114 protein-coding genes, 2 tRNA genes and 2 pseudogenes (2 of these 118 only partly in view) are annotated in these 112,800 nt (G+C 73.5%); 53 read left to right on the forward strand and 65 right to left on the reverse strand.

Annotation, left to right across the window (positions count from 1 at the left end):
• The 7 genes in view from JOF36_RS32490 to JOF36_RS41135 are tightly spaced (at most 49 nt apart) and all read right to left on the reverse strand, a layout consistent with a single transcriptional unit that may run on beyond the window.
• Positions 1-84, reverse strand: the beginning of a protein-coding gene (locus JOF36_RS32490) for an alpha/beta hydrolase (protein WP_210034425.1). Its footprint begins 861 nt before the window's first position; 84 of the gene's 945 nt are visible here — the first part of the coding sequence; it begins with the start codon at positions 82-84; its stop codon lies off the left edge, out of view.
• A gap of 23 nt (positions 85-107) precedes the next feature.
• Positions 108-458 (reverse strand): nucleotidyl transferase AbiEii/AbiGii toxin family protein, encoded by a 351-nt coding sequence (locus JOF36_RS40440; RefSeq protein WP_307862701.1) that lies wholly within the window; start codon positions 456-458, stop codon positions 108-110.
• A 14-nt stretch (positions 459-472) separates the two neighbouring features.
• Entirely contained in the window at positions 473-964 is a 492-nt protein-coding gene (locus tag JOF36_RS40445; RefSeq protein WP_210034435.1) for a nucleotidyl transferase AbiEii/AbiGii toxin family protein, read from the reverse strand.
• Complete coding sequence (locus tag JOF36_RS32505) at positions 961-1,503, reverse strand: type IV toxin-antitoxin system AbiEi family antitoxin domain-containing protein (RefSeq protein ID WP_210034437.1); 543 nt, start codon at positions 1,501-1,503, stop codon at positions 961-963. Before JOF36_RS32505 ends, JOF36_RS40445 begins: the two co-directional genes overlap by 4 nt.
• 49 nt (positions 1,504-1,552) lie before the next feature.
• A complete protein-coding gene (gene ychF / locus JOF36_RS32510; RefSeq protein ID WP_210034438.1) occupies positions 1,553-2,626 on the reverse strand; it encodes a redox-regulated ATPase YchF in 1,074 nt (357 codons plus the stop codon).
• A gap of 25 nt (positions 2,627-2,651) precedes the next feature.
• A complete protein-coding gene (locus JOF36_RS32515; protein WP_210034439.1) occupies positions 2,652-3,329 on the reverse strand; it encodes a response regulator transcription factor in 678 nt (225 codons plus the stop codon).
• Positions 3,326-4,762 (reverse strand): sensor histidine kinase, encoded by a 1,437-nt coding sequence (locus tag JOF36_RS41135; RefSeq protein WP_307862702.1) that lies wholly within the window; start codon positions 4,760-4,762, stop codon positions 3,326-3,328. The genes JOF36_RS32515 and JOF36_RS41135 overlap by 4 nt, the downstream gene beginning before the upstream one ends.
• A 257-nt stretch (positions 4,763-5,019) precedes the next feature.
• Between JOF36_RS41135 and JOF36_RS32525 the strand changes: the two genes are divergently transcribed.
• The 6 genes from JOF36_RS32525 (at position 5,020) to JOF36_RS32550 (ending at position 11,004) form a co-directional block, all read left to right on the forward strand.
• Positions 5,020-5,559 carry a hypothetical protein gene (locus tag JOF36_RS32525; RefSeq protein ID WP_210034440.1) on the forward strand — a complete coding sequence of 180 codons (540 nt, stop codon included), beginning with the start codon at positions 5,020-5,022 and terminating at the stop codon, positions 5,557-5,559.
• Between the two features lie 72 nt (positions 5,560-5,631).
• A complete protein-coding gene (locus tag JOF36_RS32530) occupies positions 5,632-7,119 on the forward strand; it encodes an AlkA N-terminal domain-containing protein (protein ID WP_210034441.1) in 1,488 nt (495 codons plus the stop codon).
• Positions 7,116-7,628: a methylated-DNA--[protein]-cysteine S-methyltransferase gene (locus JOF36_RS32535; RefSeq protein ID WP_210034442.1), complete on the forward strand. Its 513-nt coding sequence runs from the start codon at positions 7,116-7,118 to the stop codon at positions 7,626-7,628. The genes JOF36_RS32530 and JOF36_RS32535 overlap by 4 nt, the downstream gene beginning before the upstream one ends.
• Positions 7,629-7,699: 71 nt before the next feature.
• On the forward strand, positions 7,700-9,274 hold the full coding sequence (locus JOF36_RS32540; RefSeq protein WP_307862703.1) for a DNA recombination protein RmuC: 1,575 nt from the start codon (positions 7,700-7,702) through the stop codon (positions 9,272-9,274).
• A gap of 4 nt (positions 9,275-9,278) precedes the next feature.
• The gene (locus JOF36_RS32545; protein ID WP_210034446.1) at positions 9,279-10,268 is read left to right on the forward strand and encodes a DUF6542 domain-containing protein; all 990 of its coding nucleotides are present in this window, start codon (positions 9,279-9,281) and stop codon (positions 10,266-10,268) included.
• Positions 10,269-10,461: 193 nt separating this feature from the next.
• Positions 10,462-11,004, forward strand: coding sequence for a L,D-transpeptidase (locus JOF36_RS32550; protein ID WP_210034448.1), 543 nt, complete (start codon positions 10,462-10,464; stop codon positions 11,002-11,004).
• Positions 11,005-11,101: 97 nt separating this feature from the next.
• Here JOF36_RS32550 and JOF36_RS32555 read toward each other — a convergent pair whose 3' ends face one another.
• Positions 11,102-12,064, reverse strand: coding sequence for a 4-hydroxy-3-methylbut-2-enyl diphosphate reductase (locus JOF36_RS32555; protein WP_210034451.1), 963 nt, complete (start codon positions 12,062-12,064; stop codon positions 11,102-11,104).
• Between the two features lie 102 nt (positions 12,065-12,166).
• On the opposite strand from JOF36_RS32555, the gene JOF36_RS32560 reads away from it, so the two are divergent.
• From JOF36_RS32560 to JOF36_RS32570, 3 genes are read left to right on the forward strand one after another with little or no spacing between them, the layout of a single operon-like run.
• On the forward strand, positions 12,167-12,769 hold the full coding sequence (locus JOF36_RS32560) for a lipid droplet-associated protein (protein ID WP_210034460.1): 603 nt from the start codon (positions 12,167-12,169) through the stop codon (positions 12,767-12,769).
• Positions 12,766-14,118, forward strand: coding sequence for an exodeoxyribonuclease VII large subunit (xseA, locus tag JOF36_RS32565; protein ID WP_307862704.1), 1,353 nt, complete (start codon positions 12,766-12,768; stop codon positions 14,116-14,118). The genes JOF36_RS32560 and xseA overlap by 4 nt, the downstream gene beginning before the upstream one ends.
• Positions 14,118-14,339, forward strand: coding sequence for an exodeoxyribonuclease VII small subunit (locus tag JOF36_RS32570; RefSeq protein ID WP_210034462.1), 222 nt, complete (start codon positions 14,118-14,120; stop codon positions 14,337-14,339). The genes xseA and JOF36_RS32570 overlap by 1 nt, the downstream gene beginning before the upstream one ends.
• 88 nt (positions 14,340-14,427) lie before the next feature.
• Here the strand turns inward: JOF36_RS32570 and JOF36_RS32575 are convergent, their stop codons facing one another.
• Entirely contained in the window at positions 14,428-15,117 is a 690-nt protein-coding gene (locus JOF36_RS32575; RefSeq protein ID WP_210034464.1) for a DUF4245 domain-containing protein, read from the reverse strand.
• 189 nt (positions 15,118-15,306) lie between these two features.
• Here JOF36_RS32575 and glpX point away from each other — a divergent pair, with 189 nt between their 5' ends.
• The 5 genes from glpX (at position 15,307) to JOF36_RS32600 (ending at position 22,227) form a co-directional block, all read left to right on the forward strand.
• Positions 15,307-16,293 (forward strand): class II fructose-bisphosphatase, encoded by a 987-nt coding sequence (gene glpX / locus JOF36_RS32580; RefSeq protein ID WP_245353001.1) that lies wholly within the window; start codon positions 15,307-15,309, stop codon positions 16,291-16,293.
• Between the two features lie 54 nt (positions 16,294-16,347).
• Positions 16,348-17,748 (forward strand): class II fumarate hydratase, encoded by a 1,401-nt coding sequence (locus JOF36_RS32585; RefSeq protein ID WP_210034468.1) that lies wholly within the window; start codon positions 16,348-16,350, stop codon positions 17,746-17,748.
• 129 nt (positions 17,749-17,877) lie between these two features.
• Positions 17,878-19,200 (forward strand): EAL domain-containing protein, encoded by a 1,323-nt coding sequence (locus tag JOF36_RS32590; protein ID WP_210034470.1) that lies wholly within the window; start codon positions 17,878-17,880, stop codon positions 19,198-19,200.
• 4 nt (positions 19,201-19,204) lie between these two features.
• Entirely contained in the window at positions 19,205-20,737 is a 1,533-nt protein-coding gene (locus JOF36_RS32595) for an ATP-dependent DNA ligase (protein WP_210034472.1), read from the forward strand.
• Between the two features lie 41 nt (positions 20,738-20,778).
• Positions 20,779-22,227, forward strand: a complete 1,449-nt coding sequence (locus tag JOF36_RS32600; protein WP_210034473.1) for a GuaB1 family IMP dehydrogenase-related protein — start codon at positions 20,779-20,781, stop codon at positions 22,225-22,227.
• Positions 22,228-22,239: 12 nt separating this feature from the next.
• Here the strand turns inward: JOF36_RS32600 and JOF36_RS32605 are convergent, their stop codons facing one another.
• The 3 genes from JOF36_RS32605 to JOF36_RS32615 all read right to left on the reverse strand — a co-directional run bounded on the left by JOF36_RS32605 (position 22,240) and on the right by JOF36_RS32615 (position 25,776).
• Positions 22,240-22,662 carry a nuclear transport factor 2 family protein gene (locus JOF36_RS32605; protein WP_210034475.1) on the reverse strand — a complete coding sequence of 141 codons (423 nt, stop codon included), beginning with the start codon at positions 22,660-22,662 and terminating at the stop codon, positions 22,240-22,242.
• 114 nt (positions 22,663-22,776) lie between these two features.
• Positions 22,777-24,057, reverse strand: a complete 1,281-nt coding sequence (gene phoH2 / locus JOF36_RS32610; RefSeq protein ID WP_210036401.1) for an RNA 5'-3' helicase PhoH2 — start codon at positions 24,055-24,057, stop codon at positions 22,777-22,779.
• Positions 24,058-24,519: 462 nt separating this feature from the next.
• Positions 24,520-25,776, reverse strand: a complete 1,257-nt coding sequence (locus JOF36_RS32615; protein WP_210034476.1) for a DUF885 domain-containing protein — start codon at positions 25,774-25,776, stop codon at positions 24,520-24,522.
• 317 nt (positions 25,777-26,093) lie between these two features.
• Between JOF36_RS32615 and JOF36_RS32620 the strand changes: the two genes are divergently transcribed.
• The gene (locus JOF36_RS32620; protein ID WP_210034477.1) at positions 26,094-26,483 is read left to right on the forward strand and encodes a hypothetical protein; all 390 of its coding nucleotides are present in this window, start codon (positions 26,094-26,096) and stop codon (positions 26,481-26,483) included.
• 944 nt (positions 26,484-27,427) lie between these two features.
• The gene (locus JOF36_RS32625; protein ID WP_210034479.1) at positions 27,428-27,853 is read left to right on the forward strand and encodes a hypothetical protein; all 426 of its coding nucleotides are present in this window, start codon (positions 27,428-27,430) and stop codon (positions 27,851-27,853) included.
• A gap of 132 nt (positions 27,854-27,985) precedes the next feature.
• On the opposite strand, the gene JOF36_RS32630 is transcribed toward JOF36_RS32625, so the two are convergent.
• Positions 27,986-28,756 carry an isoprenyl transferase gene (locus tag JOF36_RS32630; RefSeq protein WP_210034481.1) on the reverse strand — a complete coding sequence of 257 codons (771 nt, stop codon included), beginning with the start codon at positions 28,754-28,756 and terminating at the stop codon, positions 27,986-27,988.
• A gap of 164 nt (positions 28,757-28,920) precedes the next feature.
• Between JOF36_RS32630 and trhA the strand changes: the two genes are divergently transcribed.
• Positions 28,921-29,547: a PAQR family membrane homeostasis protein TrhA gene (gene trhA, locus JOF36_RS32635; RefSeq protein WP_210036402.1), complete on the forward strand. Its 627-nt coding sequence runs from the start codon at positions 28,921-28,923 to the stop codon at positions 29,545-29,547.
• A gap of 14 nt (positions 29,548-29,561) precedes the next feature.
• Here the strand turns inward: trhA and abmR are convergent, their stop codons facing one another.
• From abmR to mca, 4 genes are all read right to left on the reverse strand, one after another.
• On the reverse strand, positions 29,562-30,131 hold the full coding sequence (gene abmR / locus JOF36_RS32640) for an ATP-binding transcription factor AbmR (protein WP_210034483.1): 570 nt from the start codon (positions 30,129-30,131) through the stop codon (positions 29,562-29,564).
• Positions 30,132-30,176: 45 nt separating this feature from the next.
• Entirely contained in the window at positions 30,177-32,192 is a 2,016-nt protein-coding gene (locus JOF36_RS32645; RefSeq protein WP_210034486.1) for a thioredoxin domain-containing protein, read from the reverse strand.
• 24 nt (positions 32,193-32,216) lie between these two features.
• On the reverse strand, positions 32,217-32,486 hold the full coding sequence (locus tag JOF36_RS32650) for a hypothetical protein (protein ID WP_210034488.1): 270 nt from the start codon (positions 32,484-32,486) through the stop codon (positions 32,217-32,219).
• 77 nt (positions 32,487-32,563) lie between these two features.
• Entirely contained in the window at positions 32,564-33,502 is a 939-nt protein-coding gene (mca, locus tag JOF36_RS32655; RefSeq protein ID WP_210034490.1) for a mycothiol conjugate amidase Mca, read from the reverse strand.
• Between the two features lie 487 nt (positions 33,503-33,989).
• Between mca and greA the strand changes: the two genes are divergently transcribed.
• Positions 33,990-34,478 carry a transcription elongation factor GreA gene (gene greA, locus JOF36_RS32660; RefSeq protein WP_210036403.1) on the forward strand — a complete coding sequence of 163 codons (489 nt, stop codon included), beginning with the start codon at positions 33,990-33,992 and terminating at the stop codon, positions 34,476-34,478.
• An 83-nt stretch (positions 34,479-34,561) separates the two neighbouring features.
• Here the strand turns inward: greA and ilvA are convergent, their stop codons facing one another.
• Positions 34,562-35,800, reverse strand: a complete 1,239-nt coding sequence (gene ilvA, locus JOF36_RS32665) for a threonine ammonia-lyase (RefSeq protein WP_210034492.1) — start codon at positions 35,798-35,800, stop codon at positions 34,562-34,564.
• Between the two features lie 95 nt (positions 35,801-35,895).
• Here ilvA and JOF36_RS32670 point away from each other — a divergent pair, with 95 nt between their 5' ends.
• Positions 35,896-36,120, forward strand: coding sequence for a hypothetical protein (locus JOF36_RS32670; protein ID WP_210034494.1), 225 nt, complete (start codon positions 35,896-35,898; stop codon positions 36,118-36,120).
• A 21-nt stretch (positions 36,121-36,141) separates the two neighbouring features.
• Here JOF36_RS32670 and JOF36_RS32675 read toward each other — a convergent pair whose 3' ends face one another.
• From JOF36_RS32675 to JOF36_RS32685, 3 genes are all read right to left on the reverse strand, one after another.
• Entirely contained in the window at positions 36,142-37,287 is a 1,146-nt protein-coding gene (locus tag JOF36_RS32675) for a cystathionine gamma-synthase (RefSeq protein WP_210034496.1), read from the reverse strand.
• A gap of 64 nt (positions 37,288-37,351) precedes the next feature.
• Positions 37,352-38,719, reverse strand: a complete 1,368-nt coding sequence (locus JOF36_RS32680) for a cystathionine beta-synthase (protein WP_210034497.1) — start codon at positions 38,717-38,719, stop codon at positions 37,352-37,354.
• Positions 38,720-38,739: 20 nt separating this feature from the next.
• A complete protein-coding gene (locus JOF36_RS32685) occupies positions 38,740-39,201 on the reverse strand; it encodes a pyridoxamine 5'-phosphate oxidase family protein (protein ID WP_210034498.1) in 462 nt (153 codons plus the stop codon).
• Positions 39,202-39,312: 111 nt separating this feature from the next.
• Here JOF36_RS32685 and JOF36_RS32690 point away from each other — a divergent pair, with 111 nt between their 5' ends.
• Entirely contained in the window at positions 39,313-40,533 is a 1,221-nt protein-coding gene (locus JOF36_RS32690; protein ID WP_210034499.1) for an acetyl-CoA C-acetyltransferase, read from the forward strand.
• Between the two features lie 29 nt (positions 40,534-40,562).
• Here JOF36_RS32690 and JOF36_RS32695 read toward each other — a convergent pair whose 3' ends face one another.
• The 3 genes from JOF36_RS32695 to JOF36_RS32705 all read right to left on the reverse strand — a co-directional run bounded on the left by JOF36_RS32695 (position 40,563) and on the right by JOF36_RS32705 (position 42,384).
• A complete protein-coding gene (locus JOF36_RS32695; protein ID WP_210034500.1) occupies positions 40,563-41,012 on the reverse strand; it encodes a hypothetical protein in 450 nt (149 codons plus the stop codon).
• 127 nt (positions 41,013-41,139) lie between these two features.
• Positions 41,140-41,952: a Bax inhibitor-1/YccA family protein gene (locus JOF36_RS32700; RefSeq protein WP_210034501.1), complete on the reverse strand. Its 813-nt coding sequence runs from the start codon at positions 41,950-41,952 to the stop codon at positions 41,140-41,142.
• 156 nt (positions 41,953-42,108) lie between these two features.
• Positions 42,109-42,384: a hypothetical protein gene (locus JOF36_RS32705; RefSeq protein ID WP_210034502.1), complete on the reverse strand. Its 276-nt coding sequence runs from the start codon at positions 42,382-42,384 to the stop codon at positions 42,109-42,111.
• Positions 42,385-42,533: 149 nt separating this feature from the next.
• Here JOF36_RS32705 and JOF36_RS32710 point away from each other — a divergent pair, with 149 nt between their 5' ends.
• Entirely contained in the window at positions 42,534-42,770 is a 237-nt protein-coding gene (locus JOF36_RS32710; RefSeq protein ID WP_210034504.1) for a hypothetical protein, read from the forward strand.
• 30 nt (positions 42,771-42,800) lie between these two features.
• Here JOF36_RS32710 and JOF36_RS32715 read toward each other — a convergent pair whose 3' ends face one another.
• A complete protein-coding gene (locus tag JOF36_RS32715; RefSeq protein WP_210034506.1) occupies positions 42,801-43,025 on the reverse strand; it encodes a hypothetical protein in 225 nt (74 codons plus the stop codon).
• Between the two features lie 222 nt (positions 43,026-43,247).
• On the opposite strand from JOF36_RS32715, the gene JOF36_RS32720 reads away from it, so the two are divergent.
• Complete coding sequence (locus JOF36_RS32720) at positions 43,248-43,481, forward strand: DUF397 domain-containing protein (protein WP_210034508.1); 234 nt, start codon at positions 43,248-43,250, stop codon at positions 43,479-43,481.
• A gap of 19 nt (positions 43,482-43,500) precedes the next feature.
• On the opposite strand, the gene JOF36_RS32725 is transcribed toward JOF36_RS32720, so the two are convergent.
• Positions 43,501-44,550, reverse strand: coding sequence for an NAD(P)H-dependent flavin oxidoreductase (locus JOF36_RS32725; protein WP_307862705.1), 1,050 nt, complete (start codon positions 44,548-44,550; stop codon positions 43,501-43,503).
• A gap of 97 nt (positions 44,551-44,647) precedes the next feature.
• Between JOF36_RS32725 and prcB the strand changes: the two genes are divergently transcribed.
• A complete protein-coding gene (gene prcB / locus JOF36_RS32730; protein ID WP_210034511.1) occupies positions 44,648-45,439 on the forward strand; it encodes a proteasome subunit beta in 792 nt (263 codons plus the stop codon).
• A gap of 221 nt (positions 45,440-45,660) precedes the next feature.
• Here prcB and JOF36_RS32735 read toward each other — a convergent pair whose 3' ends face one another.
• Positions 45,661-46,215, reverse strand: coding sequence for a GrpB family protein (locus tag JOF36_RS32735; protein WP_210034513.1), 555 nt, complete (start codon positions 46,213-46,215; stop codon positions 45,661-45,663).
• A 29-nt stretch (positions 46,216-46,244) separates the two neighbouring features.
• On the opposite strand from JOF36_RS32735, the gene JOF36_RS32740 reads away from it, so the two are divergent.
• Positions 46,245-46,598 (forward strand): DUF8817 family protein, encoded by a 354-nt coding sequence (locus tag JOF36_RS32740; RefSeq protein ID WP_210034514.1) that lies wholly within the window; start codon positions 46,245-46,247, stop codon positions 46,596-46,598.
• Position 46,599: 1 nt separating this feature from the next.
• Here the strand turns inward: JOF36_RS32740 and JOF36_RS32745 are convergent, their stop codons facing one another.
• The gene (locus tag JOF36_RS32745; protein WP_210034516.1) at positions 46,600-46,806 is read right to left on the reverse strand and encodes a hypothetical protein; all 207 of its coding nucleotides are present in this window, start codon (positions 46,804-46,806) and stop codon (positions 46,600-46,602) included.
• 85 nt (positions 46,807-46,891) lie between these two features.
• Between JOF36_RS32745 and JOF36_RS32750 the strand changes: the two genes are divergently transcribed.
• Both JOF36_RS32750 and JOF36_RS32755 read left to right on the forward strand, forming a co-directional pair.
• Positions 46,892-47,464, forward strand: coding sequence for a TetR/AcrR family transcriptional regulator (locus tag JOF36_RS32750; protein ID WP_210034518.1), 573 nt, complete (start codon positions 46,892-46,894; stop codon positions 47,462-47,464).
• Positions 47,465-47,528: 64 nt separating this feature from the next.
• The gene (locus JOF36_RS32755) at positions 47,529-48,023 is read left to right on the forward strand and encodes a DUF1648 domain-containing protein (RefSeq protein ID WP_210034519.1); all 495 of its coding nucleotides are present in this window, start codon (positions 47,529-47,531) and stop codon (positions 48,021-48,023) included.
• Here JOF36_RS32755 and JOF36_RS32760 read toward each other — a convergent pair.
• The 3 genes from JOF36_RS32760 to JOF36_RS32770 are packed head-to-tail and all read right to left on the reverse strand — an operon-like array spanning position 48,008 to position 50,206.
• Complete coding sequence (locus JOF36_RS32760) at positions 48,008-48,571, reverse strand: dihydrofolate reductase family protein (RefSeq protein WP_210034520.1); 564 nt, start codon at positions 48,569-48,571, stop codon at positions 48,008-48,010. The two genes, JOF36_RS32755 and JOF36_RS32760, sit on opposite strands and share 16 nt — an antisense overlap.
• Before the next feature lie 4 nt (positions 48,572-48,575).
• Complete coding sequence (locus JOF36_RS32765) at positions 48,576-48,782, reverse strand: hypothetical protein (RefSeq protein WP_210034521.1); 207 nt, start codon at positions 48,780-48,782, stop codon at positions 48,576-48,578.
• Entirely contained in the window at positions 48,779-50,206 is a 1,428-nt protein-coding gene (locus JOF36_RS32770; RefSeq protein ID WP_210034522.1) for an amidohydrolase family protein, read from the reverse strand. The genes JOF36_RS32765 and JOF36_RS32770 overlap by 4 nt, the downstream gene beginning before the upstream one ends.
• Before the next feature lie 202 nt (positions 50,207-50,408).
• Here JOF36_RS32770 and JOF36_RS32775 point away from each other — a divergent pair, with 202 nt between their 5' ends.
• The 7 genes from JOF36_RS32775 to JOF36_RS32805 all read left to right on the forward strand — a co-directional run bounded on the left by JOF36_RS32775 (position 50,409) and on the right by JOF36_RS32805 (position 56,308).
• The gene (locus JOF36_RS32775; RefSeq protein WP_210034523.1) at positions 50,409-51,218 is read left to right on the forward strand and encodes an IclR family transcriptional regulator domain-containing protein; all 810 of its coding nucleotides are present in this window, start codon (positions 50,409-50,411) and stop codon (positions 51,216-51,218) included.
• 71 nt (positions 51,219-51,289) lie between these two features.
• Entirely contained in the window at positions 51,290-52,459 is a 1,170-nt protein-coding gene (locus tag JOF36_RS32780) for a CaiB/BaiF CoA transferase family protein (protein WP_210034524.1), read from the forward strand.
• Positions 52,452-53,252, forward strand: a complete 801-nt coding sequence (locus JOF36_RS32785) for a citryl-CoA lyase (RefSeq protein ID WP_210034526.1) — start codon at positions 52,452-52,454, stop codon at positions 53,250-53,252. Before JOF36_RS32780 ends, JOF36_RS32785 begins: the two co-directional genes overlap by 8 nt.
• Entirely contained in the window at positions 53,249-54,115 is an 867-nt protein-coding gene (locus tag JOF36_RS32790) for a dioxygenase family protein (protein WP_307862706.1), read from the forward strand. Before JOF36_RS32785 ends, JOF36_RS32790 begins: the two co-directional genes overlap by 4 nt.
• Positions 54,112-55,059 (forward strand): zinc-binding dehydrogenase, encoded by a 948-nt coding sequence (locus JOF36_RS32795; protein WP_307862707.1) that lies wholly within the window; start codon positions 54,112-54,114, stop codon positions 55,057-55,059. Before JOF36_RS32790 ends, JOF36_RS32795 begins: the two co-directional genes overlap by 4 nt.
• Positions 55,060-55,068: 9 nt before the next feature.
• Complete coding sequence (locus JOF36_RS32800) at positions 55,069-55,503, forward strand: VOC family protein (protein ID WP_210034528.1); 435 nt, start codon at positions 55,069-55,071, stop codon at positions 55,501-55,503.
• 190 nt (positions 55,504-55,693) lie between these two features.
• Positions 55,694-56,308, forward strand: coding sequence for a GNAT family N-acetyltransferase (locus JOF36_RS32805; protein WP_210034530.1), 615 nt, complete (start codon positions 55,694-55,696; stop codon positions 56,306-56,308).
• A 17-nt stretch (positions 56,309-56,325) separates the two neighbouring features.
• On the opposite strand, the gene JOF36_RS32810 is transcribed toward JOF36_RS32805, so the two are convergent.
• Complete coding sequence (locus tag JOF36_RS32810; RefSeq protein WP_210034531.1) at positions 56,326-56,856, reverse strand: RDD family protein; 531 nt, start codon at positions 56,854-56,856, stop codon at positions 56,326-56,328.
• 103 nt (positions 56,857-56,959) lie between these two features.
• Here JOF36_RS32810 and JOF36_RS32815 point away from each other — a divergent pair, with 103 nt between their 5' ends.
• Both JOF36_RS32815 and JOF36_RS32820 read left to right on the forward strand, forming a co-directional pair.
• The gene (locus JOF36_RS32815; RefSeq protein ID WP_210034533.1) at positions 56,960-57,610 is read left to right on the forward strand and encodes a formylglycine-generating enzyme family protein; all 651 of its coding nucleotides are present in this window, start codon (positions 56,960-56,962) and stop codon (positions 57,608-57,610) included.
• 200 nt (positions 57,611-57,810) lie between these two features.
• A complete protein-coding gene (locus JOF36_RS32820; RefSeq protein WP_307862708.1) occupies positions 57,811-58,425 on the forward strand; it encodes an HXXEE domain-containing protein in 615 nt (204 codons plus the stop codon).
• On the opposite strand, the gene JOF36_RS32825 is transcribed toward JOF36_RS32820, so the two are convergent.
• Positions 58,327-58,968 (reverse strand): VOC family protein, encoded by a 642-nt coding sequence (locus JOF36_RS32825; protein WP_210034534.1) that lies wholly within the window; start codon positions 58,966-58,968, stop codon positions 58,327-58,329. The two genes, JOF36_RS32820 and JOF36_RS32825, sit on opposite strands and share 99 nt — an antisense overlap.
• Positions 58,969-59,459: 491 nt before the next feature.
• Positions 59,460-59,533 (reverse strand) — tRNA-Leu (locus JOF36_RS32830).
• Positions 59,534-59,566: 33 nt separating this feature from the next.
• Between JOF36_RS32830 and JOF36_RS32835 the strand changes: the two genes are divergently transcribed.
• Positions 59,567-60,385: a class I SAM-dependent methyltransferase gene (locus tag JOF36_RS32835; RefSeq protein WP_210034535.1), complete on the forward strand. Its 819-nt coding sequence runs from the start codon at positions 59,567-59,569 to the stop codon at positions 60,383-60,385.
• A gap of 229 nt (positions 60,386-60,614) precedes the next feature.
• Entirely contained in the window at positions 60,615-61,103 is a 489-nt protein-coding gene (locus JOF36_RS32840) for a PAS domain-containing protein (protein ID WP_210034536.1), read from the forward strand.
• Between the two features lie 94 nt (positions 61,104-61,197).
• Here JOF36_RS32840 and JOF36_RS32845 read toward each other — a convergent pair whose 3' ends face one another.
• Together JOF36_RS32845 and JOF36_RS32850 are read right to left on the reverse strand one after the other, a co-directional pair.
• The gene (locus JOF36_RS32845) at positions 61,198-61,926 is read right to left on the reverse strand and encodes a uracil-DNA glycosylase (RefSeq protein ID WP_210034537.1); all 729 of its coding nucleotides are present in this window, start codon (positions 61,924-61,926) and stop codon (positions 61,198-61,200) included.
• A complete protein-coding gene (locus tag JOF36_RS32850; RefSeq protein WP_210034538.1) occupies positions 61,923-62,876 on the reverse strand; it encodes a Ppx/GppA phosphatase family protein in 954 nt (317 codons plus the stop codon). Before JOF36_RS32850 ends, JOF36_RS32845 begins: the two co-directional genes overlap by 4 nt.
• Positions 62,877-63,027: 151 nt before the next feature.
• Here JOF36_RS32850 and JOF36_RS32855 point away from each other — a divergent pair, with 151 nt between their 5' ends.
• On the forward strand, positions 63,028-64,635 hold the full coding sequence (locus JOF36_RS32855; RefSeq protein WP_245353013.1) for an acyl-CoA dehydrogenase family protein: 1,608 nt from the start codon (positions 63,028-63,030) through the stop codon (positions 64,633-64,635).
• Here the strand turns inward: JOF36_RS32855 and JOF36_RS32860 are convergent.
• The 3 genes from JOF36_RS32860 to eno form a co-directional block, all read right to left on the reverse strand.
• A complete protein-coding gene (locus tag JOF36_RS32860; protein WP_210034541.1) occupies positions 64,619-65,191 on the reverse strand; it encodes a DUF501 domain-containing protein in 573 nt (190 codons plus the stop codon). The genes JOF36_RS32855 and JOF36_RS32860 overlap by 17 nt on opposite strands.
• A 4-nt stretch (positions 65,192-65,195) precedes the next feature.
• Positions 65,196-65,786 (reverse strand): FtsB family cell division protein, encoded by a 591-nt coding sequence (locus JOF36_RS32865; RefSeq protein WP_210034542.1) that lies wholly within the window; start codon positions 65,784-65,786, stop codon positions 65,196-65,198.
• Between the two features lie 183 nt (positions 65,787-65,969).
• Positions 65,970-67,265 (reverse strand): phosphopyruvate hydratase, encoded by a 1,296-nt coding sequence (gene eno, locus JOF36_RS32870; RefSeq protein WP_210034543.1) that lies wholly within the window; start codon positions 67,263-67,265, stop codon positions 65,970-65,972.
• 140 nt (positions 67,266-67,405) lie between these two features.
• On the opposite strand from eno, the gene JOF36_RS32875 reads away from it, so the two are divergent.
• The 4 genes from JOF36_RS32875 to efeB all read left to right on the forward strand — a co-directional run bounded on the left by JOF36_RS32875 (position 67,406) and on the right by efeB (position 71,255).
• A complete protein-coding gene (locus tag JOF36_RS32875) occupies positions 67,406-67,825 on the forward strand; it encodes a tetratricopeptide repeat protein (protein ID WP_372447436.1) in 420 nt (139 codons plus the stop codon).
• Positions 67,826-68,020: 195 nt separating this feature from the next.
• The gene (efeU, locus tag JOF36_RS32880; RefSeq protein WP_210034545.1) at positions 68,021-68,848 is read left to right on the forward strand and encodes an iron uptake transporter permease EfeU; all 828 of its coding nucleotides are present in this window, start codon (positions 68,021-68,023) and stop codon (positions 68,846-68,848) included.
• A 41-nt stretch (positions 68,849-68,889) separates the two neighbouring features.
• A complete protein-coding gene (gene efeO, locus JOF36_RS32885) occupies positions 68,890-70,032 on the forward strand; it encodes an iron uptake system protein EfeO (protein WP_210034551.1) in 1,143 nt (380 codons plus the stop codon).
• On the forward strand, positions 70,029-71,255 hold the full coding sequence (efeB, locus tag JOF36_RS32890) for an iron uptake transporter deferrochelatase/peroxidase subunit (RefSeq protein WP_210034552.1): 1,227 nt from the start codon (positions 70,029-70,031) through the stop codon (positions 71,253-71,255). Before efeO ends, efeB begins: the two co-directional genes overlap by 4 nt.
• Here the strand turns inward: efeB and JOF36_RS32895 are convergent.
• The 6 genes from JOF36_RS32895 to JOF36_RS32920 form a co-directional block, all read right to left on the reverse strand.
• On the reverse strand, positions 71,228-71,953 hold the full coding sequence (locus tag JOF36_RS32895; RefSeq protein WP_210034553.1) for a lytic transglycosylase domain-containing protein: 726 nt from the start codon (positions 71,951-71,953) through the stop codon (positions 71,228-71,230). The genes efeB and JOF36_RS32895 overlap by 28 nt on opposite strands.
• A 74-nt stretch (positions 71,954-72,027) precedes the next feature.
• Entirely contained in the window at positions 72,028-72,978 is a 951-nt protein-coding gene (locus tag JOF36_RS32900; RefSeq protein WP_210034554.1) for a nucleoside triphosphate pyrophosphohydrolase, read from the reverse strand.
• A complete protein-coding gene (locus JOF36_RS32905) occupies positions 72,978-73,898 on the reverse strand; it encodes a SurA N-terminal domain-containing protein (protein WP_210034556.1) in 921 nt (306 codons plus the stop codon). The genes JOF36_RS32900 and JOF36_RS32905 overlap by 1 nt, the downstream gene beginning before the upstream one ends.
• Positions 73,899-73,910: 12 nt before the next feature.
• A complete protein-coding gene (locus tag JOF36_RS32910) occupies positions 73,911-77,441 on the reverse strand; it encodes a S41 family peptidase (protein ID WP_210034558.1) in 3,531 nt (1,176 codons plus the stop codon).
• A 44-nt stretch (positions 77,442-77,485) separates the two neighbouring features.
• Positions 77,486-81,103, reverse strand: coding sequence for a transcription-repair coupling factor (mfd, locus tag JOF36_RS32915; protein WP_210036408.1), 3,618 nt, complete (start codon positions 81,101-81,103; stop codon positions 77,486-77,488).
• Positions 81,104-81,270: 167 nt separating this feature from the next.
• Positions 81,271-82,179, reverse strand: a complete 909-nt coding sequence (locus JOF36_RS32920; RefSeq protein ID WP_210034560.1) for an alpha/beta fold hydrolase — start codon at positions 82,177-82,179, stop codon at positions 81,271-81,273.
• 322 nt (positions 82,180-82,501) lie between these two features.
• Here JOF36_RS32920 and JOF36_RS32925 point away from each other — a divergent pair, with 322 nt between their 5' ends.
• Positions 82,502-83,821: an amidase gene (locus JOF36_RS32925; RefSeq protein ID WP_210034562.1), complete on the forward strand. Its 1,320-nt coding sequence runs from the start codon at positions 82,502-82,504 to the stop codon at positions 83,819-83,821.
• Positions 83,822-83,878: 57 nt separating this feature from the next.
• Here the strand turns inward: JOF36_RS32925 and JOF36_RS32930 are convergent, their stop codons facing one another.
• On the reverse strand, positions 83,879-84,706 hold the full coding sequence (locus JOF36_RS32930; protein ID WP_210034563.1) for a siderophore-interacting protein: 828 nt from the start codon (positions 84,704-84,706) through the stop codon (positions 83,879-83,881).
• 150 nt (positions 84,707-84,856) lie between these two features.
• Here JOF36_RS32930 and nthA point away from each other — a divergent pair, with 150 nt between their 5' ends.
• Genes nthA through JOF36_RS32945 form a run of 3 tightly spaced genes read left to right on the forward strand, consistent with a single transcriptional unit; the run spans position 84,857 to position 86,392 of the window.
• Positions 84,857-85,444, forward strand: a complete 588-nt coding sequence (gene nthA, locus JOF36_RS32935) for a nitrile hydratase subunit alpha (protein WP_210034564.1) — start codon at positions 84,857-84,859, stop codon at positions 85,442-85,444.
• The gene (gene nthB, locus JOF36_RS32940; protein ID WP_210034565.1) at positions 85,441-86,100 is read left to right on the forward strand and encodes a nitrile hydratase subunit beta; all 660 of its coding nucleotides are present in this window, start codon (positions 85,441-85,443) and stop codon (positions 86,098-86,100) included. The genes nthA and nthB overlap by 4 nt, the downstream gene beginning before the upstream one ends.
• Positions 86,101-86,107: 7 nt before the next feature.
• Positions 86,108-86,392: a nitrile hydratase accessory protein gene (locus JOF36_RS32945; protein ID WP_210034566.1), complete on the forward strand. Its 285-nt coding sequence runs from the start codon at positions 86,108-86,110 to the stop codon at positions 86,390-86,392.
• A 280-nt stretch (positions 86,393-86,672) separates the two neighbouring features.
• Here the strand turns inward: JOF36_RS32945 and JOF36_RS32950 are convergent, their stop codons facing one another.
• The 4 genes and pseudogenes from JOF36_RS32950 to JOF36_RS32960 form a co-directional block, all read right to left on the reverse strand.
• Positions 86,673-87,899 (reverse strand): GntP family permease, encoded by a 1,227-nt coding sequence (locus JOF36_RS32950; protein WP_372447437.1) that lies wholly within the window; start codon positions 87,897-87,899, stop codon positions 86,673-86,675.
• Positions 87,900-88,018: 119 nt separating this feature from the next.
• A pseudogene (locus tag JOF36_RS41140) lies at positions 88,019-88,264 on the reverse strand (GntT/GntP/DsdX family permease); the annotation flags it as partial.
• A gap of 130 nt (positions 88,265-88,394) precedes the next feature.
• Positions 88,395-90,005, reverse strand: a complete 1,611-nt coding sequence (locus JOF36_RS32955) for an N-acyl-D-amino-acid deacylase family protein (protein ID WP_210034567.1) — start codon at positions 90,003-90,005, stop codon at positions 88,395-88,397.
• Entirely contained in the window at positions 90,005-91,276 is a 1,272-nt protein-coding gene (locus JOF36_RS32960) for an alanine racemase (protein ID WP_210034568.1), read from the reverse strand. The genes JOF36_RS32955 and JOF36_RS32960 overlap by 1 nt, the downstream gene beginning before the upstream one ends.
• 117 nt (positions 91,277-91,393) lie before the next feature.
• Here JOF36_RS32960 and JOF36_RS32965 point away from each other — a divergent pair, with 117 nt between their 5' ends.
• The 3 genes from JOF36_RS32965 to JOF36_RS32975 are packed head-to-tail and all read left to right on the forward strand — an operon-like array spanning position 91,394 to position 93,559.
• Entirely contained in the window at positions 91,394-92,401 is a 1,008-nt protein-coding gene (locus JOF36_RS32965; RefSeq protein ID WP_210034569.1) for a sugar kinase, read from the forward strand.
• Positions 92,398-93,141, forward strand: a complete 744-nt coding sequence (locus JOF36_RS32970; RefSeq protein WP_210034570.1) for an IclR family transcriptional regulator — start codon at positions 92,398-92,400, stop codon at positions 93,139-93,141. The genes JOF36_RS32965 and JOF36_RS32970 overlap by 4 nt, the downstream gene beginning before the upstream one ends.
• A 13-nt stretch (positions 93,142-93,154) precedes the next feature.
• Positions 93,155-93,559 (forward strand): RidA family protein, encoded by a 405-nt coding sequence (locus tag JOF36_RS32975; RefSeq protein ID WP_210034571.1) that lies wholly within the window; start codon positions 93,155-93,157, stop codon positions 93,557-93,559.
• Here JOF36_RS32975 and JOF36_RS32980 read toward each other — a convergent pair whose 3' ends face one another.
• From JOF36_RS32980 to JOF36_RS33000, 5 genes are all read right to left on the reverse strand, one after another.
• Positions 93,560-93,829 carry a DUF2277 domain-containing protein gene (locus tag JOF36_RS32980; RefSeq protein ID WP_210034572.1) on the reverse strand — a complete coding sequence of 90 codons (270 nt, stop codon included), beginning with the start codon at positions 93,827-93,829 and terminating at the stop codon, positions 93,560-93,562. It abuts the gene before it with no gap.
• A gap of 75 nt (positions 93,830-93,904) precedes the next feature.
• Positions 93,905-94,930 (reverse strand): NAD-dependent epimerase/dehydratase family protein, encoded by a 1,026-nt coding sequence (locus JOF36_RS32985; RefSeq protein ID WP_210034573.1) that lies wholly within the window; start codon positions 94,928-94,930, stop codon positions 93,905-93,907.
• A 32-nt stretch (positions 94,931-94,962) separates the two neighbouring features.
• On the reverse strand, positions 94,963-95,646 hold the full coding sequence (locus JOF36_RS32990) for a PIG-L deacetylase family protein (protein ID WP_210034574.1): 684 nt from the start codon (positions 95,644-95,646) through the stop codon (positions 94,963-94,965).
• 68 nt (positions 95,647-95,714) lie between these two features.
• Positions 95,715-96,554 carry a sugar phosphate nucleotidyltransferase gene (locus JOF36_RS32995; protein ID WP_210034575.1) on the reverse strand — a complete coding sequence of 280 codons (840 nt, stop codon included), beginning with the start codon at positions 96,552-96,554 and terminating at the stop codon, positions 95,715-95,717.
• A gap of 1 nt (position 96,555) precedes the next feature.
• Positions 96,556-97,791 carry a methyltransferase domain-containing protein gene (locus JOF36_RS33000; RefSeq protein ID WP_307862773.1) on the reverse strand — a complete coding sequence of 412 codons (1,236 nt, stop codon included), beginning with the start codon at positions 97,789-97,791 and terminating at the stop codon, positions 96,556-96,558.
• A gap of 194 nt (positions 97,792-97,985) precedes the next feature.
• Between JOF36_RS33000 and JOF36_RS33005 the strand changes: the two genes are divergently transcribed.
• Positions 97,986-98,056, forward strand: a tRNA-Gln gene (locus tag JOF36_RS33005).
• Between the two features lie 823 nt (positions 98,057-98,879).
• Here the strand turns inward: JOF36_RS33005 and JOF36_RS33010 are convergent.
• Positions 98,880-99,455, reverse strand: a complete 576-nt coding sequence (locus JOF36_RS33010; protein WP_210034579.1) for a TetR/AcrR family transcriptional regulator — start codon at positions 99,453-99,455, stop codon at positions 98,880-98,882.
• Between the two features lie 90 nt (positions 99,456-99,545).
• On the opposite strand from JOF36_RS33010, the gene JOF36_RS33015 reads away from it, so the two are divergent.
• Entirely contained in the window at positions 99,546-99,998 is a 453-nt protein-coding gene (locus JOF36_RS33015) for an anthrone oxygenase family protein (protein ID WP_210034581.1), read from the forward strand.
• A gap of 38 nt (positions 99,999-100,036) precedes the next feature.
• Here the strand turns inward: JOF36_RS33015 and JOF36_RS33020 are convergent, their stop codons facing one another.
• Positions 100,037-101,407 (reverse strand): carotenoid oxygenase family protein, encoded by a 1,371-nt coding sequence (locus JOF36_RS33020; protein WP_210034588.1) that lies wholly within the window; start codon positions 101,405-101,407, stop codon positions 100,037-100,039.
• A gap of 155 nt (positions 101,408-101,562) precedes the next feature.
• Between JOF36_RS33020 and JOF36_RS33025 the strand changes: the two genes are divergently transcribed.
• Entirely contained in the window at positions 101,563-102,480 is a 918-nt protein-coding gene (locus JOF36_RS33025) for a GntR family transcriptional regulator (RefSeq protein ID WP_210034589.1), read from the forward strand.
• A 2-nt stretch (positions 102,481-102,482) separates the two neighbouring features.
• Here JOF36_RS33025 and tatA read toward each other — a convergent pair.
• The 5 genes and pseudogenes from tatA to JOF36_RS33045 form a co-directional block, all read right to left on the reverse strand.
• A pseudogene (gene tatA / locus JOF36_RS39585) lies at positions 102,483-102,665 on the reverse strand (Sec-independent protein translocase subunit TatA); the annotation flags it as partial.
• Between the two features lie 93 nt (positions 102,666-102,758).
• Positions 102,759-103,649 carry a ferritin-like domain-containing protein gene (locus JOF36_RS33030; RefSeq protein ID WP_210036409.1) on the reverse strand — a complete coding sequence of 297 codons (891 nt, stop codon included), beginning with the start codon at positions 103,647-103,649 and terminating at the stop codon, positions 102,759-102,761.
• A gap of 418 nt (positions 103,650-104,067) precedes the next feature.
• Complete coding sequence (locus tag JOF36_RS41145) at positions 104,068-106,704, reverse strand: helix-turn-helix transcriptional regulator (protein WP_210034592.1); 2,637 nt, start codon at positions 106,702-106,704, stop codon at positions 104,068-104,070.
• Between the two features lie 99 nt (positions 106,705-106,803).
• Complete coding sequence (locus JOF36_RS33040) at positions 106,804-109,161, reverse strand: hypothetical protein (RefSeq protein ID WP_210034594.1); 2,358 nt, start codon at positions 109,159-109,161, stop codon at positions 106,804-106,806.
• Positions 109,162-109,278: 117 nt separating this feature from the next.
• The gene (locus tag JOF36_RS33045; protein ID WP_210034596.1) at positions 109,279-109,653 is read right to left on the reverse strand and encodes a hypothetical protein; all 375 of its coding nucleotides are present in this window, start codon (positions 109,651-109,653) and stop codon (positions 109,279-109,281) included.
• 432 nt (positions 109,654-110,085) lie between these two features.
• Between JOF36_RS33045 and JOF36_RS33050 the strand changes: the two genes are divergently transcribed.
• On the forward strand, positions 110,086-110,751 hold the full coding sequence (locus tag JOF36_RS33050; RefSeq protein WP_245351063.1) for a DedA family protein: 666 nt from the start codon (positions 110,086-110,088) through the stop codon (positions 110,749-110,751).
• Positions 110,752-110,774: 23 nt separating this feature from the next.
• On the opposite strand, the gene JOF36_RS33055 is transcribed toward JOF36_RS33050, so the two are convergent.
• The 3 genes from JOF36_RS33055 to JOF36_RS33065 form a co-directional block, all read right to left on the reverse strand.
• A complete protein-coding gene (locus tag JOF36_RS33055) occupies positions 110,775-111,839 on the reverse strand; it encodes a substrate-binding domain-containing protein (protein WP_210034597.1) in 1,065 nt (354 codons plus the stop codon).
• Between the two features lie 94 nt (positions 111,840-111,933).
• Positions 111,934-112,377: an OsmC family protein gene (locus JOF36_RS33060; protein ID WP_210034598.1), complete on the reverse strand. Its 444-nt coding sequence runs from the start codon at positions 112,375-112,377 to the stop codon at positions 111,934-111,936.
• A 108-nt stretch (positions 112,378-112,485) separates the two neighbouring features.
• Positions 112,486-112,800, reverse strand: partial view of a L,D-transpeptidase gene (locus tag JOF36_RS33065; RefSeq protein WP_210034599.1) — the 3' portion only. Its footprint extends 240 nt past the window's final position; the window shows 315 of its 555 coding nt (coding positions 241-555); its start codon lies beyond the right edge, outside the window; its stop codon occupies positions 112,486-112,488.

Below are 112,800 nucleotides of genomic sequence, written 5' to 3' on the forward strand. Positions count from 1 at the left end.
GCGTCTGCGCGCATAAAACGCCCGCGACTCTTCGACGAGCGGCAGGAGGGCCGGATCGATCAACGAGGACGCATCGAGCCGCATGAGCAAATTCTACGTTCCGGCAGTTACGGAGCATCTGAGCGTCGATGTCCGACTTCACCGGCCACTGCGATGTGGTGCACGAACTCGTTGGCCCACGCGACAGCCTCGTCGGCGGAGGGCAACACGTCCAGCCCTTCTGCGGCCTCGGCGTAGAGGGTGTCCCAGTTCTCCCCCACAACTATGGGCGGCGGCCACGCCTGCTGCCTCCGGTAGCCGAAGAGCCGGACGCACGTCGCGGCGATCTGCTCGAGGTCGAGATCCTCACGCTCGTTGAGGAGTTGGAGGTCGGCGAGGTCGCGAGCACGTTCACTGCCCTCACCAGAAACAGCGTGGAGCTTCTGTGCGACCTGGTGGTCCGCGCGCATCACCGGCACCGGCTTCGGCGGTTCTAGCCGACCTCGGTGAGAAGCTCGGCCAAGTCTTTCGCGAGACGGAATTCAGGCTCGTCGGCGTCGCCGATCTCGTTGTGGCCGAGCTCGAACTTCACTGAGCACCACGGTCTGCCCCGATAGTCGAGCTTCACTTGGAAGGGCTGCATGACGTATGCGGTCGGCACGGCCGGCGGCCGCGGTGCCCCTTTCTCGACCAATCGGCCGGTGAAACCGGCCCAGCCCCGTGCCAGCGCTTCCTCGAAGTCGCTGCGGAAACGGGCGAGCGTCTGCACACGTGCGGCATCGAGGTCCTGGGTGAATCGCGTTCCGCGCCCATAGCGCAGCGCCATCGCGCTGCCGCCCTTGACCGCCCCTCCGGGGAGCATCTGGCCGACGACGACCAGCGCCATGCCGACCCTGCGACGCAACGCCAAGCCATCGTCGCCTTCGAGATTGCGTATGCGTTGCTCCGATGAGCGCACACTCGTCGGCGCGCCGGTATAGCTCACTGTCGACTCCGCTTCGTCACGCGCTGCCACTCAGCGGTGGTGAGCAGACCTTCCGTTCTCGCCTGCTCGGCGGCGGCCACCAGACGTTCGTTCTCGATACGTCCACGGCATTCAAGGAGGGCTTCGGCGACGGTCTGCGACTCGAGACCCTCGTAGAGTGTCGTACGCGCACCACTTCCCACCTGCGTCAGCTCGATGAACGCCGGCAGCTTTGCGCGCGCACGCCTGTGAACTGCGACCTTGATCCGCCGAGGGTTCACGTCCGCGAGCCCGAACAAGGCCAACACCGACTCTCCGTGGAGGTACGCCCCCTCACCGGCCCTCAGGAGGGCCTCGGCGAACTGGTCATATCTCGTCGGCGGAACGTCGGGGACGCGATACAGGCCGTACGCAACATGGTCCAAACCGCCGCGAGCTGCCAGTTTGGGTAGCTCGACGGCAGGAACGCCTGCCTCGGCCGCATCCCTCGTGGTGACGTAGCCGTAGTGATCGAGCGCTATCTCGCGGACGATATCCCGGTACTTGACCCCGGCAGGCACGTCACAACTATACCGAAAACAGTAGTGTTGTGACAGCGTCGCGATGCGGCTACACGTTGAACCTGAACTCGACCACGTCGCCGTCGTGCATGACGTAGTCCTTCCCCTCCATCCGGACCTTCCCGGCGGACTTCGCGGCGTTCATCGACCCGGCGGCGACGAGATCGTCGTAGGACACGATCTCGGCCTTGATGAAGCCCCGCTCGAAGTCGGTGTGGATGACGCCGGCCGCCTGCGGGGCGGTGGCGCCCTGCGGGATCGTCCAGGCGCGGGCCTCCTTGGGCCCGCCGGTCAGGTAGGTCTGCAGCCCGAGGGTGGCGAAGCCGGCGCGGGCGAGCTGGGCCAGGCCCGGCTCGTCCTGCCCGATCGACTCCAGTAGCTCGGCGGCCGACTCGTCGTCGAGCTCGAGGAGCTCGGCCTCGACCTTGGCGTCGAGGAAGACGGCCTGCGCCGGGGCGACCAGGTCGGTCAGCTCCTTGCGGCGGGCCTCGTCGGACAGGACGGCCTCGTCGGCGTTGAACACGTAGAGGAACGGCTTGGTGGTGAGCAGGGTCAGCTCGCGCAGCAGGGTGGTGTCGGCACCGGCCTGGAACAGCGTCCGCCCGCCGTTGAGGATCTCCCCGGCGGCCTGCGCGGCGTCCAGCACCGGGCGCCGGTCCTTCTGCGTCCGCGCCTCCTTCTCCAGCCGCGGGATCGCCTTCTCCAGCGTCTGCAGGTCGGCCAGGACCAGCTCGGTCGCGATCGTCTCGATGTCGCTCGCGGCGTCGATGCGGCCGTCGACGTGCACCACGTCCGGGTCGTCGAAAACCCGCACGACCTGGCAGATCGCGTCGGACTCGCGGATGTTGGCCAGGAACTTGTTGCCCAGGCCCGCCCCCTCGGAGGCGCCCTTGACGATCCCGGCGATGTCGACGAACGAGACCGTCGCCGGGAGGATCTTGTCCGAGGAGAAGATCTCGGCGAGCCTGCCCAGGCGCGCGTCGGGCAGGGGGACCACGCCGACGTTCGGCTCGATCGTCGCGAACGGGTAGTTCGCCGCGAGGACGTCGTTGCGGGTCAGCGCGTTGAACAGGGTCGACTTGCCGACGTTGGGCAGACCGACGATGCCGAGGGTGAGGGACACGGACGACCAGGGTAGTCGCCGCCGGTCAGCCGGGTTCGAGCCGGTAGCCGGCCCCGCGCACGGTCGCGATCCACCCGGGCCCGAGCTTGCGCCGCAGGTAGCGGACGTAGACGTCGACGACGTTCGAGGATGCCCCCGACAGCGTGTCGACCGACCCCCACACCAGCCGGAGCAGCTGCTCGCGGGACAGCACCTGTCCGGGATGGCGCAGGAACGTCTCGGCCAGCGCGAACTCCCGGGCCGAGAGCTCCACCGTCCGTCCGTGGACGGCGGCGTGCCGGGTCCGCGGGTCCAGCTGCAGACCGTGGAACGCCAGCACGTCCCGATCGGGCACCGGCCGGGCACGTTCGAGCCGCAGCCGTACCCGGGCCAGCAGTTCCTCGAAGCGGAACGGCTTGGCCATGTAGTCGTCCGCACCGCCGCTGAGCCCGGCGACGGTGTCCTGCACGCTGTCCCGGGCGGTCAGGATGACCACCGGGATCGCGCTGCCCGCCGCGCGGAGCCGCCGCAGCACGTCGAACCCGTCCATCCCGGGCAGGCCGATGTCGAGCACGAGCAGGTCGAACCCGCCGCCGACGGCGTGCGCGTAGACGCCGGCGCCCTCGGCCACGACGGTGACCTCGAAACCAGCCGTGACCAGGCCCTTCTTGAGGAACGACGCGATCCGCGGCTCGTCCTCGGCGACCAGGATCCGGCTGCTCACGGCGCGCTCCTCGGCAGGTCCAGGGTGAATGTCGCGCCGTGGCCGGGCGTGCTCTCGAGTCGCACCCGCCCACCGTGCGTCGTCGCGATCGCCTCCACGATGGACAGTCCCAATCCGGCGCCGTCGGACCGTGGTGCATCCGCGCCACGGGCGAACCGCCGGAACACCCGCCGGTGGTCCTCGGGGGCGACGCCGGGGCCGCTGTCGGCGACCCGGACCAGCAGCCGGTCCCCCACCGCCTCCGATCCGAGCGCGATCCGGTCGCCGGGTCCGGTGAACCGGGTCGCGTTGTCCGCCAGGGCGACGACCGCCTGGGTGATCCGGTGCGGGTCCAGCCGGGCCCGGACCGTGGCCACCGACTCCAGCTGCCAGTCCCGGTCGGCGAGGGCGGTGAGCTTGCCGAACAGCTCCCGGGTCAGCCCGGCGACGTCGACGATCTCCGGGCGCAGCAGCGCCGGCTGCTCGGCGCGGGTCAGCGCGAGCATCTCCGAGACGAGGTGGTTCATCCGTTCCAGCTCGTCGTCGACGAGGGCGACGGTGCCGGCGACGTCGTCGGGGTCGCGCGGGTTCAGGACGCCCAGGTGCCCGCGCACGATGGTGATCGGGGTCCGCAGCTCGTGCCCGGCGTCGTCGACGAACCGGCGTTGCGCCTGCGCTCCCGACTGCACCCGGTCGAGCATCGCGTTCAGCGTCCCGGCCAGCTCCGCGATCTCGTCACGGGCCCGGGCGTGCTGGGGGACACGGCGGGACAGGTCGGTGCCGGTGATCGTCCGTGCGGTCGCGGCCACGTCGCGCAACGGCCGCAGGATCCGGCCCGCGACCAGCCAGGCCCCGACCGCGGTCACCAGCGCCGTCCCGACCCCCACCAGACCCATCAGCCGGGCCGCCTCGTTCGCGAACCCGTGTTCCCGCTCGGTGAAGTAGCCGATCACGATGACGCCGGTGGCGGGGTCCCCTGCCAGCCCGACCGGTAGCGCCGACCAGCGGACCTCGCCGGACCCGCTCGGGTACGAGCCACCGGAGGGCGTCCGCACGTCGGCGACCAGCGCACGGAAACCGGGGTCGTGCTGCAGCAGCACCTGGGGACCGGATCGACGGGACTCCCGGCGGAACTCGCCGTCGAGGTAGCCGACGATCGTCTCGTTCGGTCGCGCGACGTTCGCGGCGATCACCGAGCGGAGGATCTCGTCGACCGATCCGTACGGCTGCCCCGTCGTCGGGTTCACCCCGGTCGCTGCCACCCGGGCGAACTCGGCGATCTCGGAGTGCAGCGCCTCGTCGATCCGGCTGTCGGTCTCGTCGATCAGCAGCATCCAGGTCACCAGCGTGACCACTCCGAGGGAGGCCAGCACGAGCAGCAGCACCCAGCCCACGATGCGGGTGCGGGCGGCGGTCACCCGTCCGGCACGACGGCCCTCGGGACGGGCGTCCACGGTCTCGGTCGCGATGATCGCCTCCTCTCGGTCCGGGTCGTTTCATGATCGCGTACCCGCGCCCGCACGATCGGCGATCCCCTGTTGCGAGATGTCACGGAACGTCGCTGTCATTACGCCGAGCGGCGTACGCCATACTGCGCCGAGCACCGGGTCGTGACGCATCGTTCGCCGTAACGACCGGGTCGCATCACCCTGAGGGCGCACTACCGGTCCGCGTGGGGTGAGAACCGAGGCGCCCAGACCGAGGGGGATTCATGCGCCTGCCGGGAATGCATGCCGTGCTGACCGCCGGGGTGGCCGTGCTCGTCACCGCCGGGACCGTGTCCGCCGTATCGCTGACCTCGACCGGGACGGAGGAACCAGCCCTGCCGCCGCCGGCACCGGCCACCTCCGCCCCACCGCCACCGGCCGCACCCGCTCCGCCGCCGCCGGCCGTCGATCCTGCGCCTGCGCCACCGGAACCGGACACCGCGGCCGGTTCGTCCGGCGCACGCTCCGACGGTCCGGGCTCCTCCGGTTCCGGGGCCGGCTCCGGCTCCGGCTCCGGCGGTCCTGCCCCGGCGCCGCCGGACTCCGGCGGTGCGCCGGACGGTGGCGGGACCGGCTCCGGCGGCGGGTCCGGGAGCGACTCCGGTGGTTCCGGCGGCGGCGTCGAGCGGCCCGACCCACCACGGGCCACCCCGGAGGACGACGGCCCGCCGCGCGGCGCCCCGGACAACGCCCAGGAGCGCGAAGAGCAGATCGAGTTCGCCTGCGAGCAGGGCTGGATCTCCGGCGACGTCTGCCGGAACTGACGCCCGCCGGGCCCGACACCCACGACCGATTCCCGCGAGTCCTCCGGGCGGCGCGGTGGCAGAGTCGGTGTCGTGCTGCTCGACCACGACACCTGCTACCGCGCCGTCGCCGCCAAGGACGCGCGGTTCGACGGCCAGTTCGTCACCGCGGTGCGCACCACCGGCATCTACTGCCGGCCGTCCTGCCCGGTGCCGCCGCCGAAGGCGCGCAACGTCGAGTTCCTGCGCACCGCCGCGGCGGCCCAGTCGGCCGGTTACCGGGCCTGCCGGCGCTGCCTGCCCGACGCCGTCCCTGGATCCCCGGAGTGGAACCTGCGGGCGGACGCGGCCGGGCGGGCGATGCGACTGATCGCCGACGGCGTCGTCGAGCGGGAGGGGGTGTCCGGGCTCGCGTCGCGGCTGGGCTACTCGTCGCGCCAGCTCGGCCGCATCCTGGCCGCCGAGCTCGGCGCCGGGCCGCTCGCACTGGCCCGTGCCCAGCGCGCGCACACCGCACGCGTGCTGGTGGAGACGACGCCGCTCGGGCTCGCGGACGTCGCGTTCGCGGCCGGGTTCGGCAGCGTCCGCCAGTTCAACGACACCGTCCGTGCCGTGTACGGGGTGCCGCCGTCGCGGCTGCGGGCCGAGGCGGGCCGGCGGCGTGACACCGTGCAGCCCGCCCCGGGAACGATCACGCTCCGGCTGCCGTACCGGGCTCCGTTCGACCCGCACGGACTGCTGGAGCACCTGGCGGCGCGGGCGATCGACCGGGTCGAGCAGGTCGACGGCGGCGTCTACCGGCGGACGCTGCGACTGCCGCACGGCCCCGCGGCCGTCACGCTCGACCTGACCGCCCGCGCCGGTGCGGTGCTCGCAACTCTGCGCACCAGCGACCCGCGCGACGTCGGCCCGGCGGTGTCGCGGCTGCGCCGGCTGCTCGATCTCGACGCCGACCCGCACGCCGTCGACACCGTCCTGGCCGCCGACCCGGCGCTCGCGCCGCTGGTCGCCGCGACACCGGGGATCCGGCTGGCCGGCAGCGCCGACCCGGCCGAGACCGCGGTCCGCACCGTGCTCGGCCAGCAGGTCTCGGTGGCGGCCGCGCGGACCGCGGCGTCCCGGCTGGCCGGGGCTCACGGGACCGTGCTGCCGGCCGCGCTGCGCGACCAGGACGGCCCCGACCTGCTCTTCCCGCCGCCGGAGACCCTGGCCGGGGTGGAGCTCGCCGGGCCGGCCCGGCGGGCGGAGTCGCTGCGCGGGCTGTGTGCGGCCCTGGCGTCCGGGGCCCTGGTGCTCGATGCCGGCCGGGACCCCGGGTCGTTGCGGTCCGAACTGCTGGTGCTGCCCGGGATCGGGCCGTGGAGCGCCGGCTACCTGGCCATGCGGGTCCTCGGCGACCCCGACGAACTGCTGGCGTCCGATCTCGCGGTGCGCCGCGGGGCCGCGGCGCTCGGTCTGCCCGGCGACGCGGACGCGCTCGTCGCGCGGGCCGCCGCCTGGGCGCCATGGCGTTCCTACGCCGCCACCCACCTCTGGCGGGCCGCCGCGCCCGCCACCACCACCGTTCGGAGGAGCGCATGAATACCGCCGTCTTCGCGACCCGGGCCACCCCGGCCGGGCCGTTCACCGCCGTCGTCGACACCGACGGGTACGTCCTGGCCTCGGGCTGGACCGCCTCGGTCGACGACCTGCTACCGCTGATCCACGCCTCGCTCGCCCCCACCGAGACGGTCGAGGGCGACCTCGGCCCGGTCGGCGAGGCCGTCGACCGCTACCACGAGGGCGACCTCTCGGCGATCGACGACGTCGGGGTCCGCCAGCGGTCCGGCCCGTACCGCGAGCACGCCTGGGAGGTGCTGCGGTCGGTCCCGGCCGGTGCGCCGGTCACCTACACCGGCTACGCCGGGAAGACCGGCCGGCCCGCAGCCGTCCGGGCTGCGGCGGGGGCGTGCGCGAAGAACGCCGCGGCGCTGTTCGTGCCCTGTCACCGGGTGCTGCGCACCGACGGCTCGCTCGGCGGGTTCCGCTGGGGGCTGCCGGTGAAGCGGTGGCTGCTCGACCACGAGTCGGCCGATCTGCGGCTGGACTGAGCGTCCCGGGACACACCCGGTGCCCCGGGGCTCCGCGGAAACTGTCGGGGGCCGGGTGCACGCTGCGCGACGTGGATGCCATCAGCCTGCTCGTCGGATCGCTGCTCGGCGCGGTCGTCGCCGCCGCCGTCACCTGGCTGCTCGCCGCCGCCCGGTTCCGCGCCGACGCGGCGGAGACGGCCCGGGTCGCCGCGAACACCGCCGCGACCACCCGGGCGGACGCGGCAGGGCTGCGGGCCGAGCGCACCGGCCTGCTCGAACGCGTCGAGGAGCTGCACGAGTCGCTCGACGAGGCGACCGCGCGGGCCCGGCGGGCCGAGTCCGACGCCGCGGGCGCGACCGCCGCGCTGCGGGCCGAGCGCCACGCCCGCGCCGAGGCGGAGGCGGGCATGAAGGACTCGTTCGCGGCCCTGTCGCAGGACGCGCTGGCCCGCAACAACGAGGCGTTCGTGGCGCTGGCCGAGAGCAGGCTCAAGGAGGCGACCTCCGCGCTGTCGGCGCGGGCGCAGGGTGAGGAGGCGACCCGGGCCAAGGCGGTCGAGCAGCTGCTCGATCCGGTCGCCGCCGCGCTCGGGCGGGTGGAGGGCCAGCTGCGCTCGGTGGAGAAGGACCGCGAGTCCGCCTACGCCGGGCTGCGTGAGCAGGTCCGGGCGATGGCCACGAGCTCGGAGAAGCTCGGCACCGAGACCAAGGCGCTGGTCAACGCGCTGCGGGCGCCGCAGGTCCGGGGGCGCTGGGGCGAGATGCAGCTGCAGCGGGTCGCCGAGATGGCCGGGATGGTGGAGCACTGCGACTTCTCCACGCAGGTCTCGGCCGACGGCGAGGACGGCGGTGTCCGCCCGGACATGCTGGTCCGGCTCGCCGGGGGCAAGCAGGTCGTGGTGGACGCCAAGGTCCCGTTCGCCGCCTACCTGGAGGCCGTCGAGGCCTCCGACCCGGACGTGCACGCGCAGAAGCTGACCGCACACGCCCGCCAGCTGCGCGCCCACGTCGACCAGCTGGCAGCCAAGGCGTACTGGGAGGCCTTCGAGCCGACGCCCGAGTTCGTCGTGCTCTTCGTCCCGGGGGACCCGTTCCTCGAGGCCGCCCTGCGCTCGGACCCCGGACTGCTGGAGTACTCGTTCGGCCGCAACGTGGTCCTCACGACGCCGACGACACTGGTCGCGCTGCTGCGCACGGTCGCCTACGGCTGGAAGCAGGAGGCACTCGCCCGCAACGCCGCCCAGGTGCACAAGCTGGGCCGGGAGCTGCACGGTCGCCTCGCCACGATGGGCACGCACGTGGCCCGGCTCGGGCGCAGCCTCGACTCGGTGGTGGAGAGCTACAACCGCACGGTGTCCTCGCTGGAGGCCAGGGTGCTGGTCAGCGCCCGCCGGTTCACCGAGCTCCAGGTGACCGACGGCGAGCTCGACGCGCCGGAGACGGTGGACCGCACGCCGCGGGGCGTCTCGGCACCGGAGCTGGTGGCGTCGGCCGGGGAGGCGCTCGTGTCCCTCGAGGACCTCGGGCGCCCCGCGGAGCCCGACGCCGGGGACGGCCGGGTCCGCACACCCTGGGCCGACGCCGGCCGGTCCGGGACGTCCGGCGTCCCGGCCGCGGAGCCGGACGACGGGCCGGATTCCCTGCGGAGGTGGGAGTTAGGCTGACCGGGTGAACTCGACGCGCAGGAGCTCGGCCCGCCGGCCCGGCGGGTCGACGTCCCGGTCCCCCGCTCCCGCTCGTGGCGGCTGGCCGGTCCGGGAGCGGTCGCTGCTGCGCCCGGTGCTCGGCATCCCTCCGGTGGCCGCGGTCGGCCTCGCCCTCGGAACCACCGCACTCGGCGTGTTCGTCGACCTGATCCGGATCGGCACGGTCGGCCGAGTCTTCGAGATCGGATACCTGCTCGGCTGCGTGCTCGCGGTCGGCTGGGTACGCCGCCGCAGCATCTTCCTGCCCGCGGTGCAGCCGCCGCTGCTGCTCGCCGTCGTCGTGCCGGTGATGGCAGTGCTGATCGGCGCCCCCACCGGCGGGGGCACGGCGGAGAGCGTGCTCATGGCCGGCGCTCCGTTGATCAACGCTTTCCCGGCGATGGCGGTGACCACCGTGGTCGTCCTGCTGGTCACCGCGTTCCGGCTACTGCGCCAGCGGCTCGGCCCGGACGACGCCGTCGGCCGGCTGTGGGCCGGGCTCGGCCGGGATCCGGGCGGGCGCGACCCGGACGGCCGGGCTCCGGCAGCCGGCTCCCCGGGGGCCGGTTCCGCGAGGGCCGACCGTCGACGGTCGGGCTCCAGGTCGACGGGCCGCTCCCGCTCGGGCGCCGGGAACCGCAGCGCCGAAAACCGCGGCGCCGAGGACCGAGGCGGCGAGGACCGCGGTGATGAGGGCCGTGGTGGCGCCCGGGCCGGTGAGCGCGGCCGCACGCGTGGCGGGCGTACCGGTGGCGGCGAACCCGAGCCCCGGACGAGACGCGGCCGGACGTCCTCATCGGGCTCGGCCCGTACCGGATCGACGCCCCGCGGTGCCGCGGACGGCCGCGGTAGCACCGACAGCGGTGGCTTCCGCTCGTCGGATCCGGACGGGCACCGGGCGCCCGGCGGTTCGCGGGCCTCGTCGGCGACACGCGGTGGCTCGTCCGCCCGGACACGCCGACCCTCCCGCTGACGGACCGCGATCGACGATCGGGCCGCCCGGCGTCGTCGCTGGTGAGCGGTTCGGGTGTACCCGGTTGACCCGGCCGGGCGACATCGACGGAGAATCGACGCAACCCCCCGCCCACCCGGACGTCATACAGAGCGGGGACAGGTGTGGCCCCGCCCGCAGCTCCCCCGACGCACGCCGGACGACCTGGAGAACGATGTCCACCAACCGGATCACCCGCTTCCCCCGGCCCGCGGTCCTCGTCGCACTCGTGACGACCGCGATCGCGCTGATCGGCGTCGGCACGGCGCTGGCCGCGACACCGGCGGCACAGGCGTTCCACGAGCAGCCCCTGGTTCCTGGCACTCCGTGCACGGTCACCGCGAACGCCTGCGTCGACCTCGACTCGAAGCAGTCCTGGCTGTTCGAGGGCGGGAAGATCACCCACGGCCCGGTGCCGGTCGCGATCGGCGGCCCGGGCAAGGAGACCCCGGTGGGTCACTCCCTGCGCGTGTACCGCAAGGAGGAGCTGCACCGCAGCGGTGAGTACACCGCCACCAACGGTGAGCCCGCCCCGATGCCCTGGTCGGTGTTCTTCCAGGACGGCGGCATCGCCTTCCACGAGGGCCGGGTCGACACCCCGTCCGCGGGATGCGTCCGGCTCACCAAGGAGAACGCGATGACCTGGTACAACAACCTCGAGGTCGGCGACCAGGTCCAGGTGGTCTCGGCCGCGGCGGTGCACGCCGCCCGCGGCTGATCACCGGCCCCGCGCACGACGAAAGGCCCCGGACCGCATGTGGGCGTCGGTCCGGGGCCTTCGTGTTTCCCGTGCGGGAACGCTCAGCGCGTCACGCTCAGCGCGTCACGGCGGGACGCGGCGGGCGCAGCTCGCGGGGCAGCGAGAAGACCAGCGTCTCCTCGGCCGTGTCGACCTCCTCGACCGAGCCGAAGCCGCGCTCGGCGAGGTACTCGACGACGGCACGCACCAGCACCTCCGGCACCGAGGCCCCGCTGGTGACGCCCACGGTCTGGACGCCGTCGAGCCAGGCGTCGTCGATCTCCTTGGCGTAGTCGATCAGGTACGACGACCCGGCGCCCGCACCGAGTGCCACCTCGACCAGCCGCACCGAGTTCGACGAGTTCCGGGAGCCGACGACCAGCACCAGGTCGCACCGCGGGGCCATCGTCTTCACCGCGACCTGGCGGTTCTGGGTGGCGTAGCAGATGTCGTCCGACGGCGGGTCCTGCAACTTCGGGAACCGCTCGCGCAGCGCGCGCACGGTCTGCATGGTCTCGTCGACCGACAGCGTGGTCTGGGACAGCCACACGACCTTGTCCGGGTCCCGGACGGTGACCGTGTCGACATCGGCGGCCGACTCGACGAGCTGGATGTGCTCGGGGGCCTCACCGGCGGTGCCCTCGACCTCTTCGTGCCCGGCGTGCCCGACGAGCAGGATGTCGTAGTCCTCGCGGGCGAACCGCTTCGCCTCCTGGTGGACCTTGGTCACCAGCGGGCAGGTCGCGTCGATCGTCTTCAGTTCACGCCCCTTCGCCTCGTCGCGCACGGCGGGCGAGACCCCGTGTGCGGAGAACACGACGTGCGCGCCCTCCGGCACCTCTGAGGCTTCCTCGACGAAGATCGCGCCACGGTCGCGCAGGGTCTCGACGACGTGCTTGTTGTGCACTATCTCCTTGCGGACGTACACCGGGGCGCCGTACTGGTCGAGCGCCTGCTCCACGGCCTCGACGGCGCGGTCGACACCGGCGCAGTAACCGCGCGGCTTGGCGAGCAGGACCTGCTTGGCAGAACCGGACATGCCTCCAGCGTACGGACCACCCCCGGCCCGGGCCCCCACACGTGACACGCTCGACCGTCCCGCACGCGACACGGACCCGCGGGTCGGTGGACAATGGCTCGCATGTCACCGCTGCCGTTCCCCGTGCGCATCGCAGCCGGCCTCGTCGTGACGGCCGTCGAGCAGGCCCGCGAACTGCCCCGGCACGCCGTCGAGCTGCCGGTGACCGCGGTCAGCCAGGCGCTGCAGGTGTCGATGCGCCTGCAGCAGAAGGCCACCGAACTGGCGATCAAGGGCGACCGCGCGCTGGGCACCCTGCGCGTCGCCGACGACGTCCCGAGCTGGGCGATGTTCGACGACGACCTGGCCGACACCGCCGACTTCCGGCTCCCCGCGGAGCCGGTCGCTCCGGTGTCCCCGGCCGACCGCGAGGCCGAGCGGCGCAACGGCTCGGTCTCCGCGCTGCGTCCGGCCCGCACCGGTATCCCGATCGATCGGCCCGAACGTCCGGCGACGGCGTCCAACCGGCCGGAGGCGGAGGCGGGTGCGCCGTACGCCGTCCCCGAGTACCCGACGCTGACGGTCCCCCAGCTGCGCGGGAAGCTCCGCACACTGAGCGTCGACGACCTGTCCGACCTGCTCGCCTGGGAGACCGCCCACGACAACCGCCCGGCCTACGTCACGATGCTGACGAACCGGCTCGCGACGCTCTCCCAGGAGAAGTGACCACGTCGGAGGAGGCCCCCTGGCCGGTCCGGACGGTCGCCCGCAAGATCGCGGAGTGGGTGGACCGGCTCGGCGTGGTCTGGGTCGAGGGCCAGCTCGCGCAGGTCAACGCCCGCTCGGGTACCGCGTTCCTGACCTTGCGTGACCCCGCGGCGGACGTGTCGTTGCAGCTCACGGCACCGTCCGCGCTGGTACGCGAGTCCGGTGGCGCCGTCGCCGAGGGCAGCCGGGTGATCGTGCGCGGCAAGCCGTCGTTCTACCTGGGGCGGGGCACGCTCTCGCTGCGCGTCGACCGCATCCGCGCCGTCGGGCTCGGCGAGCTGCTGGCCCGGATCGAACGACTGCGGCAGCTGCTCGCCGCCGAGGGGCTGTTCGACCGCGCGTTGAAGCGGCGCCCACCGCTGCTGCCGCGCACCATCGGCCTGGTCACCGGGCGGGACTCGGCGGCCGAGCACGACGTCGTCCGGAACGCGACCTCGCGCTGGCCCGCGGTGCGGTTCCGGATCGAGAACGTCGCGGTGCAGGGTGGGCTCGCCGTGGAGCAGATCGTCGGCGCGCTGCAGGTGCTGGACCGCGACCCGGACGTCCAGGTGATCGTCCTGGCCCGGGGTGGCGGCAGCGTGGAGGATCTGCTCCCGTTCTCCGACGAGACCCTGTGCCGGGCGGTCGCCGCCTGCCGGACCCCGGTGGTGTCGGCGATCGGGCACGAACCGGACACGCCGCTGGTCGACCACGTCGCCGACGTCCGCTGCTCGACGCCGACCGAGGCCGGCCGCAGCCTGGTCCCCGATCTCGCCGAGGAGACCGCGCGGATCGCCGGGCTGCGCGACCGGGCCCGCCGCGCGTTGCACGGCTGGGTCGACCGCGAACAGCGACGACTGTCCGACCTGCGCCATCGCCCGGTGCTGGCCGAGCCGCTGCGGCTCGTCGAGTCCCGGGAACGCGAGGTCGCCGACGCCCGCGCCGCCGCGCACCGGGCGGTCCTGCGGCGGGTGGACCGGTCGTCGTCGGAGCTGGAGCACCTGACCGCGCGGCTGGCCGCGCTCGGGCCGACGGCGACGCTGGCCCGCGGCTACGCGATCGTGCAGCTGCGCGGTACGGACCACGACGTCCCGCCGCTGCTGCGCTCGGCCGCCGACGCTCCCGCCGGGACGGCGCTGCGGATCCGGGTCGCCGACGGCGCGGTCGCCGCCACCGCGACCGGCCCGGCCGACGTCCCGCCATCCGCCACCGACGGCGTCGAGCCCGCGCCGTCCACCACCCGCGACACCGCGGCGCCGGGCGAACGTGGATCGCCCACCCGGCGCCGCCGGTCCACGAAGGCCGCGACCACCGCGAAGGAGACCTGATGAGCGAGCGACCGGCCGTCGACACCCTCGGCTACGAGCAGGCCCGCGACGAGCTCGTCGAGGTCGTGCGCGCGCTCGAGGTCGGCGGCCTCGGCCTGGACGAGTCGGTCGCCCTGTGGGAGCGCGGCGAGGCTCTGGCCCGGCGCTGTGAGGACCAGCTGGCCGGTGCTCGCACCCGCATCGAGGACAAGCTCGCCGAGGCAGACCCGGACGACGCCTGATCCCACGCCCCCGCCCGCACGAGGTCGGACTCGCGCCGAAGCCCACGCTCCCGCCGACGTTCGCGGGCCGGGTCACTCCCGGCAGGCGTCAGCTCCCGGCGGCGCCGGCGGGGAGCACGCGAGCGGTGGCCAGGGCCTCGGCGAGGGTGCGGAACTGCTCGTCGGAGGCCGAGCCGGTGATCAGCGCGCGCACGTCCGGGCGGCCGGGCAGGGTCGCGATGCGGAACGGCTCCCCGCCGTCGCTCTGGTAGATCTCCCAGGTCAGGCCACCTGCGTCGACGGTGCCCTGCATCCGGGGCGCGCCGTCCCCGCGCTCGGAGGTCCCGGACTCGGTGGCGAGGACCCCCTCGGCGGAGGCGTCGGTCTGCACCAGGCTCAGGTAGTCGGCGTCCGGAGTCACGTAGCCGACCCGGACCGCGGTGCCGCCGCCCTCGACCGGGCCGCGGTCCGTGGAGTTGGGGCGGAACGGCACGTCCGGCACCCGCAGCTCGAACGCCGACCCGCGGGCGTACTCGGTCAGCCGGTCCTCGACGTTCACACTCGGCCCGGAGTTCGGGTCCTCGACCGGGCCGGTCGGGGCGAACGAGCACGAGTTGCCGACCGAGAACAGCAGCAGCCCGACCGGGATCAGGATCAGCAGCGCGCCGAGCATGTCGCGGATCGAGGTCTCGCCGCGCTCGGGCTTACGCATGGCACGCGGGCCGATCCGGGGCGGGCGCGGGGGGTCACCGCCGCCGTCGTCGGAGGAGGACGTGCTCGGATCCGGTCGGGAACTCACCCGCCCATGGTCTCCCAGGCATGGCGTCGGTCGCTCATCACACCTCCCCCGGCCACTCACGTGCGAGTATCGGGGCCGCCGCCCCCGACCGGGCGGCAGCAGCACGCCGCCGTGAAGGAGACGTCCGTGAGTCAGCCCGCCAGCCCGTCCGCCAACCGCCGCGGCGAAGCACCCGACCGCAACCTCGCGATGGAGCTGGTCCGGGTCACCGAGGCGGCGGCGATGGCGGCAGGCCGCTGGGTCGGCAAGGGCGACAAGAACGGCGGTGACGGTGCCGCCGTCGACGCCATGCGTCAGCTGATCTCGTCCGTGTCGATGCGCGGTGTCGTCGTGATCGGCGAGGGCGAGAAGGACGAGGCGCCGATGCTGTTCAACGGCGAGGAGGTCGGGAACGGCGAGGGCCCGCACTGCGACGTCGCCGTGGACCCGATCGACGGCACCACCCTGATGAGCAAGGGCATGCCGAACGCCCTCGCGGTGCTCGCCGTCGCCGAGCGGGACGCCATGTTCGACCCCTCCGCGGTGTTCTACATGGAGAAGATCGCGGTGGGCCCGGAGGCCGCCGACGCCATCGACATCACCGCCCCGGTCGCCGAGAACATCCGCCGGGTCGCCGCGGCGAAGCACATCGACGTCGCCGACGTGACCGTCTGCGTGCTGGACCGCCCGCGCCACGAGCAGATCGTGAAGGAGATCCGCGAGGCCGGTGCCCGGATCTCCTTCATCTCCGACGGTGACGTCGCGGGAGCGATCGCCGCCGCCCGCCCGTCGTCGGGCGTCGACATGCTCTACGGCATCGGCGGCACCCCGGAGGGGATCATCACCGCGGCCGCGCTGAAGTGCATGGGCGGGGAGCTCCAGGGCCGGCTCTGGCCGACGGACGACGAGGAGCGCAGCAAGGCGGTCGCCGCAGGTCACGACCTCGACAAGGTCCTCACCACCGCCGAGCTCGTCCGCGGCGAGAACGTCTTCTTCTGCGCCACCGGCATCACCGACGGTCCGCTGTTGCGTGGGGTGCACTACCGCGGCGGGGGCGCGACCACCCAGTCGATCGTGATGCGGTCCAGGTCCGGCACCGTCCGGCTGATCGACGGCTACCACCGGCTGACCAAGCTGCGCGAGTTCTCCTCGGTCGACTTCGACGGCGTCGAGGGCGAGGCCCCGCCGCTGCCGTGATCCCCTGCTCACCCCGGGCGGCGGGTAGTCGCCCGGAGGAGCAGGATCGATCCCATGAGCGAGGACTACCGCATCGAGCACGACACGATGGGCGAGGTCCGGGTGCCGGCCGACGCGCTGTGGCGGGCCCAGACCCAGCGTGCCGTGGAGAACTTCCCGATCTCCGGCCGCGGCCTGGAACGCGCCCAGATCCGCGCACTCGGCCTGGTCAAGGCGGCCGCCGCCCGGGTGAACGGCGAGCTGGGTGTGCTCGACGACGACACGGCCGCGGCCATCGCGGCCGCGGCCGACGAGGTGGCCGCCGGCCGGCACGACGACCACTTCCCGGTCGACGTCTTCCAGACCGGCTCGGGCACGTCGTCGAACATGAACGCCAACGAGGTGATCGCCACCCTGGCGGTCCGCGCCGGCACCGAGGTGCACCCGAACGACCACGTCAACGCCTCGCAGTCGTCCAACGACGTCTTCCCCACCAGCATCCACCTGGCCGCGACCGAGGCACTCGCCACCGACGTCGTCCCGGCGCTGGAGCACCTCGAGGCGGCGTTGCGCCGGCGTGCGGACGAGTGGTCGGAGGTCGTGAAGGCCGGCCGCACGCACCTGATGGACGCCGTCCCGATCACCCTCGGGCAGGAGGCGGGCGGCTGGGCCAGCCAGGCCGGTTACGGCGCCGACCGGGTCCGCGACGCGCTTCCCCGGCTCGCGGTCCTGCCCATCGGCGGGACCGCGGTCGGGACCGGGCTGAACGCGCCGGCCGGGTTCGGCGGCGGCGTCGTCGCGAGGCTGCGCGAGGCCACCGGGCTGGAGCAGCTCGCCGAGGCCACCGACCACATCGAGGCCCAGGGTTCCCGGGACGGCCTGGTGGAGGCGTCCGGTGCGCTGCGCACCGTGGCCGTCTCGCTCTACAAGATCGCCAACGACCTGCGGTGGCTGTCGTCGGGCCCGCGCACCGGGCTCGCCGAGATCCACCTGCCGGACCTGCAGCCGGGTAGCTCGATCATGCCGGGCAAGGTCAACCCGGTGATCTGCGAGGCCACGATGATGGTCTGCGCGCAGGTCATGGGCAACGACGCCACCGTCGGCTTCTCCGGCAGCCAGGGGAACCTGGAGCTCAACGTGATGATGCCGGTCATGGCGCGCAACGTGCTGGAGTCGGCGCGGCTGCTCGCGAACGCGTCCCGGCTGCTCGCCGACAAGGTCGTCGACGGGATGGAGGCCGACCTGGAGCGGACCCGGGAGTACGCCGAGTCCTCGCCCTCGATCGTCACGCCGCTCAACTCGAAGATCGGTTACGAGGAGGCCGCCGCGGTGGCCAAGCAGGCGCTGAAGGAGCGGAGGACCATCCGCGAGGTCGTGCTGGAGCGCGGGCACGTGGCGTCCGGGACGCTCACCGAGGAGGAGCTGGACCGGGCACTGGACGTGCTGGCGATGACCCGCGGGGAGAAGCGCTCGTAGCGGATCGCGACCGGTCAGTCGCGCCGGGTCAGTCCATCCGCTGTTCACCTCGTGGTCCCCGTACGGTCCACATGGGCGTGACACGGTGTGGTCGATTGTCGATCAACGCCACTCGGACGGACCTGTCGCATGACGGATGAGCGCTTCGCGTACGAGCCCGTGCACGACCTGCGCAGCGGCCGCTTCGCCGGGGTCGAGGTCGTGCCACGGCGCCACCACGACGCCGTCGCCGCGCAGGCCCGGGACCGTGGCTGGAGCGCCCGGCAGATCGCCGAGCTCGACGCGAGCACCGCCGTCTCGGCCGTCGCGTCGGCCCGTGCCGGGTCGGGGGCCGCGCCGGTGCAGGTCGACGTCGCCGCGGACACCGTGCTGTACGCGCGGGACCGCCTGCGCCCGATGCTCGACGGGACCGCGGTCGCGCCGATGCTGGAGATCGGTCCCCCGATCGCGGCCGCCGCGGCCGCCGAGTACCTGGTCCCCGCCCTGGCGGAGCTGCGCCGCTGGGGTTTCCGGATCGGGCTCGACGGTGCCGGCCGCGGGTTCGGCCCGGACGTGGTCGCCGCGGTCCGGCCGGACGTGGTGAAGCTGGAACCGGAGCTGTCCGACGGCGTGCTGGACGCCGGGGCCGGCGCCGTCGTCCGGGCCGTGCTGGAGGTCTCGCGCGTGGTCGGCGCCCCGGTGGCCGCCACCGGCGTGCGGGATCCGGGCCGCCTGGTCGGCCTGTACACGTGCGGGGTGGTGTTCGCGCAGGGGCCGTTGCTCGGCGGGGCGCGGCCGGTGCCCGGACCGAGCCCCGCGACGGGGCCCGAGCTGCTGGCCCTGCTCCGCGCGACGCCGGTCGCCCACGCCCCGGCGCGGACCCCGGCCGGCCCCGGGCCGGGTGGTGCGACCGCACCCGCCGCCGCGAACCCGGCCGGGCCGCCGGTGTCCGGGCCGCCGGTCCGCGGGCTCGCCACGCCCACGGTGACGCTGCCCGAGGACGCCACGGGTGGCACCGCCCGCGAGATCCTGCGCGAGCACCCGGACTCGGCCGGTGTCGTGCTCGTCGACCCCGCCCACCGCCCGGTCGGCTACCTGGACCGGAGCCGCTTCCTGCTGAACATGACCGGGAGGTTCGGGCACGCGCTCTGGGCGGACAAGCCGGCGCGGTCGCTGGCCGACCCGCCGCGGACGGTCGACGAGCGCACCCCGCTCGCCCGGGCGCTCGAGCTGAGCCTGTCCGGCGATCCGGCCCGTGGGTACGACGACCTGGTCGTCGTCGCGGCGGACGGGACCTGCCGCGGGGTGGTCGCCGTCGCGGAGCTGTGGCGGCGGGCGATCCTGCCCGGCGGCCCCGGAACGGGCGGGCGGCCGGTGGTGGTCGACGGGGCCCCGCGAGGCCGGCCCGTCGCCCCGCACGGACCCGGGCCTGCTCCGGCGACGCGCGACCGTCGGGGGTCGCTGCTTTCATGAGTCGGTGCTGTTCACCGACGTCGTCACCACCTCGTCCGCGGTCGGGGCGACCCGTGCGCGCAAGGAGAAGACCGCCGCACTCGCGGACCTGCTGCGTGCCGCCACACCGGGCGAGGTCGTGCCCGTGGTCGCGTGGCTGTCCGGGGTTCCCCGGCAGGGCCGGCTCGGCACCGGGTGGCGGACCCTCGCGGCCGTCGACGTCGCGCCCGCCGCGCAGCCGTCCCTGACGGTCGAGCAGGTGGACGGCCTGCTCGACGAGCTCGTCGGCACCACGGGGCAGGGCTCGGCCCGGCGCCGCCGCGACCTGCTGGACCGGCTCTACGGTGCGGCCACCGCCGACGAGCAGCGGTTCCTGCACCGGCTGCTCACCGGCGAGCTGCGCCAGGGTGCGCTCGAGGGCCTGATGGTCGACGCGGTGGCCGTCGCGTCCGGCGCCGGGCAGGCCGCCGTCCGGCGGGCGTTCATGCTCTCCGGGCAGCTCCCGGAGACCGCCGCGACCGCGCTCGGGGGCGGCGAGGAGGCGCTCGCCGCGGTCGGGCTGGAGGTCGGCCGCCCGATCCGCCCGATGCTCGCCTCCCCCGGTGACTCGCTCGACGCCGCGCTGGCCGCGCTCGGCCACGAGGTCGTCGTCGAGCACAAGCTCGACGGCGCCCGGATCCAGGTGCACCGCCGCGGTGACGACGTCCGGGTCTGGACCCGCACCCTGCGCGAGATCACCGCGGGGGTCCCCGAGCTGGTCGAGCTGGCCCGTGGGCTCGCCTGCGACACCGTGGTGCTCGACGGCGAGACCCTCGCGCTCGACGACGACGGCCGTCCCCGTCCTTTCCAGGACACGATGAGCCGGTTCGGCACCGAGGGCACCGCGGCCGGCTCGGCGCTGCTCTCCCCGTTCTTCTTCGACCTGCTGCACCTCGACGGCCGCGATCTCGTCGACGAACCTCTCCAGGTGCGCCTCGACGCGCTCGCCGGGCTGCTCGCCGCCGAGGAGCACGCACCGCTGCGGATGCCCGGTGCGCGGCGGCCGTCGGCGGACGAGGCCGCCGCGCTACTGGACGGGGCACTCGGCGCCGGGCACGAGGGCGTCGTCGTCAAGGACCTGGCGAGCACGTACGCGGCGGGGCGGCGGGGCAAGGCCTGGCAGAAGGTCAAACCGGTGCACACCCTCGATCTCGTCGTGCTCGCCGCGGAGTGGGGGTACGGCCGGCGGACCGGATCGCTGTCCAACATCCATCTCGGTGCCCGCGACCCGGACGGCGGGGAGCCGGTGATGGTCGGCAAGACGTTCAAGGGGATGACCGACGAGCTGCTGGAGTGGCAGACCAGGACGTTCCCCGAGTACGCGCGGGCGCAGGAGCCCGGCGTGGTGTACCTGCGCCCCGAGCTGGTCGTGGAGATCGCGCTCGACGGTGCGCAGCGCAGCACCCGCTACCCGGGCGGCGTCGCGCTGCGGTTCGCCCGGGTAGTGCGCTACCGGCCGGACAAGACGCCGGAGGAGGCGGACCCGCTGCCGGCGGTACGGGCGCTGCTGTCCGGCTGAACCGGCGGGAGAGCCCGGCACTGGCGTAGGATTCCGACACCGTGCGCTTCCTCGACGAACGATCGCCGGATCACGACCTCACCTACGACGATGTCTTCCTCGTTCCGCGCCGGTCCTCGGTCGCGTCCCGGTTCGACGTCGACCTCAGCACCCCGGACGGGAGCGGCGCGACCGTTCCGGTGGTGGCGGCCAACATGACCGCCGTCGCGGGCCGTCGGATGGCCGAGACGCTGGCCCGGCGCGGCGCGCTGACCGTGCTGCCGCAGGACGTCGCCACCGACGCCGTCGCCGGGATCGTGTCGTGGCTGAAGTCCCGCCACCCGGTCTGGGACACCCCGCTCGTGCTCACCCCCGGCGACGCCGTGGCCGACGCGCTGAACCTGCTGCCCAAGCGGGCGCACGACGCCGTCGTGGTCGTCGACGACGGCGGCCGCCCGGTCGGGACGGTGGACCATGCCGCCTGCACCGGCGTCGACCGGTTCACCCGGCTGGCCGAGGTTCTCGACCCGAACCCGCTGGCGCTGCCGATGGACACCGCGCCGCGGGAGGTGTTCGAGCAGCTCGACGCCCGTCGCGGCGGGACCGTCGCCCTCGGTCTCGACGGCGACGGCCGGCTCGCCGGCCTGCTCACCCCGCTCGGCGCCATCCGGGCGGGGATCTACTCGCCGGCGTTGGACGCGCAGGGCCGGCTGCGCACCGCGGCCGCGATCGGGATCAACGGCGACGTCGCGGTGAAGGCGAAGGCACTGCTCGCCGCGGGCGCCGATGTCCTCGTGGTGGACACCGCACACGGCCACCAGGAGAAGATGATCGACGCGCTGGGTGCGGTGCGCCGGGTCGTCTCGGAGACCGGCGCGCCGGTCCCGATCGCGGCGGGCAACGTCGTCACCGCCGAGGGGGTGGCCGATCTCGTCGACGCGGGCGCGGACATCGTCAAGGTCGGTGTCGGCCCGGGCGCGATGTGCACCACCCGGATGATGACCGGCGTCGGGCGACCGCAGTTCTCCGCGGTCGCCGAGTGTGCCGCCGCGGCCCGCGAGCGCGGCGCCGTGATCTGGGCGGACGGTGGCGTGCGGCACCCCCGTGACGTCGCGCTGGCCCTCGCCGCGGGCGCCGCGTCGGTGATGATCGGTTCCTGGCTGGCCGGGACCTACGAGTCCCCCGGGGACCTGCTGTGGGACGAGCAGGGCCGGGCCTACAAGGAGTCGTTCGGGATGGCCTCGAAGCGGGCGGTCAGCGCCCGCACCCGCGGCGACAACGCGTTCGACCGGGCCCGCAAGGCACTGTTCGAGGAGGGCATCTCGTCCTCGCGGCAGCGGCTCGACCCGGACCAGCCGGGCGTCGAGGACCTCCTCGACGAGATCTGCTCGGGCGTCCGGTCGGCGTGCACCTACGCCGGAGCCCGCACCCTGGACGAGCTGCACGAGCGCTCGGTCGTCGGGGTGCAGACCACCGCCGGGTTCACCGAGGGCACCCCGCACGGGTTGTAGGGCGCCGGGCGGTCAGATCCCGGCCGCCTCGCGCATCAGGTGGGTGTCCGCCACACCCTCGAACGCTGTCACCCGCCCGTCGGCGAACTCCCAGACGTGCACGGCGCGCGCGACGGCCGAGCGCCCGGTCGTGGCGTGCGTCACCTCGTAGCGGACGATCACCACCACGGTGTCGCCGCACGGCAGGAACCGTTCCGGGACGGCCGCGAACGAGCTCCACTCCGCGCCGACGCGGGCGAACACGTTCTCCATGACCTGCTGCGGCCCGACGAAGGTGCCGGCGTAGTCCGAGCCCGCCGGCTCGGTCCACCGCACGTCGTCGGCCAGCGTCGCGAGGACGGACGGGATGTCGCCGCGGGCGAACGCGTCGTAGCCGTCACGCAGCATCGTCTCCGGAGCGGTCGAGGCGTCGGTCCGGGTCTCTGAGGTCGTCATGTCGGCCGAGGGTCCTCGCGGCGGCCGGGCCGGTGCCATCGTCAGGAGCAGGTATCGCGAACACGCCGTGGCCCCCGCGCATCGGATGCGCGGGGGCCACGGGCGCCGGTCCGGTTACGAGTTCGGGCCCTCCAGCATCTCGGTGACCAGCGCGGCGATCGGCGAGCGCTCGCTGCGGGTCAGCGTCACGTGGGCGAACAGCGGGTGCCCCTTCAGCTTCTCGATGACGGCGTTGACCCCGTCGTGCCTGCCGACGCGCAGGTTGTCCCGCTGCGCGACGTCGTGCGTGAGCACGACCCGCGACGCGGCGCCGAGCCGGGACAGCACCGTGAGCAGCACGTTGCGCTCCAGCGACTGAGCCTCGTCGACGATCACGAAGGTGTCGTGCAGCGACCGCCCGCGGATGTGCGTGAGCGGCAGGACCTCGAGCATCCCGCGGGCGATGACCTCGTCGATGACGTCCTGGCTGACCAGCGCGCCGAGGGTGTCGAAGACGGCCTGCGCCCAGGGCTGCATCTTCTCGCTCTCACCGCCCGGCAGGTACCCCAGGTCCTGGCCGCCGACGGCGTAGAGCGGGCGGAAGACGACGATCTTGCGGTGCGCCTGGCGCTCCAGCACCGCCTCCAGCCCGGCGCACAACGCGAGCGCCGACTTACCGGTACCGGCGCGCCCCCCGAGGGAGACGATCCCGACCTCGTTGTCGAGCAGCAGGTCCAGCGCGATCCGCTGCTCCGCCGAGCGTCCGTGCAGCCCGAACGCCTCGCGGTCGCCCCGGACCAGCTTGACCCGCTTGTCCGCGGTGACCCGACCCAGCGCATTCGACGCCCCGACCAGTCGCACCCCGGTGTTGCAGGGGATCTCCCGGGCCGCGTCGTGGTCGAGGACGCCGTCCCGGAACAGCGTGTCCACGTCGTCGGCGGCGACCTCCAGGTCGGTCATCCCCGTCCAGCCGGAGAACAGGACGTCCTGGCCGTGGTACTCGTCGGCGTCCAGCCCGACCGCCGCCGCCTTGACCCGCAGCGGCATGTCCTTGGTGACCAGGGTGACCTCCGCCGTGGAGGCGGGGTCGGCCCTGAGGTTCAGCGCGCAGGCCAGGATCCGCGAGTCGTTCGAGTCCGTGCGGAAGCCGGCCGGAAGGACCGCGGGGTCGGAGTGGTTGAGCTCGACGTGCAGGCTTCCGCCCTTGTCGCCGACGGGGATCGGCGCGTCGAGCCGGCCGTACTTCACGCGCATCTCGTCGAGCTGGCGCAGTGCGGTCCGGGCGAACCAGCCGAGTTCGGGGTGGTGACGCTTGGCCTCCAACTCGGAGATCACGACCAGCGGCAGGACGACCTGGTGCTCGTCGAAACGGAGCAACGACCACGGGTCGGACAGCAGCACGGACGTGTCGAGCACGTAGCAACGGGTGGAACCTGCCGGTGCGTCCCCGACGGGCCCCTGCGGAAGAGCGGCGGCCTGTTCGGTGAGGGCGGGACGACGATCGGTCACGGGTACTCCCTCGCAGGCGCGGCACCACACCTGCTCTGCGTCGGGCCGGCCGGTCCTGATGCGGGACGCGACGTCGGACGACCATGGCGGTCCTCCGGCCGGCACGCCCGCGAGGGCCGGGTGCCGGCCCTCTCGGGTGCGTTTCGACACCACGTTCAGGGCCTCCCGGACGAGCCGCATCGGATACGACCCATCGATGATGACGCTACTAGTGGTCACCCTCGTGCGGTCAATAGCGACTCTCCGCCGGAGAGGTGAGAAGAACTCCGATGGAAGACTCGTAACCTGCCGTTCACCGTGTGGCGACTACCGTCCGCCGTCGGTTCGAGCTGCGGTGACACGAATGGCGGCGCGCCGTTCGTCGGTACCTCAGTACTGCGGGTGGGCGTGCGGCGTCCCGGTGAGCACTGCCGGTCCGGAACCGTTCCGGACGGTGTCGCCACCGTCCGTGACCAGATCCGCGGGGAGTACCGGGGTGTCCAGCAAGTCCCGCAGGCCCGTCACCGGCCCGCTCGGGTGGGCGGCCAGCCATGCCCGGACGAGCGGCGCCCCCTCGGCGTACGTGACGGGGTAGGCGCGCCACTGCGGGTGGTCCAGGAAACCGAGGATCCGCCGCGCCCGCTGGTCGGAGACGAGCAGCCAACGGGCCAGATACGCGGTGACCTCGTCCGGTCCGGCGCCGTCGACGTGCCGCAGCAACGCGACGTCGAGCCGGACCCGCCCGAGCAGGTCCAGCTCCGTCTCGATCCGTTCGGCGAGCCCGCCGTCGATCCGGACGCCGGCACCGGCGAGCGCCCGCTGCGCCACCGCGCCCCACCCGGGGCCCGGCAGGACGGACGCGGCCACCTCGGCCGCCCCCTCGGCGATCACCGCATGCGGCGCGTGCACGAGCCGCAGCGACAGCTCCGGATGGCGCGCCGCCGCGATCCCGGCGCGGCAGTACTGCGTGTGATGTCCCGGGTAGACCTCGTGTGCGAGCAGCGGCAGCAGCGACCCGGCCCGGACGCCGGCCGCGGTACTGATCGAGATCCGGCTGCGGAAGCCGCCGTGGTGGCGGGTGAACGCGGTCCAGGGGCGCTCGCCGACCAGCTCGACGGCGGCGTGCTCGTCGGCAGGCAGCCCCAGCTCGTCGTGCGTCCACCGGCGCAGCTCCGCGGTCACCGCGTGCACCGCCGGGCCGAGCCGGGCGGGGACGACGACGTCGGCCTCCCGGTAGGCGCGCATCCGCTCCGCCACCGGTCCGCGGCCGGGCAGCAGCGCGCCGAGCCTGCGGTGGACCTCGCGGTACCGGTCGGGATCGGGCCGGCTCGGGGTCACCCCGAACATCGCCCGGACCTGCTCGAGGTAGCCGATGCGCTCTCCTGCCAGCAGCCGTGCCTGACAGTCGAGCGCAGCCACTATGGCTTCGAGGTAGTGCCGGCGGACGCGGGGCAGGCCGGACGCGGCGGCCTCCCGGCCGAGCCGCTCGGCGTCCGCGACCAGGTCGCGGGGGTCCGGCCGGGCCTCGTTCCCTACCCGGTGCGCGAGGCCCGGATCCGGGGCCGGGCCGTCCAGGACACCGGGGCGGAGGCGATCCAGGCGCAGCGCGAGCTCGGTCGTCGCACGCAACAGCCGGGCCAGGGGCACCACCGGAGCGTAGGCGCGACAGAAGTCGAACGACGGCCCCTGCGCCGGGGTATGCGTCCGTTCGGACGCATTGCCTCACGGTGCGTCACCATGTTCGATCTCTGCGCCGCGCCGGGACCGCTCGGAGAATGCCTGATCCGGGGAGTATCCGAACAGAAAGTAATAAGGTCCCCCGATAGGGTTGCGGAATTTGTGGCCGGGGAATGCGAGCGAGTAGATTGTTGCTCAGTCGGTACGGGCTCCCCCCACTTTGTCAGCGTGCCGGCAGGCGTGAGACCGACTTCGGGCGGACTCAGAGACTCAACTGGAGAAGAACTGTGCTGAAGAAGGCTGGACTCGTCGTTGCGGCTTCCGCTGCGTCCCTGCTCGCCGTCAGCCCGCTCGCCTTCGCCGGCGACCACGGCGACGACCACGGCAAGGGCGGCCACCACCACGGTGCCGAGAACGTCATCGACAAGGACGCCAAGGGCCTTGTCTCCGGGCTGAACGGCAACAACGTCAACGTGCCGATCCAGGCCTGCAACAACAACATCCCGGTCAACGTGCTGGGCGTGCAGGTCCCGGTCGAGGACGCCTCGGCCCTCAACGGCCTCACCGGCGCCCTGGGTGTCCTGGGCGACGCCAAGGCGAAGTCGGGCGACTCGGTCACCGACCAGTCCGACAACTGCGCGCAGGAGTCGGGCGCCGGGGACTCGATCGAGGACTGATCTCGGTCGAATCACCGAAAATGCCCCGGAGCGGTTCGCTCCGGGGCATTTTTGCGTTTCCGGTCGGTCACTCGACCGGCTGACGAACCCCTGGAAGTTTCACGACAGGTGAGCGCGGGGGCGCTCTTTCCCCAGCTCCTCACCCAGCCGGATGACCGGCCTCGCGACGGCATTCCACGATGCCCGACCGTCGAACACGGTGAGTGACCACTCCACGCTCCCAGCTCGCCCCCAGCCCCAGCCCCAGCCCTCGGCCCCGGCCCCGGCCCCGGCCCCGGCGCGAGCTCGCAGGGTTTGTTCACACCTCGCAAACGCTGCAGACGCTGCGAGACCGCGAAGAGGTCTGCGACGTCGGCCGGATGAGGCGGATCGGTGCGGCGCAGACCGGGCCGGGGCACACGCCGGGCCGGGACCGGGTCGGCGCCGGCCGGATCGCGTCGGCGCCGGCCGGGCAGGTCCACCGCCCCACATCGCAGGGCTCGCTCGAAGCTCGCAGACCCTGCCGACGCTGTGAGACCCCAGGGAGGTCTGCGACGTCAGGCCGGGCACCTGCCCCGTGCCCCACCTCGCAGGGGTCACTCGTCGCAGGAGGTCTGCGACGTCGGGCCGGACGGGGGGCGGGGCGAACGGAGGCGGGCGGGGCGCCGCGTGATCCCGCGGGTGCGCAGTGTGAAGTCGCTGCGCCGATCGGGTGCATCGCGCTGGGCCGGGTCGCCCCTTCGCGACACGCCCGGGCGCCGGGGCAGGTCCAGCCCACAAATCCCCAGGTACACGAATGGATCGACCTCCGACTCGAAAAAATACGCAGGGTCAGATTGTCGGCCCGGAAAGCCTCCGATAGATTGACGCGCAGTCGATGCGGGCTCCCCGGTTCGAGCGTCGACAGGTACCGAGAGTGCGCACGGAGATTCGAGCGTGCTCTCTGACTCGACAGGAGACGGACTGTGCTGAAGAAGGCTGGAATCGTTGTGGCGGCCGGCGCCGCGTCGCTCGTCGCGATGAGCCCGCTGGCGTTCGCCGGCGAGGGCGACTCGTACAAGGCGCACGAGAGCTTCAACCCGTCCGAGACGACCGGTAGCTACAACGAGAACCACGAGAAGACCGAGGGCGTCGCCCAGAAGAACAGCTCGGGTCTGGTCAACCTGTCCAACAACAACCTGAACGTGTCCCCGCAGGTCTGCGGCACGGCGTTCAACGGCAACAGCCTCATCCAGGGCGCGCTGGGTGGCCTCATGTCCGAGGCCGAGAACAAGTCCGGCGTCGAGTCGGACAACAGCGTCGACTGCACCAACGCCGCCGAGAACGGCGACCAGGTCGACATCGACACCGAGGACGGCGAGCACCAGGGCGGCGGCAAGGGCCACAAGTAAGTAGCCCGCGCCTCGCGCATCCGAAGGCCCCGGGGGTTCGCCCCCGGGGCCTTCACCTTTCTCCGGCGCTTAATCCCTCCGGTGAAAACGCCTTAACGAGCGAGCGCGCCGAAGGTTACGGGCGAATTCGGATCAGCCGCCGAAACGGCGATGCCGAGCGGCGAAGTCACGCAACGCGCGCAGGAAATCGACCCGGCGGAACTCCGGCCAGTAGGCCTCGCAGAACCAGAACTCCGAATGGGCCGACTGCCAGAGCAGGAAGCCCGACAGCCGCTGCTCCCCGCTGGTCCTGATGACGAGGTCCGGGTCCGGCTGCCCGGACGTGTAGAGGTGCTCCGCGATGTGGTCGACGTCGAGGGTCTCGGCGAGCTCCTCGATCGTCCGACCGGCCTCGGCCTGGGTCAGCAGCATCTTCCGCACCGCGTCGGCGATCTCCTGCCGCCCGCCGTAGCCGACGGCGACGTTCAGCTGCAGCCCGCCGCGGTCGCTGGTTCGCGCCACCGCTGCCGTCAGCCGCTCGGCGAGCGATCCGGGCAGCAGCTCCATCGCGCCGACCACCCGCAGCCGCCACGGGGTGTCGGGGCCGGACAGGTCGTCCACCACCCCGGCGATGATCTCCAGCAGGTCCTTGAGCTCGTCCGGAGATCGGGTGCCGAGGTTGTCGGTGGACAGCAGGAACACCGTCACCACCTCGACACCGGCCTCGGAGCACCAGCCGAGCATCTCGGCGATCTTCGCCGCGCCGGCGCGGTGCCCCTCCGCCGGGTCGGCCAAGCCCGCCTCACGCGCCCAGCGGCGGTTGCCGTCGAGGATCAGCGCCACGTGCTTGGGGCTCTCGGCTCCGACGAGCTGGCGCAGGATCCTGCGTTCGTACACCGTGTAGAGCAGGTCTCGGACGGCCACGACCCCGGAGCCTAGTGCCCCGCCCGGGAACGCCCGGCACGGAACTCCACTGCCGGGCCGGCGTGTGGCGTACCTCCGCCCGACGGGACGTCCACCGCCACACGACGTAACGTCGGGACGTGTACCCGGCGAGCACCACGTCCCCTGCTCCGGTCAAGCCCCGGATGCGCGGCTGGCTGCACCTGTGGAGCCTGGTCGCCTCCGTCTTCGCCTGCGCGACGCTGATCAGCCTCGCCGGCGCGCTGGTCGGCGCGGCCGCAGCGACCGCGACCGCGGTCTACACGCTCACCACGTTCGGCCTGTTCGGGGTCAGCGCGCTCTACCACCGGCGCACCTGGTCCGACCCCGCCCGGCGACGCCTGATGAAGCGGCTCGACCACTCGATGATCTTCCTGTTCATCGCGGGCACCTACACACCGGTGTCGGTGCTGGCGCTGCCCTCCGGCACCGCGACGTGGGTACTCGCCGTGGTCTGGGGCGGGGCGCTGGCCGGGGTGGCGCTGAAGCTCGCCTGGCCGACCGCCCCGGCATGGGTCGGGGTCCCGATCTACATCGCCCTCGGCTGGGTGGCGGTGTTCGTCCTGCCCGGCCTGCTCCGGGGCGGTGGCGTCGCCGCGCTCGTCCTGCTGCTCGTCGGCGGGGCGCTCTACACCGCGGGCGCCGTCGTGTACGCGCTGCGCCGACCGGACCCGTGGCCCGCGACCTTCGGGTACCACGAGCTCTTCCACGCGGCGACGGTCCTGGCCTGGGCCTGCCACCACGTGGCAATCTGGCTGGTGCTGCTGCGCTGACGTAGCTGCGACGATCAGCTCGCGGGGCCCCTGGCCCGCAGGTCGTCCACCCGTTCCATCGCCGAGCGCAGCTCGGCCAGCCACTCGTCGGCATGCTGCCCGACGAGCCGGACCGACCAGCTCAGCGCGTCCGACCGCGACCGGGCCACCCCGGCGTCGACCAGCGTGTCCAGCACGATCCGCTCCGGTTGCCGCAACCGCGTCATCACCGGGACCGACGCCGTGGTGAAGAGCTCGCGGGTCCCGCCGAGGCGCGCGCCCCAGGCCACCTTGCGCCGGTAGCGGGCCTCGGCCTGGCGGGCGATCCGGATCCGCTGCTCCCGGGTCTCCTCCCGGAACCGGGCGATCCGGCCGGCCTCGGCGGCAGCGGTGTCGGCCGCGTCGCCCTCGGCGCCGGTGTCCGAACGCCCGTCCTCCAGGGCCGGCAGCTCCCCCACGACGACGATCTCGTCCCGGTCGCAGGTGACCTCCGGTGCCCCGGCGAACCAGCCGTCCGGCAGCCGCCCGGAGAACCACGCCGCCGCGTCGTCCGCAGGCGGTACGTCCCCCTGCTGCCTGCCGCCCCGTCCTCGTCCTGTGTTCATCGCGCACCTCCGCAATCGATGATTACAGGATTACACAGTTACACCTCACCGCGCGAGTAGTTCCGAGAGGTCATCCGAGCTGGTCACCGGGACGTCGCAGACGACACCGCGGCAGACATAGGCGGCCGGCGCACCGTCGACCGTGCCGCGCCCGGCGAGCAACGGGACACCCTCGGCATCCGGATTCCCCGCGACGACCACCGCGCCGCCCGGAGCGTCCCGCCGAGCCCGTCGGGTCAGCGGCCCACCGCCCGGCTCCCCCACCACCGCGACCTGCAACGGACCGGCGACCAGCGCCTCGGCCGCGGTCAGCCAGTGCCCGAGGAACCGCGGCGCACGCGGCACCAGCGTGCCGACCGTCCGCAGTGCCTGCTCCGCGGCGTCCCGGTAGCGCGCCGACCGCTCCGGCGGTGCCAGGACGGAGGCCGTCACCAGCGCGTCGGCCAGCGAGGACGACCCGCACGGGTAGGCGTTGTCGGTCAGCTCCCGGGGCCGGTGCGGCAACAGGGCCGCGTCGGCGGCGTCCGCGGCGGTGTCGGTGTAGGCGCCGGGCCGGTCCGGGGCGGCGAACCGCTCGAGCGTGGTGTCCAGCAGGTCGAGCGCGGACGCCAGCCGCGCCGGGCTGCCGGTGACCTGGTGCAGCGCGAGCAGACCGGCCACGAGCAGCGCATGGTCGGTGAGGACGGCGTCGGCGTCCCCGGCCACGCCGTTGCGCGACGAGCGGCGCAGCCGGCCGTCGACGACGTGCACGTCCAGCAACAGGTCCGCGATCTCACCGGCCGCGCGCACCCAGTCCGCCCGCCCCGCCGCGGATCCCGCCTCGGCCAGCGCGACGACGGCGAGCGCGTTCCACTCCGTCACCACCTTGTCGTCGCGGGCCGGTTGCGGCCGGGTGTCGCGCGCCGCGAGCAGCGTGGCGCGGACCCGCTCCCACCAGGCGGCGTCGTCCGGGTCGCGCGGCAGTTGCAGCGTCGAGGTGCCGTACTCGAACGTGCCGGTGTCGGTGACCTGCAGCAGGGCGGCGGCGCGGTCGCCGTCCTCGGCGCCGAGGATCTCGCGCAGTTGACGAGGCGTCCAGACGTAGGTGAGTCCCTCGACCCCGTCGGTGTCCGCGTCGAGCGCGGACGCCAGACCGCCCTCGGGGGTGCGCAGGTCGCGGAGCAGGAACTCCGCGGTGGATCGCGCGATCCGCTCGCCGAGCGCCGATCCGCGCCGCCCCAGGTGCGCGTACGCCCGCAACAGCAGCGTGTTGTCGTAGAGCATCTTCTCGAAGTGCGGCACCACCCAGCCCTCGTCGACCGCGTAGCGGGCGAAGCCGCCGGCGAGCTGGTCGTGCATCCCGCCTCGGGCCATCGCCTCGCAGGTGCCGGTGACCAGCCGCAACGCCTGCTCCGAACCGGTCCGCTCGTGGTGGCGGAGCAGGAACTCGCACACCATCGACGGCGGGAACTTCGGGGCGTCGCCGAACCCGCCGTGCAACCTGTCGTACTGCGCGGCCAGCTCCTCGACGGCGTCGTCGAGCGTCTGTTCGCCGACCGCGACGGGTTCGGGATCGGCGCCGGCCTGCTCGGCCAGCTGCTCGGCGATCCGGCCGGCCGCGAACCGGACGCGGTCGCCGTCGGACGACCAGGCGGCGGAGACGGCGTCGACCAGTTGCCGGAACGACGGCAGACCGTGCCGCGGCTCGGGCGGGAAGTAGGTACCGCAGTGGAACGGCTCGCCGTCCGGGGTGAGGAAGCACGTCATCGGCCAACCGCCCTGCCCGGTGAGGGCCTGGGTGGCGGCCATGTGGACGGCGTCGACGTCCGGACGTTCCTCCCGGTCGACCTTGATCGCGACGAACCCGCGGTTGACGACGGCGGCGACGCCGGGATCGGAGAACGACTCGTGCGCCATCACGTGGCACCAGTGGCAGGCCGCGTAGCCGATCGAGAGCAGGACCGGGATGTCCCGGCGACGGGCCTCGGCGAACGCCTCGGCCGACCAGGGGTACCAGTCGATGGGGTTGTCGGCGTGCTGGAGCAGGTACGGGCTGGTGGCCGCGACGAGCCGATTCGGCATGCGCGCAAGCCTGACAGACCCGGATCAGGAGCTGCGCGGCTCCTTGTCGATCTCGGCCTCGGCCTTCTCCGCCGGTTCCGGGTCCGGCTCGAACGACTCGGGCAACCGGGTCAGCCGCTTGCTCATGTTCCGGATCAGGAAGGCCGTCGCGAGCATCAGCACCAGCACGATCGCGAGCCCGGCCGGTGCGGCGTTACCCCATTCGGGCAGCTGCCCCGGCGGCGGCGGACGGTCCTGCATGGGGACGAGCAAACCCGTCGCAACGTCCCACACCGTCACCGTGTCGACCAGCACCGCCGAACGCCTCCGAACTCGCCCCTCATACCCTTGCGGGCCACCCGGGGCGGCCCGGTCCCCAGGCTACTCGCGTGTCATCCGGCCCTGCGCTGCTCCCCGTGCTGCTCCTCGGCGCGTTCGAACGGGATGCCCGAGAACAGGTCGGACTCCGGTGTCGTGGTCTCGACCAGCGAGTGCACCAGCTCGTAGTCCTCGGTCGGCCACACCCGGGCCTGCACCTCCAGCGGGGTGAAGAAGAACCGGCTGGTGGGGTCGATCTGGGTGGCGTGTGCGCGCAGCGCGTCGTCGCGGCGGGAGAACCAGTCCGAGCACGGCACCTGCGTCGTGACCCGGGTGCCCGGGTCGGGCCGGTCGGCCGTCCAGTTCGCCAGCCACTCGCCGTACGGCGACTCCTCCCCCGCATCCAGGAAGGCATGGTGGAACGCCTCGAGGCGCCCCTTGGAGAAGCCGTGGCCGTAGTAGAGCTTCAGCGGCTGCCACGGCGGCCCCGCCCACGGGAAGCGGGCCGGGTCGCCCGCGGCCTCCCACGCCGCCATCGAGATGACGTGCGTCCGGATGTGGTCCGGGTGCGGGTACCCGCCGTTCTCGTCGTAGGTGACGATCACGTGCGGCCGGAACTCACGGATCACCGCGACCAGCTTCGCGGTCTGCTCCTCGACGTCGCCGAGGGCGAAGCAGCCCTCGGGCAGCGGCGGTTTCGGGTCGCCCTCGGGCAGTCCGGAGTCGACGAACCCGAGCCAGATGTGCTGCACGCCGAGGATCCGGGCGGCCTCGGCCATCTCCGCCCGCCGCACGTCCGTCAGGTTCTCCAGCACGTCCGGCCGCTCCATCGCCGGGTTGAGGATGCTGCCGCGTTCGCCGCCGGTACAGGTCACGACGACGACGTCGTGCCCCTCGTCGACGTACCGGGCCGCGGTGGCCGCACCCTTCGACGACTCGTCGTCCGGGTGCGCGTGCACCGCCATCAGCCGCGGACGCTCTCCCGGGGCGAGAACGGGTTCGGTGTGTCTCATCTGGTCGGGTTCCTCCACGGTCACCAGGCTCGGATCTCCCGCACGCCGGGTGGACCGGGTCGCGCGGGCAGCGAGAGCGTGCTCGGGAGCGATCCTGGCAGAGGGGACCGACAGCGATCGCCCCGAGCGCGGGGCTCCGCGGTCTGCAACACCGGCGGTCGCGTCCGTGTTCCCGGCGCCGGCCGGCCGTGCCGGACGGACCGCGGCGAGCGGTTCACTTCACATCGACAGGGCTTCCTCTGTGCCGGAACCAGCGGGCTCACCTGCGATAACGGGGGTTCCGGGAACCATCGACACCCCTGGTCCGTTCACCGAACGGCTGCGATGAGCGGCGCGCACCGTGCTAGGATTGCTCCCACACGGCCCGCCAGCGGGTCGTGTTTTTCCTTACTCGGGGCGTGCCGTCCAGAACCGCCACCCCCGTGCGCCCGCCGGCGCCAGGCGTTCGGCGGCGACACGCCCTGTTTTCCTGGAGGAGTTGATGACGGTGACGGATACCCAGGCCACCTGGCTGACCCAGGACGCCTACGACCGGCTGAAGTCCGAGCTGGACGGGTTGATCGCGAACCGACCCGTCATCGCCGCCGAGATCAACGCCCGCCGCGAGGAGGGCGATCTGAAGGAGAACGGCGGCTACCACGCGGCCCGCGAGGAGCAGGGCCAGCAGGAGGCCCGGATCCGCCAGCTGCAGGAGCTGCTGCGCACCGCCCAGGTCGGCACCACGCCGACCAGCGTGAACGAGGCCTCCCCCGGCACGGTCCTCACGGTCAAGTACGAGGACGACGAGGACACCGAGCGGGTCCTGCTCGGCTCCCGCGAGGAGGGCAGCCACGGCGACCTCCAGGTGATCTCGCCGAACTCCCCGCTCGGCGCGGCGCTGCTCGGTGCGAAGCCGGGTGACACCCGCGAGTACCAGCTGCCCGACGGGGGCAGCATGAAGGTCAGCCTCGTCGAGGTCGAGGCCTTCACCGGCTGATCCGGCGCACGACCCGACACGGGGCCCGGCCGGCAGGCCGGGCCCCGTTCGTCGTGCGGTGACGGTCGGGTGCGGCGTTCGGCTCAGGAGGGTGTGGAGACCGCGTGCCCGGAGTCGCGGAGTCCCGCGACGATCGTGTCGCGGTGTTCCGGGCCACGGGTCTCCAGGCTGAGCTCCACGTCGACCTCCCCCACCGACAGCGCCCCGCTGATCCGCGAGTGCGCGACATCGGTGACGTTGGCACCGAGCGTCCCGACCCGGGACAGCAGTTCGGCCAGCGCGCCGGGCCGGTCCGCGATCTGCACGTGCAGGGTCAGGTACCGCGACGACGCGACGAGCCCGTGCCGGATGACCTGCAGCAGCACCAGCGGGTCGACGTTGCCGCCGGAGAGCACGGCGACGATCGGTCCCGGGAACCGGCCGGGGTGTTCCAGCAGCGCCGCCACGGCGGCCGCGCCTGCCGGTTCGACGACCAGCTTCGCCCGTTCCAGGCAGTGCACCAGTGCCCCGGACAGGGCGTCCTCGCCGACCGTGACGAACTCGTCGACCAGGCCGGCCACCTGCGGATAGGTGACGTACCCCGGCCGCCCGACGGCGATGCCGTCGGCCATCGTCCGCATCGCGCCCAGTGCCAGCGGCTGCCCCGCGGCCAGCGACGACGGCCACGCCGCCGCCGCGGCCGCCTGCACACCGACGATCCGGACACCGGGCCGCCGCTCGCGCAGCACCGCGGCGATCCCGCCGAGCAGCCCGCCCCCGCCCGCCGGGACGAGCACGGTGCCGACGTCCGGGACCTGCTCGACGATCTCGCATCCGACCGTGCCCTGACCTGCGATGATGTCCGGGTGGTCGAACGGGTGCACGAGCACCGCGCCCGAGCGCTGGGCCGCTGCGGTGGCCGCCTCGACGGCCTCGTCGACCGTCCGCCCGGTCAGGACGACCTCGGCGCCGTAGCCGCGGGTGGCGTCCACCTTGGGCAGCGCGGCCCGTTCCGGCATGAAGACGGTGGCCCGCACGCCGAGGAGCCGGGCTGCCAGGGCGACACCCTGCGCGTGGTTGCCCGCGGACGCGGCGGCGACCCCGCCCTCGCGCTCGGCGGCGGTGAGCCGGGCGATCCTGGTGTACGCGCCGCGGATCTTGAACGAGCCGGTGCGCTGGAGGTTCTCGCACTTGAGCCGGACCGGGACGCCGATCAGGTCGGAGAGCGCACGGGCGCCGGCCACCGGAGTGGACCGGACCACCCCGTTCAGCAGCTCACGGGCGGCGTAGACGTCGGCTGAGGTCACCGGTGGGGTGACCGGTGCGTCCGGTGAGGCGACCATCCGGGCAGTCTTCCATCCACGCCGGTAACCTCACCGGTATCTCACCGGACGTGATCCCCCAGTAGCCGCGCGTCCGGTGTCGGGAGGGACTGCGAATGACCCGGCTGCGCACCACCGCGCCCCTGCTGCTGGCCGCCGGACTGGCGGCCCTGGCCGTGACGACCGTGCGCGATGCAGGCTGCGACGACCCGGGTCACTACGACCTGCGCGCCGACGGGACCTGGTCGCTGGTGGGCGGCTGCGTCGACCCGGGCGATCTCGTCGTCCCGCCGCCCACCGTCACCGATCCGGTGCCGCCCACGGAGCAGTCGCGCAGCTGACGCCCCGCCTCCGGACGGAGGTCAGCGCACGGCGTCGAGGGCGGTGCGCAGGTCGTCGATCAGGTCGTCGGCGTCCTCGATGCCGACCGAGAGGCGCACCAGGTTGTTCGGCACCTCCAGCATCGACCCCGCGGTGGACGCGTGCGTCATCTGGCCGGGGTGCTCGATCAGCGACTCGACGCCACCGAGCGACTCGGCGAGCGTGAACAGCTTCGTCTCCGCACAGACCCGCAGTGCCGCGTCCTGCCCGCCGGCGGTCAGGAACGACACCATCCCGCCGAAGCGCCGCATCTGCTTGGCCGCGACCTCGTGGCCGAGGTGGCCGGGCAGCCCCGGGTAGAGGACTGCCGAGACGGCCGGATGCGCGATGAGCAGCTCCACGAGCCGCTCGGCGTTGTCGCAGTGCCGCTCCATCCGGACGGCCAGGGTCTTCGCCCCGCGCAGCGTGAGCCACGCGTCGAACGGGCCGGGCACCGAGCCGACCGAGTTCTGGGTGAACAGAGCGCGCTCGGCGAGCTCGTCGTCATTCGTGATCAACGCGCCGCCGACGACGTCGGAGTGCCCGCCGACGTACTTGGTCGTCGAGTGCACGACGACGTCGGCACCCAGCGCCAGCGGGGTCTGCAGGTACGGCGAGGCGAACGTGTTGTCGACGACGAGCCGGGCCCCGGCCTCGCCCGCGATCGCGGCCAGCCCGGCGATGTCGGCGACGCCGAGCAGCGGGTTGGTCGGGGTTTCCGACCAGATCACCTTCGTGGTGGGACGCAGCGCGGCGCGCAGCGCGTCGAGGTCCCCCAGGTCGACCGGGGTGTACTCGACGCCGAAGCCGGACAGCACCTTGTCCACGAGGCGGAAGGTGCCGCCGTAGGCGTCGTGCGGGATGACGAGGTGGTCACCGGGCTTGAGCAGGATCCGCAGCAGCGTGTCGGTCGCGCCCATACCCGAGCCGAACGCGACCGCGTGCCGGCCGCCCTCGAGGGCGGCCAGGCACTCCTGCAGTGCGGTCCGGGTCGGGTTGGCGCTGCGCGAGTACTCGTACCCCCCGCGGGTGCCACCGACACCGTCCTGGGCGTAGGTGGAACTCGTATGGATCGACGTGGTGACGGCACCGGTCGTCGGATCCGGTTCCTGACCGGCGTGGATGGCACGCGTGGAGAAGCCCTGCATGTGCGCCGAGGCTACGCCGGTCCCCCGGAGTGCACGCCCTCGGCCGTACCGGGGACCGCGCCGATCAGCCGTTACCCATGAACGCGATGACGTCGGAACGGGTGACGACGCCGGCCGGTTTGCCGTCCACCAGCACCAGTGCGCCGTCGGCCTTGGCGAAGGCCTTCATCGCGTCCTGCAGCGACTCGCCCGCGCCGAGGGTCGGCAGCGGCGGGGACATGTGGTCCTCCAGCCGGTCCGCGAGCTGGGCCCGGCCGGTGAACAACGCGTCCAGCAGGTCGCGCTCGACCACCGCGCCGGCCACCTCGGCGGCCATCACCGGCGGCTCGGCCTTGACGACCGGCATCTGCGAGACACCGAACTCGCGCAGGTAGAGCGCCGCGTCGGCGACGGTCTCGTTCGGGTGCGCGTGCACGAGGGCGGGGATCGACCCGTCCTTGCGGCGCAGCACGTCGCCGATGGTGGCGCCCTCCGACGGCGGCAGGAACCCGTAGCTGGCCATCCAGGCGTCGTTGAAGACCTTGCCGAGGTAGCCGCGGCCGCCGTCGGGCAGCAGGACGACGACCACCGCGTCCGCCGGGAGCGTCGCGGCGACCCGCAGCGCGGCCACCGCCGCCATCCCGCAGGAGCCGCCGGTGAGCAGCGCCTCCTCCCGGGCGAGCCTGCGGGTCATGAAGAACGAGTCCGCGTCGGAGACGGCGACGATCTCGTCACACACGCCCTCGTCGTAGGTGCTCGGCCAGAAGTCCTCGCCGACCCCCTCGACCAGGTACGGACGCCCGGTGCCGCCGGAGTAGACCGAGCCCTCCGGGTCCGCGCCGATGATCTTCACGGCACCGCCGGAGACCTCCTTGAGGTAGCGCCCGATGCCCGAGATCGTGCCGCCGGTGCCGATGCCCGCGACGAAGTGGGTGATCTTCCCGTCGGTCTGCTCCCAGATCTCCGGGCCGGTGGAGTGGTAGTGCGACTCGGGGTTGGCCGGGTTGGCGTACTGGTTGGGCTTCCAGGCGCCCTCGATCTCCTCGACGAGCCGGTCGGAGGTCTTGTAGTAGGAGTCCGGGTGTTCCGGGTCGACCGCGGTCGGGCACACGACGACCTCGGCGCCGTAGGCCTGGAGCACGTTGCGCTTGTCCTCCCCGACCTTGTCCGGGCAGACGAACACGCAGCGGTAGCCCTTGCGCTGGGCGACCATCGCGAGCCCGACACCGGTGTTCCCGGAGGTCGGCTCGACGATCGTCCCGCCCGGCCTCAGCTCCCCGGACTCCTCGGCGGCCTCGATCATCCGCAGGGCGATCCGGTCCTTCACCGAGCCGCCCGGGTTCAGGTACTCGACCTTCGCGAGGACCGGCGGCGCGATCCCCTCCGCCACCGGCCCCAGCCGGACGAGGGGGGTGTTCCCGACCAGGTCGACGACATGCTCGACATAGCGCATGGGCGCATCCTCGCACCTCCTCACTCCCGCTCCACCGACCGCAACCCCGACGAGGGTGTCCACCAGCGCACGACGAGCCGGTTGCGGGCGTCGTTCAGCCCCACCCAGGCCACCTCGGTGAGGTCGACCCGGAACCCGTCGCCGGCGACCGGGCCGGAGAGGGGCCCGTTCCACACCGCCCGGCCGGACACCTTCAGGTCGCCCTCCCCCAGGTCCCCGCCGGACTGGTCGGCGGGTGCGGCGTGCAGCGCGAACCGCGGGTCCCGGCGCAGGTCGGCGCCCTTGCGGGCGCCCGGCATCGAGCCGAACGCGAGCTGGGTGCCCACCCCCGAGCCATCGAACACCACCTCGATGCCGGAGACCCGCGGCGATCCGTCGGCGCGCAGTGTCGCGATCACCAGTGCGACACCGCGCTGCAGGATCCGCTCGGCCAGGCCGGCGAACTCGGGTTCAGCACTGCGGAACTCTCCCCACGACGTCATGGACGGGAGCATGCCCGGTACCCCTGACAGGTTCGTCACGTCCGGACGGGACGCCCGGTTACCGCTGCGTAGTGTCCGCCGGAAACACATCCTGCGAAGAGGAGGACGACGATGCCCGAAGCCGTGATCGTCGCCGCGGCCCGGTCCCCGATCGGCCGCGCGAACAAGGGGTCCCTGGCCGGGATGCGCCCGGACGACCTGACCGTGCAGATGGTGCGCGCCGCACTCGACCAGGTGCCGGCGCTCGATCCGGGCGAGATCGACGACCTGATGCTGGGCTGCGGCCTGCCGGGCGGCGAGCAGGGCAACAACATGGCCCGCATCGTCGCCGTCGCGCTGGGGTACGACTCGCTGCCCGGCGCCACGATCACCCGGTACTGCTCCTCGTCGCTGCAGACCACCCGGATGGCGCTGCACGCGATCAAGGCCGGTGAGGGCGACGTGTTCGTGTCGGCCGGGGTGGAGACGGTGTCCCGGTTCGCGTACGGCACCTCGGACTCGTGGCCGGACACGCACAACCCGCTGTTCGCCGGCGCCGAGGCCCGCACGCAGGAGACCGCGGAGCAGGCCTCCGAGACCTGGACCGACCCCCGCGAACAGGGCCTGCTGCCCGACGCCTACATCGCGATGGGGCAGACCGCGGAGAACCTGGCCCGGCACTCCGGCGTCTCCCGGGAGGAGATGGACCGGTTCGCGGTGCAGTCGCAGAACCGTGCCGAGAAGGCGATCGCGGACGGCTTCTACGAGCGGGAGATCACTCCGGTGACGCTGCCGGACGGCACGACCGTCCGCACCGACGACGGGCCCCGCCCGGGGACGACGTACGAGAAGCTCTCCGAGCTCAAGCCGGTGTTCCGGCCGGACGGGCGGATCACCGCGGGCAACGCCTGCCCGCTCAACGACGGCGCCGCCGCCCTGGTGGTCATGTCCGACACGAAGGCCGAGCAGCTCGGCATCACCCCGCTGGCCCGCGTCGTCTCCACCGGGGTCACCGGTCTCTCGCCGGAGATCATGGGCTACGGCCCGGTCGAGGCGTCGAAGCAGGCGCTGGGCCGCGCCGGGCTGTCGATCGACGACATCGACCTGGTCGAGATCAACGAGGCGTTCGCCGCCCAGGTCCTGCCCAGCGCCCGCGACCTGGGCATCGACGAGGCGAAGCTGAACGTGCACGGTGGCGCCATCGCACTCGGTCACCCGTTCGGCATGACCGGCGCCCGGATCACCACGACGCTGCTCAACGGACTGCGCTCCACCGGCGGCCGCTACGGCCTGGAGACCATGTGCGTCGGTGGTGGGCAGGGCATGGCGATGGTGCTCGAGCGGCTGTCCTGAGCGATTCCCGCCGCACCCGGGCCGCGCGGTCACGCGACGGCCGGCCCGGGTGGGTCGATCCGCACCCCGGTGACCTCCAGGTCGGCCTCGGTGCGCAGCCGGGCGAGATCGCGGCCGGCGTCGAGTGCCCCGGCGGTGCCGCCGTGCTCGACCCACGGTCGTAGCGCCGGGTCGTCGACACCGACGGCCCGGCAGGTGGCGAGCAGCACGTCGTCGTAGGCGGCGAGCAGCGCGAGCCGGCGGACCCGGGTGGGCGGCGGGTCGCGGCGCTCCCGGTCGAGCCGGCGCAGGTCCGCGAGAAGGCGTTCCAGGGGCGGCCCGGCCGGCGCGGGCGGCGGAGGTCTGCGCCGGCGGCGTACCTCGCCGACCCGGTGGACGATCGTGGGCATCCGCAACAGCAGCCACAGCAGCACCGCGGGACCGAACGAGACCGCCAGGAAGACGGCGACCCCGGTGGCGACCGGGTCGTTCCCGGACACACCGGACACGGTACGACGGACCACTCGCAACGGCACCCGCCCACGGCCGCCCGTGGGCGGCGCCGGAGCGGCTCCGGACACGACGACGCCGCGGACACCCGTCGGGCGTCCGCGGCGTCGGGGCGTGTCAGTTGTTCTGGAAGTAGCTCAGCAGGCGCAGGATCTCGATGTAGAGCCAGACCAGGGTGGTCATCAGGCCGAACGCGATGTACCAGGAGTACTTCTCCGGCACCCCGGCCCGGACCGCGTTGTCGGCGGCGTCGAAGTCCATCAGCAGGCTGAAGGCCGCCACGCCGATCACGACGAGGCTGAAGATGATGGCCAGCGGGCCACCGTCACGCAGGCCGAGGCCGCCTTCGACGAAGAAGCTCCCGACCAGGTTGGCGACCATCAGGACGAGGACGCCGATCATCGCGCCCATGATCCACTTGGTGAACCGCGGGGTGACCTTGACCGCACCGGTCTTGTAGACGACGAGCATCCCGAAGAACACACCGGCGGTGCCGATCACGGCCTGCAACGCGATGCCCGGGTAGAGGTTGTTGAACCCGATGGAGATGCCACCGAGCGCAACACCCATCGCCGCCGAGTAGGTCAGCGTGAGCGGCGCGCTGGGCTTCTGCTTGAAGATGACGATCAGCGCGACGACGATGCCGACGATGAACGCCGGCAGGGCCAGGATGGCCATGCCCGACATCAGCGTCAGCACACCCGCGACGAGCGCGAGACCCGCGCTGATCGCCGTCTTCTGGACGATGTCGTCGATCGTGATCGGGCGGCCGACCTCCTGCGAGGCCTGGCTCGGGTCGACATGGGACGTCTGCGCGCCCGCGTAGGCGGCGCCTCCGCCCATCATGCCGCCACCTGAGCGGTCGAACGTGGCGTGGCCGCCCTGCTGGGTGGGCAGGTTGCGGAACGCCGGGTTGCTCGTGGAGCGCACCTGGATCCTCCTCGACGGACGTGTACGGGAACCGCCTGCGGCGAACCCTCGCATCATTCCAACGTCGAGTGAGCGCCGGTCGTTCCCGCCGGTAAAGGGAAATTTACCGCGTACCGGGCAGCCCGCGACACTGCCTCCACGAAGATCGGCGAAACCTCAGCGTTCGGGCAGCCGAAGCTGCGGGAACGTCCGCGTCGGTGGCAGCGGTTCGTCCCGCACGACGGGGATCTCCGGCGTGGTCTCGTCCCGGCGGTCGGCGTCACCCAGCGGGGCGTCGCCACGCAGCTCGGAACGGATCAGGCCGGGCCAGCGCACGACGGAGCCGAGCACCGACGTCGCCGCCCGGCGCCCTGCCGGACTGACCAGGACCACGGCGGCGAGCAGCAGTACGACGGCGAGCAGCACGACACCGCCGGTACCGGGTGCGAACACGGGCGTACCTCCTCGAGAACCGGGCATCCGGGCGGGCATCGGATCCGCCCCACTCCGGATCAACGAGCCGGGGCCGGTCCGGTCACGTGCCGGGCGGGTGTCGGGGTGCCGTACTACGGTCGCGGAACCCGACGACGAGACGAGCGAAGGTGGGCCGAACGATGTGGGCGTTGTTCTCCCGGCACCTACGGGTGTGGCTGCTACTGGCGGTGGGCGCGCCGGTCCTCGCCTGGCTGCTCGGCAGGCTGGGCGAGGCGCTCGAGCGCCGGCGCGGCCCGAACACCCTCAGCAAGCTCTCGCACACCGGGCGGCGGTTCCTGGAGCGGCGCAGCCGCGGCCCGCTGCGCCCACGCGAGCAGCCTGATCCGGACCGACTGGCCCGCTGACCTCCGGTCCGGGACTCGGAGGCCCGGGGCTCAGGCCGGGAGCAGGCGGCGCAGTCCCCGCCGGCGGCGGCGCGGGGACACGGCCGCGGGGGTCGGATCGAGCTGGACGCACCGCGCACACGGCGCCCCGTCCGCATCGACCAGCGGCGCCGGGGCCACCAGGTGACCGCACACTGCCTCGTAGCGCCCGGTGCGCATCGCGTGCGACGCGCACAGTTCCGAACCGATCACCTTGTGTGCTCGGTTATCGATCACAGACGTCACCGTGAGAACGTCAGGCGCGTCCGTGTCGTCACTCCGCTCGGCGGTCGACGACGACCGTACGGCGTAGCCTTCCTGCGTCGACCGGCGCATTCTCCGAACTCCTTCGCGGTGGCTCATCCTCATGGTCGGCGATGTCGCTTGCGGATGCAAGTGCGGACGCACGCCCATCGGTCACACTCCGCAATTGTCTGATAACAGCCCCGGAGGTTCCACATGTCCCACCCCAACGGGATCCGCGCCGTCGATCTCGGTCCGGTCACGTGGCGCCGGCCCGCCGGTGCGCCGGAGGGCGGCGAGAGTGTCGAGTTCGCGGTGCTGGACGACGGCCAGGTCGCCGTCCGCAACGCCCGCGACCCCGAGGGGCCGGTGCTCGTCTACACCCCGGCGGAGATCTCGGCGTTCGTCGACGGCGCGAAGAAGGGCGAGTTCGACGACATGGTGAGCTGAGTCGACACGGTGGGCCGAGTCAGGGCAGCAGCCCCTGCGCCTCGCGCCACATCCACGCGACGACCTCCCCGGCCGGCTCGGTCCGCGCCCGGCCGGCGGCCTGCCCGGCCCAGTGGTTGACCCGGTCCACCCCGCCCCGCTCTCCCGCGCGGTAGCGCGCGACCAGGTGTCGCTGGTGGGGGTAGGGCGCGGGGGCCGGTGCGTCCGGGCGTGCCCAGGCCCGCACGTAGTCCGTCGGGATGCCCCGGGCGAGCCGCCCGGTGTACGCCCGGGTGGTGACGGTGTCCTCCGGGGCGAGCCCCTCGAGGGTCGCGGCCCAGCCGGCGTCGATCCCCGCCTCCGGGGTGCGCAGCAGAGCCGTCCCCACCTGCACCGCGGTCGCGCCGAGGGTCAGCGCGGCGGCCAGCGACCGGCCGTCGGTGACCGCCCCGGCCGCGACGATCGGCACCCTCAGCGCGTCGGCCAGCCACGGGAGCAGCGCGAACATCCCGACCGACGTGTCCTCGCCGGCGGCCGGATCGGTCGTCCCACGGTGCCCGCCGGCCTCCATCGCCTGCGCGACGACGACGTCTGCGCCGGCCCGCTCGGCGGCCAGCGCCTCGTCGAGGGTGGTCACCGTCGCGAACCACGCGATGCCGGCGTCCCGGGCGGCCGCGGCCTGCTCCGGGGTCAGCAGGCCCATGATCGTGGAGACGGCGGTGGGCCGGGCCCGCAGCACGGCGTCGAACTGGGCGGTGAACTCGGGCCCCGGGCCGGGAGCGGGGGCCGCGGTCCCGCCGAGGGAGTCGAGGAAGGCGGCCTGGGCGTCCACGGCGGCGGGCGCCGGCGGGTCCGGGATCCACAGGTTCAGCTGCAACGGCGCGTCACCGGCCAGGTCGCGGTAGCTCCGGACCCAGTCCGCGATCTTCTCCGGGTGGTCGTTGACGACGCCCGAGGCGCCCATCCCGCCCGCCCCGGCGACGGCGGCCGCCAGGCCCGGTGGGCAGGCCCCCGCCATCGGCGCCTCCAGCACGGGCACCCGCAGCCCGTACCGCGTGCAGAAACTCCCGACCCGATCCCGTGCGCTCACGGTCGGAGTCTCGCACCCCGCACGGCTGGACCGCGCCGCCCGGGGAAGGAAGGATCACCTTTCGACCGCCCCACACGAATGGAGCACGCTGCCTCCCATGACCGGCCCGTCGTTCCTGGATCTGCTGCGCGCGCACGCCCCCGACGCGCTCCCCGCCGCCCTTCCGCGCGATCCCGCGCAGCGCGTGGCCACCGACCTGCGCGCCCCGCACGGCACCACGATCATCGCGTTCACCTGGGCGGACGGCGTACTGCTCGCGGGTGACCGGCGCGCCACCTCGGGCAACCTGATCGCTCAGAAGGACCTGGTCAAGGTCATGGCGATCGACGACACCTCGGCCGCGGGGTTCGCCGGCTCGGTCGGGCACGCCGTGCTCATGCTGAAACTGTTCGCCGCCGAGGTGGAGCAGTACGAGAAGGTCGAGGGCGCCCGGATCAGCGAGGACGGCAAGATCCGCCGGCTCTCCGCGGTCGTCCGGGAGAACCTGGGCGCGGCGATGCAGGGCTTCGTGGCGCTGCCGCTCTACGTCGGCTACGACCCGGCCGACGGGTTCCCGGCCCGGATCGTCACGTTCGACCCGTCGGGCAGCATCGCGCACAACCGCTCCGGCTACACGAGCATCGGGTCCGGGTCCGTCTTCGCCGAGGCGTCGATGAAGAAGCTGCACCGGCCGGACGCCGACCGCGACAGCGCGATCTCCCTGGCCGTGAACGCACTCTGGGACGCCGCGGACGACGACACCGCCACCGCGGGCCCCGACCTGACCCGTGCGCTGTTCCCCAACCTGATCACCGTCACCGCCGCGGGGACGCAGGAGGTCGCGGAGTCCGAGATCCGGGCCGCGACCCAGGAGATGCTCGCCGCACGGGCCCGTCGCCCGGGCGGCTGAGCGACGGCGACCCGGCCGACGATCCGCACCCACCGCCGGCCGGACCCATGGGACGCGGACGATTCTCGCCGAGATGCGGCTGAGGGGGAATTGTCGATCTCCGGCCGCCCCTGAGGTGCATCTCGGCGGGATTCTCGCCGGGGCAGGGCGGTCTTCGGCTCCAGTCCGGGCGACGCCGACGATCTCGATGTCGGGCCCAGCCGCGAGCGCGGGCACCGCGCTCAGCGGGACGGCCCGCCGGCTCGAGCGATGATCTCCTCGATCAGCGGGCCCTTGGCGTCGGCGTAGTGGTTCATGTCGTCCCACTGCCTGTCGGCGAGCGAACGTTTGCGCTCCTCGTAGCGTCGCCGCTCGTCCGGGTGCGCCCGCAGCCGATCGCGGAACGCGAGGTAGCGGACGATCTCCGCGCTGCCGTCGGCGTAGCAGTGCAGGTTGGCGCCGAGCGCCCCGGCGCTTCCCCGCAGGCACCGGTGCCCGGGCTCACGGACGCGTAGGTCCCAGCCGTCAGCGATCAGGTCCGGGAGGTAGGCGTCCTCGTCGTCGGGATCTTCCAGCCCGACGACGACGTCGATCACCGGCTTCGCGGCCAGTCCCGGCACCGACGTGGACCCGATGTGCTCGATCCGCAGCACCCGCTCCCCCAGCACCCGGCGCAACCGGCCTGCCACCGCGGCGTAGGCATCCGGCCAGGCCGGGTCGTACTCGGCGAGTTCGACGTACACCGGGCGAAGCCCGTGCACCAGCCTGCGGCCCAGTTCCTCGTCGCGCGTGGTCACCCGCAGAGGATGCGGGCACCCTGACCGGCATGTCCACGCTGCACTCGGTCGCACCCGTCTTCTCCACCACGAACCTCACCCGGTGGCTCGAGCACTACCGGGCGCTGGGCTTCTCGACCCGGCCCTACGGCGACGAGTACGGCTTCGCGAGCCTCGACGGCGTCGAGCTGCACGTGTCGGTGAACCCCGACCACGACCCCCTCCGGACGGCGGGCTGCGCCTACCTGCACGTCGACGACGCCGACGCCCTGCACGCCCGCTGGTCCGCAGTGGACGGCGGGCGGGCGGTGACCCCGGTCGACACCCCGTACGGCCTGCGCGAGGGTGCCCACCACGACCCGGACAACAACCTGCTGCGCTACGGGTCACCGAGCCGGACCTGACTCAGCGGATCGCGGTGTCCCGGTCGAGCGCGACGAGCGCGACACCGGCCACGACCAGCGCTGCCAGCGGATACAGCCACGGGAACGACGGAGCCTCGCCCACGACGAACTGCCAGAGCCCGATCCGGCCGACGAACAGGTACTGCAACAGCGGGATCACCCCGAGGATCACCCCGGCGAACCCGACGACGTTCTGCGCTGCCTTCACGACATCTCCCCTCGTTTCAATGCGATCGCATTGAAGCAACGAACCATGCACCGTGTCAATGCGATCGCATTGCTACGATGACCGCATGCCCCGTTCCGTGGACCACGAGACCCGGCGCTCCGAGATCGCCGACGCCGTCCTCACCCTCGTCGCACGCGCCGGGACCGAGGCCGTGTCCCTGCGCTCAGTCGCAGCGGAGGCCGGCATCTCGATGGGCCGGGTGCAGCACTACTTCGCCAGCAAGGAGGCGCTGCTGCTGCACGCCCTGGACCGCTCGCACCGGCGGATGGAGCGACGGATCGAGGAGCGGGCGGTCGCGGCCGGCGGCTCCGAGCGCGACGCGCTCGCGACCATTCTCGACGAGCTGCTCGGCGAGCACCCGGAGACCCGGGATGCGATCCGGATCCACGCCGCGTTCGCCTCCCGCGAGGTCGACGAGCGGGCGCGCGCGATCCTCACAGACGGCGATGAGGAGATCCTGGCCCTCGCCGTGCGGGTGGTCGCCGACGCGGGCTCCCCCGACCCGGGCACCGACGGCTACGCGCTGGTGGCGCTGGCCGGCGGGCTGGGCAACGACGTCGTCCTGCACGGGGCGCCGATCGAGCGCGCGCGGCGGACGCTGCGGGCGGTACTGGACCGGCTCGCCCCACCGCGCTGATCCGGTCCCTGCCGATGGCGGCCGTCACCCAGCACCGGCACCGGGCCGCTGAGAGGATCACCCGATGCGTCCGTGGTTCCCGCTGCTCGCCGGTACGGCGCTCTACGCCGCCGCCCTGCTGTGGGCGGCGACCGAGCTGCCGCCGGACGGCGTCCCGTTGCATTTCGACGCGTCCGGCACCCCGACCCGGTTCGGGGCCCGCGCGGAGTTCCTCGGTCTGGGCGCGCTCTTCGGCGCGATCATGTTCCTGGTCGGCGCCGGGGTGTACCTGCTGGTCACGCGGGGCCCGCTGACCGTGGTGAACGTCCCGCACAAGGAGTACTGGATGCACCCGGACCGGGTGCCGCGGCTGCGCCGGATGCTGGCCCGCGATATGGGGTGGACGTTCGGGGCGATGCTGGCGTTCCTGGCCGTCGTCCCGATGTCGACGGTGTACGCGACGCGCGAACAACCGCCCCAGCTGCCGGTCGGTCCGGTGTGGATCGTCGTCGGCGTGCTGGTGGTGGGCATCGTGGGCTGGTGCGTGTGGCTCACGCGCTACCGCTACCGGCCGACCTGAGGGCGGCGGTAGTGCAGGAGGACGAAGCCGTTGCCGAACCGGCGCTGCTCGGCGAGCTCCAGCCCGGCCCGGACGCCGACCGGCAACGCCCGCAGACCGCCCCCGATGATCACCGGCACGAGGTAGAGCTCGACGTCGTCGACGAGATCGTGCCGCAGCGCCTCCGCCGCGAGGGTCGGGCCGGAGATCGACACGTCGTTCGGCGCGCCGTCGACGAGGTCGCGGACCCGGGCCGGATCGAACGAGCGCTCCAGCCGGGTCCGCGTCGTGGTGACCTCGGGCAGCGTCGACGAGTAGACGACCTTGGTCGCGGCCCGCCAGGTACGGGCGAACTCCAGGTCGAGCTCGGGATGCCCCGACCGGATGTCCTCCCAGGCCCGCATCTCCTCGTACATCCGGCGGCCGTAGAGATGGGTGTCGGCAGCACGCTCGCGCTCGGTGACGAACTCGAGCACCTCGTCGTCGGGCACGGCCCAGTCGTAGCGACCCTCGGCGTCGGCGAGGTAGCCGTCCACGGACATGATCACGATGTAGCGCAGCCGCCCCATTCCCCTACGACTCCGGCCGGGGCACGGACTCATCGGCCGGGTCGCGCGGCTCGACCGGGAACTCGTCCGGTCCGCCGCGCAGGAAGCGGCGGCGATATCCCGGCCGGCGCCGCGCCCGGTGGCCCGCAGGCACGCCGGGCCGGCCGCCGTGGGGCGGGCCTGCTCCCGTGCGGTCCTCGGTGACCGGCGGGTCGGGCCAGCGGCAGCTCATGCGCTGTGTGTGGCGGCCGACCGGTACTCGGTGTAGGTGTAGGGATTGTCGAGGATCTCGGCCTGCGGGATCTCCGGGTTCATCCCCTGCTCCCACGCCTGCTCGCCCATCGTGGACCGCAGGTGCTCCACCGTGGACTCGACGGCGGCACGGGCGGCGGCGAGGTCCACATCGACCAGACGGCCCTCCCGCTTCACCACCCGGCCGTTCACGAGCACCGTGTGCACGTCCCCGCGCTGCACCTGGAACGCGACGTGGCCGTAAGGATGGTGCACCGGGAACGAGACCGGTGAGTGGTCGTTCTTGATCAGTACGAGGTCGGCCTTCTTCCCGGTCTCGACGCTGCCCAGATCGGTCTCACGGCCGAGCGCACGGGCACCACCGCGGGTGGCCCACTCGACGACCTGGTCGGCACGCAGCGCGGAGTGGGTCACCGTGTCGCCGCGTCCGTGCGCCTCGAGGTGCTCCCGGGAGCGGTCGGCGCCCAGCGTGGTGCGCATCGCGGAGAACAGGTCCGCGCTCCACCACATGGAGGTGTCCATCGACAGCGACACCGGGATGCCGTGCGCGCGCAGCGCCCAGGTGGGCGGGTACCCCTGCCCCGCGCTCTGCTCACTCTCGGTGGACACCGACGCCGAGCCGCCGGTGGCGGCGATCCGCTGGTAGGAGTCGGTGGACAGGGTCGCGGCGTGCACGTAGACGGTCTGCGGGGTCATGAAGCCGTGCTCGTGCATGAGCCGGATGCCGTCGTCGTTCGTGGCGCCCCAGACCCCGGCGTGCGTGGTCACCCCGACGCCCAGCTCGCGGGCCACCTCGAAGGCCGCCCGCTCGGGGAACTCGGGGTCCCCGGTGACGTCGAAGGCCAGCTGGAAGCCGAGCATGTCGTCACCGGGGGAGATCCGGCGGCTGACGAAGTCGCGGAAGCCGGGTGCTGCGGTCCAGTTCGCCGGGGAGTCCTGGATGTTGCCGTAGGCCAGGACGAACCGTCCCGCGGTCGCCTGCAGGGCGTCGAGGGCCGCGTCGCCGTGCTGCGGGGTCTGCAGCCCGTGCGACCAGTCGACGGTGGTGGTGACGCCGGCGTCGAGGGCCTCCAGCGCGGCCAGCAGGTTGCCCGCGTACACGTCCTCGGGGCGGAAGATCTTGCCCCACTCCAGGTAGTTCCAGACGAAGTACTGGGTCAGCGTCCAGTCCGCCCCGTAGCCGCGCATCGTGGTCTGCCACATGTGCCGGTGGGTGTCGATCATGCCCGGCATGACGATGCCGCCGGTTGCGTCGATCTCCTCGGTCCCCTCGGGGACGGCGAGCCGGGGCCCGATGGCGGCGATCCGGTCCCCCGTCACCAGGACGTCGTGGCCGGGCAGGACGCTCCGGCTCGCGTCCACCGTCAGGACGGTCCCCCCGCGGAGGACGATCGACTCGCTCATCCGGACGCTCCCTCGCGACTCGCGATCCATCGGACGAAAGTCCGCTGTGCGGACGCAGTCCCGGCGAATCGTCACTCTTTCGTAGGACGCTGGTGCTGTCAACGCGCGGTCGCGCGGTCCCGTGCCACCATCGGTCACAGATGTCCGCACAGCGGACACGACCGGCTACCGTGAGCGTTCCAGCAGTCGACGAGGGGGCACCATGCCACGAGAGGGAACGGGGCCGGACTTCATCGAGGCCCTCGCCCGCGGGCTGGAGGTGATCACGGCCTTCCGGCCCGGGCATCCCGAGATGACCCTCGCCGATGTCGCGGCCGCGACCGGGCTGGCGCGACCGACGGCCCGCCGGGTGCTGCTCACCCTCATCGAGCTCGGCTACGTCCGTGCCTCCGACCGCGGCTATGCGCTCACCCCGCGGGTGCTCGACCTGGGCGTCGCCTACGTCCGCTCGACCGGGCTCTGGGACGTCGCCCGTCCACACCTCGAGCGCCTGGTGGAGCGCACGAACGAGTCGTGCTCGATCGCCCAGCTCGACGGCTCCGACATCGTCTACGTGGCCCGCGTCGCCGTCCCGAAGATCGTCGCCCTGGCCGTGCAGATCGGCACCCGGTTCCCGGCACTGCCCACGTCGTTGGGGAAGGTGCAGCTCGCGGCGCTGGGGCCCGAGGAGCTGGAGCGGGTCCTCGCCGAACCGACCCGCTCGGGTCTCACCGCGCGCTGGCAGCCGGACCGCCCCGAACGCGACGCCGAGCTGCGTCAGGTCCGGGCCCGCGGCTGGGCGCTCACCGACGAGCAGCTCGCCCACGGCATCCGGTCGGTGGCCGCGCCGCTGCGCGACGGCGAGGGGCGGGTGATCGCCGGCGTCAACGTCAACTGCCATGCGGCCGAGACGTCGGTGGACAGGCTGCTCGAGCACCACCTGCCGCTGCTGCTGCAGACCGCGGGCGAGATCAGTGCGGACTTCGCCCGGCTGGCAGCCGTTCCCCAGGTGACCGTGTCGACCCCGGCTTGACCACCGCGTCCCGCGGGGCGACGATCGCGTTCTGCGGACACGTGTCCGCATCGTGAGCAGCGGAGGACCTCATGGCCGGACCCGCAGCACCCGAGCCCGGCGGCGGGCCGCTGGCGGGCGTCCTGGTGGCGGATTTCTCCCGGATCCTCGCCGGGCCGTACGCGACGATGCTGCTGGCCGACATGGGCGCCGACGTCGTCAAGGTCGAAGGCCCGGCCGGCGACGACACCCGCACCTGGACGCCGCCGGAGCGTGACGGCGAGTCGACCTACTACCTGGGCGTCAACCGCGGGAAGCGGTCGATCGTCCTCGACCTGCGCGACGACGCGGACCGGACCGCCGCCCGCGAGCTGGTCCGGCGCGCCGACGTCGTCGTCGAGAACCTGCGTCCGGGCGGCATGGCGCGCTTCGGGCTCGACTTCGACGGCGTCCGGGAGACCAATCCGGGCGTCGTCTACGCGTCGATCTCCGGGTTCGGCTCCGGGGACGGCGCGCACGTGCCCGGCTACGACCTGATGGTGCAGGCGATGTCCGGGCTGATGAGCCTCACCGGCGACCCGGACGGTCCGCCGTTCCGGGCCGGGATCTCGGTGTTCGACGTGATGGCGGGCAACCACGCCACGATCGGGATCCTGGCGGCGCTGCGCCACCGCGACCGCACCGGCGAGGGCCAGCACGTCGAGGTGAACCTGCTGTCCTCGGCACTGACCGGGCTGGTCAACCACAGCTCGGCCTGGGTGGCGAGCGGGACCGTCCCCTACCGGATGGGCAACGCGCACCCGAGTGTCTTCCCCTACGAACCGCTGCCCACCGCCGACGACGACCTGATCGTCGCCGTCGGGAACGACGCCCAGTTCCGCAAGCTGTGCGCGGTGCTGGAGATCCCCGGCATCGCCGACGACCCGCGGTTCGCCCGCAACGCCGACCGCACGGCGAACCGGGAGCAGCTGCGGCCGATCCTGGTCGAGCGGCTGGCCACGAAACGCGCCGTCGAGTGGTTCGACGTGCTCACCGGGGCGGGCGTGCCGGCCGGTCCGATCCAGACCATCGACGGTGGGTTCGCGATGGCAGAGCGGTTCGGGCTGGAGCCGGTCGTCACCGTCGGCGAGGGGCCGCGGGCGGTGCCCACGACCCGGCACCCGGTCCGCTTCTCGACCACCCCCGCCGTCTACCGGCTACCCCCGCCGGAGCTCGACGAGCACGGCGCCGACCTGCGGAAGTGGTTGACCGACGGTGAGTGAGCACAGCTACCCGACCGCGCTGGGCGCGTCCACGAAGGACACCATCACGCTGCTCGGCCACGACCTCGCGAACGACGTGATGGGCGAGGTCGGGTTCGGTGAGCTGGCGTTCTGGCTGGCCACCCAGCGCCGTCCGACGCCCGGGCAGACGCGGGTGTTCGAGGCTGTCCTCGCGGCGCTGGCCGACCACGGATTCACCCCGACCGCGATCGTCGCCCGGCTCACCCACCTGTCCGCGCCGGACTCGGTGCAGGGTGCGCTGGCCGCCGGGCTGCTCGGCGGCGGGTCGCGGTTCCTCGGCGTCACCGAGGACTGCGGGCGGTTCCTGCACACGCACCTGCCGGATCCGCTCCCGCACGACGACGCGGGCTGGGACTCCTGCGCGCTGCGGATCGTCCGGGCGCAGCGGGAGGCGAAGCAGTTCGTGCCCGGCCTGGGCCACCACGTCCACAAGGACGGGGACCCACGCACGCCGCGGCTGTTCGCGATCGCAGAGGAGGAGGGCCTGCTCGGCCCGCACCTGCGGCTGTTCGCCGCCATCGGCCGGGTGCACCCCGAAGTGCTCGGGAAGCGGCTCGCGCTCAACGGCGCGGGTGTCTGCGGCGCCGCGCTGGCCGATCTCGGCCTCCCGCTGGAGCTGCTGCGCGGGTTCGCGCTGCTGGCCCGCACCGCGGGGCTGATCGGGCAGCTCGCCGAGGAGCTGCGCAACCCGGTCGGTAACGACATCTTCCTGTCGGTGGACCTGAACAACAGATCCGTCCCACCCTCTCCCTACCGTGAGGAGTCGCCGTGACGCAGCCGACCACCGTCTCCGAGGAGACGATCACCGACGTCGCCGTGGCCCGCTGGGCGACCGCGCACGACCCGCGGACCGCCGAGCTGATGACCGCGCTCGTCCGCCACCTCCACGCGTTCGCCCGGGAGACCGGGTTGACCGAGGCCGAGTGGATGGCCGCGATCGGCTGGCTGAACGCGACCGGGCAGATCTCGAACCCCAAGCGCGAGGAGTTCATCCTCGCCTCGGACGTGCTCGGACTGTCGATGCTCGTCGTGGAACAGAACCACCGGTTCGACCCCGACGCGACACCGGCGACCGTGCTCGGCCCGTTCTACATCGAGGACTCGCCGGAGATGAACTACGGCGGGGACATGTCCGACGGGCTGCCCGGCGACCCGCTCTACGTGCACGGCACCGTGCGGTCGCTGGACGGGACGCCGGTACCCGGGGCGGTGCTCGACGTCTGGCAGTCCGATGCGGACGGTGCCTACGAGGCCCAGCTCGACGTCGACGAGGCACGGCTGCGGGCGCGGTACACCAGCCTCGACGACGGCTCCTACTGCGTGCGCACCATCGCGCCGCTCGGCTACGCGATCCCGATGGACGGCCCGGTCGGGGACCTGATCGGCCGGACCGACATCCGCCCCATGCGTCCGGCGCACATCCACTTCATGCTCGCCGTCCCCGGCTTCGAGCCGCTGATCACGCACCTGTTCCGGGAGGGCGCGGACCATCTGGACGACGACGTCGTCCACGGGGTGAAGCAGGAGCTGGTGGTGGCCTTCACCGAGCACGGACCGGGGCCGACGCCGGACGGCGGGCACCGCGACACCCCGTGGCTGGAGGCCCGGTACGACTTCGTCCTGCAACCGACGTGAGCCGGCGCGCCCTGGTCACCACGCCCGGCCGCCCGCCCATCGCGCAGGACGGCCCGGACCCGCGGCCGGGAGCGGGCGAGGTCGCCGTCGAGGTGCTGGCGGCGCCGATCACGCCGCTGGACCTGCTCTGCGCCACCGGCACGTCGTACTTCGGGGTGCCGGTGACGCCGTACGTGCCCGGGGTGCAGGGGATCGGCCGGGTCGGCGGCCGCACGGTCTGGTTCCCGACGACGGCCGGGATGCGGCCCGGCGACGGCAGCATGGCGACCGTCGCGGTGGTGTCGTCCGACGACCTCGTGGAGCTTCCCGCCGAGGCCGACCCGGTCGCCGTCGCCGCGGCCGGGCTGTCGGCGGTGGCCGCGCACGCCTGCCTGCACGCCCGCGGCGGGCTCACCGCCGGTGAGACGGTGATCGTCCTCGGGGCCGGCGGCGTGGTGGGTCTGTCCGCGGTCCGGTTCGCGAAGGCGGCCGGCGCCACGGTGGTGGCCGGGGCCCGCTCTCCCGCCGCCCGGGACCGGGCCGCCGCGGCAGGGGCAGACGTGGTGCTGGGGCTGGACGGGTCCTTCCCCGAGCGGCTCCGCGAGGCCTGCGGGCCCGGCGCCGACCTGGTCGTCGATCCGCTGTTCGGGGAACCGGCCGCGGCGGCACTGCGCGCGCTGCGCCCCGGCGGGCGGATGGTGCACCTCGGCAGTTCCGCAGGCGACACCTGCCCGATCGACTCCGGCACGCTGCGCAGCCGCTCGTTGCGGATCATCGGCTACACGAACAACGAGCTGGGACGCGACGAACGGGCCGCGACGCTGCTGGCCGTCGCGGACGCCGTCGTCGACGGGACCCTGGCGCTGCCGCACGAGCGGTGGGCGCTGGACGACGTCACCGCCGCCTGGGAGCGCCAGGTGGCGGGCGACGCCGAGGGCCGGATCGTCCTGATCCCTCGCGTCTAATGTGCCCGCATGGACCAGCGCATCAGCCTCGTCTCCCTGGGTGTGGCGGACCTGTCACGGGCCCGCGCGTTCTACGCGGCACTCGGGTGGCAGGGCCAGGAGGTCGAGGAGACCGTCTTCTTCCAGGCCGGCGGGCTCGCCGTGGTCCTGTGGGACCGGGCGAAGCTCGCCGCGGACTGCGGCCTGGCCGACGAGCGGGCGGCCGGGTTCGGCGGGATCGCGCTCGCCCACAACGTCCGCTCCGATGCCGAGGTCGACGCCCTGATCGCCACCGCCGAACGCGCAGGCGGCACCGTGACCAGGCCCGCGGCCGTCTCCGTGATCGGCTTCTACTCGGGCGTCTTCACCGACCCGGACGGTCACCCCTGGGAGGTCGCCCACAACCCGGGCTTCGCGCTCGCCGACGACGGGACGCTGATCCTCCCCGACTTCGGCACGGCGTGACCCGGTGATCACGCTCCTGGCCGGGCGTTCCGCGGCCGGCTGTTCCCGATCGACGCGGCATCGAGTCCCACCGTGTTGATCGTGCGGCTCGCCACCGTCGTGGGTGGACTGCTCGGAGCCGCCCTCCTCGCCGTGCTGTGAGCGCGAATCCGGTCGTCACCCGCGTGGGATCTCGGTAGCGTCACCGCGGATGACACCGCACGTCCGTATCGCATCCACATCGGACATCGCCGCCGCTGCCGACACGCTCGGCCTGGCCTTTCGCGACTACCCGTTCACCCGGCACGTGCTCGCGGCCGATGACCACGAGCGGCGCCTCGCCGAGAACCAGACCCTGTTCCTGTCCGAGATCGGCATCCCGCACGGCCGGGTGTGGGTGATCGACGGTTCGGACGGTGTTCTCGACGCGGTCGCGGTCTGGACGACGCCCGGGTCGACCGGCATCGAGGACGTGTTCGCCCGCCTCGTCCCGCGCCTGGCCGAGATCGCCGGAGACCGCGCGGACGTCTCGGCGGACACGGAGGCGGCGCTGGCGCCGCACCGCCCGAACGGGCCGGCGTGGTTCCTCGCGACCGTCGGCGTGCGTCCCGGGCAGCAGGGGCGGGGCCTGGGCGCCGCGGTCATCCGGCCGGGCATCGCCGAGGCCGATCGCGCCGGCCACCGTGCGTATCTCGAGACCTCGCTACCCGGCAATGTGCGGCTCTACGAGCGGCTCGGCTTCCGGGTCGACACGGCGCTCGACCTGCCGCACGGTGGACCGCGGACCTGGGCCATGACCCGTAACCCGGGGGCACGGGCCGGCTGAGGATCCGCGGGCCGGGTTCACGACGAGGGCGCCGAACCGGCGGGCCGACCGGCCGGCCGCACCGTGGTGCCCGCGATGCGGTCGTGGAGCGCACGCCCCTGCCTGCCGAACACGAACGCGATCATCACCGCCGGCAACGTGTACGACACGACCGCGGCCGTGATGGTGAGCGGGTCCCGCCGCTCCAACCCGCCGAATGCCGACTCCACGGCCACCATATGACCGAGCTGCCACGGAACGGCGATCTTCACGACGTTGCGCAGCAGACTCCGCCCCGTTCCGACGGCGGCCCCCTCGGCCGAGACGACACGCAGGCCGTGGTGCCGTTTGCCCGCCGTCGTCCCGGACCGGGCCTCACCGCGCGCCGCGACCACCGTGGCGATCAGCGGCGGCACGGCACTGACGACCCACGCGAACTCGCGCGACCGCCCGCGCTCGTGTGCCTTCTCCGCGAGCGCGCTCAGGGGCGCCGTCGCGACGGTGATCGCGAGGTACCGCACACAGTCACGCGCATAGGCCCGCGTACGACGCGCGGCGAGGGGGTGCATCCGGTGAGGTTACGTCGTCGTGGAAGACCCGTACCGAGATCCGGCGCGGCGGTCGGATCTGGCCGGGCTGCGGGAGCGGCGGTCGCCGCTACCGTTCACGGATGTGACAGCCCTCCTCGGACCGCGATTCGTTCCGCTGCCGGCCGGCCGCGTCACCCTCTCGGACCGCCGTAGCCGGCAGAGCTGGACCGAGGACGTCGCGGCCTTCGTGATCGCCGACCGACCGGTCACCACCGGCCACTACGCCGCCGCGCACGACGGTCCGGACGCCCGCGACCTCCCCGTCTCCGAGGTCACCTGGTGGGACGCGGTCCGCTTCTGCAACGACCTCTCCACCCGGGAGGGGCGTACACCCGCGTACACCCGCCTCGACGAGGACGTGACGTGGGAACGCTGCGCGGACGGGTACCGGCTGCCCACCGAAGCCGAATGGGAGTACGCCTGCCGTGCGGGAACGAGCGGGCCCCGTTACGGCCCGTTGGACGAGATCGCCTGGTACCGCGGGAACTCCGGCGAGCACCCCCACGAGGTCGCCACCAAGGAACCCAACGCGTGGGGCCTGTACGACGTCATCGGCAACGTGTGGGAATGGTGCTGGGACCTCTATGACCCTGCGGTGTACGGGACGTACCGGGTCCTGCGCGGTGGTGGCTGGTTCGACGAGCACTGGAGCTGTCGCGCCTCGGTCCGCCGGCGCAGCCACCCGAGTCTGCGGATCGACGACGTGGGGTTCCGTCTGGTGCGGTCCGCCTGAGCGGACGAAGGCCGGGCGTCGCGTACGGGCGTACCGGGGGCAGCGATCCGCGTTCCGCGGAACGCGACGAGCAGGATTCCGGTACGTCACCGCGATCGGTCGTGCCGCGAGGTGATCGGCGAGATGCGACCAACGATGGACGCCGTGCCCCCGCCCCGCGCCTACCGTCGTCCTCGTCGACGACGACCAAGGAGCGAAGCGTGACACCACGGCGACGGATTCCTCGAACGGTGACCTGGGGCCTGTTCGCGGCCTGGCTGGTTCACGACGCCGAGGAGCTCGTGATGATGCCCCGGTGGATGGCCCGGGCTCGTCCGCGCCTGGAACGGCGCTTCCCTTCCGCCCCGGCCACCCTGTGGCGCCGCATGGAGCCCGACCAGGCTCACACGGCCCTCGCCATCGGGTTCGTGGGCTGCCTGGTCGCCGCGGCCGCGTACGACGGCGACCGGACCGACGGGCGGAGCCCGTTCTTCCAGGCGGTCCTGGCCGGCTTCGGTGCCCACGCCGTGCCGCATGTCGGTTCGGCGGTCGTCACCGGCGGCTACACACCGGGGCTCCTCACCGCGCCGACCGTGGTCGTGCCGTACTCGCTCTGGGCCTCGCGGGAGCTGCGCAGGGCCGAGGTCGAGACGGCCGAGGTTCCGACCGTCGCGCTCGCGTGCATCCCGCTGGCCATCGGTGCGGCGCACCTCGCTGCGGGGGCGGCGCTGAAACTCCTACGTGGTCGCGGTGCGCACACGCGCTCCACCGCCGCCCGGGTGCAGGACGACACCGCCCGGCGTCGTGACCGCCGCGTGCATGCCGGTGACGCGTAGCTGCCATTCGTTCCGGTCGTCGTCGCGCGTGAAGCGGGCGGCGCCGGGGTTCAGGCCCAGGTGCCGATAGAAGTCGGCCGCTGCGTGCGGGTCGGACGATGCGTGGGCCGGCGAGGTCGGAGCAGGACGGGAGTCGTCGCGGGCCGGGTCCCATCCGGCGAAGCCGAGGGATTCCCACAGCGCGACACCCGCGCCGAGTGGATCGACGATGAAGGCCGTGCGTCCGACACCGGGCAGCTCGAACGGCTCGATCACGACCGTCGCGCCGAGGGCCCGAACGGTGTCGGTCTGCTTCTCGACGTCGTCGACACCGAGGTAGAGCGCGACATGGTCGGGAAGACCCGGCGGGTAGGCAGGTCCCGAGAGATCGCTCAGGCTGCCGATGCGGGCGCCGTCGAGCACCAGGAGGTGGGTCGCCCGGAGTGGATCAGGTAACGCGCTCTCCCAGCCGAGCGTGGCGGCGAGGAACGCGGACGTCCCGTGGACGTCGCGGGTCTTGAGATCGAACCAGCAGAACCGGCCGGCCGGGGAGGCGGTGATCATGGCGTCGCCATCGTATGCGAGCCCGAGCGGGACCTCTTCCGGATCGTCGACGCCGACGTGCCCACCCAGGGAGCGGCCGCCCTCGGCGCAAGCCCACGCCGAGTGTCACGTGAGGGCTCGGGGCACGACCCTCATGTGACACTCGGCGAGTCCGGCGGCTGAGCGAAGGCCCGTGCGGATCACCTACGAGCATGGTGGATGCGATCGACGGGTCGCTCGGGCATCGCGATCTCGGCCCCGGTCGACGATTCCGCCCCGCCGGGGTCGGCCCTGTGAGACACGGACGATCCTCGCCGAGATGCGGCTGAAGGCGAATTGTCGATCTCAAACCGACCCTGAGGCGCATCTCGGCGGGATTCAGACCGGGGTTTGGGGGCTTCGGGCCGGGGGTCGCGCGACGCCGATGATCTCGGTGCGGTGCCCGGCCGCGAGCACCGCCCACGACTGGGAACGCGCTGGTCAGCGGGGGTAACGTGAGGAGCGGAGCGGGGTGCCCCCGGTGGGATTCGAACCCACACCGGTAACCCTTTTAAGGGGTCTGCCTCTGCCGTTGGGCTACGGGGGCGCCGCGTCAGCCTATCCACGCGGGAGGGCGACGATGACGGGCACCGAGAAGGTGATCCTGCGCGGGGCCGCGGCCACCTTGCTGATGACGCTCTACCTGCGTAGCCAGGACGCGCGGTCGAGCCGGCCGATACTCGACGACCCGTATGCGGTGGAGGTGTACGACCGGATCGAGCACGACGTCCACGGCCTCTGGCAGTTCACCGGCGACCGCGCCCTGGTCGCGTGCCGGGCGGCGATCCTCGACGACTGGATCCGGGACTTCCTCGCGGCGGAGCCGGACGGGCAGGTCCTCCATCTGGGCTGCGGGCTCGACAGCCGCCCGCTGCGGGTCGGCGTGCCGACGTCGTGCCGCTGGCTGGACGTCGACCTGCCCGAGGTGATGGCGATCCGTCGCCGGCTCTACGAGTTCCCGGAGCAGGTCGTGCAGGTCTCCGGCTCGGTCCCCGACGACGGCTGGTGGACCGCCGTCGATCCCGCCCGGCCGACGTTGACGGTCGCCGAGGGCCTGTTCATGTACCTGCCACCGCAGGACGTGCACACCGTCGTCGACCGGATCGTGGGTGGGACACCGCGCGCGGTGCTCGCGTTCGACGCCGTCGCCGACTGGATCGTGACCGCCTCGGGGTGGACGCCGGTCTTCCGCGCCCTCGGCACCGGATTCCGCTCGGGATGGGAGCCTGCGCAGTTCGCACACCGGCACCCGACGCTGCGCGAGCTCGACGACATCTCGGTGTACGACGAGGCCGCGATCCGCGAGTCGCGCCTCTGGCTGCGGCCGCTGCTCTCGGCCGTCGGGCACCTGCCCGCCCTGCAGGACGCGATGCGGCTGCACCGCTTCGTCACCGGCTGAGCGCCCCGGTACCCGATCTCGACCCGGGCCGGGGCGCGCCCGGTGCGTAGGGGTGAGCAGAGCAAAGCGACCGGAGACGACCCCCTGACCTGCCGATCGCTCGAAGTGGGGTCGACTACGGTCCGGTCGGTGACAGGCCGCCGGCGCGGGCGGCGAGGACCTGCTCGAGCGTCGAGCTCCGCGGGCGCTGATCACCGGCGAGAATCGCGGTCGACTGTATACTCAATCCATGGACCCCACGCTGCCCTCGACGGACACGAACCTGGTCGCGAGGTCGATCCTCTCCGGCCCCGACGCGATCATCGCGGCGGACCGGGGCGGCGTCATCACGTACTGGAATCCCGGTGCCCAGCGGATCTTCGGCTTCTCCGCCGAGGAGGCGACCGGCCGATCGCTGGACCTGATCATCCCGGAGCGGTTGCGGAACGCGCACTGGACCGGGTGGCAGCACGTGATGGAGACCGGCCGGAGCCGCTACCACGACGACGATCTGCTCGCCGTGCCCGCGCTCCGCCAGGACGGGAGCACGATCTCGGTCGAGTTCAGCATCAGCCCCATCCTCGACGACGACGCCGGACTGGTCGGCATCGCGGCGACCCTCCGGGACGTCACCACCAAGTTCCAGGAGACCCGGGCGCTGCGCCGTGAGGCCCGGGAACTGCGCCGCCGCCTCGAGGAGCCCGCTCCGGACTCCCCGGCCACCGCGGTGGAGTCCTGACACCTGGTTCTCCGGGGCCGGTGCGTATCGGTGAGCAGAGCAAAGCGACCGCGGGACAACCCCCTGACCTGCCGATCGCCCGACGAGGGACCGACTACGGCCCGGTCGGCGAGAGCCCGCCGGCGCGGGCGGCGTCGGCCAGGACCTGCTCGAGCATCGCCGGAGTGAGGCGTCCGGTGAAGGTGTTCTGCTGGCTCACGTGGTAGCAGCCGAACAGCTCCAGCGGCTCCCGCCCGGGGCCGGAGGGCTGCAACGTCACCGACGCCCCGTGGCCGAACTTCGGTGCAGGCCGGGGAATCGACCAGCCGGCACCGGCCAGCACCGGCAGCAGCGCCTGCCAGCCGAACCCGCCCAGAACCATGATCGACCGCACGGTCGGTGAGAGCAGGTCGAGCTCGCGTTCCAGCCAGCCGCGGCAGGTGTCGCGCTCGGCCGGAGTCGGCTTGTTCGCCGGTGGTGCGCAGTGCACCGGCGCGGTGATCCGGACGCCGTACAGCTCGAGGCCGTCGCCCGGGTGGACCGCCGTGGGCTGGGACGCGAGGCCGACGGCGTGCAGCGCCGCGTACAGCACGTCGCCGCTGCGGTCGCCGGTGAACATCCGCCCGGTGCGGTTGGCGCCGTGCGCGGCGGGTGCGAGCCCGACGATCAGCATCGACGCGTCGGCCGGGCCGAAGCCGGGCACCGGCCGTCCCCAGTAGGTCTGGTCACGGAACGCGGCCCGCTTCTCGATCGCGACCTGCTCCCGCCACTCGACCAGCCGCGGGCAGGCCCGGCACTCGGAGATCTCGCGGTCGAGCGCCGCCACCGCCTCCGTGACGCTCATGCGATCGAACGCGCGATGCCGTCCAGGATGTCGTGCTCGGAGACGACGATGCGCTCGATCCCGGCGCGCGCGTGCAGCTCGTCGGCCAGCGCCTGCACCACCAGCGAGCCGGCGCCGATCACGTCGACCCGGCCCGGGTGCAGCGCGCCGTGCTTCTCCCGCTCGGTGCGCGAGGACCGGATCAGCAGGTCCGCGACCCGGTGCAGCTCGTCGCGCGAGAGCCTCGACAGGTGTACCCGCTCGGGGTCGTACTCCGGGAGCTCCTGCGCGATCCCGGACAGTGTCGTGATCGTCCCGGCGACGCCGACCCAGGTCTTCGCACCCTCCACCGGAACCGACGCGAAGGCCTCCGCCAGCACCTCGGACGCGACCCGGCGCGCCTGGTCGATCTGCTCGGAAGACGGCGGATCGGACGGCAGGCACCGTTCGGTCAGCCGCACCGATCCCATGTCCACCGACCGTGCCGCCGTCACCTCGGCGACGCCGTCGCGCAGCTCCCCGACGACGACCTCGGTGGATCCCCCGCCGACATCGGTGACGACGAACGGACCGTCGTCCGGATCCAGGTCACCGACCGCACCGACGAACGACAGCTGCGCCTCCTCGTCCCCGGTGATGATCTCCGCCTCGACCCCGAGGGTGTCGCGCACCATCGAGAAGAAGTCCTCGCGGTTGGCCGCGTCGCGGGTCGCCGAGGTCGCCACCATCCGCACCCGCTCGGCGCCCTTACGACGCGCGGCGACGGCGTAGTCCACCAGCGCGGCCCGGGTCCGCTCCAGCGCCTCCGGATCGAGCCGCCCGGTCGCGTCGACGCCCTTGCCGAGCCGGACGATCCGCATCTCCCGGTGGAGATCACGCAGGTCGCGATGCCCGTCGAAGGACTCGGTGACGTCGGCGACGAGCAGCCGGATCGAGTTGGTCCCGCAGTCGATGGCGGCCACCCGCGACATAGGCACTCCTAGAGCTGTGGGCGACTGGGAAGACGACGGTCACCGTACGCGGAAGTCGTGGCCTCCGACCGGCCGGCAAATTACTCTCGGGTACGTGACAACGACGCACACCCGGCCGGCGGCGTCAGCCCGCCCGGCCCCGCTGGCCGACCTGGGCACGCACGACGTCACCAACCAGGTCCCGCCCCGGGCCGACGGCGACCTGCTCTCCGCCGATCCCGCCGTCGTCGAGGCGCTCGATCGTGAGGGCGGCGACCGGGCGGTCCTCGAACGTCTGGCCGGGGTGCTGGGCACCGCGGAGCACCGCGAGCACGCGCGCACCGCCAACATCCACGCGCCGGAGCTGCGCACCCACGACCGCACCGGCCACCGGATCGACGAGGTCGACTTCCACCCGTCCTGGCACGAGCTGATGCGGGTCAGCATCGAGCACGGGCTCGCGGCCGCGCCGTGGTCCGCGGCCCCCGGCACCGGCGCGCACGTCACCCGGGCCGCCGGGTTCTACCTGAGCTCGCAGATCGAGCAGGGACACCTCTGCCCGATCTCGATGACCTACGCGGCGGTCCCGGCACTGCGCCACGCCCCGGAGCTCGCCGCGGCCTACGAGCCCGGCCTGACCGCACGTTCCTACGTCCCCGGCCTCGCCGACCCCTCCGCGAAGGCGGGCCTGCTCGCCGGGATGTCGATGACCGAGAAGCAGGGCGGCTCCGACGTCCGGGCCGGCACCACCGTCGCCCACCCCCGGCCGGACGGCAGCTACCGGCTGACCGGGCACAAGTGGTTCACCTCGGCGCCGATGAACGACCTGTTCCTCACCCTGGCCCAGGCGCCCGGCGGGCTGACCTGCCTGGTCCTGCCCCGGGTCCTGCCGGACGGCACCCGCAACGCTATCCGGCTGCAGCGGCTCAAGGACAAGCTCGGCAACCGGTCGAACGCGTCGTCGGAGATCGAGTACGACGGTGCGGTCGGGTGGCGGGTCGGTGAGGAGGGCCGCGGCGTCCGGACGATCATCGAGATGGTGTCGATGACCCGGCTCGACTGCGTCCTCGGGGCAGCAGGCACCCAGCGGGCCGCGGTCGTCGAGGCCGCCCACCACGTGGCGCACCGCTCGGCATTCGGCGTCCGGCTCGCCGACGCGCCCCTGATGCGCGAGGTCGTCGCGGACCTGGCCGCCGAGACCGAGGCCGCGACCGTCCTCGCGCTGCGACTCGCCGGTGCGGTCGACCGCGGGGAGACGGCGCTGCTGCGCCTCGCCCTGCCGGTCGCCAAGTACCTGGTGTGCAAGCGGACCTCGGCCGTCGTTGCGGAGGCCCTGGAATGCCTCGGCGGCAACGGCTATGTCGAGGAGTCCGACCTTCCGCGCCTCTACCGGGAGGCGCCGCTGAACTCGATCTGGGAGGGCTCGGGCAACGTCACCGCGCTCGACGCCCTACGCGCGATCGCCCGCGAACCGCACGCCGTGGACGCGCTGCTGGCCGAGATCGACCTCGCCGCCGGTGCCGACCCGCGGCTCGACGCGGTCACCACCGCGCTGCGCACCGAGCTGGCCGCGCCGCAGGAGCGCCGGGCGCGCAGGCTCGCCGAGCTGGCCGCGCTCGCGCTGCAGGGCTCGCTGGTGGTGCGCCACGCCCCGGCCGAGGTCGCCGACGTGTTCCTGGCGACGCGACTGGATGCGGCCGGCCCGCTGCGGACCGCCGGGACGAGGCCCGGGTCGGACGCGATCGGGACCGTGCTGGAGCGGGTCACCCCGCAGGCGTAGCCGGGTCCGGGGTCGCCGGGTCCGGGGTCGCTGCGCCGCACTCCCCCGCCCCCCACCACGCGCCGATCTCGGCGAGGGCCTCGTCGCCGAACGGGTTCACCCCGGCCCCCACGGCGAGGGCGTGCGCGACGTGCACGTGCAGGCACTTCACGCGGTCCGGCATACCCCCGGCCGTGACGTCCGGGTGCGTGGGCAGCGGCTCGATCGCATCCCGCTCGGCGAGGTAGGCCTCGTGCGCGGCCCGGTAACGCCGGGCGAGATCGGGATCGAGTTCGAGCCGGTCCTGCATCTCCTTCATCCGGCCCGCGGCCTCCAGGGTCCCGAGCCGCGACGACAGCCGGGGACAGGTGAGGTAGTACAGCGTCGGGAACGGGGTGCCGTCCGGCAGCCGCGGTGCGGTCTGCACGACGGTCGGATGCCCGGACGGGCAGCGGTACGCGACCGCCAGGATCCCGCGCGGGGCTCGCCCGAGCTGACAGGCGACGGCGTCGAGGTCGTCCTGGGAGACGGGGCCGGTCTCCAGGCCAGGGGGCCGGTGGTCCTGCGGAGCGCTCACCCGCTCATCGTCGCGGTTCGCCCGAGACGTCGTCCCACAGGGTGCGGAACCACGGCACCCCGGGCTCGGCCTGGCCGTCCTCCACCACCGGGGCGGGCGGGGCCGGGAACTGCACGACGTAGGGGGTCTCGCCCGGCGTCACCATGCCGAGCCGGGTCCGGGCCTGCGCCTCGACCTCGGCCGGGTCGGCGAGCCGGGCCCGGTCGGCCGCCAGCCGGGCGACGTCGGCCTCGAGTGCCTGCTGCTGCTCGGAGACGGCGGCGAGCTCCTGGCGCTGGCCGACGAAGTTGTGCAGCGGGACGGCGACGGTCAGCGCCAGCGCGCAGACCACGAGCGCGAGGATCGCGGCCCGCTTGGTCGACGACAGGCCGAGCAGCCCGGTCGTCCGCGCGACGACCTCCCCGGCCCGTGAGCGGGCCCGGGTCAGCCGGGGCCGCGCCGGCGCCGGGCCGGACGGCCGGGACCGAGCCGGCGCGTCGCGGGAGCGCTCGGCCGAGCGGGACGGCGCCGCCCGCGGCTTGGCCGCCGCGCGGGTCCGCCCGGTTCCGGAGGAACGCGCCCGCGCGTCACGGCTACGACCGCGCGTATCGCCCATGCGTCCTCCTCGTCCGGTCGGGCGGTCCCGGCCCCGGTGTCGCCCGGGATCGGATACCGCTGCGTGTGCGTCACCCCCAGGATGCCGCCCGATCGGGCGTCGGGCCGGGTGCCGCGCCGGGCGGACCCGTCACGGCACCCGATCCGCCACAGTCAGCACGGATACTCGCTCCGCAAGCTCCGCTCAGGCCTGACCCGGCACCTGGTACCGCGGGAACGCCAGCTCGCCGTTGTAGCGGGCGGCGTCACCGAGCAGCTCCTCGATGCGCAGCAGCTGGTTGTACTTCGCCACCCGTTCGGACCGCGCCGGGGCACCGGTCTTGATCTGGCCGCAGCCGGTGGCGACGGCGAGGTCCGCGATGGTGACGTCCTCGGTCTCCCCCGAACGGTGGCTCATCATGCAGCGGTAGCCCGAGTTGTGCGCCATCGTCACCGCGTCGAGGGTCTCGGACAGCGTCCCGATCTGGTTGACCTTGACCAGCAGCGCGTTCGCGGCGCCGCGGGCGATGCCGTCCTCCAGGCGTTCCGGGTTGGTGACGAACAGGTCGTCGCCGACCAGCTGCACCTTGTCGCCGATGGACTCGGTCAGCGACACCCAGCCGTCCCAGTCGTTCTCGTCCAGCGGGTCCTCGATGGACACCAGCGGGTAGGCCTCGGTGAGCTCCTTCCACACCTCGGCGAGCTTGTCCGCGGACAGCTTCTTGCCCTCGAAGGCGTACTTGCCGCCCTCGTGGAACTCGGTCGCCGCGACGTCGAGCGCCAGCACGACGTCGGTGCCGAGGGTGTATCCGGCCCGCTGCACCGCCGCGGCGATGAGGTCCAGCGCCCCACGGGTGCCGCCCTTGACGTCCGGGGCGAACCCGCCCTCGTCGCCGAGACCGGTCGAGAGGCCCTTGTCCTTCAGCTCGGCCTTCAGCGCGTGGTAGACCTCGGTCCCCCAGCGCAGCGCCTCGCGGAACGTCTCCGCACCGATCGGCGCGATCATGAACTCCTGCACGTCGACGGAGGTGTCGGCGTGCGCTCCTCCGTTGAGGATGTTCATCATCGGCACCGGCAGCACGTGCGCGTTGGAACCCCCGACGTAGCGGAACAGCTCCAGCCCGGACGACTCCGCGCCGGCCTTCGCCACCGCGAGCGAGACGCCCAGCAGCGCGTTCGCGCCGAACTTCGACTTGTCCGGGGTGCCGTCCAGATCCACCAGCCGCTGGTCGACCAGCCGCTGGTCGACCGCCTCGACGCCGACCAGCTCGGGGCCGATCTCGTCGAGGACCGCCGCGACGGCCTTCTCCACGCCCTTGCCGCCGTACCGGTTCTTGTCGCCGTCGCGCAGCTCGACGGCCTCGTGCTCACCGGTCGATGCGCCCGACGGGACCGCGGCACGGGCCAGCGTGCCGTCGTCCAGTGCGACCTCGACCTCCACCGTCGGGTTACCCCGCGAATCGAGGATCTCGCGTGCCCCGACCTGCTCGATGACCGCCACCGTGACTCCTGTTCTCATGGGGGGCTCGTTCGGGGGCAGCGTAGTCATCGACCGGCGGCCCGCGGGCGGCGCTGCGACCCCCGTCTCCGTCGGAGCTGGAACGGACCTCGCGTCGGGCACGAATCGCACCTAACGTGGGGATGACCATGAGCAGTCGACACGCGCACTCCACGGACCCGATCGCCGCGTTCCGGCGTGCCGAGGAGCTGCTCTCCCGGCGCCGCCCGCTCGAGGCACTGGACGCCCTGCGCGCCGTCCTCGACGCCGGGAGCACCGGCGGTTCCCCGGACGCCTCGGTGCACCTGCTCGCCGGTCGCGCGTACCTGGACTCCGCGCAGCTGCGCAAGGCCGAGTCGGCGTTCGGCCGAGTCATCGAGATCGATCCCGCGGACCACTACGCGCGCTTCGCACTCGGCAAGGCACTGCAGCGCCTGGGTCTGCTCGCCGAGGCCGAGACCCAGCTGAAGATCGCCTCGGCGATGGACCCCCGGCCGGAGTACCAGGAGGCGCTCGGCGAGGTGCGGGCCCGGATCGCGCTCGCCGACGACGACACCCCCTGACGACACTGCCGAGAACAGCGGCACGAACGCCCTGACCTGGGGCGAAGCGGACTCCGAGGGCGCTGCGGGACCTTCGGGGAGGAAGCCGACGCACCCCTTCCGGGACCCCTGTGCCGAGGCTAGCCTTCGCCCTGGGCAGCGCACCCTCACCTCGCGTCTGCCGTACCGGCACGAGGTCGGAGGGACGCCCCCGTCATGCTCGGAAACGCCCTCATCGGCCTGCGCGAAGGACTCGAGGCCTCCCTCGTCGTGGCGATCCTCGTCGCCTTCCTGGTCCGGACCGGGCGGCGACCGGAACTGCCGAAGGTCTGGCTCGGCGTCGGGATCGCCGTCGCGGTCAGCGTCGGCGTCACGCTCGGGCTGACCCTCACCCGGCAGGCGCTGACGTTCGAGGCGCAGGAGGCACTCGGCGGCTCCCTGTCGATCGTCGCGGTCGGCTTCGTCACCTGGATGATCTTCTGGATGCGCTCGCACGGCCGCACGCTGTCGGCCGAGCTCGAGGGCAGGCTCGACGAGGCGGTCGCGATGGGCTCGTGGGCGGTCGTCGTGATGGCCGCACTGGCCGTCGGCCGGGAGGGCCTCGAGACCGCGGTCTTCTTCGTCGCCGCCGCGCAGGCCGCGGGCGAGACGGCGGGTCCGCTGGCCGGCTTCCTCACCGGGATCGCCGTCGCGGTCGTCCTCGCGTACCTGATCTACCGCGGCGCGCTGCGGATCGATCTCGGGCGGTTCTTCACCGTCACCGGCTTCCTGCTGGTCCTCGTCGCCGCCGGGATCCTCGCCTACGGCGTGCACGACCTGCAGGAGGCCGGGGTCCTGCCGGGCCTGTCCACCCTGGCGTTCGACGTGAGCGCGGCCGTCCCACCCGACTCCTGGTACGGCACGCTGCTGAAGGGGACGCTCAACTTCTCCCCGCGGACGACCGTGCTGGAGGCCGTCGTCTGGTCGGTCTACGTCGTGGTGGTCCTGGCCCTGTTCCTGCCTCCGACCCGCCGCCGCACCCGCCCGGCACCGAGCACCTCGTGACCGTCCCGGGCCCCGGCGCCCTCTCGCCCCGCAGGAGAACCATGTCCCCCCACGCGCGCACGGCCGCAGGCCTCGCTGTCCTCGCCCTCGCCGCGGCCGCCCTGACCGGCTGCACCTCCACCGCACCCGGCGCCGCGGGCGGCGACGGGCCGATCACCGTGACCGGGACCGACACCGCCTGCGAGGTCTCCGCCGCGCAGGCACCCGCCGGGACGATCACCTTCCGGATCACCAACGCGGGCTCGAAGGTCACCGAGTTCTACCTGTACGGGACCGGCGACCGGATCATGGGCGAGGTCGAGAACATCGGTCCCGGCCTGTCCCGCGACCTGATCGTCGAGGTTCCCGACGGCGGGACCTACTCCACCGCCTGCAAGCCCGGCATGTCCGGCGACGGCATCCGGGCGCCCTTCACGGTCACCGGCTCGGTCGCCCGCTCCACCGACGGCGACGCCCGGCTCGCCGAGGCCACCACCGGCTACTCGCGCTACGTCGCCTCGCAGGTCGGAGCACTCGTGCCGAAGACGCAGGAGTTCGTCGACGCGGTCAAGGCCGGTGACGTGGCCACGGCCAAGACCCTGTTCCCGGTGGCACGCACCTACTGGGAGCGGATCGAGCCGGTCGCGGAGTCGTTCGGCGACATCGACCCGAAGATCGACGGCCGGGAGGACGACGAGCGCGATCCCGGCGTGCCGTTCACCGGGTACCACCGGCTGGAGAAGGACCTCTGGGTGACCGGACTGCAGCCCGACTCGCCGATGATCGCCGACCGGCTGATGACCGACATCAACGACCTGGCGAACCGCACGGCGACCGTCGAGCTCACCCCGGTGCAGCTGGCGAACGGCGCCAAGGAGCTGCTCGACGAGGTCGCCACCGGCAAGATCACCGGGGAGGAGGACCGCTACTCGCACACCGACCTCTGGGACTTCCAGGCCAACGTGGAGGGCTCGCAGGCCGCGGTGGCCGCGCTGCGTCCGGTGATCGACGCCGAGGACCCGGCCCTGGGCCTGCTGCTCGACGAGCGGTTCCAGGCGGTGGACACGCTGCTGCAGGGCTACCGCGTCGGTGACGGCTACCGGCTCTACACCGAGCTGACCCCGGACGACATCAGGAGGATGACCGCGGCGATCGACGCCCTCGCCGAGCCCGTCAGCAGGGTCGCGGGGACCGTGACCGCGTGAGCCCGCTCCAGGTGACCCGCCGGGGGCTGCTCGGCCTGGCCGGCGCCGGTGCGGTGCTGGCCGGGGCGGGCGCCGCCGCGGGCTACGGGTTCTCGACGGGAGCGCCCGACGACGTCGTCGGGTTCCGGGGCGCACACCAGGCCGGGATCACCACCCCGGCCCAGGACCGGTTGCACTTCGTCGCGCTCGACCTGACCACCACCGACCGCGCCGCCGTCGACGACCTGCTGCGACGCTGGACGGTCGCCGCGGAGCGGATGACGGCCGGCCGGGAGACCGCCGACCGCGGCGCGATCCCGGCCGACGTCCACGACGCCCCGGCCGACACCGGGGAGGCGCTCGGATTGCCCGCGGCCGCGCTGACGCTGACGTTCGGGGTGGGGGCCACCCTGTTCGACCGGCTCGGCATCACCGACCGTCGCCCGGCGCCGCTGGCCGAGCTGCCGGGGTTCCAGGGCGACCGGCTCGACCCGGCACGCTCCGGTGGGGACCTGTGTGTCCAGGCGTGCGCGAACGATCCGCAGGTCGCAGTGCACGCGGTCCGGAACCTGGTGCGGGCGGGCTTCGGCGTCACCGAGGTCCGCTGGTCACAGCTCGGGTTCGGGCGGACGTCGTCGACCTCGACCGGCCAGGACACCCCGCGCAACCTGTTCGGTTTCAAGGACGGCACCAACAACCTCAAGGCCGAGGAGCCGGCGCTGCTCGACGACCACGTGTGGGTCGGCGACGAGGGCCCGGACTGGTTGCGGGGCGGCTCCTACCTGGTCGCCCGGCGGATCCGGATGCACATCGAGACCTGGGACCGGACGTCGCTGGACGAGCAGCAGCGGATCGTCGGCCGGGACAAGGGCGAGGGGGCGCCGCTCACCGGCACCGCCGAGTTCGACATCGCCGACCTCGCCGCGACCGGGCCGGCCGGGCCGGTGATCGCGGACGACGCGCACATCCGGCTGGCCTCGGCCCAGCACAACGGCGGGGCCCGGATGCTGCGCCGGGGCTACAACTTCGTCGACGGTTCCGACGGCCGCGGTCACCTCGACGCCGGGCTGTTCTTCGTCGCGTTCGTCCGGGACCCGCAGCGCCAGTTCGTGCCGGTGCAGCGCGAGCTGGCCCGCTCCGACCGGATGATGGAGTACCTGCAGCACACCGGGTCGGCCGTCTTCGCGGTCCCGGCCGGTCTGCGCGACGGCGACGACTACTGGGGTCGCACGCTGCTGGCGTAGCCGGCGGCGGCGGACCAGACGTCGCGGGCGTAGCTGTCCGAGGCGTTGTAGGCGAGCACGCCGTCCCACCAGTCGTCGCCCTCGGCGACGTCGCGCCCGCTCGAGCACAGGTACCCGGCCGCGGCGAGTGCGGCGTCGTCGACCTGCTGGGGGTCGGCGACGCCGTCGTCGTTCCCGTCGGCGCCGTGGCGGGCCCAGGTCTCGGGCAGGAACTGCATCGGACCGACCGCCCGGTCGAGCACCGGATCGCCGTCGAGCCGGCCGCCGTCGGTGTCGGTGACCCGGCGGGTGCCGTTGTCGCCGTCCAGCGCGATGCCGACGATCGGCGGGTCGGCCCGGCCGTCGCTTCCCGGGCGGGCGCCCCCGATCCGCGCGTGCCGGGACTCGATGCTGCCGATCCCGGCCAGGGTCGACCAGCTCAGCCCGCACTGCGGGGTGCGTTCGCGCTGGCGTACCTCGGCGGAGGCGTAGGCCGCGAGGGTGCGCTCCGGGATGCCGGTGTCGCGGGCGGTCGCGCGGGCCCAGCCGGCGGCGTCGGTGCCGGCCGGCAGCGCGGCGACGGCCGGGGGCGGGCTGTCCGGGTCCACCGGGGTGCGCGGCGACGACGGCCGCCGGTCCGTGCCCACCATCACGAGGACGGCGAGCAGGGCGAGGACCACGACGGTGCCGAGGATCGCGAACAGCGACCGGATGCGCATTTCCTCCACGCTACCGAGCCGTAGCCGTGCGCGTGGTGGCCGCAGCGGGAGGTCAGGGCGAGGTCAGGGCGAGGTCAGGGCGACTGCCAGTACCGGCGCCAGTCGGGGCCGGTCAGGGCGTGCGGGTCCTTCCCCTCCGCCGCGGCGGCCTTCTCCGCGGAGCGGACCCGGGCCTCGAACGCGCGGGCGACCGAGCGCAGCGCGGCCTCCGGGTCGCCCCCGCCGAGCTGGGTGAGCGCGGCCAGCCGGAACAGCCGCTCCCCCGGGTCCTCGCCGTCGGGCAGCAGGTCGGCGGGCAGCCGGGCCTTCGCCGTCCGCGACGCCAGCTTGGCGGCCAGCGCGACGGCAGGCTGGGCGGTCGCGACCCCGTCCACGCTGGACTCGCGCTGCTTCTCCGAGCGCTTCAGCTCGTCCCACCGGCGGTCCTGGTCGGCGGCGGTGGCGACCCGCTCCCCCTCGGCGAAGACGTGCGGGTGCCGCCCGACCAGCTTGTCGACCAGCCCGGTCGCGACCTCGTCGATCGCGAACGGCGTGCCGGGGTGCTCGGCGGCGACACGGGCGTGGAACAGCACCTGGAGCAGGACGTCGCCGAGCTCCTCGCGCAGCTCGGTGCGGTCGCCGTCCTCGATCGACTGGTAGAGCTCGTAGCACTCCTCGACGAGGTAGCGCAGCAGCGACTCGTGGGTCTGCTCGGCGTCCCACGGGCAGCCGCCCGGTGAGCGGAGCTCGTCCATCACGGCGACCGCGTCGAGCACGGCGTGGCCGGTCGGCGGTGGCACTGTGATCTTTCCGGTCTCGCCGGCCTCGCCGGCCTCTCCGGCGGCCGGGTGCCCGGCCGGGACGAGCAGCACGGTGCCCTCGGGCAGCGATGCGGGGTCCGTGCCGTCCCAGTCCCCGGCGCCCGCCGCGGCCCCGGCGTCGAGCCCCGGCACGCCGAGCACCTCGGTCGCCGCACGCAGGGCGGGCAGCGCGGCGGCCGGGAGCGCGGCACCGCGGCGCGGGCAGACGACGACCGTGGCGGCCATCAGCTCGCGGGCGGGGTCGGGGTGGTGCCGGCCGGCAGCACCAGCGAGGTCTCCTCCGCCGCGGGCACGGCGATCATCCGGACCGGGTCCCAGACGCCGTAGCGCGGGTTCAGCTCGACGCCGTCACGCAGGGCGGTCGGGGTCAGCAGCCGGACCCCGGCCTCGGCGAGGGTCTGCTGGTCGAGCCGGTCCGCGGCGCTCGCCTCCGGTGCAGGCGGCGGGCCGTCCAGGTTGCGGTCGGTCACCCGGACGACGACCCAGCCCTGACCGGTACCGAGCTGGAACGCGGCGACCCGGCCGGCCGGGAGACCGATCAGCGGGGTCAGCGCGGCCTGCGGGGTCTCGGCCGGGCGGATCGCCAGGTTCCGCTGGGTGGTGGCGGCACCGGCGAGCGCGGTCTCGGCGCGCTCGCCCCCGGCGGCGACCTCGTGGGCCAGTCCGACGGCCTCCTCGCGGGTCTGCGCGACGGCGACGTCGGCGGTGACCGACAGCCGGTCGATCTCGGAGCGGGCCAGCGCGACGAGCTCCAGGTCGTCCCGGACCGAGGCCCGCGGGCCGCCGATCGCGAGAGAGCCCTCGGTGACCGCCTGCTCGCCCCCCGCCCGGTCGATCTGCGCGGTCACCTGCTGCTCGGTGACCGTGATGCCCCGCTCGGCGACGGCGCGGCCGAGCAGGTCCCGGATGACGAGCTGGGAGACCACGGCGCGGCCGATGTCGGCCTCCGAGCCGCCCTGGGTCTCCAGCCCGTCGACGAGGCCGGGGCGGGTGAGCACCGAGGTGATCGCGGGCTGGGCCTCGGCGAGCGGGATCGAGCTCCCGCCGACGATCGCGGCCGAGTCTGCCCGGTTCGGCCCGGTACCGCAGCCGGCGACGAGCGCCCCGACGATCACCAGGGCGCCGAGGATCCTGCATGTCCGCACCAGGTCACCCTCTCACGGTGTGTGGCGACGATCTCCCCCACCCGGTCGGGCGGGCAGGGCCGGGCGCGCCATCGACGGGCGGGTCGCGACGTCCGGCGGCCGGGCGGGCGGGTGCTCGGCGAGGCGCGCGAGGGCGAGCTCGATCGCCCGGTCCAGCTGCGGGTCCCGGCCCGCGGCCCGGTCCTGCGGGGTCACCACGACCTCGACGTCCGGGGCGACGCCGTGGTTCTCCATGCCCCAGCCGAGATCGTCGAACCAGGTGGCGTAGCGGGGCTGGGTGATCCGGGTGCCGTCGACGAGGCCGTACCGGCCGTCGATGCCGATCACCCCGCCCCAGGTCCGGACGCCGACCACCGGCCCGATGCCGAGCCGCTTGATCGCCGCGGTGACGATGTCGCCGTCCGAGCCGGACCGCTCGTCGGCCAGCGCGACGACCGGCCCGCGGGGAGCCTGCTCCGGATACGTCGACGGCGCCCGGTGGCGGGGCAGGTCCCAGCCGATCACGGTGCGGGCCAGCTTCTCCACCACCAGCTGCGAGGTGTGCCCGCCGCGGTTGCCGCGGACGTCGAGCACCAGGCCGTCCTTGGCGGTCTCGCGGGCCAGGTCGCGGTGCAGCTGCGCCCAGCCGTACCCCATCATGTCCGGCACGTGCAGGTAGCCGAGCCGGCCGCCGGAGCGCTCGGCGACCTCGGAGCGCAGCCGGGCCACCCGGTCCTGGTAGCGCAGCTCGGTATCGGAGTGCAGCGGCCGGACCGCGACCCGGCGGACGGTGCCGGCGTCCTCGCGGTCCGGGCCGGAGCGCACGGTCAGCTCCACGGTGCGCCCGGCCGCAGACACCAGCAGCGGCGCCGCGCCCCAGTGCGGGTCGACCGGGGCGCCGCCCACCTCCAGCAGCACGTCCCCGGCCCGGACGTCGACGCCCGGCGCCGACAGCGGGCTGCGCGCGGCCGGGGCGGATGTCTCCGGCGGCAGCACCCTGGTGATCCGCCACCCGGGCCCACCGGCCACCGGTTCCAGGTCGGCGCCGAGCAGGCCGGGGCGGCCGGTCCCGTCGCCCGCGGGCCGGGTGCCGATCACGTAGGCGTGCGAGGTCCCGAGCTCGCCGTGCAGCTCCCACAGCAGGTCGAGCAGGTCGTCGTGGCTGCCCACCCGGTCCACCAGCGGGCGATAGCGGGCCGTCTCGGCGGCCCAGTCGACCCCGGCCATGTCCTCGACCCAGAAGTGGTCGCGCATCAGGCGGGCGGTCTCGTCGAACATCTGCCGCCACTCGGTGGACGGGTCGATCGTGACGACCAGCCTGCGGGTGTCGATCTCGAACTCGTCACCGCCGCCGTCCCCGTCCGGGGCCGACGAGCTGCTGCGGTCGGCGCGCAGCAGCCGGACCTTGCCGTGGTCCCGCACGACGATCCGGGTGCCGTCGCCGCTCACCGCGAACCCGGACGCCGGGTCGGCGATCACGGTGACCGAGCGCCGCGCGAGGTCGAAGCGTTCCAGTACGGCGCGTTCCCGCTCGGCGTCCTCGCCGGCGAGGCTGTCCCCGAGCACACCGCCGCCGGGCAGCCGGAGCCAGACGAGCCCGCCGGAGACCGGGGTGAGGCCGTGGTAGCGGGCGGCCTCGACCGGGATCCCGACGACGCGGTCGGCGATCCCGTCGGCGTCGACCACGACCTCCGGCGGGTCGCCGTCCTCCGCCTTCCCGCCCCGCCCCGGCTTCGACCCGGACGCGGGCGCGGCGCCGGCGGGCGCGGGGTCAGCGGACGTCGTGGCACCGTCCCCGTCGTCGTCGGGCGCGGGTTCCGGCGGAGCCGCGGGCGGGTCCTCGGGGCCCTCATCCGCGGAGTCGACCGGGCGTCCCTTCGGGCTCTCCCCGAACGGCGACGGCGTCCGCGCGGCCAGCGGCACCAGGAACGGCTTCCACCCGGTACCGAAGGTCAGGTCGAAGGAGTGCTGGTCGTAGGCCGGGTCGAACACCCGGCGGGACAGGAACGCCAGGTGCCTGCCGTCCGCGGTGAACACCGGGTCGCTGTCGTGGAAGCGGGCCGGGGTGACCTCGACGTGCTCGCCGTCGGCGACCCGGGTCAGCAGCACCCGGGACAGGCCGGCCTCGGTGGGGTCGCACCAGGCGAGCCAGGCCGAGTCGGGCGACCAGGCGAGGTCGAACGGCTCGCCCGCCCCGCCGCGGGCCAGCTCGCGCAGCTCCCCGGCATCCGGCGCCGCGTCGTCGGGGGCGTCGTCGACCACCCCGTCGTCGGGGTCGTCGTCCGAGGCGTTGCCCGGCTGCTCCGGGGCCGATCCGGTGTGCAGCACCAGCAGCCGCCCGTCGTGCGTGGTGAGCGCGACGGCCGTGCCGTCCGGGGCCGGGACGAGCTCCAGCACCCGGCCGAGTTGCCCGGCCGCGTACCGCACCCGTTCGGCGGCCTCGGGCGCGTGCGCGTCCAGCGGCGCGACACACACCGCGTCCTCGCCCTCGGCGTCGTCCACCCACACCGCGCGGTGGTCGTCCAGGGGGTGCGCCAGCCGGGCGCGTACGCCCGGTTCGGCGAGCAGGGCGCGGGCCGGGCCGTCGCGGTGGGTCAGCCGGTGCACGGTGCCGCGCACCCCGACGATGCTCGCCCGGCCGGTCCGGTCCGGCCGCACCGGCCCGAGGTCGCCGGGGATCGCGGCGCGGAACGGGTCACGGGCCGAGCGCGGGCCGCCGAGCCGGATCTCGATCCGACGGGGTCGCGACGCCGCGCCGAGGTCGTCGAGCAGGAAGATCTCGCCGGCGCACTCGTAGACGACGCGGCGGCCGTCGGTGGTGGCGTGCCGGGCGTAGAAGTCGGGCGCCTCGCCACCGGCACCGTGGTCGGTGTGGCGCCGCAGGCCATCGGCCGTGGCGGTCCCGAGGGGGACGGAGTAGACGTTGCCCCAGCCCTCGTGGTCGGAGACGAACGCCAGCCGGGGCCCGTCCGCGGTGTCGACGATCATCGGGCACTCGAGCTGGCCGTCGAGGTCGGACAGCACCCGGGTGAACTCACCGGAGCCGTCGGCGTCCAGCCAGAGCCTGCCGGCCCGCCCGCCGCGGTAGCGCTTCCAGTGCGCCGCGTCGCGGGCGCCCTCGACCTGGGTGAGCACCGCGGGGCCGTCCGGCTGGTGGGCGAGCGCGGTCAGCGAGCCGTACGGGAGCCGCCGCGGTGTCCCGCCGGTGGCCGGGACGGCGTGCGCCCAGGTCCGGGAGGTCGGGTCGTCGTGGGCGGACAGCGCGACGACCGCGCCGTCCGGGGTCCAGCCGGCGGCCCGCGTCGACGGGTCGCCCCACCAGGTCAGCCGCTGCACCCCGCCACCCTCGACACCGGTGCGGTAGACCTCCCACGCACCGTCGCGCCGCGAGGCCCACGCGACGGACGAGCCGTCCGGGGAGATCCGCGGCGCGGACACCGGCACCTCGTCGGCGGTCAGCCGGTACGCCCGTCCGCCGACGACCGGCACGGTCCACACGTCGTCCTGAGCGACCAGGACCAGGGTGTCGTCGTGCAGGTGCGGATGGCGCAGGAAAACCGGCATGGGAGAACGCTAACCCGGCGCCGGCGCCGGGTCCGGCCCGGCGATCAGGTCGCCGAGCTGTGCACCGGTGCCGGGGCCGGCACGATCTGCGCCAGCAGCTCTGCACACCAGCCGAGCAGCTCGACGTCGCGCACCGGCGCCCCGCCGATCCGGCCGCCCTGGACCGGCTTCGGCACGGTGACCATCTGCGCCGCCGCCTTGTACTGCGCCTTCGGGTAGAGCCGCTTGAGCCGCAGCTGCGCCGAGTCGGGCAGCTGCATCGGGCCGATCCGCAGCTGGGCCCCGGCCGAGGCGACCTCGCGGACGCCGAGCCGCCGGCAGAGCTGGCGGAACCGGGCCACCTCCAGCAGGTTGCGCACCGGGGTGGGCGGATCGCCGTAGCGGTCGGTCAGCTCCTCGACGATCGCGGACAGGGCCGCGTCGTCCGGCGCCTCGGCGATCTTGCGGTAGACCTCCAGGCGCAACCGCTCGCCGTCGATGTAGTCGTGCGGGACGTGCGCGTCGACCGGCAGGTCCACCCGCACCTCGACGAGCTCCTCCGGCTCGGCGCCGTCCTCGCCCGTCTGCTTCCGGAACGCCGCGACGGCCTCCCCGACGAGCCGGATGTAGAGGTCGAACCCGACGCCGGCGATGTGGCCGCTCTGCTCGGCGCCGAGGATGTTGCCCGCGCCGCGGATCTCCAGGTCCTTCATCGCGACGGCCGCACCGGCGCCCAGCTCGGAGTGCTGGGCGATGGTGGCGAGCCGGTCGTGCGCGGTCTCGGTGAGCGGGTGCTCGGGCGGGAACAGGAAGTAGGCGTAGCCACGCTCGCGGCCCCGCCCGACCCGGCCACGCAGCTGGTGCAGCTGGGACAGCCCGAGGGTGTCCGAGCGCTCGACGACCAGCGTGTTGGCGTTGGAGATGTCCAGGCCGTTCTCGACGATCGTGGTGCAGACGAGCACGTCGGACTCGCGGTGCCAGAACGCGTTGACCGTGCGTTCGAGCACCTCCTCGTTCATCTGGCCGTGCGCGACGGCGATCCGGGCCTCCGGCACCAGGTCCTGGATCTTCTTCGCCGCCCGGTCGATCGAGGAGACCCGGTTGTGCACGTAGAACACCTGGCCGTCACGCAGCAGCTCGCGGCGGACGGCGGCGGCGACCTGCTTGTCGTCGTAGGCGCCGACGTAGGTCAGGGTCGGGTGCCGGTCCTCGGGCGGGGTGGTGATGGCCGACATCTCGCGGATACCGGCCAGGCTCATCTCCAGGGTCCGCGGGATCGGCGTCGCGGACAGGGTCAGCACGTCGACGTGCGCGCGCAGCGCCGTGATGTGCTCCTTGTGCTCGACGCCGAAGCGCTGCTCCTCGTCGACGACCACCAGGCCGAGGTCCTTGTAGCGGACTCCGGTCTGCAGCAGCCGGTGCGTCCCGACGACGATGTCGACGGTGCCGTCGGCGAGCTTCCCGATCGTCTCCTTCGCCTCGGCCGTGTCGGTGAACCGGGACAGCCCGCGCACCTCCACCGGGAACGCGCGCATCCGCTCCGCGAACGTGTTGAGGTGCTGGGTGGCGAGCAGCGTCGTCGGCACGAGGACGGCGACCTGCTTGCCGTCCTGCACGGCCTTGAACGCCGCCCGCACCGCGATCTCGGTCTTGCCGAAGCCGACGTCGCCGGAGATGACCCGATCCATCGGGACCGGGCGCTCCATGTCCCGCTTGACCTCGTCGATCGCCGAGAGCTGGTCGGGGGTCTCGGTGTAGGGGAAGGCGTCCTCCAGCTCGCGCTGCCACGGGCTGTCGGCGCCGAACGCGTGCCCCGGCGACGCCTGGCGCGCCGCGTAGAGCTGCACCAGCCCGGCCGCGATGTCCTTGACGGCCTTGCGGGCGCGCCCCTTGGTCTTCGCCCAGTCCGCGCCGCCCAGCTTGTTGACGGCAGGCTGCTCGCCGCCGACGTAACGGCTGATCTCGTCGAGCGCGTCGGTCGGGACGAACAGCCGGTCGGCCGGCTGCCCCCGCTTGGAGCTCGCGTACTCCAGCACCAGGTACTCGCGGGTGGCGCCCTGGACGGTGCGTTCCTTCATCTCGACGAAGCGCCCGATGCCGTGCTGGTTGTGGACGACGTGGTCGCCGGGCGCCAGCACGGCCAGGTCGACGGCGTTGCGCCGGCGCGGGGTGGTCTTGCGCGGGGCGGCGTCCAGCCCGGCACGGCTACCGGTCAGGTCCGCCTCCGAGACCAGCACCAGGCCGACCTCGGTGGCGGTGAAGCCGTTCAGCAGGCGCCCGCAGGTGACGGTGACGACGCCCTTCTCCGGTGCGTCGGCCAGCGTCGGTACCGCGGTGGCGGGCACCTCGGCCTCGCGCAGCTGCTCCAGCGAGCGGTCGGCGGTGCCCTGCCCGGCCAGGACCAGCACGGCCGACCCGCCGGTGGCCACGTGCGCGCGCAGGTCGGTCAGCGCGCGGTCGATGTCGCCGCGGTAGGGCTCGATCTCGTGCACGGCCGGGACGATCACGTCCTCGGAGCCGGACAGCAGCGGGCTCAGCGACACCACGGGCCGGCCGCTGCCGGTGGCGTGCCGCAGCGTCGAGGTGAGGCCCTGGTAGGCCGAGGCCGAGACGTCGATCGGGGCTTCCCCGCCCGCCCCGGTCGCCAGCCAGGACGCCTCCAGGAACTCCTGACCGGTGCGGACGAGGTCGGCGCAGCGGGTGCGGATCCGCTGCGGGTCGGCGAGCAGCACCCGCGACCCGGACGGCAGCAGGTCGGTGAGCTGCTGCATCTCGGCGCCCACGAGCGCCGGGATCAGCGACTCCATGCCCTCGTCGGGGATGCCCTCGGCCAGCTTCTCCAGCAGCTCGCGCAGCGGGTTGCCACCGAGTCCGGCGGCCTCGGGCTGCTGGGCGGCCAGCGCCGCGGCCCGTTCCCGCACCGGCCCGGTGAGCAGCAGCTCCCGGCACGGCGGCACGACGACCTGCGTCACCTCGCCGACCGAGCGCTGGTCGGCGACCGAGAACGCCCGCATCTCGGACACCTCGTCGCCCCAGAACTCGACGCGCACCGGGTGGTCGGCGGTCGGCGGGAACACGTCGAGGATGCCGCCGCGGACGGCGAACTCGCCGCGGGTGGTGACCATCTCGGCGCGGGTGTAGGCGAGCTCGACGAGCCGCTCGAGCAGCGGTGCGAAGTCGTGCTCCTCGCCGACGGCGAGGCGGACCGGGGCGAGCGCACCCAGCCCCGGCGCGACCGGCTGGATCAGCGACCGCGCGGCCGTGACGACCACCCGGGGTGCGGTCGAGGCGTCGGCGAGCCGGTGGAAGATCGTCAGCCGGCGGGCCACGGTGTCCGGGCGCGGGGAGAGCTTCTCGTGCGGCAGCGTCTCCCACGACGGCAGCACGACGACCGGTGCGCCCGCGCTGTCGGTGACGGAGTCGGTGGCCGCGTCGAGCGCGTCGCCGTGACCGAGCAGATCGGACACCGCCGCGGCGAGATCCTCCGCCTCCCGGTCGGTGGCGGTCACGGCCAGCACGCAGGCGTGCTCGGCCAGGCCGGCGGCGAGCAACGGGCGCAGTGCGGCCGGGCCCTCGACCTGGACGGCCGGGGTCTCGCCGGTGCGGGTGTCGGCCGCGCGTGCGGCGTCGACGGCGGCGTTCAGTCCGGGGTCGGACAGGGCGGAGGTGAGCAGACCGGACAGGATGGCCACGACGGCGCGGACTCCTCGGGACGGGGCTGGTGCAACAGGCACGGGACAGACCCCGGCCCGGGCACGGAGCGGGGAGTCGCCCTCGACGATACGCCGGTGCGCCGACGGGTCCCCCCCGACCTGGGGCCGGGGGGAACCTCACCCGTCCACGGCGGGTGTCACCGGGCGACCGTGTCCGGCACCCCGATCGTCGCGGCGCGGGCCTCGAGCCGGTCCAGCAGTCCGGCGACGGTCTCCGGGCACTCGTAGGGCAGCAGTGCGCCCGCACCCGGGACGGTGACGACATCGGTGTGCAGCAGGCGGCGCACCGGCTCGACCAGGCGCCCGTCGCCGAGCACCGGGTCGTGCTCGCCCACCGCCACCACGGACGGCACCTCGCGCCACCGCGGCACCCACTCGGGTCGCGGCGGGGGTGTGCTGCTCATCGCCACGTGCCTGCCGACCAGGTCCAGCCACTCGACCAGCTCCGACTGCGGCTGCCAGCCGGGGCCGGCCAGGGTCGTGAGCAGCCGCTGGGCGCCGGACCGGCCGCGGGCGCCGCGCCAGGCCGCGAGGGCGGCCGCGACCTGGGGCGTCCAGGCCCGGCGCACCACACCGGTCGGTCCGGCCAGGACGAGTCCCCGCAGGTGCGGCGCCGGGCGCGCGGCCAGCGCCACCGCCGCACCGAACTCGTGCCCGAGCACGGTGACCCCGCCCGGGGACCGGCGCGCCACGTCGACGAGCAGGTCGTCGATCCAGTCGCCGTAGTCGCGCATCCGGTCGGTGTTGGGCCATCCGCCCGACCCCAGGCCCGGCTCGCCGGGCAGGTCGACGGCGACGACCCGGCGCCGGGTCGCGAGCACGGCGATGAGATCGGCCAGGGTCGCGGCGTTGGCGTGCCGCCCCGGCAGCAGCACGACGGTCCGGTCGTGCTGCTCGCCGGCGATGACCAGGTGCGCGGCGTGGTACTCCGTCCCCGCCGGACCGGGCCACAGCTCACGGCGGTGGTCCGGGAGCCGGTCGTCGAGACGGCGCTGACACCAGGACCGGACGGCGGTTTCGCCGGCCCTGCTGCGGTAGATCCACACGGTGGGGTCCCCATGCTTCTCTCGCGGGTCCGCGGCGGTGCACGCCGGGGCCCGACCTCGGATGTTCGGGATGTGCCGTCGCTCTCGGACGGTGGGTGCCGGTGCCGCCGTCGTGGCGGGCCGGAGCGGACGAGCGGTCCGCTACTGCCGGGCTGCTGGGCGGCCCGGATCTGTTCCCGGGCCGTCGTGGCCCGAACCCCGAGCATCGACCTGTCGTGACGAGACGGTCAAGGCCGGACCTCGGACAGCTGACACAGCTCACAGTTGCCGAGGCCCGGCAACGAGCGGACGGTCCGGCCGGCCCCGGCTACCGTCGATCTCCATGCCGTCGCCCCGCACCGCCCCGGCCGTGCCCGCCGGCCTGCGGGATCCGGTGGAGCACGTCACCGAGGCGCTGGAGCGGCTGCGCGCCGACCCCTACGGCGCGGTGGTGTCGCTGGACGCCGAGCGTGCCCTGCGCGACGCCGCCGCACTGCGCACCGAGCTGCACCGCGACGGCCCGCGCGGACCGCTGCACGGCGTCGCGGTGGGGGTGAAGGACCTCATCGACGTGGCCGGGATGCCGACCCGGGCCGGGTCCGCGGTCCGTGCCGAGGCCGCTCCGGCGGCCCGGGACGCACCGGTCGTCGCCCGGTTGCGCGCGGCCGGGGCCGTCGTGGTCGCCAAGCTGCACACGCACGAGTTCGGGCTCGCCCCCACCGGCGACGTCGCCGCTGAGGGGCCCGCCCGCAACCCGCACGACCCGGCGCGGATCGCGGGCGGGTCGTCGTCCGGCTCGGCCGTCGCGGTCGCCGCCGGGTACCTGCCGCTCGCACTGGGCACCGACACCGGCGGCAGCGTGCGGATCCCGGCGGCGCTGTGCGGGGTGGTCGGGCTGAAGCCGGTCCGGGGCGCGCTGCCCAGCGCCGGGACGGTGCGCCTGGCGCCGTCGCTGGACACGGTGGGGCTGCTCGCCGCGGACCCGGGCACCGCGCTGGCCGCCCGCGTCGCACTCGGTGCCGGGGCCGGCCCGGAACACCGCCCGGGCGTCGTCCGGGTCGGGCTGGCGCTCGACCCGTACTGGACGGCCGTCGAGCCCGAGGTCCGCACGGCGGTGCACCGCGCCGCGGCGGCCCTGGACCGGGCCGGCATCGACGTCACCGAGGTCACGACCCCGGGCATCGAGGAGCTCGCCGCCTGCTACATGCCGATCCTCGGACCGGAGGCGCACGCACTGCACACCCGCACGCTCGCCCGCCGGGGCGGGGACTACCAGCCGGAGTCGGCGGCCGGCCTCGCGCTGCTCGCCGACGCACCACCCGGCGAGCACGCCGCCGCGCTGCGCACCGCACGGGATCTCACCGCCCGGCTGGCCCGGCACCTGGCCGGCTTCGACGCGGTGCTGACCCCGGTCACCCGGGTCCGCGCCACCCCGCTCGGCGCCCGGCTGGTCGACGTCGACGGGGAGCGCAGCACCGTGGCCGCGGCGCTGCTGGAACCGGCGCTGCCTGCGAACCTGACCGGCTGGCCCGCGGTGAGCGTCCCGGTCGCCGGGCCGGGCCGCCCGGCCGGGGCGCAGCTGATCGGGATCGGGCCCGGGGCGGACGAGCGGCTGCTGCTCGGGCTCGCCGCCCTCGTCATCGGGGACACGGCATCGGGCTGAGGCAGAGGTACTGACCCGGAGGAACTGAGCCGGAGGAGCGGAGTCAGGAGAGCCGGGTCAGAGGAGCCCGTCGCGCGCCAGTGCCGCCTCGTAGAGGTCCAATGTCTTCTCCTCGTCGCCGGCGCCCGCGGTCTCGGCGGCGCTGTAGGCCCGCTCGTAGCGCTCCCGGTTCTCCGCCCAGCGGCGGCGGAAGGTGTCGGCGTCGCGGCGCCAGTACCCGAGCACCCCGTACGCCGTCGCCGGCAACCCCCGCTCGTGGCGCAGGTGCTTGCGGGCGGTGCGGGTCGCGGCCGCCTCCCCACCGATGTAGACGTATCCCGGGCCGTCGGGCAGCTCCAGCCCGGCGACGATCTCGGCGAGGCGGCTGGTGTGCCCGGGCGCCGGCTCGTGCCGGATGCGGACGCCGCCCGGGAAGTCGGCCGGGATCTCGTCGACCTCGAGGACGACCTCGGTGTCGATCCCGGCAGGTGTCTCGGCGACGACCCGGGCCAGTGCCGGGACGGCCGCGGCGTCGCCGACGAGGATCTGCCAGCGGGCGCCCGCCGGGCGCCGGAACCAGCTGTGCGAGCGGGAGACCTCGAGCTCGTCGCCGACCCGGGCCCGGCGCGCCCAGTCGGCGCCGATGCCGCCGGCGTGGCAGACGAGGTCGATGCTGGCCCGGGTGCCGCACGAGCTGACCTCGCGCAGGGTGTACCAGCGGCCGTACTCGTCGCGGCCGCCGTCGGCGAGCGGGAAGTGGAACACGCACGCCTCGTCCGGCACGCCGGGCAGGTCGAGCCGGGTCAGCCCGTCGCCCTCGATCTCGGCCCGCACGAATGTCTCGGACAGCCGTCGCAGGCCCACGACCCGGACCGCCGGTCGCTGCTCGGTCACCGCTGCGGTCACGCCGTCGCCTCCTCGAACATATAGGTGAGCCTCAGCTAATCACGCGCGTCAACCTGTGCTCGTCGCGCCGGCGGGTATCACGCGGATGCCGGGCCGGCCGCACCCGCGTGACACTCGACTGCCCGGCGCGAGGTCGTTAGCGTCGGTGGGATGGGCGAGGGATTGCGGGCGGTGGACGCGCGGGTGCGGGCGCTGGAGTCGATCCTGGTCGAGAAGGGCTACGTCGACCCGGCCGCGCTGGACGAGATCATCGAGACCTATCAGCACCGGGTCGGCCCCCGCAACGGTGCGCACGTCGTCGCCCGGGCCTGGACCGATCCGGCGTACGCCGAGCGGCTGGCGTCGGACGCCACGTCTGCGGTCGCCGAGCTCGGCTACGGCGGCCGCGGCGGTGAGCACCTCGCCGCGGTGTTCAACTCCGGGCGCGAGCACCACCTCGTCGTCTGCACGCTGTGCTCCTGCTACCCGTGGCCGGTCCTCGGGCTGCCGCCGGTCTGGTACAAGTCGCCGGCCTACCGGTCCCGGGCGGTGCTCGAACCGCGGGCGGTGCTCGCGGACTTCGGGACGGTGCTGGGCGAGGACGTCGCCGTCCGGGTGCACGACTCCACCTCCGAGCTGCGTTACCTGGTCGTCCCGCAGCGCCCGCCGGGGACCGACGGCTGGTCGACCGACCGGCTCGCCGCGATCGTGTCCCGGGACTCGATGATCGGCACCCGGCAGGTCGAGGTCCCGGCGTGAACGGCGCGCACGACCTCGGCGGCGCGATGGGGTTCGGGCCGGTGGAGCCGGAACCCGAGGACGTCCGGTTCCACGCGGGCTGGGAGCCGCTCGTGCTCGCGCTGACCCTGGCCGCGGCACGGCCCGGCGGCTGGTCGATCGACGAGTCCCGGCACGCCCGCGAGTCGCTGCCGCCGCCGCTCTACCTGAACCTGAGCTACTACGAGATCTGGCTGGCCGCGACGGAGAAGCTCCTCGTCGAGCACGGCCTGGTCGGCGCGGACGAGCTCGCCGAGGGCCGGTCGCTGCGCCCGGGCGCCCCCGCCCCGGCACCGCTGGACCCGGCCGGCACCGCCCGGGTGCTCGCGACGGGGGCCCCGACCGAGCGGGACGTGCCCACCCCGCCGCGGTTCGCCGCGGGCGAGCGGGTCCGCGCCCGCGTCATGCACCCGCGCGGGCACACCCGGCTCCCCCGCTACGTCCGCGGCCGCTGCGGGGTCGTCGAGTCGCGGCGCGGGGCGCACGTGCTGCCCGACGCCCGCGCGCACGGCCGTGGCGAGGCACCCGAGCAGCTCTACACGGTCGTCTTCACCGGTCCGGAGCTGTGGGGCCCGGACGCCGACCCCACCACGACGATCTCCGTCGACGCCTGGGAGAGCTATCTTGAGCCGGCCTGAAGGTCCCGTGTTCGACGAGCCGTGGCAGGCGAGCGCCTTCGCGCTGGCCGTCGCCCTGCAGGATCGCGGGGTGCTCGACCGTCAGGATTTCGCGGAGGCGCTGGGGGGCGAGATCGAGGCCGGCCGCGACTACTGGGACGCCTGGCTCGCCGCCCTGGAGCAACTGCTCACCGAGCACGGCGTCACCGACACCGGCTCCGTCGACGACCGCACCGCCGCCTGGCAGCGTGCGGCCGCGGCCACCCCGCACGGCTCCCCGATCACCCTCGGCGCCGACCCGCACCAGGGCTGACCCGCGCCGGGGCTGACCCACACGCGAGCTGGCCCACACCCGGGGCCTATCCCGCACCGGGGCCCATCCCGCACGGGGCTGCCCCACAGCGGACTGACCCGCGCCGGGGCTGACCTCGCCCGGGTCGGTCGGCGCCACCCGGGCCGGGCCGGTCGGTGCTGCGTGGGCCGGGCCGGTTCCCGCGCCGAACCCATATCCGCGCCGAGATGCAGCTCAGGGGCGCGGAGAGATCGACAATTCCCCCTGAGCCGCATCTCGGCGGGTACGCGGCCGGATCGGGTCAGACGAACATCCACACCAGCCCCGCCGCCGCGAACCCGACGACAGAGAGGATCGTCTCCAGGACCGTCCAGGTCTTCAGGGTGTCCTTCACCGACATGTTGAAGTACTTGGACACGATCCAGAACCCACCGTCGTTCACGTGGCTGGCGATGATCGACCCCGCCGACACCGCCACCACGATCAGCGCGATCTGCGGCTGCGAGTAGCTCTCGGCGGCGACGGTGGGCCCGATGATCCCCGCCGTCGTGACGATGGCGACGGTCGCCGAGCCCTGCGCGATCCGCAGCGCCGCGCTGATCAGGTAGGCCGACGCGATCACCGGCAGGCCGATCGCCGTCATCGACCCGGCCAGTGCGTCGCCGACACCGGTCTCCTGCAGGACCTTGCCGAAGAACGCGCCGGCACCGACGACCAGCAGGATCATGCCGACCGGGCGCAGCGACTCCCCGGAGATCCGGCTCAGTTCGCCCATGCTCGTGCCGCGCCGGACACCGAGCAGGTACATCGCGAGCAGCACGCTGATCGTCAGCGCGATGGCAGGCGTACCGAGGAAGATCAGGACGTCACGCAGGCCGGACCCCTCGGGCAGCGCGACGGACCCGACGGTCGCGCCGAGGATCAGCAGCATCGGCACCGCGATGATCAGTGAGATGAGCGCGACGGACGGCGGTGCGGTCGCGACCCCGGCCCGCTCGACGGTGCCGGTCGCGGCCCCGGCCGGCTCGACGGTGCCGGTCGCGGCTCCGGCCGGCTCGACGGTGCCGGTCGCGGTCGACGGCGCGCCGCCGCCCGGTTCTCCCGTGGCCACGCCGCCACCGGGCGCCTGCTCCGCGGGAGCGCCTCCGCCTCCACCTCCGCCGGCCGCCGCAGCGCCGCCGGCCGGTCCGGGCGCACCCGGTGCGTCCGCCGGGACCTCGACGAGGACCCGCTTCCCGATGAACGCGCCCCACCACACGCCGCTGACCAGCCAGGCCGGGATGCCGCAGAGCAGGCCCATCGCGATGATCCAGCCCATGCCGACGCCGAGCAGGCCGCCCGCGGTGACCGGCCCGGGGTGCGGCGGCAGGAACGCGTGCGTCATCGACAGGCCGGCGAGCATCGGCATCGCGTAGAGCACCAGCGAACGCCCGCCGCGCCGTGCCGCGACGTAGACCAGCGGCGCGAGCACGAAGATCCCGATGTCGAAGAAGACCGGGATGCCCAGCACCAGGCCGGTGACGCCCATCGCCAGCGGCGCCCCCTTCGGCCCGAACAGCCGCAGCAGCCGCTCGGTGAGCGCATCCGCCCCCCCCCGGAGCGCTCCATGATCGCCCCGAGCACGGTGCCCAGACCGATGATCGGGGCGATGTGGCCGAGGATCCCGGCGAACCCGGTCTCGAGCAGTGAGTCCGACGCCGAGAGCGGCGTCCCGACCAGGTCGGTGATCGAGACACCGGCGATCAGGGCCACCAGCACGCTGGTCACGATCAGTGCGATGAACGGCTCCAGCCGCAGCCGCATGATCAGCAGCAACAGCAGCGCCACGCTGACCGCGGCCAGCGTCAGCAGCCCGGCGGTGTCGTTCTGCAGCCAGTCGACGAAGGCCGTCATCGGGGTTCTCCTGCGGGTGAGATGGGGCCGGTGCGCGGAGGTGCGCAGAGCAAAGGGGCCGTGGTGCGCCGGGGTATGCAGAGCAAAGGGGCGGTGGTGCGCGGAGGTGCGCAGAGCAAAGGAGGCCCGGTCATGCCGTGCTCCCGTCGGCACGGCGGCGCAGCGCGCGCCCGGCGAGTGCCGGCGTCCGCTCGCCGGAGTCGATCGCGAGGACACCGTTGACCAGCACGTACGGGATGCCGGCCGGTTGCTGCGCCGGCTCGGCGAAGGTCGCGGTGTCGGTGACCGTGTCCGGGTCGAACACCACGAGATCGGCGGCCAGCCCCTCCCGGACGAGCCCGCGGTCGGTGAGCCGCAGCCGGGCGGCGGCCCGGCCGGTCAGGTGCGCGACGCACTCCTCCAGCGGGAACAGGCCCAGCTCGCGGCAGTAGTGCCCGAGATAGCGCGGGAACGTTCCCCAGGCCCGCGGGTGCGGTTTCGCCCCGACCAGCAGACCGTCGCTGCCCGCCGTGTGGCGGGGATGCCGCATGATCGCGCGCACGTTCTCCTCGTGCCCGACGTGCTGCAGGATCCCGGTACCGAGGTCGTCGGCGAGCAGGATCTCGACGAGCGCGTCGAACGGGTCGCCGCTCCCGGCGATCTCGGCGATGGTGCGGCCGACGTGCCCCGCCAGATCGGGGTTCGTGACACCGCTGATCTCGATGGTGTCCCACTCCGCGACGACGCCGTGGCAGCCGTCCGAGCCGCGGACCTCCAGGTCGTGCCGGATCCGGGCGAGCGCCGCCGGGTCGCGCAGCCGTGCGCACGTCGCCTCGTGCCCGCCGGACTGCGACCAGCTCGGCAGGATCGCCGACAGCGTCGTCGCGCCGGGGAGGTACGGGTAGGTGTCGAGGGTGACGTCGGTGCCGCGCTCGATCGCGGCGTCCAGCATCGCGATCAGCTCACCGGCCCGGCCCCGGTTCGGGCCGAAGTTCAGCGTCGCGTGCGCGAGGTGCAGCGCGCACCCGGCCGAGTCCGCGACACCGATCATCTCGGCGTAGGCCTCCAGCGCGCCGGCGCCGTAGCTGCGGTGGTGCGGGGCGAAGAATCCGCCCAGCTCCCCCACCGTCCGGCACAGCTCGACGAGCTCGGAGCCCTCGGCGTACATCCCGGGGGTGTAGGTGAGCCCGGCCGAGAGCCCGACCGCGCCCTCGGCCATCCCGGTCCGGACCAGCTCCTGCATCCGCACGATCTCGTCGGCGGTCGCGGGCCGGTCGTCCCAGCCGCAGACCAGCGCGCGCACCGTCCCGTGCGGGACCAGGTAGGCGGCGTTGCCCGCGACGCCCTCGTCGAGACGGTCCAGGTACCCGGCGACGCTGCGCCAGGTGAACAGCTCCGCGCCCGGGTCGCCGTTCCAGCCGGCGATCTTGCGCCGGAGCACGGCGAGGACGTCGTCGTCGACCGGGGCGTAGGAGAGCCCGTCCTGGCCGAGCACCTCGGTCGTCACGCCCTGCGAGACCTTCGCCAGGTGCGCGGGCTCGGTGAGCAACCGCAGGTCGGAGTGGGCGTGCATGTCGACGAACCCGGGGGCGACGACCATCCCGGTCACGTCGACGATCCGGTCCGGCCGGGGCCCCGCACCGTCACCGACCGCACCGTCACCGATCGCGGCGATCCGGTCGCCCTCGACGAGGACGTCGGCGGCGTACCGCGGCTCCCCGGTCCCGTCGACGACGGTCCCGCCGCGCAGCAGCGTGCGCATCAGAAGAACGTCCGCACCAGGTCGGCGACCTGCGGGTCGTCGACGGCGGGGTCTGCGGAGAGCAGCGGGATCCAGCGCCACTTGTCGAACGCGGTGCACGGGTGCGACAACCCGAGCCGCACCACCTGGCCGACCGCGACCGGGTCGTCGGTGCGGAGGAAGGCGTGCTGGTCGTTGACCGCCGTGACCGTCCCGGCCAGCGGGCGGGACGGGCGGCCGAGGTCGTCGGCGAGCAGCTGCGGCTCGGGCAGTCCCTCGTCGAAGGGCACGTCCCGCTTGCCGGCGTCGAGCAACGCCAGGCCCGGCTCCGGGGTCGACACCACCCGGGCCCAGACGTGCATCGCGGACCGGAACGGTTCCCCCTCGGCGCGGGCCAGCGGGGAGATGCCGCGGTAGAAGCCGTCGTCGTGCACCAGGTAGGCGCCCGAGCGCAGCACCACCCGGGTGCGGTCGTCGGCGAGCCCGGCCAGCGCCGCCACGACCTGGTCGAAGTACGCGCTGCCGCCGGCGGTGACGACGACCTCGGCGGTCTCGTAGGCGGGCAGCAGCCGCCGGTGCAGCTCGGCCAGGTCGTCGAGGTAGGCACGCACGGTGGCCAGTGACTCCGGCGACGGATCGTGTGCCAGGGCGCCCTCGTAGCCGCCGACGCCACCCAGGCGTAGCACCGGACTCGCGGCGACCGCCGCGGCGACCCGCTCGGCCTCGGCGACCGAGCGTGCCCCGGTCCGCCCGCCCGGCGCCCCGAGCTCGACGGCGACGGTCAGCGGCCGCTCCGGACGCCCGGCCCCGGCCTCCATCGCCGCCACGGTGTCGACCGAGTCGGCCCAGCTGACGATCTCGAGCGCGGGGTCGGCGTCCCGGGCGGCGGCCAGCGCACGCAGCGCGCTCGGGTCGACCAGCGAGTTCGCCAGCATGATCCACCGGACGCCGAACTCGATCGCGACCGCGGCCTGCCACGGCGTCGCGAGGGTGATGCCGCGCGAGCCGGTCCGCAGCTGCAGGTCCCACAGCGCCGGCGCCATCGTCGTCTTGCCGTGCGGGGCCAGCTCGACGCCGTGCTCGGCGCACCAGCGGTCCATCCGGGCGGCGTTGGCGTGCAGCGCACCGTGGTCGAGCGTCAGCACCGGCGTGGCCAGCGCGGACAGCCGGGGTGAGGTCGCCAGCCACTCGGCGACCGTGCCGGCGAGCGGCGGGACGGACTTCGCGAACGGACCGGGCCGTTCCACACCGAGCGATCCGAGCCGGAGACCGGCATCCGTCGAGCTCGTCATCGGACCCCCACTCTGAGCTGCGACGTTGCGTATTTTGCAGCTCTAGTTGCGTATTTAGCATCGCCGTTCTAGCATCGGCCCGACGCCAGAGTCAACGGCAGTGGAGGGGTTCGAGGAGTGGAAACCGCAGGTCGGCAGATCGCGGCGGGCGGCGTGGTGTGCTTCGGCGAGGCCCTCGCGCTGGTGTCCGATCTCGACGCGGTCGACGATCCCGCCGCCCCGGCGAGCGCCGCGGGTGCCGAGGTGAACGTGGCACTCGATCTCGCCGCGGCCGGGGTACCCGTCGCCTGGATCGGCCGGGTCGGCGACGACCCGCACGGCGCGCTGGTCGCCCGCACCCTCGCCGGCGCGGGTGTGGACACCACGGGGATCGAGACCGACCCCGCTCGCCCGACCGGCCGCTACGCGAAGGCCGCGGTGCCGGGCCCGGACGGCCCGCGCACCGGCATGCACTACCGCCGGACCGGTTCGGCCGCCTCGGCGACCGGGCCGGACCTCCTCGGGCGGCCCCGGGCCCGGGAGCTGCTCACGGAGGCCGGCTGGGTCCACGTCGGGGGGATCACGGCGGCCGTCTCACCGTCCTGCGCCGCGACACTGGCCGCGCTGCTCGCCCGTCCGCGGACCTACCGGGTGTCGTTCGACGTCAACTGGCGCGAGCAGATGTGGCCGGACGGCGACCCGGCGGCCGTCGTCGCCCTCGCCGGGCTCGCCGATGTCGTCCTGGTCGGCGCCGACGAGGCCGTCCGGGTGTTCGGCACCGGTGACCCGGCCGGGATCCGCGCGCTGCTCCCGGGCCCGGAGCTGATCGTGGTCAAGGACGGCGCCGACCGCGCGGTGGCCGTGCACACCGACGGCACCGCGACCTCCCGCTCCGCGCTCGCGGTCGACGTCGTCGAGCCGGTCGGGGCGGGCGACGCCTTCGCCGCCGGCCTGCTGACCGGACTGGTGCGCGGTGACGATGTCGCCCGCTGCCTGCGGCGCGGCCACCTCGGCGCCGCCGCGGTGCTCGTCGTGCCCGGGGACTCGGCCCCGCCGCTGCCCGACCACCTGCTCGACCTCGACGCCGGCGCGTGGGCCGCCCTGCGCGTCGGCCCGGGCGGACTCGTGAAGGGTGTGGCGGTGTGAGCGGCAGTCTGGGCAAGGCGTTGCGGATCCTGGCCGTGCTCGGGGAGGGCCCGGCGTCGCTGGACGAGCTCGCGACCCGGATCGAGGCGCACAAGACGACCGTGCTGCGGCTGCTGCGCACACTCGCCGACGAGCACTTCGTGCACCGCGACGGCCAGCACCGCTACCACCTGGGATCGCGGCTGTTCGAGCTGTCCTCACGCGGCCTCGACCAGCGCGAGGTCCGGTCGATCGCCGCGCCGCACCTGCTCGCGTTCAACCGGGCGCACGGCCACACCACGCACCTGTCCGAGCTGGTCGGCAGCGAGATCGTCTACATCGACAAGCTCGAGTCGCACGACCACGTCCGGATGGCGTCCCGGATCGGGCTGCGCGGCCCGGTGCACTCGACGGCGGCCGGGAAGGTCCTGCTGGCCGACCTGTCCCCGGCCGCGGCCGGGCAGGTGCTCGACGGGACGGACTTCGTCGCCCGCACCCCGAACACGATCACCGACCGCGGCGCCTACCTGACCGAGCTCGCCCTCGTGCGCGAGCAGGGCTGGGCGCAGGACCGTGAGGAGAACGAGCCCTCGATCAACTGCATCGGGGCGCCGATCCGCGGGCCTGCCGGGACCGTGGCTGCCGTGTCGGTGTCCGTGCCGAGCATCGTCACCACCTACGACCAGCTGATCGAGCTGGTTCCGTCACTGCTGGCCGTGGCCGGGGCGATCTCCCGGGACCACGGCTGGCGACCCACCTGAGAGGACGACCGAGATGAGCACCACCGTCGTGTCGACGCCGGACGCACCGGCCCCGGCGCACACCTTCAGCCAGGGGATCCGCAAGGGCGGGCTGCTGCAGGTCTCCGGCCAGGGGCCGATGGACCCGGCGACCGCCACCTACATCGCACCGGGCGACGTGAAGGTCCAGACGCTGCGGACGCTGGAGAACGTCCGGGCGATCCTGGAGGCCGGCGGGGCGTCGGTCGCCGACGTGCTGATGTTCCGCGTCTACCTGACCGAGCGGGCGCACTTCGCGGCGATGAACGAGGCCTACGGCGAGTTCGTGTCCCGGCACGTGCCGAGCGGCGAGCTGCCCGCCCGCACCACGGTGATCGCGGGCCTGCCCCGCGAGGAGATGCTGGTGGAGATCGACGCCCTGGCCGCCCCGGCCTCCTGATCAGCGGGCGTAGCGCAGCTCGGCGCGCGCCCGGGCCTTGGCGGCCTCCGCGTCGCGGTCCTTGGGCGGTGCGGTCGTCGTGAGCCCGGCTAGAAGCTCCCGGGTGGCCTCGGCGACGGCGGCGACGGCACGGTCGAAGGCCTCGGCGTTGGCCTGCGACGGCTTCGACGAACCGGCGATCTTGCGGACGTACTGCAGCGCCGCCGCGTCCACCTCGTCGGCCGTGGCAGGCGGCTCGAAGTTGTGCAGCGTCCGGATGTTGCGGCACATGGCTCCCCCTCGTGGAACGGCAGACGGCCCGCCCCGCGACCGTAGCGCGGGACGGGCCGGCCGTCAGGGGTCTCGTCAGCGGATGACGTGCATCGACTCGTCCAGCTCCCCGGCCGCCTGCCGCGCGTTGAGCACGGCGAGGCGGGTGAAGGAGTTGTCGAACGAGTCCTGGGTCAGGCCACGGGCCTTGTACTCGGTGGCGAGCTGCTCCGCGCCGGCCGGGATGGTCCAGCCCGCCTCGAAGCCGAGCTCCTTGCGTGCGCGGGAGAAGTCGACCCGGTACGAGCGCGGGTCGCTGCCGGCCTCACCGGTGATGTTCAGCGTCGAGCCGGGGACGGCCTCGATGACAGCCTTCGCGATCTCGGCGACGGTCCGGTTGTTCTGCTCGGTGCCGACGTTGTAGGCGCGGGCCCGGACGACGTCCGCCGGGGCACCCAGCGCGGCGACGACCGCACCGGCGATGTCCTCGGCGTGCGCGAGCGGGCGCCACGGGGTGCCGTCGGAGAGCACGGTGACCTCGTTGGTGAGGATCGCGCGGCCGACCAGGTTGTTCAGCACGATGTCGGCGCGCAGCCGCGGCGAGAAGCCGAAGGCGGTCGCGTTGCGCATCGAGACCGGCACGAAGTGCTCGTCGGCCAGGTCTGCGAGATCACCCTCCACGCGGACCTTGGAGATCGCGTACGGGGTGACCGGCTTCAGCGGGGCGTCCTCGTCGACCAGGTCGTCGCCGGACTGGGCACCGTAGACCGAGCAGGTCGACGCGTAGACGAACCGGCCGACGCCGGCCTCCTTCGACAGCCGGGCCAGGCGCGTCGAGGCGTGGTGGTTGATGTCGTAGGTGATCTCCGGGGCGAGCGCACCCAGCGGGTCGTTCGACAGCGCGGCCATGTGCACGACGGCGTCGAAGCCGGCCAGCTGGTCGACGGTGACGTCGCGGACGTCGGTCGTCAGGCCTGCGACGTCCGGGGTGTCGAGCTGTCCCAGCACGCACTGGGCGAACAGTCCGGAGTCGAGGCCGGTGACCTCGTGGCCCGCGGCGGCGAGGATCGGTGCCATCACCGTTCCCAGGTAGCCCTGATGTCCGGTGAGCAGTACCCGCATGGTGGTCCCTTCGAGTGTGGGCGTGGTGGAGGTCAGGCGGTGTCGAAGCCTGCCGGCTCGGAACCGGCGATCGGCGCGACGGAGAGGGTCAGCTTCTGGACGTGGAACGCCTCGGCGTAGCGCGCGTGGCACTGCACGCCGCGCACCCGGGCGATGCCGCGGAAGGTCTCGTCGTCGAACCAGGTGCGGTCACGTTGCGAACCGTAGTGCTCGTTCAGTTTCGCGATCTTCTCGCGCAGCACCGGCTCTGCGAGCGGCAGGTACACCGTCGGCTGTGCGAGGTCGCCCTCCCACTTGAGGATCTCGTACCCGAGGGTCAGGTGGTCGCGGTACGCCGTCGGGATCATCTGCGCCAGCGTGCGGTGGTCCTGGTGTGCGTCGTGCGGCGACGGGCCGATGACGAGGTCGGGCTCACCCCGGGCGCGCAGGTCCTCCAGCGCCGTCTTGGCCCGCTCCCAGTGCTGCGGCACCCGGCCGTCGGGCAGATCCAGGACGACGACCTCGAGGTGCGCGCCGGGGCAGAACGCGGTGAGCGCGGCCCGCTCCTCCTCCTCGCGCAGCGAACCGGCCCCGGTCAGCACGAGCGCGGTCACGTGCACCCCGGGGTAGGCACGGCAGAGCTCCAGCAGAGCGCCACCCGCCCCGATCGCGATGTCGTCGCAGTGCGCGCCGAGCAGCAGGATGCGGTCCAGCCGCTCGGGCAGCAGGTTCAGCACGGTCTCCGGTCCCCCCAGTACGCCACGGGTCCAGCACTCAGTGTCGATGTTCGCTGCGCAAGCCTCGCTCAGTCGCGCTGGTGGCTGCTGCGGTGCAGCTCGGCGATCGCGGCCTGCAGCGGGTCACGGTCGGTGTCGCGGGACTCCCACAGCATCCACGGCCGGGCGCCGCTCTGGAAGGCGGCCTCGAGGGCGTTGCGTTCCTTGACGGTGTCGGCCGGCTGCCAGAACCCACGGTACCGGTAGGCCGACATCCGGCCCTTGCTCGCGAGCGGGGCGCAGACGTCGCCGACCAGGTCGCAGTCCTTCTCGATGTAGTCGAAGACCTCGGGCCGGAACATCAGGTAGCCGCCGTTCTCCCACAGCGGCATCTCCTGCAGCGTGGTGATCGAGTCGAGCCGCCCGTCCTCGGTCACGTCCACGCAGTGGAACGCCGACTGCGGCGGCACGGCCATCAGCTGTCCGACGGCGTCGGTGGCCGCGAACTGCTCGACCATGCGGTCCAGCGGGGCGTCGGTGAGGACGTCGGCGTAGTTCGCGTGGAACATCTCCTCGTCGGCCACGAGGGCCTTCACCCGGCGCAGCCGCTCGCCGATCGGCGACCCGAGCCCGGTGTGGACGAACGTGATGTTCCAGTCCTTGATGTCGCTGCCCATCAGCTCGACCTCGCCCTGGTGCAGGACGAAGTCGTTGGACTGGGTCTCGTCGTAGTTCAGGAAGTAGTCCTTGATGTGGTGCGCGCCGTAGCCCAGGCACAGGACGAAGTCCTTGTGTCCGAAGTGGGCGTAGTACCGCATCACGTGCCAGATCAGCGGGCGCGGACCCACCGGGTGCATCGGTTTGGGCAGGTCGGAGGCGCCGTCGCGCATCCGCATGCCGTAGCCACCGCAGAACAGGACGACCTTCACGTCAGACCACCTCGAGCGACGGGATCGGGAAGACCAGCCGGCTGCCCCACTCGCGGACTCCGGCCAGCTGCTCGGTCAGTTCGGTGCGCAGGTTCCAGGGCAGGATCAGGACGTAGTCGGGGCGGTCCTGCGCGATCCGCTCCGGCGGGTGGATGGGGATCCGCGTGCCGGGGGTGAACCGGCCGTGCTTGTACGGGTTGCGGTCCACCGTGTACTCGAGCAGGTCGGGCCGGATGCCGCAGTAGTTCAGCAGGGTGTTGCCCTTGCCGGGCGCGCCGTAGCCGACGACCCGCTTGCCGCGGCGGCGTGCGTCGATCAGGAACGACACCAGGTCGTCGCGGATGGTGGAGACGGCCTCGGCGAAGCCGTCGTGCCCCTCCGGGGTGTGCAGGCCGGCGGCCGCCTCGGCGGCGAGCACCTCGCGCACCGTGTCGGACGGCGCCGCCGCGACCTCGGCCGGGCGCGCCCACATCCGGATCGATCCCCCGTGGGTGTCGAGCAGCTCGACGTCGACCAGGGTCAGCCCGCCCGCGGCGAGCGCCCGCTGCCCGGTGAGCAGCGTGTAGTACTGGAAGTGCTCGTGGTAGATCGTGTCGAACTGCTTGCGTTCGACGAGCGTGAGCAGGTGCTGGACCTCGATCGAGACCCAGCCGTCGTCGGCGACCATGGCACGCAGGCCCTGCGCGAAGCCGACGACGTCCGGGATGTGGGCGAACACGTTGTTGCCGCACACCAGATCCGCCGGCCCGTGCTCGGCCCGCACCTGTGCGCCCGTCTCCGGGGTGAGGAACGCGGTCAGGGTCGGGACACCCTTCTCGCGTGCGGCATCGCCGACGTTCACGCTCGGCTCGACGCCCAGGCAGCGGATGCCCTTCCCGACGACGTGCTGGAGCAGGTACCCGTCGTTGGACGCGACCTCGACGACGAACGAGTCGGTGCCCAGCCCTGCGCGCTCCGCGGCCGAGTCGACGAACCGGCGAGCGTGCTCGACCCACGAGGAGCTGAACGAGGAGAAGTAGGCGTACTCGGAGAACGTCTCCTCCGGCGTGATCTCCGGGGGGAGCTGGGCGAGCAGGCAGGCGTTGCAGACCCGCACGTGCAGCGGGTACGTCGGCTCCGGCTGCTCGGCCGTCTCCGTGGTGAGGAACAGCTCACAGGGCGGCGTCGCGCCGAGATCGCAGAAGCTGCGCAGCTCCGTCGAGCCGCACAACCTGCAGGAGATCGTGATGCCGGACACCGTCGCCGCCACCTCTGAGACATCCGCCTTCAGCACGCGCTGCAGTCTGTCAACTCGACGCACGGTCGCCGCGCCCGGGGTCACACCGCCCGATAGTGGGTGTTTGTCCGTGAGATGGGCCATCGCAAAGCAACCGGGAAGGGAGGTGCGCTGCGAAGTCGCCTGATCGGGCGTGCCACGATGACCGTGCACGATCCGCCGTGGTGTAACGGCAGCACCTCGGATTTTGGTTCCGATGGTCCAGGTTCGAATCCTGGCGGCGGAGCAAGGCCCTGACATGGGAACGGCCCGGCAGGGTCTCCCCCGACCGGGCCGCGCACTCCTCCCCGTCTCGCCCATCGAGCGGCTCACCCGGATCTGCCCTACTCTCGCCGACCATCGAACGGTCGCTGTGCGGCCTTCCTCGCGGGGTCCTGCTCACCCCGGCGGATCTGGCGGAGGTCACGAGCAGCGACCCGCTGCCGAGGAGGCTCCGTTGGACACCGCCGCCGACCGGGTCCGCCGAGACCTGGACACAGGGGCACCGTCGGCCGCCGACGTTCGCGCGTTGCTCGCCGAACGAGACACTCTCGTCGCCCTCATCGCCGACCACTCCCGGTGCCCGGGGACCACCCCGGCAGACGGGGCCGGGTGTGTCGCAGGACTCCGCGGACACGACGGCCGGCACCGCACCGCGGACGGCTGGACGTGGTGATCGGGCGCCCCTCACCGATATCTGGTTTGCCTACGACAGTCGCGGGTACCGGTGACTAGACCGTCGGACGGTCCGGAACGTTCGCCGGCTCAGGCTCGGTCGGTTGAATCCGAACAGCCGGCCGAGCCGCCACACCACCGGCACCCACTTGCAGGCCAGCGGTTCATGTCGGCGGCATCCATACTGGTCAGGCGTAGTTCATCTCCAACGACATCGATCACCCACTCCCGAGCCGGTCTCCGGCGGACCGTGCTGGACGACCGAGGTGTCCTGACCTGCCCGGACGTGCAACGACATCGAACCCGGCCAGGATTGTGGCTCCGATGGTCCAGGTTCGAATCCTGGCGGCGGAGCAAGGCCCTGGCACGGAGAACGAACCGGCCGGACCTCCCTGCTACGGGGTCGGATCCGTCGCGAAACGGGCGCCGAGTTCGGCCACGCGGTGCGAGCGGTGTTCCGGGCGTACGCGTCCGGCACGTTCCAGCAGGCTGAGGCCGTGCAAGGCGCTCCAGAACACTTCGGTCACCGTGCCGCCGCCGTCGTCGCCGAGCACATCGGCCAGTGCTTCGAACCCCGCGCGCAGTTCGGACCGGGTGTCGTCCTGGGCGAACCGGGCGTCGATCGGCTGCTGGAACATGGCCTCGTACACGGCGGGGTGCTCGCTGCCGAAGTCCAGATAGGCGACGGCGACGGCCTCGATCGCAGGCCGCCCGCGCTTGCCTCCGGGCGCGGCACGGCACCGCCGCGTCAGGTCGACGAAGCCCTCGAGCGCGACCGCCAGCATGATCTCCGACTTGCCCCCGGGAAAGTGGCCGTACAGCACGGGCTGGGTGTAGCCGATGGCGTCGGACAGATGCCGGGTCGTGACGGCTGCCCACCCGTCGGCGTCGGCACGCTCCCGGGCGGCAGCGAGGATGCGACGGCGTCGTTCGTCGTTGCGCTGCTGACGTGCCGTCGTCCGATCTGCCATCAGTGCCCCTCACTTGCGGTGTGTGTCACCGGCGACCTACCTTAGCAGCGCTAGGCTTTCTAGCACCGCTAGGTTCTGAGAGGGGCTCTCATGACATCCGTTCTCGCCGTCGTCACCACGACCGTCGTCGGCCTCATGGTCGGCGTCGAGTTCGCGGTCGCCTTCGTCATCAACCCGATCCTGTTGCGCCTGCCGGTCGACGCGTCACTGACCGGACGTTCGGCCGGCGCGCGCATGCTGGGCCGACTGATGCCGTTCTGGTACATCGGCTCCCTGGTCCTCGTCGCGATCCTCACGGCTCTGACGTGGGGCACCCCGACCGCCACCACGGCCTTCGTCGCTGCCGTGTTGCTGGCCCTCAGCGTCGTCATGTCCGTCGCCCTGCTGGTGCCGATCAACAATCGGTCGATGACGTGGACCGCCGAGAGTCACCCCGACGACTGGCGGGAGCAGCAGCAGCGCTGGGACCGGCTGCACCACGCCCGTGTCGCGATCATCGTCACGGCCTTCGTGCTCGTCGCGGTCGCGGCGACGTTGCTATGACCCCGCGACGGAGCGCCGCCCGCTCGGGATCACGGGCGTCAGGCGTCCGGGACCCAGCTTCCGTGCAGGCCGAGGGGCACCCTCACCGGCAGGTGGATGCGGGCCACGGGCGGGCCGGTGAAGTCCCGGGCCGCCAGCACGGTGAGATCGGCCGCGCCGCGCCCGGGATCGTGCACGTAGGCCAGGAGGTAGCCGTCGTCCTCGACGGTGCTGCCGGGCACGGCGGCGAAGGCGCCCTCGCCGACCGCGGCGTCGCGGGCGAAGCCGTGCACCTCCGAGGTCCCGCGGAGCAGGTCGTGCTTGACGAGTGCGTTGGTGAACGCCTCGTCGGGGCGGCGGGGATCTGCCGTGAACGGAAGGTCGTAGTGCGCGGTGACCGCGGAGTAGCCGTAGCGGTGCGGGAGTGACACCACCGTCTCGTTGACGCGGGGGAAGTCCTGCGGGCGATCGTCGAGTCGCTGCATCCGGACGGCACCGGCGAGCAGGTCGATCGTCCAGCGCTCGAGTGCCGGGCGGACGCCGCCGGGATCGGTCTGGTCGACGGGCCCGTCGCCGCAGACGACATCGACGACGATCCCGGCCCCGTCGTCGTAGGCGTTGAGGGTGTGGCTGATGTGCACCCCCCGGCTCTCGATCCACCGCACCGGGCCGCCGCCGCGCGGGAGGACGCCGACCCGGCCGCCGCGGTCGGGGAACCACTGCAGCGCGACGTCCGGCCTGGTACCGGCTGCGAGCGCGGCCGTGCTGTAGGCGAGCGGCGTGTCGAAGAGGACGACGTGGCTCTGGGTGAGCGCGAAGTCGTGCAGGTACGGCGTGTCGGGGCCGGTCGGGATGTCGGTCGACCGCGTGACCACACCGTTCGCGTCGGTCACGATGTGCTGGACGAACGGGACACCGGGCAGGTAGGCCAGCGAGTGCAGCTCCCCCGTGCGCGGGTCCAGCTTGGAGTGCGCGTTGGCGCTGAAACCGCCGTCCGTGGCACCCAGGCCGCACGGCCCGTGCGTGTCCAGTTCGTATCCCAGTTCGTACGGCAGTCCACCGGCCTCCACCAGGGCGAAGGTGCGACCGGCGTGCCCGATCACGTGGGTGTTGGGCGCGAAGTCCATCGCAGGGTCGAGCGAGTCGGGGCGCGGCGGCTCGCCGAGTGCATCGAGCACGCCCGAGGAACGCACCCAGCGGTTGCGATACCACTCGGCACGCCCGTCCCGCAGCCGTACGCCGTGCACCATCCCCACCCCACCGGCCCAGACATGAGCGGCGGGATCCTCGATCCCGAGCGGGTTGGGCCCGATGCGCAGGTAACGACCTTCCAGCTCGTCGGGGACCCGCCCGGTGACGGGGAGATCGAACGCGGTGACTTCCTCGTGCACCGGCGCGAACGGGCCTTCGAGGTAGCGGTTCACAGTCACGGGAGCAGCCTCCGGAGATCGTCGTACGGCGTACTCGACGACGGTACGGATCTGCCCTGGCGTACTTCTGCGGCTATTACCCTAGGTCAGAGCGGGTTGGTCAGGCAGGATGAGCAACGTCCGGCAACCCACTGACCTAGGACAGAAAGGGATCGATGGACTCGGAGGAGGACGCACCGCCGTACCTGCGCATCGCCGGCGAGATCAGGGCCCGCATCGTGGCGGGCGAGTTCCGGCCGGGCGACCCCACACCCTCGACGCGGCGGATCTGCCAGGAGTGGAACGTCGCCAAGGCGACCGCCACGAAGGTCATCGACACGCTCCGGCGGCAGGGTGTGGTCGTGACCGTCCCCCGGGTCGGCACCGTGGTCGCCGGGGCGGACCGTGCGCGTCGGCCGCCCCGGACCTCCGGTGCGGGTCTCGACCGATCCCGGATCGTCGCCGTGGCGATCGGCATCGCCGACGACGCCGGCCTGGCCGGGCTGTCCATGCGCAGGGTCGCTGCCGAGCTCGCGGTGCCGACGATGTCGCTCTACGGCCCCGTCTCCGGCCGGGACGAGCTGGTCGACCTCATGGCCGACGCCGCCTTCGGCGAGATCGTCTACCCCACCGATCCCCTGGACTGGCGGACCGGACTGGAGCTGGCGGCCGGACTGCAGTGGGACGTCTACCGGCGCCACCCGTGGTTGCCGTCGGCCGTCTCGCTGACCCACCCCCGGCTACTCCCCGGCATGGGTCGCTTCGCGGAGTGGACACTGCGGCAGCTCCGCGGGCTGCCGCTGGACCCTTCGACCAGGGCGATGGTGCATCTCACGATCGCGAACTATGTCCGCGGCACGGCGACCAACATCGAGCTGAAAGCGGAGCTGGACCAGCGCACCGGGTTGTCCGGCGGGGCGTGGCTGCGCCTTCAGGAAGGCGTCCCGGGGCCGCGGCTCGACGAGTTCCCCGAGGTCGCGAGCGTGGTGGCCGAGGATCCCGCGTTCGCCGTCGACCTCGACGCCCTGTTCGAGTTCGGGCTGAACCGCGTGCTCGACGGGGTGGCGGCACTCGTGACAGAAGCAGCCGGCTGAGGGTCGTCGGGGCCGGAGACGATCTCGTCGTCGGCGCCGTCGTTGCGCAGACCCTTCATCTCGCCCTTCAGCACGCGCGCGGACTGTCCGACCGACCGGGCCATGTCGGGGAGTTTCTTCGCGCCGAACAGCAGCACGAACACCACGATCACGATCAGCCAGTGCGTGGGACTCATCGCACCCATGAGGGAGTCTCCTTTTCAGCGTCATGGCCATCGGCCCGGTCCGGGCGCAGCCCGGGTGAGCGCCGGAACACCGGCGCCCACCCACAGCGGGTGTCAGTTGTTGGCATCGCTGCTGTTGACCTCGCCGTTCACGCCGGCCGGGAAGAATCCGCCGGAGGTGACGGCGGCCGGGTTCAGGTACGCGATGTTGAGCACCTGGCCCGGGGTCCGCGAGAACGCGATCGCGTTCTCGTCGGCCGGGACGATGTTCGCGTCGCCGAACTCGTCGGTGATGCCCTGGTCCAGGTCGGCCGGACCGTCCAGCGAGTCGCGGGCGTCGGAGATCTTGCCGACAGCCTCCGCAGCGCCGCCCTGCAGGAGCAGGGTGCGGACCAGCCCGGCGTGGTAGGCCTCGACGGCCAGGATGCCGGCAGCCGCCTCGAGGAAGGTCTTGTTGGCGATCAGCGGGGACGCGCCCTTGTAGGCGGTGACCCCGACGTCCTCGAAGATGAACGCGCCCAGCAGGAAGCTGGTCTCGTCGGCGAACGGGTCGAAGGTCTGGCCCTGGCCGATCACGCCGGCGGCCTGGGCCGCGGCGGTGAACGCCTCCTGCAGGTCGATCGCCGGGCGCGACACCTTGGCGTCGCCCAGGGCCGAACGCAGGAAGTCGACGTGGGCGTTCTCGTCGTCCGCGATCTCGCGGGCGTACTGCTTGCCCAGCTCGGTCTCGAACTTGACCTTGCGACCACCGGTGACCTGACCCAGCTCACCCTTGCCGTCGATCTGCGAGTCCTTGAGACCCTCGCCGGTGACCGCGCGCAAATAGAACTCGGCCTCGAGATACTCGAGGTTGAGCGCGAAGTTCAGCACCGCGGCGTCGGAGACCTGCGAGCCTCCACCGTCATTGCCGTCGCCGGCGTAGGCGAGCCCGCTGCCCAGGACACCCAGGCCTGCGACGCCGGCACCGGTCAGCCCGGCCGCACGCAGGAATCGGCGCCGGTCCATCGGGTTCTCGGCCGAGCGCGTGATCGAGTCGTTCAGGAACTTCTTGGTGAATCCGGGGAACACGAGCACTCCTCATGTCGGGCCCGCGGAGCACCGAGCAAGGTTCGGGGCCGACGCGGAAACGGGTGGTCATGATCTTGCGAGGCCGTGACGCCTCACCTGCTCCGCACAACGACACGCCCACTTCCCGAGGTAGTCACTCGAACGAGTGAAAACCATTCAATGATCCATTTCGAAAAATGCGCTCTGCGCGCAGAATTGGGGCGCACTCCCGGATATCAAGAATCGAACGTGCCATAGCGTTCGCGGCCATGGTCCGGGCGATATCGACTGACATCGACAACTGACATCAACGCGTCGGCTCGCCCCGGCAGGACAGGTGAAACGGTCCGGCCGGGACCTCCCGGCCGGACCGCAGTCACCGGCCGGCCGCCCCTTCCAGCGCCGCCGGCAGTGCCTCGAGCAGGTCGGCCCGGCCGTCGACCCCGAGCTTGGCGTACGCGTGCGCGAGGTGGGTCTCGATGGTCCGCACCGACACCACCAGCCGGTGGGCCACCTCCGCGTTGCTCGCGCCCTCGGCCGCGAGCGCGGCGATCTCCCGCTCCCGTGGCGTCAGCCGTGGCCGGACCAGCCGGTCCAGGGCGGGCGTCCGGGTGCCGCCGGATCCGGCCAGCTCGGTCGCGCGGGCCGCGGATGCGGCCGACCGGCGTCGTTCCCCGGCCCGGTGGTGCGCGGCGGCGGCCGCAGCGGCGACGTCCGCGGCGTCCAGCCGGACCCCGGCGGCGGCGAGATCGGCGGCGACGCGGTCGAGCCGCGCCCCGGTATCGGGCGTGGTCGCGGTACTCGCGGCGGCGTGCGCGGCGAACAGGTGCAGCAGTGGAGACCGGCTCCGCGCCGCGACGGCGGCGAGCCGGTCGGCGACCCGGCCGGGCCACCCCAGCCGGGCGACATCGTGGAGCAGGACGGCCTCGGTGACCAGGTCCCCGCGCGACGCCGCGGCCCGTGCCTCGGTCAGCAGCGCACCGACCGGGGCGGCGGCGGTCCGGCCGGCCCTCAGCCAGGTTCTGGCCCGCTCGACGGCGGCCCGCGCCGCGAGCGGAACCGGCTCGGAGAGCCCGGCGAGCAGCGACCGCGCGCGGGCATGGTCCCCGGAGAGCACGCGTACCAGCGCGAGCGTCGCGGTGCAGTCGGCGGCCAGGCCGAGCGGGTCCCGGCGGGCCGTCCCGGCACGTGCTTCGGCCAGCCACCGGCCGGCCGCGTCGAGGTCGCCGCGAACGAGCGCGGCCCGGCCGCAGTGCCAGGCGATCCAGGCGTCGCCGGCCCAGTCCGGGGCGGCGAGATTGCGGCGGTGCGCGTCGTCTGCGGCCCGCTCCAGGTCGTCCGACCGGCCGGCGACGCGCAGCGCGGACAGCTCGGCGTCGATCAGCAGGAGCCGGGTGAGCGCGGATTCCGCCTGGCCGGCCGGGTCCTCGTCGAGGGCGGACCGGGCGCGGGCGACGGCATCGAGAGCCTCGGCGGGGCGACCGGTAGCCGCGAGCCGGCCCGCCCGGGACGCGGCGGCCAGCGCCTTCCAGGGTCCCTCGGGCAGGTCCTGCCCGGCGGGCGCACCCGCGCCGGCGTCGGCCGTGGCCGGGACGTCTCGCATGCCGGACGAGGTCCGGTCCGGGTAGCCGGTCCGGGGCAGGGCGAGTCCGTCGAGCCGGGCGGCCGCCTCCAGCACGGCCACCGCCGCGATCCGCCCGGGCCCGGTGGAGGCGGGTGGCGCGGCACCGTCCGGCTCCGTGTCGAGGGCGGTCTCGGCCGCGGCGAGCGCGGACTCCCCTGCCCGCCGGGCGAGCAGAGCCCGGGTCAGCGCGAGGCGCGCCCGGCCCTCGGCGGTACGCACCCGGTCGGCGGTCGCATCGAGCAGGGGGCGCAGCTCGTCCACGCGGTCCTGCCAGCGCAACGCCTCCACCAGCTCCAGGTGGGCGCCGGCGTCCGGGTCGTCGTCGAGGGCCCGGCGGGCGATCCGCTCCGCCCGCTGATGGTCGAGCTCCCGGTTCGCCCGGGCGGCGGTGGCGATCGGGTCCGGCCCCCCGCCCGCGAGCGCGACCGGGGCGGCCGTTCCCGCGACCACCGCCGCCACGAACGGCGGCACGGCCACCTGCCCGTCACGGTCGGTGCGGATCAGCTGCCGCCGGTGCAGCGTGGCGAACACGTCCCGGCCGACCGAGCCGGCCGGGCCCGCTGCAACGCCACACGCGAGCTGCTCGAGCAGCTCGCGCTCGTCGGCCCCGAGCCCGGCCAGCAGGAACGCGCCGAGCCGGTTCGGGGGCTCCAGCGGACCGTCCCACCGCCACGGGCCGGCGTGCCGGGTCAACCGGCCGTTCTCGTAGCCGTCACGCACGAGCTCACGCAGGAACAACGGCGTGCCGTGCACCAGGTCGCGCATCCGCTGCGCGGTGCGTGCCTCGACGTCACCACCGAGCATCCCGCGCAGGAGGCGGTCGGTGTCCGAGCCGGTGAGCGGAGCGACGGCGAGCGGACGTACGTCGTCCCCGAGGGTGCGGAGCCGGTCGTCCGGCGCCCGGTCGCTGCGCTCGGTGGCGATGACGGTGGCGTCTCCCGCGAGCGCCAGCTGCACCAGGACGACCCGGGTGAGGTCGTCGAGCCGGTGGGCGTCGTCGACCGCGACGACCGGGTGGTCGCCGTCTCCGCGCAGCGCGACCAGCGCGTGCTGCATCCGGGCGAATCCGTCCGGGTCCCCGGGCACCGGCGGCACGACGTGCGCGAGCGGCCCGAGCGGGACACCCGCACCGGTCCCGGTGACGAGCACGGCCCGGCGACCGAGCCCACGCGCGATCCGGACGGCCTCGCGCAGCAGCCGGGTCCGCCCGACACCCAGCGGCCCGCTCAGCAACAGGCCGGGTGCGCCCGGATCGGCCAGAACCTCGTGCAGGACGGCGATCTCGGTCTCCCGCCCCACCAGCGGCGGGTCACCGCCCAGCACCGGTGGGGGGCCGTCGTGCCGGGGCCCGGACGACGTCGTCGTACGGGCCACAGGCGTACGGGCCACAGACGTGCCTCCCGGTCGTCGACTTCTCTCCTGTGGGTTCGACGTGGGAGCCCGGGTGGTTCACCGGGTGGCAGGGGCCCGCCCGGGCGACGCGAATGATCAATCCCCGATACCGAGTACGTCGGGGACCCCGGCATCGGCGGCCACGGCCGGCGGTCGCGGCGCCGCGGCGTCGGCTGCGGCCTTCACCACCGGGCCGGAGGCGGCGACCAGCACGAGCACCGTCACGGCGAGCACCGCACCCGCCCGAGCCGGCCGTGCGCGGTCCAGTACCCGGTCGGCCAGGCCGGCCCCGAGCATCGCCAGTACCGGGCCGAGCAGCAGCAGCGCCGCCGTCCGTGTGTCCGGGAACTGGGCCAGCACCAGCAGCGCCGCGGCTGCCGTCCCCACCGGCGCGAGGGGACGCCGCAACCGTGCCGTCAGCAGCACCAGCAGCCCGCCCGCGGCAGCGAGCGCGACCGGCACCGGGTCTGCGTCCGGGAGCACGCCGCCGAGGCCGAGCAGCATCCCGCCACCGAGCGCGGCGAGCACGGTCGCGGCGACGACCACCACCCACCGCCCGGCCGGGCGCAGCCGCGGGCCGAGCTGACCGGTACCGGCCGCGTGCGCGACGAACGCCGCCAGTGCGACCGCCGCGACCGGCGAGGTCAGGGCGGCCAGGGCGCAGGCCAGGTAGGCGCCGCGGGCCGCCGCGGGCCCCCGCCCCGCCAGGAGCGCAGCCACCAGCAGCCAGAACGCGGCAGGCGCCGCCGGGTCCGCCGACGCCTGCAGCATCACGAGCGGCGGGACCGCCCCGGCGAGCACGACGGCCAGACCGGCGACCGGGAACGGCAGCCCGATCCGGCGCGCCATCGGCCACAGCAGCACCGCGCCGACCGCGCCGAGGAGCACCCCGATCGCCGCGCCGGGGGCACCGGTCAGTGCTGTCGGGACCGGCGCGCCGGTCAGTGCCGCCGGGACCGGCGCACCGATCAGTGCCGCCAGCGCGGTGAGCTGCCGCTCCCCCAGCCCCAGCGGGTCCATCGAGCGCACCGCCGCGGGAATCCCGTCCGCACCGGCGACGGTGAGCGCACCGATCAGCGCCACCGGCAGCAACGCACCCACCAGCGTCGGACCGCCGCGGCCGGCCGTCGCCCGCGTCTCGACGAGCCGCCGGACCAGCGGCTCGCTCAGTCGCTTGGCCACCAGCCCGAGCAGCAGCGCACCGCCGGCCACCGGCAGCGCCAGCAGCGCCGCACGGGCTGCGCCGAGCACCGCCTCGGCGGTCGTCCCTGCCCGGACACCGGCGGCGGAGTCGGCGAGGTGCCCGGCGACCCCGGCGAGCATCTCGGGCACCACCACCGGCGCGGCGAGCAGGAAACCGCCGAGGAACAGTACGAGGAACGGGACGACGAGCGCGACCCACAGCTCGACCGTGCGCCGCACCCCGGGACGCAGCTGCGCCAGCTTCGGGTCCGGCGTCGCGCCCGGCAGCCGGCTGCGGAGCACCGGGCCGAGATAGCTGAACAGGTCCGGGACGCCGACCAGGTCGCTGAGGATGTAGTAGCCGTCGAGCCGGATCATCGGTACGAACTGGCGGACGGTCTCCACGTGGAGCAGCGCCAGGACCACCAGCAGCCAGTCGGCGCCGGTGAGCAGCCAGCTCGCGCCGAGTCCACCGAGGACGATCGCGTTGAAGTAGACGCCCCCGAGATCGGTGCGCAGCCGACCGGCCCGGGAGAGCCGGTAGCTGTCGGTCACCGTGCTGTAGAACGCGGGCCAGACCAGGTAGATCCCGACGCCCATCGCACCGGGCCGGGCGCCCCCGAAGCGGCACGCCGAGACGTGCCCGGCCTCGTGGAACGCCCCGGCCGCGAGGAACAGGCCGAGGACGGCGAGCACGAGCGCGGGGTTCGTCACCAGGCTCCCGGCGCCGGCGAGTGCACCGGCGGCCCCGCCCCCGAACAGCACCATCAGGTCGAGGACGACGACGGCGGCCAGCACCGGCACGACGATCGCCCGCCGGTGCAGCCAGCTGAACAGTCCGGCGATCGCCCAGGTCCCTGCGGGCGGCACCACCGGCAGCCGGAACTTCAGCATCAGCAGGTGATCGGGCCGCTGCTGGTGCGCCTGGTCGGCGGCCACCGGGTCCGGGTCACCGGCGCCGGACTCGACCAGACCGACCGGGACGAGCCGCTCACGGACGAGCGCGTCGATGTCACCCGCGGCGAGGTTCTCGCCCGTCTCCTCGCCGACCCGGCGGGCGAGCTCCGCCGGCCCGGAGCGGCCGTCGATCGCCGAGGCGATCCGGAAGAGCACCTCGGAGACCTGCACGACCTGACCGTCGCCGCGCACGATGACGTAACGCTGTGTGGTGTAGCCGGAACCCTGGTACGGGCCCACGAGCTCGACGCCCGCGGCCCGCCGGAACGGGGCCGCCACGAGTTCGGTGGGTGGGTCGAGAACCAAGGTCTGCATCGTCGCCTCGCATGCGTGAACGGTCGGAAAGTGACCTGAAACGCGAGCGGAGGGGTGACCGGCAGGCCACCCCTCCGCTACCCGGAAACCGTTGCGTCACGATTCCCGTGGTTCAGGTCAGCTCCAGTTCCGGAAGACCCAGGACTCGCTGTCGCCACCGTCGCCACCATCGCCACCGTCGCTGTCGCCACCGTCGCCACCCTCGGAGTCGGCGTCGCCACCGTCGCCACCGTCGCCGCCCTCGGCGTTCTGGTTGGTGTCGCCGCCGTCGCCGATCAGGCTGAAGCCGTTGAGCGCAGCGACGTTGACGCCCTCGCCACCGTCGCCGCCGTCCGCGGAGGCCGACGAGTCGCCACCGTCGCCACCGTCGCCGTTGCCACCGTCGCCACCGGCACCGCCGTCGCCGCCGAGGCCGCCCAGCAGGCTCAGCTGGGTGCGGGCGGGGAGCAGCTCGACGTGCTCGGTGTCCAGGTGGCGGGAGATCCGGTCCATGGATTCCTCATTCTTTCTCGGATACGACTCCGGTACGGAATCGCGATTCTCGAATCGACCCGGTCGAGCCGATCTGCATTCAATACTGGCCGCGCCGGCGACGAACTCGCAAGCAGAGTCGATACGTACAAATCAAGGGCCGGCACCACGTACGTTCGATCCTCCGGTACTGAGATGCGGATCGTGGGCACTGATCCTCCGGAGCCACACACGGACACGTTCCGTGAGCACACCTCGGATACCCGACGAGCGGCCGGGGCCGTTCGCTCCCGGCGCGCGGTCGGGCCGGATCGACAGCCGGGGGTTCGTCGGGGTTGGTCAGGGTTCGTTTCCGGGCGACGCCCGATGTGGGCCCCGGCACGGCGCGATGAGGTGGGTACCGGCCCGGGAGAAAGGGGCCGGGCCCCGATTCCGACCGGTGAGGACCACGAGTTGATCGACGCCGCGATGGGCCTCGTCCACCAGGCGGTCGACTCGCCCTGGCTCTACCTGGTGCTGTTCGGTCTCGCCGCGCTCGACGGGTTCCTGCCCGTCGTTCCGGGGGAGGCCGCACTCGTCACCGCGGCCGTGTTCGCCGCCTCCGGTGACGTGGCGCTGGTGGCGGTCGTCCTGGCGGGAGCCGTGGGCGCGTTCGCCGGTGACCACGTGTCCTATCTGATCGGGCGCTGCTCGCTCGGCCGGTTCGGTGAGCGTGTCCGGGCGGGCGCTCGGGGCCGGGCCGCCTACGACCGGGCCGGGGCCGCGATCGCCGAGCGCGGCGGGCAGATCCTGCTGGCGTCGCGGGCCGTGCCGGGAGTACGCACCGCGACGACGATCGCCATGGGCGGGGTGCGCTATCCGGTGCGCCGGTTCTCCGCGTTCGATGCCGTCGCCGCGACGTGCTGGGCGGCCGGCTGGTCGTTGGTCGGCCACATCGGCGGTGTCACCTTCGGGAGCGAACCGCTCAAGGGCCTGGTGTTCGCGCTCTGCCTGGCCGTCGCGCTGACGGGAGTCGGTGAGCTGGCCCGGCGGCTGTGGCGCCGCAGACGCGACGCCGGCGAGACCGACGGCATCCAGGCACCGCGCACGGGAACGTCCGACGGCCCTCCGCCCCGCTGAACCCGATGGACGGCCACCGCCGGTCAGATCGTGGCGAGGATGTCGAAGTCACCGCCGTCGGCGGTCGCCAGGTACATGCTCTGCTCGGTCCGTGCCGGGCCGACCAGGACCGCACCCCGCGGGCCCTGGTGGCGGTAGTGCTCCGCGGTCGCGGACAGCTGCCGGACGTCGGCGGATCCGGTCCGGTTCACCAGCCCCGCCAGCATCCGCAGCCCCTCGTAGCAGGACTCACCGGGGGCGTTGAGGACCGGGGCCGCCGGGCCGAACCGACGGACGTAGCGGGCGCCGAACGCCAGGCTCTCCACGGTGGGGAGCGACTCGAAGTAGCCGGACGCGACGAACACGTCCCGGGCGGATGCGGCCCCCATCGCCCGCAGCGCGCTCTCGTCCATGAGCGTGGAGAACCGGGCGCACTGCTCCTCCAGGCCGTACCGGGCGAACTGCCGGTTGAACTCCACCGAGTCCCGCCCGACCAGGAACATCAGGACCCCGTCGCAACCGCTGTGCTCGATCCGGCGCAGGACCTCCCCGAAGTCCGGCGTCCCGAGCGGGACGAACTGCCCGTCGTCGACGTCGATGTCGTCCCGGTCGCGCAGGAACCGCCGGACGACCGCGGCGGAGCGCCGCGGCCACACGTAGTCGTTGCCGATCACGAACCAGCGCCGCACACCGATCTCGTCGGCCATCCACGTCAGACCGGGGCACAGCTGGTTCTCCGGGGTCTCGCCGATCGCGAACACCCCGGGCGTCGCCTCGCCGCCCTCGTAGAGCGCGGTGTAGATGTAGGGCACCCGCCCGCGGATCCGCCGGGCGAGCCGCTGCCGGACCCCCGAGAGGTGCCAGCCCACCACCGCGTCGACCTCCCCGGTGGTGACCAGCCGGTCGACCTCGGACGCCACCTGCTCCGGTGCCGCGCCGCCGTCGACGATCCGCAGTGTCACCGGCCGGGCGAGCACGCCGCCCTCGTCGTCGATCTCCTCCGCCGCGAGCCGGGAGCACAGCACGCAGGACGGCCCGTACAGCGCCTCCGTGCCCTGCAGCGGCACGACCAGGGCGACCCGGAACGCCGCGGGGGGACCCGCCGTCACGGCCGCGCCCCCGGGCGCCGCCACGTCCCTGCCGTGTGCATGGTCACAGGAACTCCGCACCCGGCCGGTGCATTCCCGCGGCGCCCGCGGACACTCAGCCCTCGAGCGCGGCGTCCAGGGTGATCTCGACGCCGGTCAGCGCCTTGGAGACCGGGCAGCCCTCCTTGGCGGCCTGCGCGGCCTGGCGGAAGCCGTCCTCGTCCAGCCCCGAGACCTCTCCGCGGACCTTCAGCGTGATGCCGGTCAGCTTGAAGCCGCCCGCGTCCTTGTCCGGGCCGAGCGAGACGTCCGCGGAGACCTCGAGCGACTCCGGGTCACCGCCCGCCTCGCCGATGTTCGCCGAGAGCTGCATCGCGAAGCAGGCCGAGTGGGCGGCGGCGATCAGCTCCTCGGGCGAGGTGTGGCCGCCGGCGTCCTCGGCGGAGCGCGTCGGGAAGCTGACCTCGTAGGTGCCGATCTTCGAGCTGCTGAGCTCGACCTGCCCGGACCCCTTCTCGAGGGTGCCGTTCCAGGCGGTGCGGGCGCTGCGGGTGGGCATCGTCTACCTCCGTACGGGTGTATCGATTGCGCACTACCGGTCACGCCGGCCGTGCCTGCGCCCCGGACCTTCCCGGTGCCGGTGGAACCGAAACGGTCCCGCAGGGGGCTACCCGTGGACCTCGACCCGGTCCCCGACCTGCAGCGTCGCGTACCAGCGCTCGGCGTTCGCCCGGTCCAGCCGCACGCACCCGGCCGACGGCGAGTTCACGTCGCCCTCGTGGAAGGCGATCCCGCCCGGCGCGAAGAACACCGCGAACGGCATCGGCGCGTCGTCGAACTCCGCGCTGCGGTGGTCCTTGTTCTTCCACTCGACCGCGAACGTGCCGAGCGGCGTCTCCTGGCCCGGGCCGCCGGGAGCGGCGGGCACCGGGCCGGCCTCGATCCGGCCGTCCGCGATCAGCCACGCCTGCCGGCCCGCCCG

This window comes from Pseudonocardia parietis (genome assembly GCF_017876315.1).
GTDB lineage: Bacteria > Actinomycetota > Actinomycetes > Mycobacteriales > Pseudonocardiaceae > Pseudonocardia > Pseudonocardia parietis.

Coding starts and splice junctions, on each gene's coding strand:
- JOF36_RS32720 (WP_210034508.1), top strand. CDS start 43,248: ATGTCCCACCCCAACGGGATCCGCGCCGTCGATCTCGGTCCGGTCACG.
- efeU (WP_210034545.1), top strand. CDS start 68,021: ATGCTCGGAAACGCCCTCATCGGCCTGCGCGAAGGACTCGAGGCCTCC.
- JOF36_RS32585 (WP_210034468.1), top strand. CDS start 16,348: ATGAGCGAGGACTACCGCATCGAGCACGACACGATGGGCGAGGTCCGG.
- JOF36_RS32840 (WP_210034536.1), top strand. CDS start 60,615: ATGGACCCCACGCTGCCCTCGACGGACACGAACCTGGTCGCGAGGTCG.
- JOF36_RS32910 (WP_210034558.1), bottom strand. CDS start 77,441: ATGCCGGTTTTCCTGCGCCATCCGCACCTGCACGACGACACCCTGGTC.
- JOF36_RS32750 (WP_210034518.1), top strand. CDS start 46,892: ATGCCCCGTTCCGTGGACCACGAGACCCGGCGCTCCGAGATCGCCGAC.
- JOF36_RS32680 (WP_210034497.1), bottom strand. CDS start 38,719: ATGCGCTATGTCGAGCATGTCGTCGACCTGGTCGGGAACACCCCCCTC.
- JOF36_RS32555 (WP_210034451.1), bottom strand. CDS start 12,064: ATGTCCGGTTCTGCCAAGCAGGTCCTGCTCGCCAAGCCGCGCGGTTAC.
- JOF36_RS32765 (WP_210034521.1), bottom strand. CDS start 48,782: ATGAGCTGCCGCTGGCCCGACCCGCCGGTCACCGAGGACCGCACGGGA.
- JOF36_RS32825 (WP_210034534.1), bottom strand. CDS start 58,968: ATGATCACCGCCTCCCCGGCCGGCCGGTTCTGCTGGTTCGATCTCAAG.
- JOF36_RS32895 (WP_210034553.1), bottom strand. CDS start 71,953: ATGCGCATCCGGTCGCTGTTCGCGATCCTCGGCACCGTCGTGGTCCTC.
- JOF36_RS32810 (WP_210034531.1), bottom strand. CDS start 56,856: ATGCACCCCCTCGCCGCGCGTCGTACGCGGGCCTATGCGCGTGACTGT.
- abmR (WP_210034483.1), bottom strand. CDS start 30,131: ATGAACACAGGACGAGGACGGGGCGGCAGGCAGCAGGGGGACGTACCG.
- JOF36_RS32985 (WP_210034573.1), bottom strand. CDS start 94,930: ATGCGGGTACTGCTCACCGGACATCAGGGCTACCTGGGAACGGTGATG.
- JOF36_RS32570 (WP_210034462.1), top strand. CDS start 14,118: ATGAGCGAGCGACCGGCCGTCGACACCCTCGGCTACGAGCAGGCCCGC.
- glpX (WP_245353001.1), top strand. CDS start 15,307: ATGGAGCTGGTCCGGGTCACCGAGGCGGCGGCGATGGCGGCAGGCCGC.
- JOF36_RS32775 (WP_210034523.1), top strand. CDS start 50,409: ATGCCACGAGAGGGAACGGGGCCGGACTTCATCGAGGCCCTCGCCCGC.
- JOF36_RS32645 (WP_210034486.1), bottom strand. CDS start 32,192: ATGCCGAATCGGCTCGTCGCGGCCACCAGCCCGTACCTGCTCCAGCAC.
- mca (WP_210034490.1), bottom strand. CDS start 33,502: ATGAGACACACCGAACCCGTTCTCGCCCCGGGAGAGCGTCCGCGGCTG.
- JOF36_RS32590 (WP_210034470.1), top strand. CDS start 17,878: ATGACGGATGAGCGCTTCGCGTACGAGCCCGTGCACGACCTGCGCAGC.
- JOF36_RS33030 (WP_210036409.1), bottom strand. CDS start 103,649: ATGGACCGGCGCCGATTCCTGCGTGCGGCCGGGCTGACCGGTGCCGGC.
- JOF36_RS32760 (WP_210034520.1), bottom strand. CDS start 48,571: ATGGGGCGGCTGCGCTACATCGTGATCATGTCCGTGGACGGCTACCTC.
- JOF36_RS32980 (WP_210034572.1), bottom strand. CDS start 93,829: ATGTGCCGCAACATCCGGACGCTGCACAACTTCGAGCCGCCTGCCACG.
- JOF36_RS32685 (WP_210034498.1), bottom strand. CDS start 39,201: ATGACGTCGTGGGGAGAGTTCCGCAGTGCTGAACCCGAGTTCGCCGGC.
- JOF36_RS32670 (WP_210034494.1), top strand. CDS start 35,896: ATGACCCGGCTGCGCACCACCGCGCCCCTGCTGCTGGCCGCCGGACTG.
- efeO (WP_210034551.1), top strand. CDS start 68,890: ATGTCCCCCCACGCGCGCACGGCCGCAGGCCTCGCTGTCCTCGCCCTC.
- JOF36_RS32900 (WP_210034554.1), bottom strand. CDS start 72,978: ATGGCCGCCACGGTCGTCGTCTGCCCGCGCCGCGGTGCCGCGCTCCCG.
- JOF36_RS32800 (WP_210034528.1), top strand. CDS start 55,069: ATGGACCAGCGCATCAGCCTCGTCTCCCTGGGTGTGGCGGACCTGTCA.
- JOF36_RS32865 (WP_210034542.1), bottom strand. CDS start 65,786: ATGGGCGATACGCGCGGTCGTAGCCGTGACGCGCGGGCGCGTTCCTCC.
- JOF36_RS33015 (WP_210034581.1), top strand. CDS start 99,546: ATGACATCCGTTCTCGCCGTCGTCACCACGACCGTCGTCGGCCTCATG.
- JOF36_RS32780 (WP_210034524.1), top strand. CDS start 51,290: ATGGCCGGACCCGCAGCACCCGAGCCCGGCGGCGGGCCGCTGGCGGGC.
- JOF36_RS32975 (WP_210034571.1), top strand. CDS start 93,155: ATGAGCACCACCGTCGTGTCGACGCCGGACGCACCGGCCCCGGCGCAC.
- JOF36_RS32740 (WP_210034514.1), top strand. CDS start 46,245: ATGTCCACGCTGCACTCGGTCGCACCCGTCTTCTCCACCACGAACCTC.
- JOF36_RS32925 (WP_210034562.1), top strand. CDS start 82,502: ATGCCGTCGCCCCGCACCGCCCCGGCCGTGCCCGCCGGCCTGCGGGAT.
- JOF36_RS32805 (WP_210034530.1), top strand. CDS start 55,694: ATGACACCGCACGTCCGTATCGCATCCACATCGGACATCGCCGCCGCT.
- JOF36_RS32690 (WP_210034499.1), top strand. CDS start 39,313: ATGCCCGAAGCCGTGATCGTCGCCGCGGCCCGGTCCCCGATCGGCCGC.
- JOF36_RS32605 (WP_210034475.1), bottom strand. CDS start 22,662: ATGACGACCTCAGAGACCCGGACCGACGCCTCGACCGCTCCGGAGACG.
- JOF36_RS33025 (WP_210034589.1), top strand. CDS start 101,563: ATGGACTCGGAGGAGGACGCACCGCCGTACCTGCGCATCGCCGGCGAG.
- JOF36_RS32755 (WP_210034519.1), top strand. CDS start 47,529: ATGCGTCCGTGGTTCCCGCTGCTCGCCGGTACGGCGCTCTACGCCGCC.
- JOF36_RS32875 (WP_372447436.1), top strand. CDS start 67,406: ATGACCATGAGCAGTCGACACGCGCACTCCACGGACCCGATCGCCGCG.
- JOF36_RS32850 (WP_210034538.1), bottom strand. CDS start 62,876: ATGTCGCGGGTGGCCGCCATCGACTGCGGGACCAACTCGATCCGGCTG.
- JOF36_RS32835 (WP_210034535.1), top strand. CDS start 59,567: ATGACGGGCACCGAGAAGGTGATCCTGCGCGGGGCCGCGGCCACCTTG.
- prcB (WP_210034511.1), top strand. CDS start 44,648: ATGACCGGCCCGTCGTTCCTGGATCTGCTGCGCGCGCACGCCCCCGAC.
- JOF36_RS33060 (WP_210034598.1), bottom strand. CDS start 112,377: ATGCCCACCCGCAGCGCCCGCACCGCCTGGAACGGCACCCTCGAGAAG.
- JOF36_RS32955 (WP_210034567.1), bottom strand. CDS start 90,005: ATGCGCACGCTGCTGCGCGGCGGGACCGTCGTCGACGGGACCGGGGAG.
- JOF36_RS32770 (WP_210034522.1), bottom strand. CDS start 50,206: ATGAGCGAGTCGATCGTCCTCCGCGGGGGGACCGTCCTGACGGTGGAC.
- JOF36_RS32535 (WP_210034442.1), top strand. CDS start 7,116: ATGAATACCGCCGTCTTCGCGACCCGGGCCACCCCGGCCGGGCCGTTC.
- JOF36_RS32550 (WP_210034448.1), top strand. CDS start 10,462: ATGTCCACCAACCGGATCACCCGCTTCCCCCGGCCCGCGGTCCTCGTC.
- JOF36_RS32525 (WP_210034440.1), top strand. CDS start 5,020: ATGCGCCTGCCGGGAATGCATGCCGTGCTGACCGCCGGGGTGGCCGTG.
- JOF36_RS33010 (WP_210034579.1), bottom strand. CDS start 99,455: ATGGCAGATCGGACGACGGCACGTCAGCAGCGCAACGACGAACGACGC.
- JOF36_RS32560 (WP_210034460.1), top strand. CDS start 12,167: ATGTCACCGCTGCCGTTCCCCGTGCGCATCGCAGCCGGCCTCGTCGTG.
- JOF36_RS32845 (WP_210034537.1), bottom strand. CDS start 61,926: ATGAGCGTCACGGAGGCGGTGGCGGCGCTCGACCGCGAGATCTCCGAG.
- JOF36_RS33045 (WP_210034596.1), bottom strand. CDS start 109,653: ATGGACCGGATCTCCCGCCACCTGGACACCGAGCACGTCGAGCTGCTC.
- ilvA (WP_210034492.1), bottom strand. CDS start 35,800: ATGGTCGCCTCACCGGACGCACCGGTCACCCCACCGGTGACCTCAGCC.
- trhA (WP_210036402.1), top strand. CDS start 28,921: ATGCGCGGCTGGCTGCACCTGTGGAGCCTGGTCGCCTCCGTCTTCGCC.
- JOF36_RS32960 (WP_210034568.1), bottom strand. CDS start 91,276: ATGACGAGCTCGACGGATGCCGGTCTCCGGCTCGGATCGCTCGGTGTG.
- JOF36_RS33040 (WP_210034594.1), bottom strand. CDS start 109,161: ATGCAGACCTTGGTTCTCGACCCACCCACCGAACTCGTGGCGGCCCCG.
- JOF36_RS32675 (WP_210034496.1), bottom strand. CDS start 37,287: ATGCAGGGCTTCTCCACGCGTGCCATCCACGCCGGTCAGGAACCGGAT.
- JOF36_RS32950 (WP_372447437.1), bottom strand. CDS start 87,899: ATGGGCGTCACCGGCCTGGTGCTGGGCATCCCGGTCTTCTTCGACATC.
- nthA (WP_210034564.1), top strand. CDS start 84,857: ATGGGCGAGGGATTGCGGGCGGTGGACGCGCGGGTGCGGGCGCTGGAG.